This window comes from Streptomyces sp. NPDC056580 (genome assembly GCF_042793175.1).
Taxonomy (GTDB): Bacteria; Actinomycetota; Actinomycetes; order Streptomycetales; family Streptomycetaceae; genus Streptomyces.
The window spans coordinates 1-112,730 of sequence record NZ_JBHTVE010000005.1 but is presented as its reverse complement, the minus strand read 5'-3'; the positions used below and the strand labels follow the sequence as shown (position 1 = coordinate 112,730).

The following is a 112,730-nucleotide window of genomic DNA, read 5'->3' as shown; positions in this document are numbered from 1 at the left end:
CCGGGTTACCAAGCGTCCTCGATATGTGCCCATCAGGTCGGGGACTTTGCCCGTCACCTGGTGCGGCTGGCCCGTAATCGACGGGTCGACGTCGCGTGGGTGCCCGGTGTTCGTGCGGGGGTCCGTGGGGCCAGTGCGTAGTGGTAGGGGATCCTCGCGGATGTCCTTTGGTCTCGCGGGCCTGAAACCTTTGTACTGCACCCCCGGGGCAAGCGGAACCCCTGCCCGCACATCTTTACTTTCGGCTGTAAAAGGTGCGAAACGGTCAGGAGGTCGTGCTCCGGCGCCGGCTCGCGTACCACACGAGGCCCGCGGTCGCGGCCGCCGCTCCGACGGCCGCCACAGCCACGAGGGCCGGGCGGGGCGGTACGGAGAAGCCCGGCAGCCGCTGCTTGAGCCGCACCGGCCGGGCGAACTCCAGCACGGGCCACCCGCGGGCGACCGCCTCGCGGCGCAGCGCGCGGTCGGGGTTCACGGCGTGCGGGTGCCCGACCGCCTGGAGCATGGGCAGATCGGTCGCAGAGTCGCTGTAGGCGTAGCAGCGGTCCAGGTCGTACCCCTCGGACACGGCCAGCTCCCGGACGGCCTCGGCCTTGGTCGGGCCGTAGGCGTAGTACTCCACTTCCCCGGTGAAGCAGCCGTCGTCGCCGACGACCATGCGCGTGGCCACCACCCGGTCGGCGCCCAGCAGTTCCCCGATCGGTTCGACCACCTCGGCCCCCGAGGTGGACACGATCACCACGTCGCGTCCGGCCGTGTGGTGCTCCTCGATGAGGGACGCGGCCTCGTCGTAGATGATCGGGTCGATCAGGTCGTGCAGGGTCTCGGCGACGATCTCCTTCACCTGCCGGACGTTCCAGCCCCGGCACATGCCGGACAGGTACTGGCGCATCCGCTCCATCTGGTCGTGGTCGAGACCGCCGGCCAGGAAGACGAACTGGGCGTACGCGGTTCGCAGTGCGGCCCTGCGGTTGATCAGGCCACCCTGGTAGAAGGACTTGCTGAAGGTGAGCGTGCTCGACTTCGCAATGACCGTCTTGTCCAGGTCAAAGAAGGCCGCTGCGCGGGGCAAGGAGTGGTTTTCCACGCCCCTGAGCATAGGCGCCCACCATTCGGCGTAAGGTGGGGCGTGTGGGTTTGCCTGAGAAGGCTCTCGGGTACACCATGGAAGTCACGGATCGTTCGCGACCGTGCTAACCCGGTCCGACTCCTCCCCCCCCGAGTCGGCCGTGGGGACGACCCCCGCTCTCCCCCCCGGCGGGGGTCGTCGCATGTCCGGACGGGTTTTCTTCTCTTTTCAACATGTCTCGCGGTCGGCTGTGCACGGCTCGACCGCGCCTCGCCACGCCTGGGTTTGGTCACGCAGTGTAACTGAAGCGCTGCTCTGAGGAAGTCCCGCAGGGGCTTCCGGGGAAGCCGGAACAGGGGTCGCCGGTATGGGTGACGGCGATATTCACAACCCCTGAGTCATCCACGGTTTTCGACCAAGATCCACACGATTTCCCGGATCGCTGCACCGTGATTCCCACGCGCTCCGACGGCCACGAGTTCATGGCCGGTTCTGATTGCCGGAGTGCCTATGGCCGGTTTCTGTCGTCCCGCAAAGGACGCCCCTTGCCGGCTCTTCACATCTTCGGGAATCGCGGGGCCGCCGAGGCCGCGCGGAACACATGCGAAGGGGGAGCACATGACCGGAACCGTCGCCCACGAGCCGCCGTCAGCCACCGGAGGCCGGCCGGGACGGCCGCTCATCGTCACCGAGGACGCGGACCTCCTGGACGATCTGCTGCGCCTGTGCGCGGCCGCGGGCGCCACACCCGAGGTGCATCACGGCGTACCCGATCACGGCGGCGGCTGGGAAGCGGCCCCGCTCGTCCTGGTCGGCGACGACGCGGCCCGCCGGGTGCGCGGAGCCGCACGCCGGCGCGGAGTGGTGCTGGTCGGCCGTGACCAGGACGACTCCGGGGTGTGGAAGCGGGCCGTCCAGATCGGCGCCGACCACGTCCTGATGCTGCCCGACGGTGAGCAGTGGCTGGTCGACCGCATCGCCGACGTCGCCGAGGGCGTCGGCCGCCCGGCCCTGACCGTCGGGGTCGTCGGCGGCCGGGGCGGGGCCGGCGCGTCCACACTGGCCTGCGCGCTGGCCGTCACCTCCGCACGCGAGGGGCTGCGCACCCTCCTCGTCGACGCCGATCCACTGGGCGGCGGACTCGACGTGCTCCTCGGCGGGGAGAGCGCCGAGGGGCTGCGCTGGCCCGCCTTCGCCGCATCCCGCGGCCGGGTCGGCGGCGGCGCGCTCGAGGAGTCGCTGCCCCGGCTGCACTCGCTGCGCGTGCTCAGCTGGGACCGCGGCGACTGCGTGGCCGTCCCGGCCCAGGCGGTCCGGGCCGTGCTCGCCGCCGCCCGCCGGCGCGGCGGCACGGTCGTGGTCGACCTCCCGCGCCGCCTGGACGACGGGGTCGCCGAAGCACTCGCCCAGCTCGATCTCGCGCTCCTCGTCGTCCCGGCCGATCTGCGGGCGGTCGCGGCTGCCGGCCGGGTCGCCTCGGCGCTCGGCATGGTCGTGAGGGACCTTCGCGTGGCGGTGCGCGGGCCGTACGCGCCCGGTCTCGACGACCGTGAGATCGCCCGGCTGCTCGGGCTGCCCCTGGCCGGTGAGGTACCCGTGGAACCGGCCCTGCAGCGTGCGCACGGTACCGGGAAGCCGCCCGCCGTGACCGGCCGCGGCCCGCTGGCCCGCTTCTGCACCGCCTTCTGGGAGCAGGCGCTGGTCGAGGCGGGAGGCCCCCGATGACCCTGCCCGGGCTCGAACGGGCCGACGTCACCGCCCTGCTGGACGGGGTCCGCCGCAGACTGGCCGAGAGCGGCGCCGAACCGACCCCGGCGCGCGTCGCCCAGGCGTTGCGCGAACAGGGCCGGGTCCTGGGTGACGCCGAGGTCCTGGGCGCGGCCGAGCAACTGCGGTCGGAACTCGTCGGGACCGGCCCGCTGGAGCCGCTGCTCGCCGATCCGAGCGTCACCGACGTCCTCGTGTCCGCCCCCGACCGGGTGTGGGTGGACCGCGGCGGCGGCCTGGAACTGACCCCGGTGGCCTTCCAGGACGCGGCGGCCGTACGGCGCCTCGCGCAGCGGCTGGCCGCCGTGGCCGGACGCCGGCTGGACGACGCACGGCCGTGGGCCGACGCCCGGCTGCCCGACGGGACCAGGCTGCACGCGGTGCTGCCGCCGGTGGCGGTCGGCTGCACCTGCCTGTCCCTGCGCGTCGTGCGGCCCCGGGCCTTCACGCTCGGGGAACTGGTCGAGGCGGGCACCGTGCCGCCCGGCGGGGACCGGATCCTGCGGGCACTGCTCGCGGCCCGGCTGTCCTTCCTGGTCAGCGGAGGCACCGGCAGCGGCAAGACGACCCTGCTGAGTGCGCTGCTCGGCCTGGTCGAACCCGGCGAACGGATCGTGCTCGCCGAGGACTCGGCGGAGCTGAGACCGGACCACCCGCACGTCGTACGGCTGGAGACCCGGCCCGCCAACCAGGAGGGCGCCGGCCTCGTGACCTTGGAGGACCTCGTCCGCCAGGCGCTGCGGATGCGCCCCGACCGCCTGGTCATCGGCGAGGTGCGGGGCCTGGAGGTGGTGCACCTGCTGGCCGCGCTCAACACCGGCCACGAGGGCTGCGGGACCGTGCACGCCAACGCCGCCGCCGACGTGCCCGCCCGTCTGGAAGCGCTCGGTACGGCGGCGGGACTCGACCGGGCGGCACTGCACAGCCAGTTGGCGGCCGCGCTGTCGGTGGTGCTCCACCTGGTACGAGACCGGTCCGGGCGGCGCCGGATCGCCGAAGTGCACGTGCTGGAACGGGACGCCTCGGGGCTGGTGCGGACAGTGCCGGCACTCCGCTGGGGCGAGCGGGCCTTCACCCGGGAGCGGGGCTGGGAGCGGCTGCGGGAGCTCCTGAGCGGCGGGTGCGGGAGCGAGCGGGACGAGAGGAACGAGGGAAATGAGCAGTGAGGCGTCGATGGGTGCGGCGGCGGCCTGTGTCGGAGCGGCGGCCTGGCTGCTGGGCGGACGGCAGCACGGGGTGCGGCGGGCGCGGCTGCTGCTGGCCGGCGGCGCGGGGGTGGCGGCCGGCCCGCCCTCCTGGGAGCGGGCCGCCGGGGAGTTGCGCCGGCTGCGGGGACGGCTGCGGCCCGAATGGTGGTCGTTCGCGGCGGGGCTGCTGCTCGCCCTGCTGGGCGCCTCGGTGATTCCGGTCGTCGCGGGGGCGGCCGGGGTGCCGGTGCTGCGCCGGGTGCGGCTGGCCCGGGAGGCCGGGCGGGCCGGGGAGCGGCGCGCGGACGCGGTGATCGGCCTGTGCGGGGTGCTGGCCGGGGAGGTGCGCGCCGGCAGGCAGCCCGGTGAGGCACTGCTGCGAGCCGCCCGGGACTCCGGCGGGCTCGGGGAGGCGCAGGCCGGCGTGGTCGCGGCCGCGCGGTTCGGCGGGGATGTGCCGGGCGCGCTGGCCGTCGCGGCCCGGCAACCGGGCGCCGAGGGGCTGCTGGGGCTCGCGGCCTGCTGGCGGGTGGCCGTGGACCAGGGCGCCGGGCTCGCGGACGGCATCGACCGGCTGGACGGGGCCCTGCGTGCCGAGCGCGACCAACGGGCGGATCTGCAAGCTCAGTTGTCCGGGGCTCGGGCGACGGCGCTGCTGCTCGCCGTGCTGCCCGCCCTGGGGCTGCTGCTCGGATCGGCCATGGGCGCCCACCCGCTGCGGGTGCTGCTGCACAGCGGGGCCGGGCTGGGCTGCCTGGTGGCCGGGGCGGTGTTCGAGGGCGCCGGGGTGTGGTGGGCGCGGCGGATCGTGCGGGGAGCGGAGGCGGCATGAGCGCGGAAGTCGTCCACAGGCTGGGGACGGCCGCGGCTGTCCTGCTCGTTGCGGGTTGGGCGACCCGATGGCTGGTCATGGCCCGGCGCCGGCGGCGGGGCAGGCGCCGGGTGGCCGAACTGCTGGACGTGGTGAAGGCCGGGTCCGGCCCGCCCTTCCGGGCCGGCGACACCATGCGGCGGTGGCTGCCGGTCGCCGGCGCGATGTGCGGGGCCTGGGTGCTGGCCGGGGGCGCGGCCGGTGCGGTCGTGGCTCTCGCCGTCGGCGCGGGGCTGTGGCGGTGGCGGCTCCGCCGGGCCGGTGCGGGCCCGGCGGAGGAGGTCGACACCGGGCTCGCGGCCCGCCAACTTCCCCTTGCCGCCGATCTGCTGGCCGCCTGCATCGCGGCCGGCGCCGGTCCGGTGGTCGCCGCCCAGGCGGTGGGGGAGGCCCTCGCGGGGCCGGTAGGGGAGGCGCTGGAGCGGGGTGCGGCCGAGGTACGGCTCGGTGGCGAACCGGTCGACGCCTGGCGCCGGCTGGCCGCGCTGCCCGCCGCCGGAGCGCTCGCCCGGCTGCTGGAACGGGCCGGCGATTCGGGTCTGCCCGCCGCGGGCCCCGTCGCCCGCCTCGCTTCGGACGCCCGCGCGGAGTGGGCCAGGGCGGCCACGGTCCGGGCGCGCAGAGCGGCCGTGATGGTCTCCGCACCGGTGGGGCTGTGCTTCCTGCCCGCGTTCATCGCGATCGGTGTGCTGCCCGTGGTGATCGGGCTGGCGGGCGGCGCGGTGGGAGGGGGTGGCGGCTGACGGCAGGGCGGTGGACGCGGTAGCGGACGTACCGGTGGCGCCGGTGATGACGCCGGACGCGGACGGACGACGCGGTTCCGAAAGCGACGAGAAGGCTGGAACGAGAGGAGTTCAAGGTGTGCGAGAAGGCTGGGAAGCTGTGGAAATCGGTGCGGGAACGATGGCGCACGGACACGGGGATGGTGACCTCGGAGTACGCGATGGGGATCATCGCCGCGGTCGGCTTCGCGTTGCTGCTCTACGAGGTCGTCACCAGCGGCCAGGTCAAGGCGGAACTGCAGGCCATCGTGAAGCGGGCGCTCAGTGCGCGGATGTGACGGTGAGCCGGACAGCGGGTTCGTGACCGCGGAGTCGGCGGTGGTGCTGTCGGTGCTGGTGGCGTTCACCATGGCGCTGGTCTGGGGGCTGCTCGTGGTGGCCGCCCAGATCCAGTGCGTGGACGCCGCCCGCACCGGCGCCCGGTCCGCCGCCCGGCAGGACCCGGCCGCCGCGGTGATGGAGGTGACCCGGCAGGCGGCGCCGGGCGGAGCCCGGGTGACGGTCAGCCGTGAGGGCGACCAGGTCCGGGTGACGGTGGCGGCCAGACCACCGCTGCTGACCGGACTTCCGTTCGAGGTCCGAGCGGACGCTGTGGCAGCGGCGGAGGAGACCGTCGGCACCGGCGCCGGGACGGGCGCAACGGCTGAGACGGGCAGTGGCGCGGGCAGCGGCGCTGGGGCTGACACGGGCAGCGGTACAGGCGCCGGAACCGGCGCGGGCGCGGGCACCCGAACCGGCGCGGGCAATGGGACGGGCGCTGGCAGCGGGACAGGAGACGGCACTGGTATCGGGACTCGTGTCGGTGCCGGCGTGGGCACGGGCGCCGGCGCGAGTGCGGTGACCGGGGCCGCGCGGGAGCCGGGGCCATGAGGCGCCGGCGACATGGACCCCGGGACGGACTCCGGTGCTCGGATCGCGGGTCGGCCACCGTCTGGAGCGTCGGGGTGATCACCGTGCTGTGCGTGGTCTTCGGCGTCGTGCTCGCCCTCGGGCAGGCGGTCGTGGTCAGGCACCGGGCGGCCGGCGGCGCCGACCTGGCGGCGCTCGCCGCAGCGGACCACTGGGCCGAGGGCACCGCGGGCGCCTGCGCCCGGGCGGAACGGGTGGCGGCGGCCCAGGGAGTCCGGCTGGTTCGATGCGTGATCGAGGGTGAGACCTCGGATGTCACCGCGGCCTCGGGGCGCGGGCCGTTCGCGGCTGAGGTCAGATCCAGAGCCGGTCCGCCCGGCCCTCTGCCTCCTGCGGCGGGGCCGGCCACGGGACCAGGCCGCTTGCCCGATCATCGCCGGCTTGATCGGGAACATCACCTCAGCCCTGCGGCTCCGACTCCTCCCGCGGCTTCTCCTCGGCGGCCTCCCGAGCCTCCCGCAGCAGCACCGTGAGGAGCCGTACCGCCCCTCTCTTGTGCAGCGGATCGTTGCCGTTTCCGCACTTGGGGGACTGGATGCAGGACGGGCAGCCCGCCTCGCACTCGCAGGAGGCGATGGCCTCACGGGTCGCGGCGAGCCAGTCGCGGGCCGTGTGGAAGGCGCGCTCCGCGAAGCCGGCGCCACCCGGATGGCCGTCGTAGACGAACACGGTCGGCAGGAGGGTGTCCGGGTGCAGCGGGACCGATACCCCGCCGATGTCCCAGCGGTCGCAGGTGGCGAACAGGGGGAGCATGCCGATCGATGCGTGTTCGGCGGCGTGCAGGGAGCCGCCGAGGATCTCCGGGGTGATCCGTGCCTCGTCCAGCTGGTCCTCGGTGACCGTCCACCACACCGCGCGGGTGCGCAGCGTACGAGGAGGTAGGTCGAGCTTCGTCTCACCGAGCACTTCACCCGTGATGAGCCGTCGGCGCAGGAAGGAGACCACCTGGTTGGTGACCTCGACGGAGCCGTAGCAGAGCCGGCCGGAGCCCCAGGGGATCTCGACGTCCGTCTCCAGGATGGAGATCGACGTGGTGTCCCGGGCGACCGTCGAGTACGGCGGGTCGGCCTGTTCGACCAGCGCGACCGAGTCCTCCAGGTCGAGGGAGCGCACCAGATAGGTGCGGCCCTGATGCAGGTGCACGGCGCCCTCGTGCACCGCGGAGTGCGCGGCGCCTTCGTCGACCGTGCCGAGCAGACGGCCCGTGCCCGCCTCCACGACCTGCACCGGCCGGCCGCCCGCGCCGCGGATGTCGGTCAGGTCGGCGGCCCGCTCCCGGCGCGTCCAGTGCCAGGCCCGGGTGCGGCGGCGCAGCAGCTTCGCGGCCTCCAGCTGCGGCAGCAGCCCGGCGCAGGCGGGTCCGAAGAGGTCGAGGTCCTCCTCGGTCAGCGGGATCTCCGCCGCGGCGGCGCACAGGTGCGGTGCGAGGACGTACGGGTTGTCGGGGTCGAGGACGGTCGATTCCACCGGCTGGTCGAACAGTGCCTCGGGATGATGGACGAGGAAGGTGTCCAGCGGGTCGTCGCGGGCCACCAGCACCGCCAGGGCCCCCTGTCCGGAGCGGCCCGCGCGGCCCGCCTGCTGCCACAGGGAGGCGCGCGTGCCGGGGTATCCGGCGATCAGGACCGCGTCCAGGCCCGAGACGTCCACGCCCAGCTCCAGGGCCGTCGTGGCGGCGAGTCCGAGCAGCTCGCCGGAGTGCAGGGCGCGCTCCAGGGCACGGCGCTCCTCGGGGAGGTAGCCGCCGCGGTAGGCCGCGACACGCCGGGCCAGCGAGCGGTCGATCTCGGCCAGCCGCTCCTGGGTGATCACCGAGATCAGCTCGGCGCCCCGCCGGGACCGCACGAAGGCGACCGAGCGCACGCCCTGCGCGGTGAGATCGGTCAGCAGGTCGGCGGTCTCGGCGGTGGCGGTACGCCGAACGGGTGCTCCCTTCTCGCCGTGCAGTTCGGTGAGCGGGGGCTCCCACAGGGCGAAGACCAGTTCCCCGCGCGGGGAGGCGTCGTCGGCGACCTCCACCACCGGCAGACCGGTGAGCCGGCCGGCGGCCACGGCGGGCTCGGCGGCGGTCGCGGAGGCCAGCAGGAAGACGGGCGAGGCTCCGTAGCGCGCGCACAGGCGGCGCAGCCGGCGCAGGACCTGGGCGACGTGCGAGCCGAACACACCCCGGTAGGTGTGGCACTCGTCGATGACGACGTACTTGAGCGCCTTCAGGAAGGAGGACCAGCGGGGGTGGGAGGGCAGTATCCCCCGGTGCAGCATGTCGGGATTGGTCAGTACGTAGTTCCCGTACTGGCGGATCCACTCCCGTTCCTCGAACGGTGTGTCGCCGTCGTACACGGCTGGGCGAACGGCACTGGCCAAAGGTTGTGAAAGTTCCTTCACCGCTCGGCACTGGTCCGCCGCGAGTGCCTTGGTAGGAGCCAGGTACAGGGCGGTGGCCCCGCGGCCGTTGGGCGCCTCGGAGCCGTCCAGGAGCGTCGACAGGACCGGCACGAGGTACGCGAGGGACTTGCCCGAGGCGGTGCCGGTGGCGACCACCACCGAGTCCCCGTCCAGGGCGTGCTCGGCGGCCAGCGCCTGGTGGGCCCAGGGGTGCTCGACGCCGCACGCCTGCACCGCGGCGATCACCTCGGAGCGAATCCGGTCAGGCCAGACGGCATGCCGACCCGCACGCGGGGGCAAGTGCTCCGTATGAGTGATGCGCGCGGATCGGCTCGGCCCGGAGGCGAGCCGGTCCAGAAGGGTGCTCGGAGACGGGCGGGACGCCGGGTCCGCCACGGGTCGATCGGATCGGTGATTCTTGGCCATCGGCACCGAGTGTGTCACCGGCGTGACGGACAATGGAGCCAAGGCGTCGTGCACGCCTGCCGGTAAGTGATTGAATGCCATCGCGGCTGGCGATGCGTCCCGAGGGCCGCAGGCCGGTGTCCCGAGGGGCGACCGCTCGATAGCAAGGTGCTGGAGGATCCGTGGACCTGTCCCTGTCGACCCGTACCGTCGGCGATCGTACGGTCGTCGAGGTCGGTGGCGAAATCGATGTATACACCGCGCCCAAGCTGCGCGAGCAGTTGGTCGAGCTGGTGAACGACGGCAATTTCCACCTCGTCGTCGACATGGAGGGCGTGGACTTCCTCGACTCCACCGGGCTCGGCGTGCTGGTCGGCGGCCTGAAGCGGGTGCGTGCCCATGAGGGCTCGCTGCGCCTGGTCTGCAACCAGGAGCGCATTCTGAAGATCTTCCGTATCACCGGCCTCACCAAGGTGTTCCCGATCCACACCTCGGTCGAGGAAGCGGTGGCGGCCACCGACTGACACCGGGCCGGTCACCTGGTCCGGGCCGCTCGCCGGTCCGGACATCGGTCGGCCCCGCCCCGGGCCGGTGAGTCCGGGGCCATGAGTACAGCAGGGGGTGCGGGCTCTCGGCGGTCCCGCCCCCGGACCGCACGCCCGTAGTCGCGAGGGGGATGCATGGCCACCGTCGAACTCCGCTTCAGCGCGCTGCCCGAGCACGTCCGCACCGCCCGGTTGGTGGCGGCAGCGGTGGCACGCAGGGCCGGAGTGGACGAGGCCGTACTCGACGAGGTGCGCCTCGCCGTGGGCGAGGCCTGCTCCCGCGCCGTCGGACTGCACCAGGTCAACGCCATCACGGCACCCGTGAAGGTCGCGCTGATCGAAGAGGAGAAACAGTTCTCCATCGAGGTCGGCGACGAGGCGCCGCACGCCGTCCCCGCCGAGCGGGTGGCCGGCGGAGCCGCAGCGGACGCGGACGTGGAAGCCGAGGAGGACGAGATGGGCCTCGCGGTCATCAGCGGCCTCGTGGACGACGTGGAGGTCACCACCGGCCGGGACGGCGGACTCATCCGCATGAGCTGGCCGACCACCGTTCCGCCGGCCGTCACCCTCGCCTGAACCCGCGCGCCGCGCGCCGCACCCGAACATCGCGCGGAGCGCGCAGCGCACAGCGCATCGAAGGGCCCTGCTGAGCAGGGCCTTTCGTGCTGTTTCCGGCGCGTCCAGGAATTCGTGAAGTAATTCACGATCAATACCTGATAATTTGATCAAGCACCAATGTGTCCGTCAACGCCTTTGAGGCGTTACCACTTTCGGGTTCCATGGCGGCAACTCGATCTTTTGCTGAAGAGCGCATGGCGGCGAATTCCGTTTACCGTCCCCTGTTTAGATCACTCTGGGGTACCTACAATCCGTCCACATCTTGAGCTCAGCCCAAGCGTCAAGGAGGACGAATGGCGGGGCTTTCTACCCCTCATCAGTTTGGCCACCCCACAACTCTCGCGGCCGCGGTACTCACGGACGACAACCGGATCATCGTGGCGGTGATCGCGGCCGTCGCCCTGGCCGCGCTCGCGGTCGCGGGCGTCCTGGTGCGCCAGGTGCTGGCGGCGGGCGAGGGCACCGAGAGCATGAAGCGGATCGCCGAAGCGGTCCAGGAAGGCGCCAAGGCCTATCTCGCCCGGCAACTCCGCACGCTCGGCGTATTCGCCGTAGTCGTCTTCTTCCTGCTCCTGCTGCTGCCCGCGGACGACTGGAATCAGCGTGCCGGAAGATCGGTGTTCTTCCTGATCGGTGCGGTGTTCTCGGCGGTCACCGGCTATATCGGCATGTGGCTCGCCGTGCGCAGCAATGTGCGCGTCGCCGCCGCGGCCCGGGAAGCGACTCCGGGCGAGGGTGAACCCGAGAAGGATCTCACCACCGTCTCGCACACCGCGATGAAGATCGCATTTCGCACCGGCGGCGTCGTCGGCATGTTCACGGTGGGGCTCGGCCTGCTGGGCGCCTCCTGTGTCGTGCTGGTGTACGCGGCCGACGCGCCGAAGGTGCTGGAAGGCTTCGGCCTCGGCGCCGCCCTGATCGCCATGTTCATGCGAGTGGGCGGCGGCATCTTCACCAAGGCCGCCGACGTCGGCGCCGACCTGGTCGGCAAGGTCGAGCAGGGCATTCCGGAGGACGATCCGCGCAATGCCGCGACCATCGCCGACAACGTGGGCGACAACGTCGGCGACTGCGCGGGCATGGCTGCCGACCTCTTCGAGTCGTACGCCGTCACCCTGGTGGCCGCGCTGATCCTCGGCAAGGCCGCCTTCGGCGACGCGGGGCTCGCCTTCCCGCTGCTGGTGCCCGCGATCGGTGTGCTCACCGCCATGATCGGCATCTTCGCGGTCGCGCCGCGCCGGGCCGACCGCAGTGGCATGACCGCGATCAACCGCGGCTTCTTCATCTCCGCGGTGATCTCGCTCGCACTGGTCGCGGTCGCGGTCTTCGTCTACCTGCCCGGGAAGTACTCCGGCCTGAACGGCGTCACCGACGTGGCGATCCGCGGCAAGAGCGGCGACCCGCGGATCCTCGCCCTCGTGGCGGTGGCGATCGGCATCCTGCTCGCCGCCGTGATCCAGCAGCTCACCGGCTACTTCACCGAGACCACCCGCCGCCCGGTCAGGGACATCGGCAAGACCTCCCTCACGGGCCCGGCAACCGTCGTCCTCTCCGGCATCTCGGTGGGCCTGGAATCGGCCGTCTACACCGCGCTGCTCATCGGGCTCGGCGTGTACGGCGCGTTCCTGCTCGGCGGCACCTCGATCATGCTCGCGCTGTTCGCGGTCGCCCTGGCCGGCACGGGGCTGCTCACCACGGTCGGCGTGATCGTCGCCATGGACACCTTCGGGCCGGTCTCCGACAACGCGCAGGGCATCGCGGAGATGTCCGGCGACGTCGAGGGCGCGGGCGCGCAGGTGCTCACCAACCTGGACGCGGTGGGCAACACCACCAAGGCCATCACCAAGGGCATCGCCATCGCCACCGCCGTCCTCGCGGCATCGGCGCTCTTCGGTTCGTACCGGGACGCCATCACCACCAACGTGCAGGACGTCGGCGCGAAACTCACCGGTCCCGGCTCGCCGCTGAGCCTGTCACTGGACATCTCGCAGCCCAACAACCTCGTCGGCCTCATCGCGGGCGCCGCGGTCGTCTTCCTCTTCTCCGGACTCGCCATCAACGCCGTGTCCCGCTCGGCCGGTTCGGTGGTGTTCGAGGTGCGACGGCAGTTCCGTGAGAAGCCGGGGATCATGGACTTCACCGAGAAGCCCGAGTACGGCAAGGTCGTCGACATCTGCACCAAGGACGCCCTGCGCGAGCTGGCCACCCCCGGTCTGCTCGCCGTCATGGCGCCCATCTTCATCGGCTTCACGCTCGGTGTCGGCGCGCTGGGCTCCTATTTGGCGGGCGCCATCGGCGCGGGCACGCTCATGGCGGTGTTCCTCGCCAACTCCGGCGGCGCCTGGGACAACGCCAAGAAGCTCGTGGAGGACGGCCATCACGGCGGCAAGGGCAGCGAGGCCCACGCCGCCACGGTGATCGGCGACACGGTCGGTGACCCGTTCAAGGACACCGCGGGGCCGGCGATCAACCCGTTGCTCAAGGTCATGAACCTGGTCTCGCTGCTCATCGCGCCCGCGGTGATCAAGTTCTCCTACGGCGAGGACCGGAACCTCGGCGTGCGGATCGGGATCGCTATCCTCGCGCTGCTGGTCATCGTCGTATCGGTGTACATCTCCAAGCGGCGCGGGATCGCCGTCGGCGACGACGAGAGCGCCGAGCGCGTCTCCAACTCACCGGACGCGGCGGTGGCTTCCTAGCACGCCTCCAACGGGCCTGCGCAACGGGCGGGCGGGCGGCACGTACTGACGTGCCGCCCGCCCGCCGCGTGTGCGGCGCCGGCCGGGTGGTGAGCCTTCTCTCCCGTGGTGCAAAGAATCACAAAAGATGACTTCCGGGTCCTTCGGCATGGGGTGGCCGTCGGTATGCCGTGTAGATTCCGGGGGCCGAGAGCCATGGAAGGGACCGATCCGGTGAACAAGAAGCTCGCGGCCGCACTGTCCGGCGGTGCGGTACTGGTGGCGGCGTTGTCGGGATGCAGCAGCAAGGACAGCGGGCCCGATCCCAAACTGGTCGCCTGGGCCAAGACGGTGTGCGACGCGGTGCCCGCCCAGGACGCCAAGATCAGGGAGGCGAACGCCTCGATCGCCAAGATAGCCACGGACAGCAACCTGCCGCCGAAGACGGCCAAGAGCACGTACGCCTCGGCCTTCCAGGACATGGCCGACGGCTACAAGGGGCTGGCCGCCGCCATCAACAGCGCCGGCGCGCCTCCCGGGGTCGAGGGCGGCGCCAAGCGGCAGAAGGACGCCGCCAAGAACCTCGCCGGTCTCGCCACGGCCTACGGCGACCTGAAGAAGAAGGTCGACGGGCTCGACACCGAGGACCAGGGCAAGTTCGCCAACGGCCTGCACGAGGTGGCCGACCAGACGAAGCAGATAGGTGAGCAGAGCAACAGCGGCACCGAGGCGCTGAAGCGGCTCGAGCAGGGCGATGTGAAGGACGCGATCGCCAAGCAGCCGAGCTGCAAGGTGGCCGCGTCGGCCTCCGCCCCGGCGCCGGCCACGGCCGGCTGACCCCGGACTCGGCGGCCGCCGCCCCCGGCATCCGGGTGACCCAGGCGTGCGACCGGCGTCCGACCGCCTTCGCCGCCCGGCCCGTCCGCCAAGGCCGACCGCCCCGGTATCCGGCCACCGCGGCCGGCCGGTGCCGGTCCCCCGACGGGCGGGCGGCGTGGGCCGGTGCCCACGATCCGGCGTCCTGCGTCGGCCGGACCCCGTGTCCCGGCGAGCGCTCCGGACCGGTGGACAGGGGCGGTGCCCGGACCCGTGCCGAGGCGGCCCGTCCCGGCCGGGCCGGGACACAATGGGGACGTGACTGACTCCGGCCTCGCCCCCCTGCCCGCCACCGACCGGCCCGGCACCGCCGCACGCCTGCGCGACGCCCTGCTCGCCGCCTCCTTCACCGCCGACGGGCTGCTCGATCTGCTCGGCGCCCCGGCCTACGCGGCGCTGGCCCGCAGTGAGACGGTGCCCGCGCTCCGGGCCACCCGCGGCGACACGCCGCTGGAGACGCTCGTCCGCCTCTTCCTGCTCCAGCAACCGGTGCCGCACGCGCGCGTGGCGGCCGTCCTGCCGGTCGCGGAGGCCCTGGAGGCCGGCTGGCTCAGCTCCGTGGGCGGCGACGAGGTCGCCGCGACCGTGGACGTGCGGCCCTACGGCGGCCCCGACGGCGAGGACTGGTTCATCGTCTCCGACCTGGGCTGCGCGGTCGGCGGCGCGGGCGGCATCGGCCAGCGCGACGAGGGAGTGGTCCTGGGCGTCGGCGGCGCCTCCACGACCCTGGCCGGCATCACCGTGCGCACGCCCGTGGCCTCCGCCCTCGACCTCGGCACCGGCTCCGGCATCCAGGCGCTGCACGCCTCCTCGCACGCCACGCGCGTGACGGCGACCGACGTCAACCCGCGCGCGCTGCACATCACCGCGCTCACCCTGGCGCTCTCCGGCGCGCCCGCCGCCGACCTGCGCGAGGGCTCGCTGTTCGAGCCGGTCCGGGACGACGAGACCTTCGACCTGATCGTGTCGAACCCGCCCTTCGTGATCTCGCCCGGCGCGCGGCTGACGTACCGCGACGGCGGCATGGGCGGGGACGATCTGTGCCGCTCGCTCGTTCAGCAGGCGGGGGAACGGCTGAACGAGGGCGGGTTCGCGCAGTTCCTCGCCAACTGGCAGCACGTCGAGGGGGAGGACTGGCAGGACAGACTCAGGTCGTGGGTGCCGCGCGGCTGCGACGCCTGGATCGTGCAGCGCGAGGTGCAGGACATCACGCAGTACGCGGAGCTGTGGCTCAGGGACGCCGGCGACCACCGCGGCGACCCGGCGGACTACCAGGCGCGCTACGACGCCTGGCTCGACGAGTTCGAGGCCCGCAAGGTCAAGGCGGTCGGCTTCGGCTGGATCACCCTGCGCAGGACCGGGGCCGCGGAGCCCTCGATCACCGTGGAGGAGTGGCCGCACTCGGTGGAGCAGCCGCTCGGGGAGGCGATCCGGGCGCACTTCGAGCGTCTCGACTATCTCCGGGACCACGACGACGCAGCCCTGCTGGAAGGCCGCTTCCGGTTGACCGCCGAGGTGGTCCAGGAGCAGGTCGGGCTGCCTGGCGCCGAGGACCCGGAGCATGTGGTGCTGCGCCAGCACCGCGGTATGCGCCGCGCCACGAAGGTCGACACGGTCGGCGCGGGCTTCGCCGGCGTGTGCGACGGCACGCTGAGCGCCGGCCGCATCCTGGACGCGATCGCCCAGCTCGTCGGTGAGGACGCGGTCCTGCTGCGCGACCGCACGCCGGCGCAGATCCGGCTGCTGGTCGAGCAGGGCTTCCTGGAGCCGGCGGGCTGACCGGCCGACGGCGGGCGAGGCGGTCGCCGACCGCAGCGGTTCGCCTCGCCTGCGATAACGGCCGCCGACGGCGCGCGTGCAGCGGCCGTAGCGCCGTCAGCGGGTCGCTGGAGGAGCGGCCGTAGCGCCGCCCGGCGGGCCGCCGGAGCAGCGGCCGTATCGCAGCTCGTCGGGCCGCCGTAGCAGCGTCCGGAGCGTCGTATGCCGGTGGCAAGGGCCGGAACCTTTCCGGCGCCGGGAAAACGGCCGGAAAAATATGGTCCCGCTCCAGCGAAGGCCCACTCGCTCGCATGTCGGGTGAACCGGCGGGTGTCCGTTCACCCCGATGTCGCCCGCCCGTCTCTCGCGGGTGCCACCCTCCACGCGCTGGGTACGGCGGTCGGCGCGGAAGGGCGGGCGGGAGCATGGAGAGCGGACCGGCGATCTTGGCGGGACTTGTGTTCGCCCTGTTCGGAGGCGCTCTGCTGGTGTGGACCGGCACCCGGGTGCGGCACCGCGAGCCGGTCGCCCTCGGTGTGAACCCGGTCGCATCGGCCGCCCTCGCCGGGGCCGCCGGAGTCGTCGCGCTGGGCCTCGCCGCGTACTGCCTGACCCGCCTCTGACGTCGGGGGCCGTCGTGCCGCCCCGGTAGTGGGAGCGTCACGCTCCGGACAGGGGAGCGGGGGCCGCCGCGGAGTCCGGGCGGCAGGAATACCGGTAGTCGGGTTACCGTTCGAGTGGCCGTTGTGGGCTTTTCCCGTTTGACACGGGGGCGGGATGTACCGTCACACTCCGCAGCGTCACACGAGCCAGAAGCACGCCGCGACCCCGGGAACGAACGCCGGGGGAGTGGCCGGCGTCGACCGGAGAGAAGAGCGAAGTTGTCCCCGACCAGCGAGACCGCACAAGGCGGCCGCCGACTCGTCATCGTCGAGTCGCCTGCCAAGGCGAAGACGATCAAGGGCTACCTGGGCCCCGGCTACGTAGTCGAAGCGAGCGTGGGGCACATCCGCGACCTTCCCAACGGCGCCGCGGAGGTACCCGAGAAGTACACGGGCGAGGTGCGCCGGCTCGGCGTGGACGTCGAGCATGACTTCGAGCCGATCTATGTCGTCAACGCGGACAAGAAGGCGCAGGTCAGGAAGCTCAAGGACCTGCTGAAGGACTCCGACGAGCTCTTCCTCGCCACCGATGAGGACCGCGAGGGCGAGGCCATCGCGTGGCACCTCCTCGAGGTGCTGAAGCCCAAGGTCCCGGTCAAGCGGATGGTCTTCCACGAGATCACCAAGGACGCGATCCGCGAGGCCGTCGCCAATCCGCGCGACCTCAACCAGCGCATGGTCGACGCCCAGGAGACCCGGCGCATCCTCGACCGTCTCTACGGCTACGAGGTCTCGCCGGTCCTGTGGAAGAAGGTCATGCCGCGCCTGTCGGCCGGCCGCGTCCAGTCCGTCGCGACCCGGCTCGTCGTCGAGCGCGAGCGCGAGCGCATCGCCTTCCGCTCCGCCGAGTACTGGGACCTGACGGGCACCTTCGCCACCGGGCGCGCCGGAGACCCCTCGGACCCGTCGTCACTGGTCGCACGGCTGCAGACCGTCGACGGCAGGCGGGTCGCGCAGGGCCGTGACTTCGACTCCCTGGGACAGCTCAAGGGCGCGAACACCCTGCACCTCGACGAGGCGAACGCCCGCGCTCTCGCCGCCGCGCTGGAGAACACCCGCTTCTCCGTGCGGTCCGTCGAGTCCAAGCCCTACCGCCGCTCGCCGTACGCCCCGTTCCGTACGACGACGCTGCAGCAGGAGGCCAGCCGCAAGCTCGGCTTCGGCGCCAAGGCGACGATGCAGGTCGCGCAGAAGCTGTACGAGAACGGCTACATCACGTACATGCGTACGGACTCCACGACGCTGAGCGACACGGCCGTCTCGGCCGCCCGCGCCCAGGTCACCCAGCTCTACGGCGCCGACTACCTGCCGGAGCGGCCACGTACGTACGCCGGGAAGGTCAAGAACGCGCAGGAGGCGCACGAGGCGATCCGGCCCTCGGGCGATCGTTTCCGCACTCCGGCCGAGACCGGCCTGACCGGCGACCAGTTCAGGCTGTACGAGCTGATCTGGAAGCGGACCGTCGCCTCCCAGATGAAGGACGCGACCGGGAACAGCGTGACCGTCAAGATCGGCGGCGCCGCCGCCGACGGCCGGGACGTCGAGTTCAGCGCGTCCGGCAAGACGATCACCTTCCACGGCTTCCTGAAGGCCTACGTCGAGGGCGCCGACGACCCGAACGCCGAGCTGGACGACCGCGAGCGCCGGCTGCCGCAGGTGGCCGAGGGCGACGCGCTGTCCGCCGAGGAGATCACGGTCGACGGCCACGCCACCAAGCCCCCGGCCCGCTACACCGAGGCGTCGCTGGTCAAGGAGCTCGAGGAGCGCGAGATCGGCCGCCCGTCGACGTACGCGTCGATCATCGGCACGATCCTCGACCGCGGCTACGTGTTCAAGAAGGGCACGGCCCTGGTGCCGTCCTTCCTGTCGTTCGCGGTGGTCAACCTGCTGGAGAAGCACTTCGGCCGGCTCGTCGACTACGACTTCACCGCCCGGATGGAGGACGACCTCGACCGCATCGCCCGCGGCGAGGCGCGTGCCGTGCCGTGGCTGAAGCGGTTCTACTTCGGCGAGACGGCGCCGGACAGCGGCTTCGCCGCGGGCGCCACGGGCGGCGCGGCCGACGCCGGCAACGGCGACGGGGACCATCTCGGCGGCCTCAAGGAGCTGGTGACCGACCTGGGCGCGATCGACGCGCGCGAGGTGTCCTCCTTCCCGGTGGGCAACGAGATCGTGCTGCGGGTGGGCCGCTACGGCCCCTACATCGAGCGCGGCGAGAAGGACACCGAGCAGCACCAGCGCGCCGACATCCCGGCCGACCTGGCGCCGGACGAGCTGACCGTCGACCTGGCCGAGGAACTGCTGGCCAAGCCGAGCGGCGACTTCGAGCTGGGCACCGACCCGGCGAGCGGCCACCAGATCGTCGCCAAGGACGGCCGCTACGGCCCCTACGTCACCGAGGTGCTCCCCGAGGGCACCCCGAAGACCGGCAAGAACGCGGTGAAGCCGCGGACGGCCTCCCTCTTCAAGTCGATGTCGCTGGACACGGTGACCCTCGAGGACGCGCTGCGGCTGATGTCGCTGCCGCGAGTCGTCGGCACCGACGCCGACGGCGTGGAGATCACCGCGCAGAACGGCCGCTACGGCCCCTACCTGAAGAAGGGCACCGACTCGCGCTCGCTGCAGGCGGAGGAGCAGCTCTTCACGATCACGCTGGAGGAGGCGCAGGCGATCTACGCCCAGCCCAAGCAGCGTGGCCGGGCCGCGGCCAAGCCCCCGCTGAAGGAACTGGGCGAGGACCCGGTCTCCGGCAAGCCGGTCGTGGTCAAGGACGGCCGCTTCGGGCCGTACGTCACCGACGGAGAGACCAACGCGACCCTGCGCTCCGGCGACAGCGTCGAGGCGATCACCCCCGAGCGCGGCTTCGAACTGCTCGCCGAGAAGCGGGCGAAGGGTCCCGCGAAGAAGGCCACGGCCAAGAAGGCCGCTCCCGCGAAGAAGACGGCCGCCAAGAAGACGGCGGCCAAGAAGACCACCGCGGCCGCCAAGAAGACCACTGCGAAGAAGACCGCCGCCAAGACCACCGCCAAGAAGGCGACGGCCTCGAAGGCGACGGCTCCGGGCACGGAGGACTGACACCCCGCGGGCAGGCCGGAGGGCCACTCCGGCCGGTCCCCGTCTTCGCGAAACGAGCGCCCCGGCACCACTTCGGTGTCGGGGCGTGCACACGTCAGAAGTGGTGGGTGTGGTGTCGGCGCCTGCGGATAGGCTGAACGCATGACGCGAGCCGACCAGCCAACGGCCCCCACCCCAGCACCGGACGACGACCTGGTCGCCGACTCCCGCGAGCGCGCCGTCCGCTCACTGCTGCGGCGACCGCAGGTGAGGCGCCTGTGGAGCGCGCAGCTCGTGGGCGGGGTGGGCGACTGCCTCGCCCTCCTGGTGCTGATCGTCCTCGTCCTCCAGGCGGCCATTGCCGAGGGATCCTTCGGCGGCGGGTACCGGGGCGCGGCCTTCGCAGTGGCGACCGTCTTCGCGGCGCGCATCCTCGCCACCCTGCTCTTCGGCGCCGTCCTCCTCGGGCCGCTGACCACGCTCACCGCCCAGGAGGGTCCGCTCGACCGGCGCTGGACCATGGTCGGCGCCGACGGCCTGCGGGTCGCGCTGCTGATCGTCGCGCCCCTGTGGATCGACTGGGTCCCGTCCGACGCGCCCGCCGTCCTGCTGGTGACCGTGTTCGTCACCGGCGTGGCCGAGCGGCTGTGGACGGTGTGCCGGGAGAGCGCGGCCCCCGCGCTGCTGCCCGCCCCGCCCCCGGAGGGGGCGACGGTACGGCCGCTGCCGGACCACCTGGACGCGCTGCGCCGGCTCGCGCTGCGCACCGCCTTCCTGGCCGTCCCGCTGGCCGCCGCCGTCCTGGTCGTCGCCGCCCTGCTGAACAACCTGCTCGGCACCGGCGTGGCCTGGTTCGACCAGCACCAGGCGGCCCTCGGCTCCTACGTCGCGGCCGGTCTGTTCGCCGCGTCCCTGTCCGTGCTGACCTCCCTGGAACTGCCCGACACGCGCACCCCGCGCGCGCGGTCCCCGCTGGAGGGGCTGCGCCGCCCGCGCACCGGCACCGGTGTCGACAAGGGCCGCACCGGCGCCATCCCGCTGCTCGTCACGGCCTGCGCCGCCGTCGCCGGAGCCGTCGCCGCCGCCGCCGCGGTGTGCGTGCTGCACGCCAAGGACCTGGGCGGCGGCCCGGTCCTCTACGGCCTGCTGGTCCTCGGCCTGACCGGCGGAGTCGCCGTCGGCATCCGCACCGCGCCGTCGGTGCTGCCGTCGCTCTCGCGCCGCCGCCTGCTCGCCCTCGTCATCGCCTTCACCGGCGTCGCCCTGCTGGCCGCCGGCCTGGTCCCGGACGTCACCACCGTGCTGCTGATCGTCACGCTGGCCGGCGTCGGCGCGGGCATCGCCGCCAACACCGGGCACGCGCTGCTGGACCAGGAGACCGAGGAGTACCGCAGGGGGCGCACCACCGAGCACCTGCACGCGGTCGTCCGCGTCTTCATAGCGCTCGGCGCCCTGATCGCCCCCGTCGTCGCGGGCCTGATCGGCCCGCACCGGCTGGAGAACGGCAAGTTCGTCTTCGCGCACGGCGGGGCCTCGTTCACGCTCATGCTGGTCGGCGCGCTGCTGCTGCCGGTCGCCGTGATCGTCCTGGCCAAGGCCGACGACCGTTCCGGCGTCCCGCTGCGCCACGACCTCAAGGACGCGCTGCTCGGCGGCGACGACCCGGTCACCACGCAGGCGGCGGGCGGATTCTTCATCGCCCTCGAGGGCGGCGACGGCGCGGGCAAGTCGACCCAGGCCGAGGCCCTCGCGGAGTGGATCCGCGCCAAGGGCCACGAGGTCGTGCTGACCCGCGAGCCGGGCGCCACCCCCGTCGGCAAGCGACTGCGCTCGATCCTGCTGGACGTGTCCTCGGCCGGCCTGTCGCACCGCGCGGAGGCGCTGCTGTACGCGGCCGACCGCGCCGAGCACGTCGACACCGTCGTACGGCCCGCCCTGGAGCGCGGCGCGGTCGTCATCTCGGACCGGTACATCGACTCGTCCGTCGCCTACCAGGGCGCGGGCCGCGACCTGTCCCCGACCGAGGTCGCCCGGATCAACCGGTGGGCCACCAACGGACTCGTCCCGCACCTCACCGTCCTGCTGGACGTCTCGCCGGAGGCCGCCCGCGAGCGGTTCACCGAGGCGCCCGACCGGCTCGAGTCGGAGCCGGCCGAGTTCCACGCGCGCGTGCGGGCCGGTTTCCTCACCCTGGCCGCCTCCGACCCCGGCCGCTACCTGGTCGTGGACGCGGCCCAGGAGCCCGAGGCCGTCACCACCGTGATCCGGCACCGCCTCGACACCGTGCTGCCGCTGTCCGAGGCCGAGATCAAGGCCCAGGAGGAGGCGCGCAAGAAGGCCGAGGAGGAAGCGCGCCGCAAGGCCGAGGAGGAGGCCGCGCGCAAGGCCGAGGAGGAGCGTCTGGAGCGTGAGCGCCAGGAGCAGCTCGCCAAGCTGCGCGCCGAGGAGGAGGAGCGCAAGCGGCGCGAGCTGGAGGAGGCGCAGCGCCGCGAGGCCGAACGGCAGGCGGAGGAGGCCCGGCAGCGGGCCGAGGAGGCCGCCCGCCGGGCCGAGGAGGAGCGGCAGCGCCTGCTCGCCGAGGAGAAGGCCCGCGCCGAGGAGGAGGCCCGCCGCCGGGCCGAGGAGGAGCGCCGGCGCCGACAGGCCGAGGAGGAGGCCCGGCTGCGCGCCGACGAGGAAGCGCGGCAGGCCCGGCTGCGCGCCGAGGAGGAGGCGCAGCGCCTGGAGAAGCAGCGCAAGGCCGAGGAGGCACTGCTGCGCGCTGAGGAGGCCCGCCGGCAGGCGGCCGAGGCCGCCGCGGCGGCCGACACCGCGGTGCGCCGCTCCAGCACGCCGCGGCCCAAGGTCCCGGGCACGACGCCCGACCCGGCGGCCGTGCCGACGCCGGTGGTGTCCCCGGGCGCGGCCGAGACGGTGCCCACGCCCGTGGTCTCCCCGGGCGACGACGAGACGGCCGTGCTGCGGCCGGTGCGCGAGGAGCCCGCTGAGGACTCCCGCGCGGCAGACCGTGTCCCGGACTCCGAGGTGACCGCCGAGCTGCCGCAGCCGCCGGTCGCCTCCGGCGCCGCGGACGAGACGGCTGTGCTGCCGCCGGTGACCCCGCGCCCGGTGGACGAGACCGAGGTCCTGCCGCGCGTGTCCGCCGAAGAGACCGCCGTGCTGCCGCGCGTGTCCGCGGAAGAGACCGCCGTGCTGCCGCCGGTCCGTGGCGACGACCCCGCGCACCGGGTGCCGCCGGGCTTCTTCCGGGACGAGCGCGGCCCCGCCCGGCCCGACGGCGCCGAGGACCGCACGCGTGAGATGCCCCAGATCGACGCCGAGGGCACCCCCCGCCGCCCCCGGCCCGACTGGGCCGAGGAGACCCCGCTGGACGACCTGCCCTCGCTGGCGGACGAGCTGCTCGGGTCCTACGACGACCGGGAGCCGGACCGGGACGAGTCCGGTGACGACCAGTCCCGCGGGCGGCGCGGCCGCGGCGGCCGGCGCGGCTGAGCACCGGTGCGGCGGCCCGCCGCACGGGCCCGCCGGACGAGGAACACCGGGCGGCGCCCGCCGGACCCCACGGGGTACCGGCGGGCGCCGCCGTCGTTGTCAGTGCCCGCCCGCACAATGGAGGGCGTGACGCGCAGTGCGACGGAAGGACGGCGTGACCCATGACCGTGTGGGACGACCTCGTCGGACAGGACAAGGTGAGCGCGGTGCTCGACGGCGCCGCGCGGGACGCCGACGCCCTCGTCACGGCCGCCGCCGCGGACCAGCCACCGCCCGAGGCGTCGAGGATGACGCACGCCTGGCTGTTCACCGGCCCGCCCGGCGCCGGCCGGAACCAGGCGGCGCGGGCCTTCGCCGCGGCCCTGCAGTGCGTGAGCCCGGACCGGGCCCTCGGCGGCACCCCCGGCTGCGGCTTCTGCGACGGCTGTCACACCGCGCTGCTCGGCACCCACGCCGACGTCAGCGCGGTCGCCGCCGTGGGCTCCGAGATCCTGGTCAGGGACATGCGCGACACGGTCCGCAAGTCGTACACCGCCCCGGCCAACGGCCGCTGGCAGATCATCCTGGTCGAGGACGCCGAGCGGCTGAACGAGAAGTCGGCGAACGCCGTCCTCAAGGCCGTGGAGGAGCCCGCGCCCCGCACGGTGTGGCTGCTGTGCGCTCCCTCGATCGAGGACGTCCTGCCCACGATCCGCTCCCGCTGCCGCCACCTGAACCTGCGCACGCCCTCGGTCGAAGCCGTCGCCGACATGCTCGTACGCCGTGACGGCATCGAACCCGAGGCCGCGATGGCCGCCGCCCGCGCCACCCAGGGCCACGCCGACCGGGCCCGCCGGCTGGCCAGCGACCCCGCGGCCCGCGAGCGCCGGGCCGCAGTGCTCCGGCTCCCGCTGCGCCTGGACGAGGTCGGGGCCTGCCTGCGAGCGGCCCAGGAACTGGTCGACGCGGCCGCCGAGGACGCCAAGCAGCTCGCCGAGGAGATGGACGGCAAGGAGACCGAGGAGCTGAAGGCGGCGCTGGGCGCGACCCAGGGCGGCCGGCTGCCGCGCGGCACGGCGGGGGCGGTGAAGGACCTCGAGGAGATGCAGAAGCGCCGCAGAACGCGCACCCAGCGCGACAGCCTCGACGTCGCCCTCGGCGACCTCACCGGGTTCTACCGCGACGTCCTCGCCCTCCAGCTCGGCTCCCGGGTCGCCATCGCCAACGGCGACACGCAGGACGCCCTGGACCGGCTGGCCCGCGGCAGCAGCCCGGAGTCGACCCTGCGCCGTATCGAGGCGATCGCCGCCTGCCGTGACGCCCTGGACCGCAATGTGGCCCCGCTGCTCGCGGTGGAGGCGATGACGATGGCACTGCGGGACGGGTGAGCCGGACGTACGGTGGTTGACGGACTCCGTCCCCCGTACGAGGTCACACCTCGTACTCCGCGTATCCGTCGCGTCGCTCAGCGTTACGATCGCTGGATGCACACCTGGCCCTCCCTCCGCCGGCCCCGCCGGACCCGCATCCGGTCCCGGGCGACGACCCGTGTCGCGGGCGCTCTGCTCACGGCCGCCGCCATGCTCGTGTCCGCCTGCTCCGCCGGCAGTTCGATGACCACGACGTCCAGCGGTGCGGCGGAGCCGACGCTGGCCGCGCTGCCGCGGGCCACGCCCTCGGCGCTGGCCCCGTACTACGACCAGCACCTGAGCTGGCGGGCCTGCGGCGTCGCCGGATTCCAGTGCGCCACGATGAAGGCGCCGCTGGACTACGCCGACCCCGGCGCGGGCGACATCAAGCTGGCCGTCGCGCGCAAGACCGCCACCGGCAAGGACAGGCTGGGCTCCCTGCTGGTCAACCCGGGCGGCCCGGGCGGCTCCGCCATCAGCTACCTGCAGCAGTACGCGGGCATCGGCTACCCCGCCGAGATCCGGGCGATGTACGACATGGTCGCGATGGACCCGCGGGGCGTCGCGCGCAGCGAGCCGGTGGAGTGTCTCGACGGCCGCCAGATGGACACCTTCACCGAGACCGACACGACCCCCGACGACCAGCGGGAGACGAACGCGCTGGTCGGGCAGTTCCGCGAGTTCGCGGAGAGCTGCGGAGCGCATTCGGGCCGGCTGCTGCGGCACGTGTCCACCGTCGAGGCCGCGCGCGACATGGACATCCTGCGCGCGGTGCTCGGCGACCCGAAGCTGAACTACGTGGGCGCCTCCTACGGCACCCTCCTCGGCGCGACGTACGCGGGCCTGTTCCCGGACCGGGTGGGCCGGCTGGTGCTGGACGGCGCGGTGGACCCCTCCCTCGACTCCCTCCGGGTGAACCTGGACCAGACGGCCGGCTTCGAGACGGCGTTCCAGGCGTTCGCGAAGGACTGCGTGCACCGCTCCGACTGCCCGCTCGGCGACAAGGGCACCTCTCCCGCCCAGGTCGGCGACCATCTCAAGGCCTTCTTCCGCGAGCTGGACGCCCATCCGATCCCGACGGGGGACGCGAGCGGCCGCAAGCTGGGCGAGTCGCTGGCCACCATCGGGGTGATCGCGGCGATGTACGACCAGACGGCCTGGGGGCAACTGCGCCAGGCGCTGACGTCGGCGATGCGCAAGAACGACGGCGCGGGCCTGCTGGCCCTCTCCGACAGCTACTACGAACGGAACGCGAAGGGCCAGTACAGCAACCTGATGATGGCCAACGCCGCCGTGAACTGCCTCGACCTGCCGCCCGCCTTCACCAGCCCGCAGCAGGTGGAGAAGGACCTGCCCGCGTTCGAGAAGGCGTCCCCGGTCTTCGGGGCCGGTCTGGCCTGGGCCTCCCTGAACTGCGCGTACTGGCCGGTGAAGGCCACCGGCGAGCCGCACCGGATCGAGGCGAAGGGCGCGGCCCCGATCGTGGTCGTCGGCACCACCCGTGACCCGGCGACCCCCTACCGCTGGGCCCAGTCCCTGGCCCGCCAGCTCTCCTCGGGCCGCCTGCTCACCTACGTCAGCGACGGCCACACCGCCTACGGCCGCGGCAGCGCCTGCATCGACTCGGCGATCAACGCCTACCTCCTCAACGGCACCCCGCCACCCGTCGGAAAGCGCTGCTCATAGCCCTCGTGGCCGCCCCGGAGCACCCTGCTCCGGGGCGGGTACGAAGCACCCCGCGAAACTGTGTAGACTTACCGACGTTGCTGATCGCACCATAGTGCGGCCAGCGCGCCGCTTTAGCTCAGATGGCCAGAGCAACGCACTCGTAATGCGTAGGTCTCGGGTTCGAATCCCGAAAGCGGCTCCATCCGAAGCCCAGCCCAGACACCGTCTGAGCTGGGCTTTCTCGTTCAGCGGAGGTGTCGGCGGCGCTTGGCGCGTGCCGCCTGGATGCCGCTGGTCTCACTTCTGGTCTCAGTTGGGGCCGCCCGGTGCTGGCCGGGCGGGGCATGTCCCCCCCATGTGGCGGCTGGCGTCCTACGAGAGATGTGACCGCCCCAGCACCTACCGCCGGATCTCCATGAGCGTGGGCATGCCCACCTGGGGTTCGTTCAGGATCCTGCCGGAGGTGTCGCGGCTCCGTCGAGTAGACGCCGGCTGCCGACCCCAGTCGGCCACCAGCTCCTTGAACTCCTCCGGATCCTGATGGGATGAGGGTCGATGCTCGGGCCCAGCGGCGCTAACCGGCCTCGCATGCAGCAGTCGGCGGAGCTTTACCAGTTGGTCAGGTCGACCAGTAGGTCGCAGTGCGGGTCATCCGGGGCCGGACGCCGGTATTGCTCCTCCTCGACGAGGGAGGGAAGGGAGGCGAGGAGGGCGGTCGTCGGCGTCCCGGTCAAACGGATGTCGACCCCGATGATGCCCGGCCGGTCGGGGCGTTGCACGTACAGGCGGATCAGGCCGTCCCCGTGCATGAGAAAGCCGATAAGAAACGGGTTCTCGTCGTCTACGGGGTCGGAGAGGGCGCGTACGACAGTGAGCGCCTCACCTTGTTCGGTTTCTGGGGCCGGGGTGATCTCCTGAGGGCGGAGGCGGATGAGCGTCATCCCCATCACCTCGTCGACGTCGCTGCTGCTGTAGATCTGGGGCCCGGTCAGGACGGTGCGCAGCATGCCGGGGATGTAGTACGGGGTCACCGTGTCGTGGGGGATCTCGTACAGGAAGCTCTTGGCGTACTCGTCCTTTCCGACTCGGACGGCGATCCGTACGGCGCCGGGGGCGGGGAGGACACCTCGCAGATGGCAGTAGTCGGCGATGGGGGCGTTCAGGTAGTACAGCAGTAGGCGGGTGACGGCTGCCTGTTGCTCTCGGTCTTCGGGGTCTGTCACGGATGCATCCATGCGGGGCACTTGTTGTTGCGCTGATTGCGGCAGAAGGCGTTGATCACGCCGATCGTCTGTCCCCTGCCGGCATCGTAGCGGCGGTCCTTTGACTTTCGCGTGTACTGAACGACTACGGTGAACTTCACCTGCCGTGGCCTCGGACCCGTTTCGAAGGCGACACCGTCATACTCTAGGCGTCCTTGGTGATCGTTGCGGTCAACGTTGCCGTGAACGGCTGCGGCAATGGTGGAGCACTTTTTGATGTTGTGGCGGGTGGTGAAGTGGTACCAGCCAAATTCACTATTGCCAAATCGGGTGACGATTCGACGTCCGTCAGGGTCGGTGGTGCTGCAGTGAACTGTTTTGTCCCAGGTGGGCGGGTGTGGATCGGCGGGGAGCGGTCGGGCTTGCGCAGTGTGCGCAGTGCCCGACAATAAGGTTGCGGTGGCCAGGGTAGTGGCTGCTAACGCGGCGATCTTCTGCATAGCGCTGATCGCATCACGAGAAGGCACTGTCGAACAGGCGGATCTGAGACGAACTGGCGTGCGATTTGGTCAACTGGCGCGTGGTTGTGAATTGGAATATCCCGCAGGTGTCGCGAGCCTGTCTCACGGTCACGGCTTGAGGAGCCTACGGCGCTGCCGGGTCATTGATCCGTCGTCACCGTGATGGTTCCTCTCGTAGTCCTCGGTGCCTCATCTCACGTGCCTCCCCCGGACGGCTGTTATCAGGTCCAAGGCGCAGCGTCTGGTCGCAGTTCTGGTCTCATTTCACCTGCGCGCTGTGAGTGTCCACCGATGACCGGCATGATCCGGGTGGGTGCCTGACTAGGGGTTATGCCGTCCCGGCGAACGTCTGCGGACGTCGATGAACCAAGATCGGACAACTCGTAATGCGTAGGTCTCGGGTTCGAATCCCGAAAGCGGCTCCATTGAAAGCCCAGCTCAGAAAGTTCTGAGCTGGGTTTCTTCGTTCAGCTTCGGCTCACCGCGAGCGGGCGGCGTGGATCAGCGGCGTTTCTCGAGGCGCCGCATGAATTTGTCGCCGGCCCATCCCCCGGCTACGGCGGCCCCGGCGGCGGCCGCCCACGTGACGGTCCCCGGGGCCCTCAACGCAGACAGCACCGCACCGACCACTCCGAACGCCGCCACCGCGCCGGCGACCCACAGCGTGAGCCGGAGTCGTTGCGCCGTCCGGTGTTCCGGCTGCATTCGCTCGCCCCTCTCACCCGGTCGCCTGCCGGGGCGGGCGAACGCCGCATACGCCCCGTGGCGGCCGGTGTACCCCTCGCGGGCGGGGTAACGGCCCTGCCGCCGCCCTCACTTGGCGTCGGCGTAGCACTCCACCACCGCGGTGGTGAACGGGAAGCGCACCGGTGTCTCGCCGAAGGTCAGGCGTCCGGCGAGGTGCGAGGCCTCACGGATGGCCTCGACGACCGTGGCGGCCTCCTCGGCGGGACAGTGCACGATCACCTCGTCGTGCTGAAAGAACACCAGCTCGGCCTCGAGGTCCGCGCAGGCGCGGCGCAGCGCGGCGAGCAGCAGCAGGGCCCAGTCGGCGGCGCTGCCCTGCACGACGAAGTTCCGGGCGAAGCGGCCCCGCGCGCGGGAGTCGCCCGAGGTGTGGCCCGGGCCCCAGGCCGGGCCGTCCGCGTGCCCGGCGTCGTCGTCGCCGACCGGGATGCCCGCCTCCTCCGCCGCGTCCTCGTCCGGGCCGGCGGCGGGCGGGCAGGTCCGGCCCAGCCAGGTGCGCACGAGCCGGCCCTCCTCGCCGGCCCGTGCCGCGTCGTCGACGTACGCCACGGCCCTGGGGAAGCGGCGTCTGAGGGCGGCGAGGTTCTTCAGGCCGTCGCCGGAGGTCTGGCCGTAGACCGCGCCGAGCACGGCGATCTTGGCCTGGTCGCGGTCGCCGGAGAACGCGCGGTCCGAGACGGACTGGTACAGGTCGCTCTCGCGCCCGGCCACCTCCATCAGACCGGGGTCGCGGGAGATGGCCGCCAGTACGCGCGGCTCCATCTGGTCGGCGTCGGCCACGACCAGCCGCCAGCCGGGGTCGGCGACCACGGCCCGCCGGATCACCTTGGGGATCTGCAGCGCGCCTCCGCCGTTGGTCACCCAGCGCCCGGTGACCGTACCGCCGGCCAGGAACTCCGGCCGGAAGCGGCCCTCGCGCACCCAGTCCTGCAGCCAGGACCAGCCGTGCGCGACCCAGATGCGGTACAGCTTCTTGTACTCCAGGAGCGGCTTCACCGCGGGATGGTCCACGGAGGCGATCTCCCGGCGGCGGGTGGAGCGCACCTTGATCCCGGCCCCGGCGAAGGCCCGGACCACGTCGGCGGGCAGGTCGGGCCGCACCCGGCGGCCGAAGGCGGCCGACACCTCGTCCGCCAGCTCGGCCAGGCGCCGCGGTTCGCCGCCGCCCGCGTACCGCTCGCCGAGCAGGTCGCGCAGCAGCTCGCGGTGGACCTCCGCGCTCCAGGGCAGGCCCGAGCGGTTCATCTCGGCGGCCACCAGCATCCCCGCGGACTCGGCGGCGGTCAGCAGCCGCATGCGGTCGGGGTGGGCGGTGCGCTCGTGCCGCCGCTGCTGCTCGGCGTAGACGGCGAGCAGGTCGGTGAGGGGCAGGCGGTTGCCGGACGGCTCGAACAGCGGGGACTGGGCGCCCGGTTCGGCCTGCCGCTGCGGCGGGTCGGGCGGCACGGGGCCGCCCCGGAGGCGGGCGAGGGCGGCGGCGGCCGAGCGCGGCTCGCCGTACCGGCCTTCGTGGCCCAGCAGGAGCGTCTCGGCGTCCTCGATGTCGTAGCACCGGTCCACTCGCACCCCCGTGGCGAGCAGACGCGGGTAGACGTCGGCGGTCGACCGCCACACCCAGCGCGTCCCCTCCGGGCGGCTCCGCACCGCCCCGGCGAGATCGCTCTCCCGCCGCACCGGCCCGGCGGGCAGCCCGTCGGGGCCGAGGGGGGCGACGTCCACGCCACCGTCCTCGGCCGCCGCGAGAGCCCATCGGCCGGCCATGGGAAGGAGTGTGGCAGGCGGTACTGACAATGGCGGTGACCTGCGGGTTCGCGCCGGTCAGTGGGGTGCCCCCCGGGGGGGGTCAGTCGGTCGCCGCCTCCTCCGCGTCCGCTGCCGCCTTCTTGTGCTCGAGCAGCGTCGCCAGCACCTTGGCGACGAACTCCTCGGTCGCCTCCTTGGTGATGCCGAGGCCGCTGAGGACGCCCGTGCCGTTCTCGTGCTCCAGCAGGGCCAGCAGGATGTGCTCGGTGCCGATGTAGTTGTGGCCGAGCCGGAGGGCCTCGCGGAAGGTGAGTTCCAGGACCTTCTTCGCCTCGGGGCCGTAGGGGATGAGATCGGGACCGTCCTCGACGGCCGGCGGGAGCGCGGCGGCCCCTGCCTGGCGGACCGCGTCCAGCGGGACGCCCTGTGCGGTGATCGCCTTCGCGGCCAGGCCTTCCGGCTCGGCCAGCAGGCCGAGGACCAGGTGCTCGGGGCGGCCCTCGGCGTTGTGCGCGGCCACCGCCTCGTTGTGCGCCGCCACGACCGTGTTCCGCGCGCGCGGGGTGTAGCGGCTGAAGCCCTGGCTGGGGTCGAGGTCGGCCGACTCCTTGGGCACGAACCGCTTCTGTGCGGCCTGCCGGGTCACGCCCATGCTCCTGCCGATGTCGGTCCAGGAGGCGCCGGAGCGGCGGGCCTGGTCGACGAAGTGACCGATCAGGTGGTCGGCCACGTCACCGAGGTGGTCGGCGGCGATCACCGCGTCCTGGAGCTGGTCCAGGGGTTCGGGGTGGACCTTCTTGATCGCCGCGATGAGGTCGTCGAGGCGTACGGATGCCGTGATGTTCGGATGGGTCGCCATGTGTCAACCGTAGGTTGCGCCTGGCGTTACTGTCAACCATCGGTTGACACTCTCCAGGTGTTCGTTTTCCACAGTTGTCCACAGGCTGTGGACAGACTTCGGCCGCTGTCGTCGGCGCGTGGCACGATCGACGGGTGACCAGCACTGCAAGCACCGTCGAGCGGGCGTTCCGCGCCGCGCTGTACGAAGACAACGACACCGGGCTCGACACGGGTGCCTCCCTGCTCGCCGCCGACCCCGCGGCGGACGCCGAACTCGCGCGCCGGGGCGAGGAGTTGGTGGCGGCCGCATGGCGGCGCGGCTGGCAGCCCGCCGATGTCGTACGGCTCGTGCGCCGCGAGCTCGACGAGGTGCACCTCTCGCTCGTCGCGGGGCTGGTACGGGCCCAGTCAGGGCAGGACCGCCCCCGCGGACGCCGCTGGGCCGACCAGCTCGAAGCCCTCCCGGAGCCAACCGTCCGGGCGGGCGACCGCTTCTCGCACGCCACCGCGGTGCTGGAGCTTTACCGCCTGCTGCTGCGCCTGCCCGCCCTGGAGGTTCTGGAGGAGCCCCGCCGTGATCCCGGGCCGGGCGCCTCCCGCATGCTCAACCGCATCCGCGCCCTGCTCGCCAAGGCCGAGGCCACCGGCTACCCCGAGGAGGCGGAGGCGCTCTCGGCCAAGGCGCAGGAGCTGATGGCCCGGCACAGCGTCGACGAGGCGCTGCTGGCCGCCGGAGCCCCCGCGCCGGACGCGCCCGGCGCCTGCCGCATCGGCGTGGAGCCGCCGTACGAGCAGGCCAAGGCGGTGCTGCTGGACGCCGTGGCCACCGCCAACCACTGCCGAGCGGTGTGGAACGAGGCGCTCGGCTTCTCCACGGTCGTCGGTTTCGAGGCGGACCTGGAGGCGGTGGAACTGCTCCACGCCTCACTGCTGGTGCAGGCCACTCACGCGATGACCAAGGCGGAGGCCGCGCAGCGGGCCGGCGGCCGCAGGCGCACCAAGACGTTCCGGCAGTCGTTCCTCGCGGCCTACGCCCATCGCGTCGGCGACCGTCTCGCGGCCGTGGCCGTGACCCAGGTGACCGAGGACCTGCTGCCGGTCCTCGCCACCCGGGAGGCAGCCGTCGCCGGCCGCCTGGAGCACATGTTCCCCGAGACCACCACCACCCGGCTGCGCGGGGTGAGCGACGCGGCGGGCTGGACGGAGGGCGCGCGGGCGGCGGACCAGGCCCAGGTCAGGGCCCGCCCCCGGCTCGACCGGCCCTCGGCCCCGGCCCGGCCGCGTCCCGCCTGACGGTCCTCGGGCCGGCCGGCCGGCTTCCGGTCTGACGGCGGGTGTGCCGCCTGTCGGCCGGGCGCGGCGCGAGCCGCTGCGTCCCACCTGGCGACGGGTGCGCTGCCTGACGGCCGGCTTCCGGCCTGACGGCGGGTGCGCCGCCCGACGGACGGACGCGGCGCGGGCCGCTGCCTCCCGCCGGATGGCCGGCGTCCCACCCGGCGGCCGGTGCGCTGCCTGAAGGCCGGCGCCCGACCTGACGGCCGGTGCGCCGCCCGACGGACGGACGCGGCCCGGGCCGCTGCCTCCCACCCGACTGCCGGCGTCCCACCCCACGGCCGTGCGTCCCACCCGACGGCCGGCCCGACGCCCGGCTCGGCAGCCCCCCGCTCCCGCCTGCCGTCAGTCCCCGACCTGCTGGAAGGCGCTGACGGAGGCGTCCGGGGTGTCACCGGAGCCCTTGGTCGCGACGGGTCCGTAGGACCACGGGAAGCTGCGGGTGGTGTCCGTGCCCGGCAGGCCGATCTTCACGGACTTGGCGTTCAGACCGGCCTTGCCGCCCGCCCCGCCGCGCACGTAGGTGATGGTGAAGGTCGCCGAGTCGCCCTTGGCGAGCTTCAGCTTCTGCGCCTTCGCCCCCTCCTGCACGGGCAGTTTCACCTCGCCGCCGCCCGTGCTCAGCGTGACACCGGGGAAGTGGTCCAGCGTGCAGGGCGCGCTCTGGTTGGTGATGCTGACGGGGACCTCGCCGGTGTCCCCGGCGGACGGGGCCACGCTGGCCGACCCGATCTGCACCGAGACCCCGCCGATCTCGCAGGCGGAGCCGCTCTTGCCGTTCTTGCCACCGCCGCCGTCGTCACAGGCGGTCAGCAGGAGGGCGGCGGTGAGGGCGGTGACGGTGAGCGGAATGGCGCGCATGAGCTGGTCCCATCGAGGTCGTGACGGTCTCCTCGCATCATGGCGGCTGCGCCGGAGCCGCGCTCACCCACCCCGCCCAATTCACCGCTTCAGGGTGGTCGGCATCCCCGAGGGCAGCTTGCCGCCCTCGGCCTTGGTGTACGTCTCCTGGCCGACCTTGCCCGACCAGGTCACCTTCAGGGCGTCCTTCGTCACCGAGTCGACCATGCCGGTGACCCGGTCCTCGTTGCCGTCCGTGCACGTCAGGTGGATCATCCGCATGCCCGACTCGGCGCCGGCGGTGCCGCTGCACACGGATCCGCCCGTCACGAAGAGCCCGGCCCGCTTGCCGGTGATCACCAGAGCCAAGATCGAACCCTTGCCGGTGGCGACCCAGCTGCCCTGGAGCTCGGCGGAAGCGCCCGTGACGGCGCCCGTGGAGCCGCTCGCGGACTCCGTGGGGGCCGTCGGCGCCGGGGCCGGTGAGGAGTCGTGGTCGGCGCCGCCGCTGCACGCGGTCAGCGCCAGTACGCCCACCAGGCCCGCCGCCGCGGCCGCCGTCCGCACCCTTGCAGTCGCCGTAGTCACGTCAAGCTCCCAAGCTGTAGCGAACCGGCCGCCCCGGGCGCGGTCGTCCCGCCGGGGGACGACGCCTCCGGACCGGAGGGACCGCAGCAAGTTACCAGCCGTTACCCGCGCACTTCCGGACGCCGTGCGGAAATCTCCCGCACGGCCGGCCGGGCGGCACAGGTAGGGAACGCCCTACGGTTGACGCGTAGGGAAATGCCTACCTATTCTCGCCGCATGACCATCACGCACGCTTCCTTCGTCACCCTCCCCGTCTCCGACCAGGACCGCGCCCTGCGCTTCTACCGCGACGTCCTCGGCATGGAGGTCACCGCCGACCGGCAACTGCCCCAGGGCCGCTGGCTGCAGGTGGCTCCCCGCGGCGCGCAGACGGTGTTCACGCTCTCCGGGCCGGGGATGGGCGGTTTCACGCCCGGCTCCGCGCGCGGGATCATGTTGGTCACGACCGATGTCGACGCGGACTGCGCCCGGCTCGCCACTGCCGGAACCCCCGTGCAGGGGCCGGACGAACTCCCCTGGGGGCGCATGGCCTCCTTCGCGGACCCCGACGGCAACGGCCTGATGCTGCTGACGGAGAAGGAAGGCTTCTGACGCCCATGATCCGGACCGCCCCGTGAACCGGGACCGACCGCACCGTGCACCGGACCGCCCCGTGAATCCGGCCGCGGCATGACCGGGACGGGTACCGCCGCCGAGGACCGGGTCTTCGCCGCACTCGCCAACGCCACCCGCCGTGAGGTGCTGCGGCTGCTGCGCGAGCGCGGTCCGCAGGCCGTTCAGGCGCTGGCCGACCACTTCGACATGCGCCGCCCGAGCCTCTCCGAGCACCTCAAGGTGCTGCGGGACGCCGGCCTCGTGTCGGAGCAGCGCTCGGGCCGGCAGCGCATCTACCGTCTGGAGGCGGCTCCGCTCGCCGACGTGCAGGACTGGCTCCATCCGTACGAGCGGTTCTGGCGTGACCGCCTGAGGGATCTCGGCGATCTGCTCGACCGCATGCCCGACGATGAGCGTCCATGAGCACCGCGCCGCCCGATGACGCCGACGACCTCACCACCGTCCGCGTCGACCGGTTCTTCCCGCATCCGCCCGCCAAGGTCTGGCGCGCCCTGACCGAACCCGGTCTGCTGGCCCGCTGGCAGATGCCCGGCGCCGAGGACTTCCGGCTCGAGGTCGGCCACCGGTACCGGATGACCTCGGTCGCGCGCCCGGGCGCCCGCTTCTCCGGTGTCGTCGAAGCGCGGGTCCTCGCCTTCGTCCCCGAGCGGATGCTGTCCCTGCGCTGGGCCGACGCGGATCCCGCCGGTCCCACGGACTGGACCATCACCTGGACCCTGGAACAGGAAGGGCGCGGTACGCGTCTGTTCCTAGTGCACGAGGGATTCGATCCGGACGACCCTGCGCAGATGATGGCGCGGAAGATCATGAACGGGGGCTGGACCCGGCATGTACTGCCGTCTCTCGGACAGACGCTGGAACGGCTTCGGTAAAGCGGACGTCAAAGCTGTAACCGCGGCAACACCCCCCGTGCACGTGCATCCGCTCATGCATCTGCACATGAACGCAGCTATGATCCGGACCAGTTGACCAAGACATCCATGGCCACATCAGCCAAGTGCACCACCGGGGAGCGACCTGTGGACCGCGACGTTGACGGCGTGTACGGGGGGTTCGACGTGTACAACGGCATGGCTGCGACGCAGCTTGACGGAGTGGCCTGGCAGAAGAGCAGGCACAGCAACTCGCAGGGTTCCTGCGTGGAGTTCGCGCGATTGCCCGGCGGAGACGTGGCGGTGCGCAACTCCCGCTTCCCGGACGGGCCCGCGCTCGTCTACACGCGCGCGGAGATCGAGGCGATGCTCCTCGGCGTCAAGGACGGTGAGTTCGACCACCTCATAGCCGGCTGAAACGACTCAGCGGCCGTCGTGGCGCGGACCACCGGGTGTACGCGCGTAGACACCCGGCGTGACTCGCCCCTGTGTCGCCTCAGCCGGACGTCTGGAGCCGGAACAGCGCCCAGACGACCTTGCCGTCGAGCGCGCCCGCGAGCGGGTGCCAGCCCCAGCCGTCGGCGAAGGAGTCGACCAGGAACAGGCCCCGGCCCGACTCCGCCGCGAAGTCGTCCGAGTCGCGCGGCGCCGGTGTCTCGTCGCTGGGGTCGCGCACCGCGCACACCAGCCGCTCGGTCCAGCGCAGCAGGTGCAGCCGCACGGCGGGCGCCTGCTGCGGGCAGCCGGCGTCGGCCGGGCCGGCGGGCGCGCATTGCCGCGTCTCCCCGGACGGACGCTGGTGCGGGATGGGCAGGCCGTGCCGCAGGGCGTTGGTGACGAGTTCGGAGACGACGAGGCATATGTCGTCGAAGCGGTCGCCCACGTCCCACTGGTCCAGAGTGCGGCGGGTGAAGCGCCGGGCCTCGCCCACCGCCTCGAAACGGGCCGGCAGGGCGCAGGAGGCGGCATCGGAGACGGCTGCCGGGTCCAACGGCGGAAGGCCCTGCCGTAACGGCTTGAGCATGGTCGATCCATTCGTCCCCATGCGAGGCACTCCCGGAATTCGCGGTCGTAGCGATGCAGCGGTGGCGCGGCACCATGGTTTCGGATGGGACAGGCAGATGCAAGGGCAGATGCACGTGCACGTGACCGAAATGATCCTTCCCGTACCGCTTCTTGGCCATTTTTTCCGCCACATTGGACCATGCCACTGTCAGAGGTACCTACCTCTGCCTGCGGGAAACGGCTGACCTCTTTCCGTTTCCGTAACCGGGTGAGTACTGCTCGAAGTGTTTTAGTGGCAGACTGCGGCCCCTGAAGACGGTTGGGGAGGCTGGCGAACGTGAGCGCGGGAGAGCCCGGATCGGTGGTGCGGCGCATGCTGCTCGGCTCGCAACTCAGGCGGCTGCGTGAAGCACGGGGGATCACGCGCGAGGCGGCGGGTTACTCGATCCGCGCGTCCGAGTCGAAGATCAGCCGGATGGAGTTGGGCCGGGTGAGCTTCAAGACCAGAGACGTCGAGGATCTGCTGACGCTGTACGGCATCAGTGACGAGGTGGAGCGCGAGTCGCTGCTCTCCCTCGCCCGGGAGGCCAACGTGGCGGGCTGGTGGCACAGTTACACCGACGTACTGCCGAGCTGGTTCCCCACCTACGTGGGCCTGGAGGGCGCCGCCTCGCTGATCCGGGTGTACGAGGTGCAGTTCGTGCACGGCCTGCTGCAGACCGAGGAGTACGCCCGCGCGGTGGTCAGGCGCGGCATGAAGGGCGCGAGCCCGGCCGACGTCGAGCGGCGGGTCGCGCTGCGCCTGGAGCGGCAGAAGCACCTGCTCGCGGACAACGCCCCCGAGTTCCACATCGTCCTGGACGAGGCCGCCCTGCGCCGGCCTTACGGTGACCGTGACGTGATGCGCGGCCAGCTCCAGCACCTGATCGACGTCTCCGAGCGCCCCAACGTCCGGCTTCAGGTGATGCCGTTCAGCTTCGGCGGGCATTCCGGCGAGAGCGGCGCCTTCACCATCCTCAGCTTCCCCGACGCCGACCTGTCCGACGTGGTCTACCTGGAGCAGCTCACCAGCGCCCTGTACCTCGACAAGCGCGAGGACGTCGCCCAGTACGAGCAGGCGCTGAAGGAGCTCCAGCAGGACAGCCCGGGTCCGGACGAGAGCCGGGATCTTCTCCGGGGTCTCCGCCAACTCACTTGAAACGCAAGTACGATGACGTGTGATCAGACCGTGACGTCGTTCCTGTCTGCTACCGATTGAGGGATCACATGCCGTCCTATTTCAGCGACCTGGCCCAGCAGTACATCGACGGTGAATGGCGCCAGGGCAGCGGTTCCTGGGACGTCATCGACTTCAACCCGTACGACGACGAGAAGCTTGCCTCGATCACCATCGCGACGGTCGACGAGGTCGACCAGGCCTATCGGAGCGCCGCCCGCGCCCAGAAGCAGTGGGCCGCGACCAACCCGTACGCGCGCCGCACGGTGTTCGAGCGGGCGCTGCGGCTGATCGAGGAGCGCGAGCAGGAGATAGCCGACCTGATCGTCGCTGAGCTGGGCGGCACCCGTGTGAAGGCCGGCTTCGAGCTGCACCTGGTCAAGGAGTTCCTGCGCGAGTCGGTCAACCTGGCGCTGCGCCCCGAGGGCCGGATCCTGCCCTCCCCGGCCGACGGCAAGGAGAACCGCGTCTACCGGGTGCCGGTGGGCGTGGTGGGCGTGATCAGCCCGTTCAACTTCCCGTTCCTGCTGTCGGTCAAGTCCGTGGCCCCGGCCCTCGCGCTCGGCAACGGCGTGGTGCTCAAGCCGCACCAGAACACCCCGATCGCGGGCGGCACCCTGGTCGCGAAGATCTTCGAGGAGGCGGGGCTGCCGGGCGGCCTGCTCAACGTCGTCGTCACCGACATAGCCGAGATCGGCGACGCCTTCATCGAGCACCCGATCCCCAAGGTCATCTCCTTCACCGGTTCCGACAAGGTGGGCCGGCACGTCGCCACCGTCTGCGCCTCCCACTTCAAGCGCGCCGTGCTCGAACTGGGCGGCAACAGCGCGCTGGTGGTCCTGGACGACGCCGACCTCGACTACGCGGTGGACGCGGCGGTCTTCAGCCGCTTCGTCCACCAGGGGCAGGTATGCATGGCGGCGAACCGGGTCCTCGTGGACCGCTCGGTGGCCGAGGAGTTCACCGAGAAGTTCGTCGCGAAGGTCCGGACGCTGAGGACCGGCGACCCGCGCGACCCGCAGACCGTCATCGGCCCGGTGATCAACTCCCAGCAGGCGAGCGCCCTCTCGGGCGTGGTCGAGCAGGCCCTCGCCGAGGGCGCCACCGCCCTGGTGCACGGCACCACCACGGGCAACCTGGTCGAGCCCAGCGTGCTCACCGGCGTCCCCGCCGGCTCCGCCCTGCTGCAGCAGGAGGTCTTCGGCCCGGTCGTCTTCCTCGTCCCCTTCGACGGCGAGGAGGAGGCGGTCCGGATCGTCAACGACACCCCCTACGGTCTCAGCGGCGCCGTCCACACGGGCGACATCGAGCGCGGTGTCGCCTTCGCCAAGCGGATCGACACCGGCATGTTCCACGTGAACGACGGCACCGTGCACGACGAGCCGCTGGTGCCGTTCGGCGGCGAGAAGCACTCCGGCCTCGGCCGGCTGAACGGCGAGACGACGGTCGAGGCCTTCACCACGGTCAAGTGGATCTCGGTGCAGCACGGCCGCAGCGGCTTCCCCTTCTAGCGGTTCGCGGGCTCTTTCCCGCGCGTGCCGGGCCCTTGCGGACAGAAGCTGACCGCAAGGGCCCGTAGCGTCATCGGTGTCAGGCAAGAGGACCCGATGAAAGGCGGCCGGTCATGGTCACGCATGTGGCGGCGGAGACGCGGGGCGACGAGCGCGGTGCGCTGCTCGCGTTCCTGGAGGAGCAGCGGGGCGGCATCCGCAGGGCGTTGCTGGGGCTGACGGAGGAGCAGGCCCGGTCCCGTCCGAGCGCCAGCGAGCTGTCCCTGGGCGGCCTGCTCAAGCATGTCGCCGAGGTCGAGCAGAGCTGGCTGGCCCGGGCCCGGCAGGAGCCGCCGGCGGTCCACCGCGACCAGTCGAACTGGCACGAGTGCTTCCGGCTGGCCGACGACGAGACGGTGGCCGGACAACTGGCGTACTGGGAGCAGGTCGCCGCCGAGACGGAGAAGTACATCCGTTCCGCGCCGAGCCTGGACGACACCTTCCCGCTGCCGCCCGACCCCTGGTTCCCGCCGGAGGGCCGTGTCTCCCTGCGCTGGCTGTGCCTGCACCTGATCCGCGAGACCGCCCGGCACGCCGGGCACGCCGACATCATCCGGGAGTCCCTGGACGGGAAGACCGCCTTCGAGCTGGTGGCCCTGGAGCAGCGGGGCTGAGCCGCGGCAATAACCTGGACGGCATGTCAGCGATCCGTCTCCTCGTGCTGGGCGCGGTCCGTCAGCACGGGCGGGCCCACGGCTACCAGGTCCGGGGCGACCTGGAGTACTGGGGCGCGCACGAGTGGTCCAACGCCAAGCCGGGCTCGATCTACCACGCCCTGAAGCAGCTCGCGAAGCAGGGACTGCTGCACGCGCACGAGGTCGCCCCGTCCACCGCGGGCGGCCCGCCGCGCACCGAGTACGAGATCACCGGCCCGGGCGAGACGGAGTTCTTCCGGCTGCTGCGCGAAGCCCTGGTCTCCTACGGCCAGAAGACGGACGTCCAGTCGGCCGCCATCGGCTTCCTGGTCGAACTGGACCGGGCCGAGGCGCTGGACCTGCTCCGGGAGCGGATCCGGCGCATCGGCCAGTGGCGGTCGGCCGTCACCGGGCGCTACATCCCCGAGGACGGCCCCGCCCGGCTCGGCCACATCGGCGAGATCATGAACCTCTGGCTGCACACGGCCGACTCCGACGCCGCCTGGACGCAGGGACTCGTCGACCGCCTGGCGGCCGGCGCGTACACCTTCGCGGGGGAGGGCGAGCCGTTCGTGGGCGTCCTCGCCGAGGGCCAGGAGAACCCGTACGCGACGGGGGAGCGACATCCGGAGGACGACCGCTGATCCGGCCTGATCCGGCCTGATCGAGCCTGATCGCGTCTGATCCGGGCGAAAGACCCTAGTGGTGGAAGCTGGTGGCCGCGTCCCGGTCCTTGGTGAGCGGATGCGGCTGGCGGCGCAGGTCCGGCAGCAGGCGGGCGAGGTCGTCCAAGAACAGGTCCGCGAGGTCGTGGGAGAAGCCGTTGCGGCACACGACCCGCAGCACCGCCAGGTCCTCGCGGTTCGGCGGGAAGGTGTAGGCGGGCAGCAGCCAGCCGTGCTCGCGCATCCGCCGGGAGACGTCGAAGACGTCATAGGGCAGGTCGCCGCGGGTGGTGAAGGCGAACACCGGCAGTTCGTCCCCGCGGGTGAGCAGCCGGAAGTCGCCGAGCGCCTCGATCTTCCCGGCCAGGGTCCGCGCCACGTCCCGCGTGGTCTGCTGCACCGCCCGGTAGCCGTCGCGGCCCAGCCGCAGGAACGTGTAGTACTGCGCGACCACCTGGGCGCCGGGGCGGGAGAAGTTCAGGGCGAACGTCGGCATCTCGCCGCCCAGGTAGTTCACCCGGAAGACGAGTTCCTCGGGCAGCGCCTCCTTGTCCCGCCACAGGGCCCAGCCGACGCCCGGGTAGACCAGGCCGTACTTGTGCCCGGAGGTGTTGATCGACGCCACGCGCGGCAGCCGGAAGTCCCACACCATGTTTTCGTCGAGGAAGGGGGCGATCATCGCGCCGGAGGCGCCGTCCACGTGGACCGGGACGTCCAGCCCGGTGCGCTCCTGGAGGCCGTCGAGGGCGGCGCACAGCTCCGCGATCGGCTCGTAGGAGCCGTCGAACGTGGAGCCGAGGATGCCGACGACACCGATGGTGTTCTCGTCGCACAGCTCGGCCGCGGCCTGCGGGTCCAGGTGGAACCGGTCGCCCTCCATAGGCACCAGCCGGGCCTCCACCTCCCAGAAGTTGCAGAACTTCTCCCAGCACACCTGGACGTTGACGCCCATGACCAGGTTCGGGCGCGCTCCCGGGTAGCGGTCGGCGTTGCGCCGCGCCCAGCGGCGCTTGAACGCCATCCCGGCCAGCATGCAGGCCTCGCTGGAGCCCGTGGTCGAACAGCCCACCGCGGCCGCCGGGTCCGGGGCGTTCCACAGGTCGGCGAGCATCGCCACACACCGTCGCTCCAGCTCGGCCGTGCGCGGGTACTCGTCCTTGTCGATCATGTTCTTGTCGCGGCACTCACTCATCAGCACCCCGGCCTGCGGCTCCATCCAGGTGGTGACGAAGGTGGCCAGGTTGAGCCGCGAGTTGCCGTCCAGCATCAGCTCGTCGTGCACGAGCTGGTACGCCGTGGACGGCGGCAGCGGGGTGTCGGGGAGCTGGTGCCTGGGCGGCGCCTCGGTCATCCCGCCGACCGGGTTGGCCTCGCCGTAGAACGGGTTGACCGACAGCAGGTGCTCCTTGTGCTTCTCCGTGCCTTTGTGCAGGGCCATGAGGTGTCTCCAGACGGGGAACGGGGTCAGCGGACGGGGGCGCCGTCAGGGCGCAACTGCATCTGCTGCCGCCCGGTCACCAGCAGCCAGGCCGGCAGCGAGGCGATGCAGAGCACGGCGATGATGACGGGCGAGGCCACCAGGACGGCGGCCGTGAACAGGCTCACCCAGCCCTGCCGGGTGATCGCCAGGAGTATGCCCAGCACGCTCGTGGGCACGCTCAGCGCCGTGGGCACGGCCGGGACGAGCGCGTGGGCGCACAGGCCGAGCGCGGCGCCGACGAAGACGGAGGGGAAGATCCGGCCGCCCCGGAAACCGCAGGAGGCCGCGACCACCAGTGCCGCCAGTTTCACCACGGCCATCGTGGCGAACTGCCCCGCCGTCCAGCCGGTCGGATCGTGTGCCAGCTCGCCCATCTCCGACAGGCCCTTGAAGAGGGTCAGATGACCGCCCAGTGCGGCCAGGACGCCGAGCACGAAGCCGCCCGCCGGAAGCATCAGCATCGGGTGCCGCAACCGCTGGAAGGCCGCGTGGACGCAGGGGAAGGCGCGTACGGCGCACATGCCGAGCAGCGCGGCCACCGAGGCGAGCACCAGGGCCGCCAGCAGATCCTGCCAGCGCGGGTGGCCCAGGGGCGGCAGGCCGAGGTCGAAGGCCGGGCGGTAGAGCAGCGAGGTGGTCAGCGCCCCGACCGCCGCCGCGGTCAGCGGCGCGAACAGGTTGTCCCACAGCAGCCCCCTGGCCGGGCGCCCGGCCAGCGCCTCGGAGATCACCAGGGCGGCTGCCACCGGGGTGCCGAACAGCGCCCCGATCGTCGCCGCCTCCGCCAGCATCGGCCACAGCGAGCCCGGCATCCGGGCCAGGAGACGGCCGCCCAGCCAGGCCGCCAGGCCGACGTTCACGGCGATGATCGGGTTCTCCGGGCCGAGGCTCGGGCCGCCCGCCAGCATCAGGCCGGTCGCCAGGAGCAGACCCGGCAGCACGACGGGCGGCAGCCGCGGGGCGTCAAGGCCGGTGGTCGCCGGGTCCGGCCCGGCGTGACCGGGCACCTTCCAGACGACCAGCCCGACGGCGAGGCCGGTCGCCACCAGCATGACGAACATCCACAGCACCGAGTAGCGGCCGATCCCCAGCGCTTCCGGCAGCGGCCCCCACAGCACGCGCTGGAGCCGCTCCGCCGCCGCGCTCAGTCCCACGTAGACGAGGCTGGCGGCCACCCCGACGGCGACGGCGGGCAGGATCAACGGCAGCAGGGTCCGTGCCGGACCGGCCGGCCGGGGCGAGCGAGCCTCCCGTCGAGTGTCCTGGGTCACGTCGTCACGATAAGCGGACGCGACGGCTCCAACATCCGGAGCGGATCGGGCTTGCACCTCACGCCGCGTGAGGCCGCAACGTGGTGGACGTACCGACGACAAGGAGCGGAAAGTGAGCTACTCCGTGGGACAGGTCGCGGGGTTCGCCGGCATCACGGTGCGCACCCTGCACCACTACGACGAGATCGGCCTGCTGGTGCCCAGCGAGCGCACCCACGCCGGCCACCGGCGTTACAACGACGCCGACCTCGACCGGCTCCAGCAGATCCTGTTCCACCGCGAACTCGGCTTCCCGCTCGACGAGGTCGCGGCCCTGCTCGACGACCCCGGCGTGGACCCGCGCGCGCACCTGCGCCGCCAGCACGACCTGCTGACCGCCCGGATCGAGAAGCTGCAGAAGATGGCCGCGGCCGTGGAGCACGCCATGGAGGCACGCACGATGGGCATCAACCTCACCCCCGAGGAGCGGTTCGAGGTCTTCGGGGACAACGATCCCGAGCAGTACGCCGAGGAGACCGAGCGGCGCTGGGGTGGCACCGCCGCCTACGCCGAGTCGCGGCGCCGCGCCGCCCGCTACACCAAGGACGACTGGCAGCGCATGCGGGCCGAGAACGACGACTGGACCGAGCGCTACGTCGCCCTGATGGCTGCCGGCGGGCAGCCCACGGACGAGGCGGCCATGGACCTGGCCGAGGAGCACCGCCGGCAGATCGGCGCCTGGTACTACGACTGCCCGCACCCCATGCACCGCTGCCTGGGCGCGATGTACGTCGCCGACGAGCGCTTCAAGGCGTACTACGACTCCACGCGGCCCGGTCTCGCCGAACACCTCAGCGCGGCGATCGCCGCCAACGCCGACCGGCACACGGCGTGAGCCCCGGCCCGGGAGGCCTACTCCCGGGCCAGCACGACGGCCGTGCCGTAGGCGCACACCTCCGTGCCCACGTCCGCGGCCTCGGTGACGTCGAAGCGGAACATCAGCACCGCGTTGGCCCCGCGCGCGCGTGCCTGCTCCACCAGCCGCTCCATGGCCTGGTTGCGGGTCTGCACGAGCGTCTTGGTGAGCCCCTTCAGCTCCCCGCCGATCATCGACTTCAGCCCGGCGCCGATCTGGCTGCCGAGATGCCGCGAGCGCACGGTCAGTCCGAAGACCTCGCCGAGCACCTGCCGCACCCGGTAGCCGGGCACGTCGTTCGTCGTCACCACCAGCACGTCCGGCTGGGGCCCCTGGCCGCCGCCGTAGTCGTCGAGTCCCATGAGCCACAGCTTTCTCGCAGTGGCGCCACAGTGCATCCTGGAGGCACCGGTGGAACCCGGGGCGGTCGCGCCACGTTGGTAGCTTTGTGCGGCCCCCCCATGGACGCCGTAGCCGCCTCACCCCCTCAGGAGCCCGGACCCGTGACGACACTCGCCCTCGGCCCGAGCTGGCTGGACCCCCAGTACCTGCTGGACACCTACAGCATCTGGGGTCTGCTGCTCATCGTCTTCGCCGAGTCAGGCCTGCTCATCGGCTTCTTCCTGCCGGGCGACTCGCTGCTGTTCACCTGTGGTCTGCTGATCACCTCGCACCAGCTCGACTTCCCGCTTTGGGGCGCGATCGGCCTGATCTGCCTGGCCGCGATCCTCGGCGACCAGGCGGGCTACATGTTCGGCAAGAAGGTCGGACCCTCCCTGTTCAACCGTCCGGACTCGCGGCTGTTCAAGCAGGAGAACGTCGCCAAGGCCCACGAGTTCTTCGAGAAGTACGGCCCGAAGTCCCTGGTCCTGGCCCGCTTCGTGCCCATCGTGCGCACGTTCACGCCGATCGTCGCCGGCGTCAGCGGCATGCGGTACCGCTCCTTCCTGGCCTTCAACGTCATCGGCGGCGTCCTGTGGGGGGCGGGCGTCACCCTGCTGGGCTCCTGGCTGGGGCAGCACGACGTCGTCAAGAACAACATCGAGGCGATCCTGATCCTGATCGTCCTCGTGTCGGTGATCCCGATCGTGATCGAGTACCTGCGCGCGCGCAGCAAGAACAACAAGGCCGCGCAGCGGGAGGCGGCCGAGGAACGGCACGCGCAGCAGACCCCGGCGCCCCGGTTCCAGCAGCAGCCGGTCATGGACGACGCGACGACCCGGCTGCGCCGCATCGAGCCCGAGGAGCAGCCCTACCAGCAGCCCTACCGGCAGCAGCCCGGGCACGAGCAGCAGCAGCACTGGGACCAGGGCGGCTACGACCAGGGCCAGTACTACGGCCAGGGGCAGCACCAGCAGCCGCGCCACGGCCAGGACGGCCCCCGCTACGACCCGAACGGCTACGACCCGAACGGCTACGACCCGAACGGCTACGACCGGAACGGGTACGACCACAACGGCTACGACCACAACGGCTACGACCGGAACGGGTACGACCCCAGCCGCCACCCCTACGACAGCCAGGGCGACCACCGCGCCCGCTGAGCCGTCAGAAGCCGCGGGTCCGCTTCGCCGCCCGACGCTTGCCGGCGGAGCCGACCCGCAGGGTCAGCCGGGAGATCTCCGACCCCAGGTTGACCCCGATCGCGATCGCCATCGCCAGGGACGCCGCCTTGGCCAGCGACACCAGCCCCTTGTCGACCTCGTTCTGCGCCATGTTCAGCAGCCCGAAGTAGGTGGCCGAACCCGGCAGCAGCGGACCGATGGCCGCGGTCGTGTACGGCAGCGCCGACGCGAACCGGAACCGGGACAGCAACTGCCCGAACAGCCCCACCAGCCCGGCCGCCACCGCCGTCGAGGCCACCGGTGAGATCCCGCCCGCGTAGTGCATCGCGCCGTACACCGACCAGGCCACGCCCCCGTTGAGCGTGACCGCGAGCACGGTGGACCGCTCCTGCTGCAGCAGCACCGCGAACGTCAGCGACAGCAGCATGGACGCGGCGATCTGCACCAGCGGCCGCTCGGAGATGCCGCCCAGCGCCGCGTCGGGATCCAGCTTGCCGCCCACCTTCACCCCGAAGTACAGGACGACCAGCACCCCGACGACGATGCCGACGAAGAAGTACATGACCTCCAGCAGCCGCGCGGCCGCGGTGATGTAGAAGCCCGTCAGACCGTCCTGCACCCCCGCCACCAGCGCCCGCCCGGGCAGCAGCGCGAACAGCCCACCGGTGACCACCGCGGAGGCGTTCACGCCGATGTGCGTCAGTGAGAACGCCACCCCGATCGCGGCCGGCGGCATCGCCGCCACGGTGAACTGGTAGAACTCCGGCAGCCCGCGTCCCGCGCACAGCCAGGCCAGCCGGTCGCCGAGCATCGCGCCGAGCGCGGCGGCGACGAACACGATCAGATCACCGCCGACCAGCACCGAGGCCGCACCGGCCAGCAGCCCGCTGGCCAGGGTCAGCGCCCAGCCGGGGTACGGGTGCCGGTTGCGGCGGATCTCCGCCAGCCTGCGGTAGGCCTCCTCGAGGGAGACATGGGTCTCCGGGTCGGTCAGGTCGTCCACCAGGTGGAACACGGCCGCGAGCCGGGTGTAGTCGGTGCCGCGCCGCCGTACCGTGCGCGAGGCCGTCACCGGGTCGTCCACCAGCGAGGGCTGGTAGGAGATCGACAGCAGGGTGAAGGTGACGGTCGGCTCGCACCGGTCCAGGCCGTAGGACCGGCACACCGCGAACATCGCGGCCTCCACGTCCTCCGCGCCCTCACCGCCGGCCAGCAGCAGCTCGCCGATACGCAGGGTCAGGTCGAGCACGCGCGGAACCGCGGGGCCCTCGTCCTCGGCCCGCTGCACGGGCTCGGGCGCGGGCCGCTCGGTCACCGGCATGCGCAGCATCGTGCGCATCCGGTCCTGCCACGGCGCGTCCTTGATCAGGCTGACCGCGGGCACGCCCGTCGCCGGGGTGAACGCCACCAGCGAGTCCTTGGCGCTGTAGGTGCGCGGCAGGCTGAAAGCCGACCCCTCCGGCTCGGCACTCGACGGCTGCGGCGCCTGCAGCCCCTCGGGCACCGCGAACTCGGACGTGGTCTCCGACTCGCCGCCGCCCCTGGGGGCCGCCAGCCCCTGGGGGAGGGCGAACTCGGACGTGATCTCCGGGTCGTACGTGGTCCGCGCCTCGTCCGACCGGGGCTTGCGGTCCTCCGCCTCCGTCACCTCGCACCGCTTCCTGAACGACACCTTCCGTGGGCCTCAGTATGCGCACGCCGACGCAAACGGGCCGCGCCACCCCACCAGGGTGCCGCGGCCCGCATCACGCAAACCGGCCGGTCAGTGGCCGCCCTGCTCCTTGAAGCGCTTGTACGACCGCTCGATCTCCGTCTCGGCGTCCGTGCGGCCCACCCAGTTGGCTCCCTCGACCGACTTGCCGGGCTCCAGGTCCTTGTACACCTCGAAGAAGTGCTGGATCTCCAGGCGGTCGAACTCCGACACGTGGTGGATGTCGCGCAGGTGCTCCACACGCGGGTCGGTGGCCGGAACGCACAGCAGCTTGTCGTCGCCGCCCGCCTCGTCCGTCATCCGGAACATGCCGATCGCGCGGCACTTGATCAGGCAGCCCGGGAAGGTCGGCTCGTCAAGAATGACCAGCGCGTCCAGCGGGTCGCCGTCCTCGCCGAGGGTGTTCTCGACGAAGCCGTAGTCGGTCGGGTAGGCGGTCGAGGTGAAGAGACGACGGTCCAGGCGGATCCGACCGGTCTCGTGGTCCACCTCGTACTTGTTGCGCGAACCCTTCGGGATCTCGATCGTGACGTCGAACTCCACCGGTGGCTCCTCCATGATCAACACATAGTTCTGGTGATTAAGTGTCCCTCACGCAGGTGTGTGATCGCGAAAGGGGCTGGTGGTCGTGCCAGAGCAGAGGCCTTGGCGAGCCGCGGGACCGCATGTGCGGCGGTTCGCGAACGCCGTACGACCGCGCCTGGCGCGCGCCGCGACCGCCGCGAAACCGCGGATCGCGCGGCTGGCGAAGGCCGTGCGCCCCGAACTCGCGCACCTCCCCCGCCGGCGCACCGACAGGACCTGGCAGTACACCGCGGTCGCCGCCACCGCCGGGCTGGCGCTGGCCGCCGCGGTGGTGACCGCCGCCGGTCCCTGGGACGCCGACGGTCAGCGTACGGCCGAGCGGGACCGGGCGGCCGCCCTTGAGCGATCAGGTGGCGCAGATCACGGCGGCTCCGGCGCGAACGCCCGGACCCCCCAGGCCGCGCCGAGCGCCGCGGCCGTCCTCGCGGGCCTGGGCGGCACCACCGGCACCGCCGGCACCAAGAAGGCCCCGCCCGGCCGGCAGGCCCTCACGGACGTCCTCGGGCCCCTGCTGGACGTCCCGGCGCTCGGCACCGGCCACGGCGCGGCCGTCGTCGACGTCACCACCGGCACGCGCCTGTACGCCGTCGGAGCCGACCGGGCCCTCACCCCCGCCTCCACCACCAAGATCGCCACCGCGGTCGCGGCGCTGTCCGCCCTCGGCTCCGACCACCGCTTCACCACCCGCGCCGCGCTCGAACCCGACACCGGGGAACTCGTCCTGGTGGGCGGCGGCGATCCCACCCTCACCGCGCGCGCCGCGGCCGGCGACCTGGCGAGCCTGCGCACCCTGGCCGCCGACACCGCCGCCACCCTCGCGAAGCGGGGCATCCACAAGATCACCCTCTCCTACGACACCACCCTCTTCTCCGGCCCCGCCCTCCACCCCATCGGCGTCAACGACAACCTCGCCCCGGTGAGCGCCCTCACGGCTGACGAGGGCCGCACCGACGACTCCACCAGCGGCCCGGCCACCCGCGTGACCGACCCGCCGGCGGACGCCGCCCGCAAGTTCGCCGGCTTCCTCCGCGACGCGGGCGTCGAGACGACGCCCCCCGGGCCCTCCAAGGCCACCGGCCGCGCCGAGACCCTCGCCACCGTCTCCTCGCCCACCCTGGCCACCATCGTCGAGCGCATGCTGACCAACAGCGACAACGACATCGCCGAGACCCTGGCCCGCCAGACCGGCCTCGCGAGCGGCGAGGCGGGCAGCTTCGCCGGCGGCGCCAAGGCCATCGCCACCCAGCTCCGCAAGCTCGGCCTGCCCCTGTCCGGCGCCTCCTTCCACGACGGCAGCGGCCTCGACCGCGAGGACAGACTGACGGCGGACCTCCTCACCGCCCTCCTGGTCAAGGCCGGCGACCCGGCCCGCCCCGGCCTGCGCCCGGTCCTCACCGGGCTCCCCGTCGCCGGCTTCACCGGCACCCTGGCCGACCGCTACACCGACGGCGCGGCCGGCGTCGTACGGGCGAAGACCGGCACGCTCACCGGCGTCAACACCCTGGCCGGCACGGCCGTCGACCGCGACGGCCACCTGCTCGCCTTCGCCTTCCTCGCCTCCGGCACGCCCGGCGCGCAGGAGGCCCAGAGGGCGCTGGACCGGACGGCCACGGCCCTGGCGGGCTGCGGCTGCGGCTGACCCGCCGCCGTCACGGGCCCCGGCGCGGGCGGCCCGGCGACGCCCCCCACGGCCTGCCCGAAATGGGACCGCTCACGTACCGTTGACGCATGACGAGCTTCGGTGGCACCGCATCTCCCGGGATGGTCGACTGGAACCTCGCGGTGGCGACCGCGACGCGGCTCGTACGGCCGGGCCCCGAAGTGAGCCGCGACGAGGCCAGAGACGTCGTCGCGGAACTGCGCCGGCACGCGAAGGCCTCGGAGGAACACGTCCGGGGCTACACCCGGATGGGCACCGAGGGCACCCACGACACCCCCGTCCTGGTCGTCGACCGCCCCGGCTGGGTCCGGGCCAACGTCGCCGGCTTCCGGGAGCTCCTCAAACCCCTTTTGGGCAAGATGCAGGAACGCCGCGGCGGCAACCCGGGCAGCGCCGTCCTCGGCGCCGTCGGCGGCAAGGTCACCGGCGTCGAACTCGGCATGCTGCTGTCCTTCCTCGCCTCCCGCGTCCTCGGCCAGTACGAGACCTTCGCCCCCGCCTCCCGCGACCTGCCCGCCGGGGAGAACGGCGGCGGCCGGCTGCTCCTCGTCGCGCCCAACATCGTCCACGTGGAACGCGAACTCGACGTCGAGCCCCACGACTTCCGGCTCTGGGTCTGTCTGCACGAGGAGACGCACCGCACCCAGTTCACCGCCGTGCCCTGGCTCCGCGACCATCTGGAGGGCGAGATCCAGTCGTTCTTGGCGGAGACCGACGTCGACCCGATGACCGTCCTGGAACGCGTCCGCGAAGCCGCCCAGTCCCTCGCCGGCGGCCGCCCCGAGGGCGAGGAGGAGGACGGCGGGCGCTCCTTCGTGGAACTGGTGCAGACCCCCGCCCAGCGCGAGATCCTCGGCCGCCTCACCGCCGTGATGTCCCTGCTCGAGGGCCACGCCGACTTCGTCATGGACGGCGTCGGCCCCCAGGTCGTGCCGAGCGTCGCCGAGATCCGCGAGAAGTTCCAGCAGCGCCGCGCCAAGGGCGCCTCCCGGCTCGACCTCGCCCTGCGCAAACTGCTCGGCCTGGACGCCAAGCTCCGCCAGTACCGCGACGGCGAGCGCTTCGTGCGCGGCGTCGTCGAACAGGTCGGCATGGACGGCTTCAACCACGTCTGGACCTCGCCCAACACCCTTCCCACCAAGGCTGAGATCGCCAAACCGGCGGACTGGGTCGCACGGGTGCACCGCAAGGCCGAGTCGTGAACCACGCCGCGGAGTCGTGAGACGAATCCGGCCGACGGCAGGCGAACGCCCCTCCAATCACCCGTCCGAGGGACCGTGAGCCATGGGTAGGCGTGCAATGCTCGGGGAACGGCCCGCTTCTGTCACCATCGACACACTCTGAGTGACCGATCCCCGGGCTCACCCCCCGAAAACTTCATGAAGGGAACCGGACATGGGTCCCCATCCATCGGTCGCGGCGATACGCCTGGCGGTCCGCCGCGTCCTCCACGACATCCTGACCGACCACAGCAGCACCACCGGGCGAAGCCTGGAGCGCACCCGGACCGTCGCCGCCGGGCGGGGTCCGGCCGAGCGGCCCCCCTCCCCGCTCGTGCTCGTCGCCTGCTCCGGCGGCGCCGACTCCATGGCGCTCGCCTCCGCCCTGGCCTTCGAGGCGCCCAAACTCGGCATCCGCGCCGGCGGCGTCACCGTCGACCACGGCCTCCAGCCCGGCTCCGGCCTGCGCGCCGACGAGGTCGTGCTCAAGCTGCGCGGACTCGGCCTCGACCCCGTCGAGTCCATCGCCGTGACCGTCGGCCGCGAAGGCGGACCCGAGGCCGCCGCCCGCGACGCCCGCTACGCCGCCCTCGACGCCGCCGCGGAACGCCACGGCGCCACCGCCGTGCTGCTCGGACACACCCGCGACGACCAGGCCGAGACGGTCCTGCTCGGCCTCGCCCGCGGCTCCGGCATCCGCTCCCTGTCCGGAATGGCCGCGGTCTCGGGGGCCGGCGGCCGTTACCGGCGGCCCTTCCTGTCCCTGGACCGGCAGACCGCCCGCAAGGCCTGCATGGCCCAGTCCCTGTCCGTCTGGGACGACCCGCACAACGCGGACCCCGCCTACACCCGCTCCCGGCTCCGGCACGAAGGCCTGCCCGCCCTGGAGAAGGCCCTCGGCAAGGGCGTCGTGGAAGCGCTCGCCCGCACCGCCCAGCTCTCCCGCGACGACGCCGACGCCCTCGACACCTGGGCCAGGCAGGCCGAGGCCTCCGTGCGCGACGCCACCGGCCTCCTGGAGTGCGCCAAGCTCTACGCCCTCCCGCCCGCCGTGCGCCGCCGCATCCTGCGCCGCGCCGCGATCGAGGCGGGGGCCCCGGCCGGCTCGCTCTTCGCCCGCCACATCGAGGAAGTCGACCGGCTCATCACCGGATGGCGGGGCCAGGGGGTCATCAATCTCCCGGGCAAAGTCGTCGCCCGGCGCCAGGGTGGCAGACTGGTGATTCGGCAGGGCTGACACCGCGGCCCCGGGGGACCCCCGGCGGACCGGGCAGCCGGGGCACGCGAGTGCGGCCGTAAGTGCGGGACGACGAAAGTGATGCGGGTGGACGCGAAAGACATGGGTGCCGACCTCCAGCGGGTGCTCATCACCAAGGAAGAGATCGACGCGAAGCTGGCCGACCTGGCCGCGAAGATCGACGCGGAGTACGCGGGCAAGGACCTGCTCCTCGTCGGCGTCCTCAAGGGCGCGGTGATGGTCATGGCGGACCTCGCCCGGGCGCTGTCCACCCCCGTCACCATGGACTGGATGGCCGTGTCCTCCTACGGCGCGGGCACCCAGTCCTCCGGCGTGGTCCGGATCCTCAAGGACCTCGACACCGACATCAAGGGCAGGCACGTCCTGATCGTCGAGGACATCATCGACTCCGGCCTGACCCTGTCCTGGCTGATCAACAACCTCGGCTCGCGCGAGCCCGCCACCCTCAAGGTGTGCACGCTGCTGCGCAAGCCGGACGCCGCCAAGGTCGCCATCGACGTCGAGTGGGTCGGTTTCGACATCCCCAACGAGTTCGTCGTCGGCTACGGCCTCGACTACGCCGAGAAGTACCGCAACCTGCCGTTCGTCGGTACGCTCGCGCCCCACGTCTACGGCGGCTGAGCCGACGGGGCAAGTCCCTCTAGGACGATCGGGAACCCCAGCGGGTTCCGCGACGTTGGAGCATGCAGAGACGGGATTGCCGGCCGTCGATGCCGCTCCGTGCGGCTTCGGACAACAATGCTGGGGTACCGTCAGAAGAACTGTCTTATCAAACTCACTATGGCAGGAGGGACGGGGCGACACCGCTCCGTATGGATGGACGTGAAGCGATACTTCCGTGGGCCGGTCATGTGGATCGTGCTGGCCGTCCTTGCCGTGGTCGTGTTGATGCAGGTCGTCGGCTCGTCCGGCGGCTACAAGACGGTGGACACCGGCCAGGTCGTGGCGGCGATCAACGACAACAGGGTGCAGTCGGCCAAGCTCACCACCGGTGACGAGCAGACCGTCAAGGTCGAGCTCAAGGACGGTCAGAAGGTCGACGGCAGCTCCAAGATCCAGGCGAGCTACATCGGCGACCAGGGCGTGACCATCGCCAGCACGCTGCAGAGCAAGTACCAGGACAAGCAGATCCCGGACGGCTACACGGTCTCGCCGTCCAAGCAGAACCCGTTCCTCGGCGTCCTGCTCTCCCTGCTCCCCTTCGTCCTCATCGTGGTCGTCTTCCTGTTCCTGATGAACCAGATGCAGGGCGGCGGCTCCCGGGTCATGAACTTCGGCAAGTCCAAGGCCAAGCTCATCACCAAGGACACCCCGAAGACGACCTTCAGCGACGTCGCCGGCTGTGACGAGGCCGTCGAGGAACTCCACGAGATCAAGGAGTTCCTGCAGGAACCGGCCAAGTTCCAGGCCGTCGGCGCCAAGATCCCCAAGGGCGTGCTCCTCTACGGCCGCCCCGGTACCGGCAAGACCCTGCTCGCCCGTGCAGTAGCCGGCGAGGCCGGGGTCCCCTTCTACTCGATCTCGGGTTCGGACTTCGTCGAGATGTTCGTCGGTGTCGGTGCCTCCCGGGTCCGCGACCTGTTCGAGCAGGCCAAGGCGAACGCCCCGGCGATCGTCTTCGTCGACGAGATCGACGCGGTCGGCCGCCACCGCGGCGCCGGCCTCGGCGGCGGGCACGACGAGCGCGAGCAGACGCTGAACCAGCTCCTCGTCGAGATGGACGGCTTCGACGTCAAGGGCGGCGTCATCCTGATCGCCGCCACCAACCGGCCCGACATCCTCGACCCGGCCCTCCTGCGCCCCGGCCGCTTCGACCGGCAGATCGCCGTCGACCCGCCGGACCTGCAGGGCCGCATGGAGATCCTCAAGGTCCACCAGAAGGGCAAGCCGGTCGCGCCCGACGTCGACCTGGCCGCCGTCGCCCGCCGCACCCCCGGCATGACCGGCGCCGACCTCGCCAACGTGCTCAACGAGGCCGCGCTGCTCACCGCCCGCGGTGACCAGAAGCTGATCGACAACAAGGCGCTGGACGAGGCGATCGACCGTGTGGTCGCGGGCCCGCAGAAGCGGACCCGGATCATGTCGGACAAGGAGAAGAAGATCACCGCGTACCACGAGGGCGGTCACGCCCTGGTCGCGGCGGCCTCGCCGAACTCCGACCCGGTCCACAAGATCACCATCCTGTCCCGGGGCCGTGCCCTCGGCTACACGATGGTGCTCCCGGACGAGGACAAGTACTCCACCACCCGCAACGAGATGCTCGACCAGCTCGCCTACATGCTGGGCGGCCGCGCGGCGGAGGAACTGGTCTTCCACGACCCGACCACCGGCGCCGCCAACGACATCGAGAAGGCCACCAACCTGGCCCGCGCGATGGTCACGCAGTACGGCATGACCGAGCGGCTCGGCGCGATCAAGTTCGGCGGCGACAACAGCGAGCCGTTCCTCGGACGTGAGATGGCTCACCAGCGCGACTACTCCGAAGAGGTCGCCGCGCTGGTGGACGAAGAGGTCAAGAAGCTCATCGAGACCGCTCACAACGAGGCCTGGGAGATCCTGGTCGAGAACCGCGACGTGCTCGACAACCTGGTCCTGGCCCTCCTGGAGAAGGAGACCCTGGGCAAGGAGGAGATCGCCGAGATCTTCGCGACGATCCACAAGCGCCCGCCGCGGCCCGCCTGGACCGGCTCCTCCCGCCGCACCCCCTCCACCCGCCCGCCGGTGCTCTCCCCCAAGGAGCTGGCACTGACCAACGGTGCGAACGGCGCGACGGCGGCCATCAGCACGGTCAAGTCCACCGTCGCGGACCCCGCCCCGGCGACCGAGCAGACCCCGGAGGACCGCCCCGAGAGCTGACGTTCCCGGCCGCCCGGCCCGGAATGACCGCCGCACCCCTCAGGTTCTAGCCTGGGGGGTGCGGCATTTCGTATGCCCGGGGACAGAGCGTGTGCGCCGCACGCGTGACAGGCACAGGAACGAGGAACCCAGATGACCGACCCCGTGACGCTGGACGGCGAGGGCCGCATCGGCGAGTTCGACGAGAAGCGCGCCGAGAACGCCGTGCGGGAGCTGCTGATCGCGGTCGGTGAGGACCCGGACCGTGAGGGCCTGAGGGAGACCCCGGGTCGGGTGGCGCGGGCGTACCAGGAGATCTTCGCGGGGCTGTGGCAGAAGCCCGAGGACGTCCTCACGACCACGTTCGACATGGGACACGACGAGATGGTCCTGGTGAAGGACATCGAGGTGTACAGCACATGTGAGCACCATCTCGTCCCGTTCAGGGGCGTTGCTCACGTTGGCTACATTCCGGCCGTTTCCGGAAAGATAACCGGCCTGTCCAAGCTGGCTCGTCTCGTGGACGTCTACGCCCGTCGCCCGCAGGTGCAGGAGCGGCTCACCACGCAGATCGCGGACTCGCTCATGGAGATACTCGAACCCCGCGGGGTGATCGTGGTCGTCGAGTGCGAGCACATGTGCATGTCGATGCGCGGCATCCGCAAGCCGGGCGCGAAGACCCTCACCTCGGCGGTGCGCGGCCAGCTCCGGGACGCGGCGACGCGGAACGAGGCGATGAGCCTCATCATGGCGCGCTGACACCACCGCCGGACCGGCGGCGGCTCCCACCGGCTCCGGCCGGTGGTCAGGCCACCGGCTCCGCGCCCGGGTGGTTCTGGTCGTCGTCCTCGGGGAGTTTGCAGACCCGTTCGAGGAACAGGGCCGACGCTATGACGGCGATGCCGGCCAGGACCGAGAAGCCGGCGTAGAAGGCCTGGTCGCGGCGGGTGGGGATGTCGAGGAGTTCCAGCAGGAAGACGCCCGTGCCGCCGTACATGCCGGCGACGAGGGCGGCCACCAGGGCGCTGGCCTGGCCGAAGACGACCGCCCGGGCGGCCATCAGGGGGTCGACGCCCTTCGCTCCGGGGCGGCGCTCGCGCTGGGCCTTGAGGCGGGCGCGCAGCGAGAGCGCCGTGGCGAGCAGCACCACGGCGATCAGGGCGAGGACGACGGGGGCGGCCAGGGGGACGCTGGGCAGGGTCCCGACCGAGTTCCAGAGGCGGGCGCCCGCCCAGGACAGGATCCCGGCCACGACGAACACGCCGGCCAGCACCCTGATGCGCAGCTGTTTCACGGTGTCCCTTCAGCTCCCCCGGACCGTCCCGGACTGTGGTCGTCTTGACCTTAACGACTACTCGGGCAGTCGGAGTTCCAGGTCCGCGCGTGCTTCGACGCCGTGGCGGGTGACGCCCGACAGCAGGTCGGCCACCGGGCCGCGGCCGGGAAGCTGCGCCTGCGGGTCGACGTCGTGCCAGGGCGCGAGCACGAAGGCGCGTTCGTGGGCGCGGGGGTGGGGAAGGGTCAGCACCGGGTCGTCGGAGGTGACGTCGGCGTAGGCGACGATGTCGACGTCCAGGGTGCGCGGCCCCCAGTGCTCGTCACGGACCCGGTGGAAGGCCTCCTCGACGGCGTGGGCCCGCTCCAGCAGGGAGGACGGGGGCAGAGTGGTCTTGAGGACGACGACCGCGTTGAAGTAGGAGGGCTGTGAGCCCGGTTCGACGCCCCAGGGCTCGGTCTCGTAGACGGGGGAGACCGCCTTCACGCGGACGCCGGGGGTGTCCTCGAGGGCGTCGACGGCTCCCTGGAGGGTCTCCAGGCGGTTGCCGAGGTTGGAGCCGATGGAGATCACGGCCCGTTTGGGGTTGCTCAGCGTGGTGTCGGCGGCGTCGACCTGCTCGACGACCGCGGCGGGCACGGGCTGGACGGTCGGGTCGCTGTGACCCTGGGTGAAAGGTCGGGTCATACTCGGCTCCGGGTGATGGTGACGGTCACGTCGTCGAAGGGGACGGTGATCGGGGCGTCCGGCTTGTGGACGCAGACCTCGACCTCCAGGACCCCTTCGTGCTTCAGGCAGGTCTGGGCGATCCGCTCGGCGAGGGTCTCGATGAGGTTGACCGGCTCGCCCTCCACGACGGCCACGACCTCTTCCGCGACGATGCCGTAGTGCACCGTCTTCGTGAGGTCGTCGTCGGCGGCGGCCGGCCGGGTGTCCAGGCCGAGGACGAGGTCGACGAGGAAGGTCTGGCCCTCCTCGCGTTCCTTGGGGAACACGCCGTGGTACCCGCGGGCCTTCAGGCCGCGCAGCGCGACACGATCCACGCGAATCACTCCTGCAATCGTCGGGAACGGCCGGACGGTGCCACGTGCGGACGGCACACCGGCCATGGACGAATCTACCTGCGGGCGCCGACACACCCGGGGCACCGGGGCGCGGGCCGGGCCGGGACCCGGAGGTTTCACCGCGTGTTCTCCCTGGGGAACCCGGCCGCGTCAGGGGCTGGTAGCCGCACCTACCCCCCGGTTCGTGATTCCAACCACTTCTGGGCCGCCGTGCCGCGCCCGGCCGTTCAGATCAGGGGATCGTCGTCCGGATTCACCCCATTGACACCTTCCTGACCGTTCTCGTCCTCCTCGTCGGTCTCGGTGAGCACCGGCGAGGCGTGGTGGGACCAGAGCTTCCAGCCGGTGGGGGTGCGGCGGAAGACGTTCGTGGCGACGACGAGCTGGCCGAGCAGGGGGCCGAGCTCGGCGCCGTCCTCGGGGGCCGGGCCGCCGCTGAGGATGTTCTCGGTGCAGGTCACCAGGGCGGTGTCACCCGTGACCGAGACGTGCACGTCGGTGAGGAAGAACTGGATGTAGTCGGTGTTCGCCATGATCAGCGCGTACGACCTGAGGACCTCGGCGCGGCCGGTGAGCACCGGCCAGCCGGGGTGGACGCAGGAGACCACGCCGGTGTCGGCCGGGTCGTGGTACTCCTCGTCGACGCCGAGGTCGGCGGGGACGAGCCAGAGGGAGGACAGCTCCTCGAAGTCCCCGCGTTCCATCGCCTCGTAGAAGGCGGTGTTGGCGGCCTCCACCTGTTCGACGTCGGTGTACGGGGCGCTCACCGGGTTCCTTCCGCCCCGCGCTCGCCGCCCGCGCCCGGCGCGGACCGTTCCGTGCGAGCCTCCTCCACGGCGCGTGCGACCCGTACCGCGTCGGCGGTGGCGCGCACCTCGTGCACGCGCACCGCCCAGGCGCCGGCCTGCGCGGCGAGCGCGGAGACGGCGGCGGTGGCGGCGTCGCGTTCGCGGGCCGGCGGCGGCGCGCCCTGCGGGCCCGCGAGGACGCGGCCGAGGAACCGCTTGCGGGAGGCGGCGACGAGCAGCGGGTGGCCGAGGGCGCGCAGCCGGTCGAGGTGGGCGAGGAGGGTGAGGTCGTGCCCGGCCTCCTTGGAGAAGCCGAGTCCGGGGTCGACGACGACGCGGTCGGGGGCGACGCCCCCCGCCAGCACGGCCTCCACGCGCGTGCGCAGTTCGTCCACGACCTCGGCGACGACGTCCTGGTAGGCGCCCCGGACGTTGCCGCCCTCCAGGAAGCCGCGCCAGTGCATGACCACGAAGGGAGCGCCGGCGGCGGCGACCGCGGGGATCATCGCGGGGTCGGCCAGGCCGCCGCTGACGTCGTTGACCAGGGCGGCGCCGGCGGCGAGGGACTGCTCGGCGACACGCGCGCGCATGGTGTCGACGGAGACGACGACGCCCTCGGAGGAGAGACCGCGCACGACGGGGATGACGCGCCTGAGTTCCTCGTCCTCGTCGACGCGGGTGGCGCCCGGGCGGGTGGACTCGCCGCCGACGTCGACCAGGTCCGCGCCCTGGGCGACCAGTTCCATTCCGTGCTTGACGGCGGCGCCCGTGTCGAACCAGCGGCCGCCGTCGGAGAAGGAGTCGGGGGTCACGTTCACGACTCCCATGACCGCGCACCGGTCCCATGCCGGAAGGCCTGCCACTCGGCCGCGCCCGCTGAGGTTGTTCATACCTTCAGCGTAGGCCCAGGGAGGGGCCCGGAACGCGCGGTGGCGCCCCGCCGGGCGGGGCGGCCCGGAAAGCCCGGGCCGCGGGGTGCGGGGCTCATGCCGCCCGCATGTCGTGTTCCGTGACCGTGTGCGCGCAGGGGCGCCGGACGGCGGCCCCGCGCCGGCGCAGGAAGCGCGGCAGCGGCAGCGCGAGGTCGACGAAGCCCTCGGCCTGCATGGCGGCGAAGCCGATGCGGGGCAGGTCGGCCGAGGCGCGGTAGACGACGAAGCGGGGTTCCCAGCGGGGCTGGAACTTGGCGTTGAACTTGTACAGCGACTCGATCTGGAACCAGCGGGAGAGGAAGACCAGCAGCCCGCGCCAGGCGCGCAGCACCGGGCCCGCGCCGATCTTCTCCCCGCGCGCGAGGGCGGAGCGGAACATCGCGAAGTTCAGCGAGACCCGGGTGACGCCGAACTTCGGGGCGGCCTGCAGGGCGGCGACGATCAGCAGTTCGTTCATGCCGGGGTCGGCGGCGCGGTCACGGCGCATGAGGTCCAGTGAGACTCCGTCCTCGCCCCAGGGCACGAAGTGCAGGATCGCCTTGAGGTCGCCGTACTCGCCGGGCTGCTCCTCGGCCTTGTGGGCGGTGGCGATCAGGCAGTCGCCGTCGGCGGGGTCGCCGATACGGCCGAGGGCCATGGAGAAGCCGCGTTCGGTGTCGGTGCCGCGCCAGTCCTCCGCGGCCCGTCGGATGCGCTCCAGTTCGGCGTCGCCGAGGTCACGGATGCGCCGTACCCGGGTCTCGTAGCCGGCCCGCTCGATGCGCTTGACCATCTGGCGCACGTTGCGCATCGCGCGTCCGGCCAGCGAGAAATCCGCCACGTCGACCACCGCCTCGTCGCCCAGCTCCAGGGCGTCCAGGCCGGTCTCCCGGGTCCACACCTCGCCGCCGGTCTCGGAGCAGCCCATGACGGCGGGGGTCCAGGAGTGCGCCCTGGCCTCGTCCATGAAGCGCTCGATGGCGCCGGGCCAGGCCTCGACGTCGCCGATCGGGTCACCGCTGGCGAGCATCACACCGGAGACGACGCGGTAGGTGACGGCCGCCTTGCCGCTGGGCGAGAAGACGACGGCCTTGTCGCGGCGCAGCGCGAAGTGGCCCAGGGAGTCGCGGCGGCCGTGCCGGTGCAGCAGCGCGCGCAGTCTGGCCTCGTCCTCCTCGGTGAGGCGGGCGGCCGGGTGTTCGGGGCGGAAGGCCAGGTAGACGGTGGTGGCCGTGGTGAGCCAGCCGAGCGCGCCCAGCGAGAAGGCGACGGTCCACGAGGTGTTGCCGGCGTAGTCCACCGGGCCCTCGAAGCCGAACAGTCCGTACAGGACGTGGGTCAGCCGGTCGGCGAGGCTCGGGTCGCCGATCGTGCGGTCCGGGTGGACGCTGACGATGACCAGGCCGAGGGCGAGCGAACCGGCGCTCATCAGCACGAAGTTGGCCAGCGCGCGCCAGCGGCTGCGGGGGTCGGGGAGGGCGGCGAACTCGTCGCGGTGGCGCAGCAGCGGCACCAGCAGCGCAACCGCTATGAGCATGCCGAGGAGGGAGTGCCGGTAGACGAACTGGGCCACCGCGCCCGCCGGGAGGAGCGCGACCGCGGCGCGCCAGGCCCGGCGCTTGCGCCGCCTGAGCCCGTGCGCGAGCAGCAGCAGCAGCACGCCGGCGCTCAGCGACAGGGCCGCGGCGAAGGGTCCGAAGGAGCCGGGCAGGACTTCGGCCAGGGCGTGCATGCGGCTGTGGCGGAAGCGCGGGAAGACGCCCGCGGCGATGTCCAGGACGCCCACGACGGCGCACGCCCTGGCGACCAGGGTGGGGACGGCATCGGGGCGCGGGCCGCGCAGGATGCGCCGCGCCCGGCTCGATCGGCTCGGAACCTGGCCCGACATTTCCCCATCTATCCTGACAGACATCGCATCCCGTAGTTCTGCGAGAGACCTTGAACCCGGTGCCGATCGGGGCATCCGGCGACATTGCGCCCTCTAGGACGGTGTCTCGGGGAGAGAGGTTCACTCCCCTCGGAAAAGCCGGGTCAAAGGCCAAGGAAAGCCCCGGGCAAGTCCTCGCGACGAAACATGCGGGGGTGCGCGGGCGGAAAGCGCAGGCGGTAACAGCCCATGGGTCTCACGAGCAACAAGGTGCTGGCGCTGGCGGTCATGCTCGCCGTGGTGCTGTTCGTCGCCACGGTGTGGCTGTGGCCCCGGCTGGCCAGACGGAGCTGGCGGTCCGTCAGCGGACGCGTCGGTCTGCTGCTGGCCACCCAGCTCGCCCTCCTCGCCTCCCTGGGGATCGGCGCCAACCAGGTCTTCGGCTTCTACGCGGACTGGGCGGACCTGTTCGGCCGGCAGACCGAGCAGGGGGTCGTCGTCGACCACACCTCGGGCGGCGGCTCGGGCGGTCCGCTGCAGGTGCTCTCCACCTCCCCGGTGCCGGGCGTGACGGGGGCCTCCGGGCCCGGGGCGGCCGGGCGGATACAGCGGGTCGACATCACGGGCCGCGCATCCCGCATCGCCTCACCGGCGTACGTGTACCTGCCCCCCGAGTACTTCCAGCCGCGCTACCGCACGCGTACGTTCCCGGCGGCGGTCGTGCTGACCGGCTACCCCGGTACGGCGCAGGCGCTGGTCGACAAGCTGAACTACCCGCGCACGGCGCAGGAGCTGGCCAAGGACGGGCGGGGGCAGCCGATGATCCTGGTGATGCTGCGGCCGACCGTGGCGCCGCCGCGCGACACCGAGTGCGTGGACGTGCCGGGCGGCCCGCAGACCGAGACGTTCTTCGCCAAGGACCTCCCCGAGGCCGTGCTCGCCCACTACCGGGTGGGCAGACGGCCCGGCAGCTGGGGTGTCATCGGCGACTCCACCGGCGGCTACTGCGCGCTGAAGCTGGCCATGCGCCACCCGGACGTGTACGCGGCCGGCGTGGGTCTGTCGCCGTACTACAGGGCGCCGACCGACCCCACGACCGGCGACCTCTTCCACGGCGACCGGAACCTGCGCGACCGCTCCGATCTGTGGTGGCTCCTCAAGCACGCCCCGGCGCCCGACACCTCACTGCTCGTCACCAGCAGCCGGGTCGGCGAGCACGACTACCGGGACACGCTGAGGTTCATCGCGCGCGTGAAGGCCACGAACCGGACCCGGATCTCCTCGATCATCCTGGACAGCGGCGGGCACAACTTCAACACCTGGCGCCGCGAGATCCCGGCGGCGCTGCAGTGGCTCAGCGGACGGCTGAGCGACCGCTGAGTCCGGTGCCCACGGGACCACCGAAGCTTTCGGTGTGGCTGGGTTTTTACGGGGCGGGGACCCATGATTCGCCTACGCGCGGTAAGTTTCTGGCCATGCCACGTGGACGCCACCGCCATTCACCGCCTCTGCACCGGCTGTTGCCACCGTCGGCCATCGCCGGCGTCTCCGTCGTCTGCGCGCTGGGTCCTTGGGTGTTCTCCGAGGCCACCGTGTTGCGGGTGCTGGCCGCGGTCGCCGCGGCGACCGCCGTCGCCGGTGCCTTCGTGATGCGCCGCTGGGACACCCAGGCCGGCAAGCAGGTCGCCGACCTCACGCGCGCGCGTGCCGGCGACGAGTGGCGCTTCGAGGAGCGGCTCGCCGAACTGGAGACCGACCTGGAGGAGTCGCGGGAGCTGCGCACCAAGCTCGAACGGCGCCTGCGCGCCAAGCGCGCCGAGCTGGCCGGGCTGCGCAACGAGCACGCGGCCCTGCTGCGCCGCTACGCGACCGCCGAGACCGAGCGGGCGAGCGCCCTGGAGGGACGCCGGCTGCTGGAGATCGAGGCGGCCGAGCCGTCCGGCGCGCCCGCGCTGCCGCCCGCGCGCAGCGCGGAGCCCGAGCCGTCCGGGACTCTCCAGGCTCCGGGGACGGCGGCGACGGCGGACACGGCCGAGGAGGAGGAGCCGGAGCCCCGCGCGGTCTTCTCGCCCGAGGGCTCCCGGCTCTACCTGCGGGCCGCGACGGCACTGGCCCGGTTCGAGGCCGGCGCCCCCGCCCAGCCGGAGGCGGGGACCGGAATCCCGGCGAAGCCCGAGGCCGCTGCTCCCGCGGTGGCGGACACCGAGACCCCCGCGAAGCCCGCAGCCGCGGCCCCCGGCAGGCCTGCCGCCGGCGCCGGGGCCGCCGAGCCCGTCGCCGGGTCGCCCGCCGAGCCGTCGGCCGGGTCCCGGTCCGCCGGTCCCGTGCCGCCCGGCGCGGCCGCCAAAGGAGAGGGCGCCCGGGGCCTGACCGAAGCGGCCGGCGCTCCCCGCGGCGAAGGCGCCGTCCAGGAGGACGAGGGGCAGGGGAAGTCCGCGGCGGCCGGCGAGCACGCGCGCCCGGCCGCCGCCCTGACGGCGCCGTCCGAGCCCGCCAAGTCCGCCGGGCAGCAGCCCGCTGGGCACTTCACGGTGCCGACCGCGGTGGCCGTCGTACCGGCCGCGCCCGCCCGGCGCCCCGCGGTCGAGGGCGGGTTCGACTTCTTCGGCACCCACAAGGACACCCCGCCCGGTGCGCTGGACTCGGTGCAGAACGAGGACTTGGCGGACGTCGTCGGGCAGGAGGCCCTGGCGCTGCACAAGGCCGAGGCCGAGGCCGAGTTCAAGCCCGCCGGCGACGAGGCTCGCGGCGTCGGCCAGGTCATCGACCTGACCGCGCACGACGAGACGGAACAGATCGACATCCAGGGGCTGCGCAGCGCGGCCTCCTGAGCCGTCACGGCGACCCACGGAACGGAGCCCGGCACCCCGCGAGGGGCGCCGGGCTCCGCCGTGCGCGGCGGCCGCCCGACTCAGGCCATCCAGCGGTCCGGGCGGGCGTCCCGGCGGCCGGTGCGCGAGCGCTCGGCCTGCGCGGCCAGCAGCCGGGCGGCCTCGTCCGCGTCGCGCAGCCGGGCCGTGACGGTCCGTCCGGCCCCGGTGTCCACGTGCACGTCGGCGAGGCGCCACAGCCGTCCCCAGGGTCCCTGGGTGAGCCGTACGCTCTGCACCTTGGCGTGCGGGACCAGGGACAGCCGGCGGCGCAGCAGGCCGTGCCGGGCGGCGAACACCGCGTCCGTGACCGCGAGGCCGTGCCCGCGCCACCACACCGGCACGCACCAGCGGGCCCGGCGCGGCGGCCGGACCGGTGACGCCGGTACGGTCGCACCGGGCAGCACGCGCGCTATGACCGACTCGGCGGCCGCGCGCGGGGCGACCGGCACGAGCACCGAGTTGTCGGATCCGGCCACGTCCAGTTCGACCCGAACCCAGCCCGGCCGCCGCCACAGCAGCGGTTCGACGACCCGCACCGCCTGGACCCGGCCCGGCGGGACCGTCTCGTGCGCGCGGTCGAGCAGCCCGCGGTCGATGCGCAGCCCGTCCGGCGACTCGCCCACCGACCAGTCGTACTCGGCGACGAACCGGCCCGTGCTGCTGGCGCCCGCGGCGCCCAGCAGCGGCAGGGCGGTGGCGAGGACCGTCCACACGCTGTGCGTGGCGAGCAACAGCAGGGGCGGTACGACCAGGGCGGCGGCCAGCGAGCCCCAGGTGGCGCCCGTCAGCAGCAGGGAGAGGGCGAGCGCGCGCGGAGGCACGTGCATCAGTTCCCGCGCCGGTGCCTCGCCGACCTCCCGTGCCGTCCCGGGGGCGAAGCCCGCCGCGCGCGCGAGCAGTTCCGCGCGCAGGGCGCGCGCCTCCCGCTCGCCCAGGAAGGCGAGTTCGTCCTTCTTGGCGGCGCCGACGACGTCGATGCGGAGCTTGGCCACCCCCGCCACGCGCGCGAGGAGCGGACGGGTGACGTCGACCGCCTGGATGCGCTCCAGCCGGATGTGCGCGGTGCGCCGGAACAGCAGGCCGGTGCGGATGCGCAGTTCGCCGCCGGTGACCGCGAAGTGCGTGAACCACCAGGACAGGAAGCCGTACAGACCGGCCGCCGGGACCAGCACGCTGAGCCCGACGAGGAGCATGGTGCCGGTCAGCCTCGCCAGCTGCTCCTGCGCCGCGTTCGGGTCGTGCACGGCCCAGCCGGCGAGCACGGCGACCGGCGCCCAGGCCCGCCGGAACGGTGTGACGGGGTGCAGCCGCCGCTCGGCGACCGGCGGGGCGTCCGGCCCGCCGCCGGGAGCCGGGGCCGTCACAGGCCCGCCGACCGGGCCTCGCCCAGCTCGGTGAGCCGGTCGCGCAGCCGCTCCGCCTCGCCCGGGTCCAGGCCCGGGATGACGGCGTCGGTCGCCGCGGCCGCGGTGTGGAGCTGGACGCTGGCCAGCCCGAAGTGGCGCTCCAGGGGGCCGGAGGTGACCTCCACGAGCTGCATCCGCCCGTACGGCACCACGGTCTCCTCGCGCCACAGGACCCCGCGGCGGATCAGCAGGTCGTCGGCGCGCTCGGCGTACCGCCAGGAGTGCCAGTTGCGGCCCAGCAGCAGCCAGGCCCAGGCGGCCGGGGCCAGGGGCAGCAGCGCGAAGGCGGCCCAGGCGGGCCCCGCGAGCAGGCCGGGCAGCAGCCCCGCCGCCAGGACGAGCGCGCCCGTCCACACCACCAGCAGCAGCCGGCGCATGCGCAGCAGCCCGGGCGGCAGGCCCCGCCACACCGGTTCGTCCCCCGCCACCCCGGTCAGCGCCGGGCTCCCCGTCTCCATGGGGCCAGCGTACGTAGGGGAGACTGGGTGCATGACTGCGACGGAGACCACGGTCGGCGTCGGCGGCGCCGCCGAGAGCACCGACATGGTGCTCAACATCGGCCCCCAGCATCCGTCCACGCACGGCGTGCTGCGGCTCAAGCTGGTGCTGGACGGCGAGCGCATCCAGCACGCGGAGCCGGTGATCGGCTACATGCACCGGGGCGCGGAGAAGCTGTTCGAGGCGCGCGACTACCGGCAGATCATCATGCTCGCCAACCGCCACGACTGGCTGTCGGCGTTCTCCAACGAGCTGGGCGTGGTCCTCGCGGTGGAGCGGATGCTCGGCATGGAGGTCCCCGAGCGCGCGGTGTGGACGCGCACGCTGCTCGCCGAGCTGAACCGGGTGCTCAACCACCTGATGTTCCTCGGGTCGTACCCGCTGGAGCTGGGCGGGATCACGCCGGTGTTCTACGCGTTCCGGGAGCGCGAGGTGCTCCAGAACGTGATGGAGGAGGTCTCCGGCGGCCGCATGCACTACATGTTCAACCGCGTCGGCGGCCTCAAGGAGGACCTGCCGGCCGGGTGGGCGGCACGCGCGCGTGCCGCCGTCGCCGCCGTCCGCTCGCGCATGGGCGTCTTCGACGACCTGGTGCTCGGCAACGAGATCTTCCGCGGGCGCACCCGTGGCGTGGGGGCGCTCGCGCCTGAGGCCGTGCACGCCTACGGCGTGAGCGGGCCCATCGCGCGCGGCTCCGGCGTCGACTTCGACCTGCGCCGCGACGAGCCCTACCTGGCGTACGGCGAGCTCCAGGACGTCCTGAAGGTCGTCACCCGGGACGAGGGCGACTGCCTGGCCCGCTTCGAGTGCCTGCTGGAGCAGACCCACAACGCGCTGGACCTCGCCGACGCCTGCCTGGACCGGCTGGCCGAGCTGCCGCCGGGGCCGGTCAACCAGCGGCTGCCGAAGGTGCTGAAGGCGCCCGAGGGGCACACGTACGCGTGGACCGAGAACCCGCTCGGGATCAACGGCTACTACCTGGTCAGCAAGGGGGAGAAGACCCCGTACCGGCTGAAGCTGCGCTCGGCGTCGTACAACAACATCCAGGTGCTGACCGAACTGCTGCCGGGGACGCTGGTGGCCGACATGGTGGCGATCCTGGGGTCGATGTTCTTCGTGGTGGGAGACATCGACAAGTAGGGCCGAGCAGGGCCGAGCAGGGCCGAGTAGGGCCGAGCAGGGTCGAGCGGAGGCAGGTGGGGTCAGGCAGGGCCCGGCGGGCCGCCGGGTTCAGGCGAGCGGATCGGGGACGCCGACCGGCCGGAGCAGCCACCCGAACCCGCCCAGTCCGGCGGGGGCGGTGAGTTCCGCGGCCTCGCCGGCGCTCGCGAGGGCGCGCACATAGGCCGCCGGGTCGGTGGAGGCGAGTGCGAGCGGGGGGCGTGCGTCGGTGACGCCGAGGGCGTGCAGGGCGTCGCGCTGCGTGAGCAGACGCGCGGGCGGGGAAGCGGCGGCGCACGCGTCGAGCGCGACATGCGCCGTGATGTCGCAGGAGCCGTCCGGAACGGGCGCCGTCTCGCGCCCCTCCCGGAACCCGGTGAGCGTGCCGAACGGCGGACGCGCGCCGGCGGTGTGCGCGTAGTCCACGGCGACCGCGAGCCCCCGCCGCACCCGCCGGACCGCTGCCGCCCAGGCCAGGTCACGGGGCCGTCCGAGCTCCGCGCGCAGCCCCGGCTCGGCGGGCAGCGGCCACCACCGGGCCAGCCAGTCCGCGTCCGGCCCCGAAACCGGCTCCCCGAGCCGCTCGGCGCCGTCCGCCGCGACCTGCACCAGCCGGGGCACCCCGGCCGCGTCCACCTCGGCGACGTCCACCGGTACGTTGTCCAGCCACTCGTTGGCGAACAGCAGCCCGGTGACCGTGTCCGGCGGCTCGCTCAGCCAGGTGATCCGCTCGTCCAGCGCCGCCGGACGCGCGGCGAGCTCGACGGCGTACCCGCGCGCGCGGGCGGCCACGCCGGCCGGCAGGGCCGCGAGCACCGCGCCGACCAGCTCGCCCCGCCCGGCCCCCATGTCGACGAAGTCCAGGGCCGCCGGCCGGCCGAGCGCCTCGTCGACGCGGCACAGCAGCCGTGCCACGGCGTCCGCGAACAGCGGGGAGGCGTGGACCGACGTACGGAAGTGCCCGGCCGGGCCCTCGGGCCGCCGGTAGAAGCCGTCCGGCCCGTACAGCGCCTCCTGGGCCGCCTGCCGCCACCCGCGTCCCTCGTGCCCGCTCCGGGCGGGCGCCTCGTCCGTCACCGGAACAGACTAGGCGCACAGCTGATCACTTCCTCCACCTTGCGGAGTACGTGTGCCCCGTGGGGATCGGCCCTCCGGTTGACCCCTGCACTCACTTCATTTCCCTACTCTGGGTTACGTGCAGCGCCTCTATGACTTTCTCCGCAGGCACCCGACATGGGTCGACGGCTTCTGGGCCGTCGTCCTGTTCGGGCTCTCCGGCGTGAGCGTGGTGAGTCTCAGCAAGGCGCCCGGACACCACATGCCGCTCGCCGGGGGGCTGGCGGTGTCCGCCGTGCTGTGCGTCGTCGTGGCGCTGCGCCGCCGTTTCCCCGAGCCGATGCTGCTGCTGGCCCTCACGACCGGGCTGGCCCAGCTCGTCCTGGACATCGAGTCGACCGTCGCCGACTTCGCCATGCTGGTGATCACCTACACGGTCGCGACGATGGGGGCGCGCTGGGCCTCCCGGCTGGCCCTCACCGTCACCCTGTTCGCGGCCGCCCTGGCCCAGATCCGCTGGCCGGCGGCGCACACCGGCGTGCTGGGCCAGCTCGCGATAGCCGCGTTCCAGACCGTGCCGTTCGCCCTGGCCTGGGTGCTCGGCGACTCCATGCGCACCCGCCGGGCCTACTTCGCCCAGCTCGAGGAGCGCGCCGCCCGGCTGGAGCGGGAGCGCGAGGCGCAGTCCAAGGTGGCGGTCGCCGCCGAGCGCGCCCGGATCGCGCGCGAGCTGCACGACGTCGTCGCGCACAACGTCTCGGTGATGGTCGTGCAGGCCGACGGCGCCGCCTACGTCCTCGACGCCGCCCCCGACCAGGCGAAGAAGGCCCTGGAGACCATCTCCTCCACCGGCCGGCAGGCCCTCGCCGAGATGCGCCGCCTGCTGGGCGTGCTGCGCACCGGCGAGCACCAGGAGACGGGGGAGTACGTCCCGCAGCCGGACGTCGACCAGATCGACGACCTCGTCGAGCAGTGCCGCACCTCGGGCCTGCCCGTCGACTTCAAGGTCGAGGGCACCCCGCGCCCGCTGCCCAGCGGGGTGGAGCTGACCGCGTACCGGATCGTGCAGGAGGCGCTCACGAACACCCGCAAGCACGGCGGGCCCAACGCGGGCGCGAGCGTGCGCCTGGTCTACTTCGACGACGGGCTCGGGCTGCTGGTGGAGGACGACGGCAAGGGCGCTCCGCACGAGCTGTACGAGGAGGGCGGCGCCGACGGGCAGGGGCACGGCCTGATCGGCATGCGGGAGCGGGTCGGCATGGTCGGCGGCACCCTGGACGCCGGCCCGCGCCCTGGTGGAGGCTTCCGCATCAGCGCACTGCTGCCGCTCAAACCAGCGCACTGACGCTGCCGCACGCCCCCTGTTGACACCTGTCACGCCCCTCGGCGCGACCCCCGCACGAACCCCCCGACCCTGATTCGAACGGAAAACGGAAGAGGACCCCGATGACGATCCGCGTGATGCTCGTCGACGACCAGGTGCTGCTGCGCACCGGGTTCCGGATGGTGCTCGCCGCCCAGCCGGACATGGAGGTCGTCGCCGAGGCGGGCGACGGCGTCGAGGCTCTCCTGACGGTCCGCTCGACCGACGTCGACGTCGTCCTGATGGACGTCCGCATGCCGAAGCTGGACGGTGTGGAGGCCACCCGGCGGATCTGCGCCGAGCCCGACCCGCCGAAGGTGCTCATCCTGACCACGTTCGACCTGGACGAGTACGCCTTCTCCGGGCTGAAGGCGGGCGCCTCCGGCTTCATGCTCAAGGACGTGCCGCCCGGCGAGCTGCTGACGGCGATACGCGCCGTGCACAGCGGCGACGCGGTGGTGGCGCCCTCCACCACCCGGCGCCTGCTGGACCGGTTCGCGCCGATGCTGCCGTCCGGCGCCAAGGAGCCCCGCCACAAGGAGCTGGAGCGGCTCACGGAGCGCGAGCGCGAGGTCATGGTGCTGGTCGCCCAGGGACTGTCCAACGGGGAGATCGCGGCCCGGCTGGTGCTGTCCGAGGCGACCGTGAAGACCCATGTGGGCCGCATCCTGACCAAGCTCGGCCTGCGCGACCGGGTGCAGGTGGTGGTGCTGGCCTACGAGACCGGGCTGGTGCGGGCCGGCGGCCACGGCTGACCGGGCCCGGCGGGCGGCCCGCGTCGGTAGGGTCGCGGTCATGCTCCTGTGGATCAACGGCCCCTTCGGGGGCGGCAAGACGCAGACCGCGTACGAGATCCAGCGCCGCCTGCCCGGCAGCGTCGTCTGCGACCCCGAGCACGTGGGCTTCGGCCTCCACCACATGCTTCCGCCCGGACTGCGCGGTGACTTCCAGGACCTGGCGTCCTGGCGGCAGGGCGTCGTGGAGGTCCTCGACCTGGCCCTCACCGGGCACGAGGGCGTGGTCATCGCCCCGATGACGGTGACCGACCCCGGCCACTTCGCCGAGACGGTCGGCCGCCTGCGCGAACTCGGTCACGACGTCCGGCACTTCACGCTGCTCGCCGAACGCGAGACGGTGCTCAGGAGGCTGCGCGAGCGCGGCCTCGGGCACCTGCTGCGGCTCCCCGGCCGGAAGGGGGCCGGACCGGGCCGGGAGACCTGGGCGGTGGGCCGGCTCGACCACTGCCTGCGGCGGCTGCGCGAGCCGGAGTTCGCCGAACACCTGTGGACGGACCACGCCACCGTGCCGAGGACAGCGGACCGCATCGCCGTCCTGGCCGGCCTCACGCTCCGCCCCCACCAGGGCGGGCCGGTACGCACCCGGCTGCGGCAGGCCCGGGTGGGCCTGCGCCACATCCGGTTCGACTGAGCCGCCGGCCGCGCCCACCCGGTGAGCCGCCGGCCGCGCCCACCCGGCTACGGCGCTCCCGGCTACGGCGCCGCCGGCAGCCGGGTCGCGAAGTCCGCGACCGCCGCCCGCACGTCGTCCGCCGTCCACTCCAGGCCCGCCGAGCCGACGGTGACCTCGGTGCAGGCGACGCCGGGCCCGGCCTCCTGCCAGACGTTCGCGAAGAGCAGCACCGAGGTCTCCTCGCCCTGCCGCACCGCCGCCTCGGCCACCACCTCGGGCCGGTAAGGCAGCCAGACCTGGAACTCATGGGTGTGCGGCACCTCGGGGTTCACCCGCGCCCACGGCAGGCCCGCCTCGGCGAACCCCTCGCGCAGCCCCTGCGCGACCACGCGCGCGTGGCGCACGTACTCAGGCAGCCGGGGCAGCTCCCGGTCCAGCCCGACGAGCGCCGAGAGTGCGGTCGGGAACTGCTGGAAGACCGTGCCGCCGTAGCGGTGGCGCCAGGTCCGCGCCTGCTCGACCAGGGTCCCCGGGCCGGCCAGCGCCGCGCCGCCGAAGCCGTCGAGGGACTTGTAGAACGACACGTAGACGCTGTCCGCCAGGCCGGCGATCTCGTCCAGGGAGCGGCCGAAGTGGACGGTCGACTCCCACAGGCGCGCCCCGTCGAAGTGCACCACCGCGTCGCGTTCCCGGGCCGCCGCCACGACCTCGGTCAGCTCCTCCCAGGAGGGCAGCAGGAAACCGGCGTCCCTGAGGGGCAGCTCCAGCATCAGCGCCCCGAAGGGCTCGGGGAAGTCGCGTATCTCCTCGGCCGTGGGCAGCCGGGGCTCGCTGGTCACCCGGACCGGGCGCAGACCGGCGACCTGACTGAACGCGTGCCGTTCGTGCACCTCGGGATGGGCCAGGCCGTGCAGGGCCACGGTGGTGTCGCCGGTGCGCGCCGCCCAGCAGCGCAGGGCGACCTGCTGGGCCATCGTGCCGGTCGGGAAGAACGCGGCGGCCTCCGTGCCGAGCAGCGCGGCGACCCGTTCCTCGAGGGCGGCCACGATCCCGTCGCCGTAGACGTCCGCCGGCCCGTCCAGGTCGTACACGTGCGGGGCGGCCTCCTGCAGCAGCGCCAGCCGCTCGCGGATCGTGCCCCGCACGCCCGCGCGTGACAGCACCCGCCGCGCCTGCCGCACGGCGGTCCGGCGTCGCTCGCGCAGCCGCTGTGCCGCCGACCGTTCCTCGTCCTGCTCAGCCGTATCGCTCATGCGGGGGATCATGCCCTGCGCGGCCCCGGCACGGCAGCCGGGTTTCCCCGCGCCGGGCCCGTGGGGAAACCCACAGCCTGTGGACGGCCGGCCGCCGCCGCACCGGATAGCGTTAACATGACGAGAAATCGTCCGGTACCCAGAGCGGACTGGAACGGGAAGGCCACCGTCGCGTGAGTACAGTCCACCAGCCAGACCTCAAGGACCGCCCCGCGCGGCTCACCGTGGGCGTCGTCGGCGCCGGACGCGTGGGCCCCGCCCTGGCCGCGTCCCTGCAGCTCGCCGGGCACCGCCCGGTGGCCGTGTCCGGAGTCTCCGACGCCTCCCGCAGACGCGCCGCGACCATGCTCCCTGACGTGCCGCTGGTGCCGCCCGCCGAGGTCCTCCAGCGCGCCGACCTGGTGCTGCTCACCGTCCCCGACGACGCGCTGCCCGGCCTTGTCGACGGCCTCGCCGAGACCGGCGCCGTACGGCCCGGGCAACTGCTCGTGCACACCTCCGGCCGGTACGGCGCGAAAGTCCTCGACCCCGCCCTGCGCGCGGGCGCGCTGCCGCTGGCGCTGCACCCGGCGATGACGTTCACCGGCACCCCGGTCGACGTCCAGCGCCTCGCGGGCTGCTCCTTCGGCGTCACCGCGCCCGGGGAGCTGCGGCTGGCCGCCGAGGCGCTGGTCATCGAGATGGGCGGCGAGCCCGAGTGGATCAGCGAGGAGAACCGCCCGCTGTACCACGCGGCCCTCGCCCTGGGCGCCAACCACCTGGTGACCCTGGTGGCGCAGTCCATGGAGCTGCTGCGCACGGCCGGCGTCGGTGCCCCCGACCGGATGCTCGGCCCGCTGCTCGGCGCCGCCCTGGACAACGCGCTGCGCTCCGGCGACGCCGCGCTCACCGGACCCGTCGCGCGCGGGGACGCCGGAACGGTCGCCGCGCACGTCGCCGAACTGCGCGAGCACTCCCCGCAGACCGTCGCCGGCTACCTGGCGATGGCCCGCGCCACCGCCGACCGGGCCCTCGCCCACGGCCTGCTGAAACCGGAGCTCGCCGAGGACCTCCTGGGCGTGCTGGCCGACGGCCCCGACGGCCCCGACGGCACGACCGGCACCAACGGCACCGAGGGGAACGCCTGATGACCACCGCCCTGCTGAGCACCGCCGAAGAGCTGCACGCGCGCGTGCGCCGCGGCCGCCGTGCCGTCGTGATGACCATGGGCGCGCTGCACGAGGGTCACGCCACGCTGATCCGCACCGCGCGCCGGATCGCCGGACCGGACGGCGAGGTCGTCGTCACCGTCTTCGTCAACCCGCTGCAGTTCGGCCCCGGCGAGGACCTCGACCGCTACCCGCGCACCCTGGACGCCGACCTGAAGGTCGCCGAACAGGCGGGCGCCGACGCCGTCTTCGCGCCCGCCGTCGACGAGGTGTACCCGGGCGGCGAGCCGCAGGTGCGCATCACCGCCGGCCCCATGGGCGAGCGCCTGGAGGGGGCCTCGCGGCCCGGCCACTTCGACGGGATGCTCACCGTCGTCGCCAAGCTGCTGCACCTCACCCGCCCCGACGTCGCCCTGTACGGCCAGAAGGACGCCCAGCAGCTCGCCCTGATCCGGCGCATGGTGCGCGACCTGAACTTCGGCGTGGAGATCGTCGGCGTGCCGACCGTGCGCGAGCAGGACGGGCTCGCCCTGTCCAGCCGCAACCGCTACCTCTCGCCCGGTGAGCGCCGCACCGCCCTCGCGCTGTCCCGCGCCCTGTTCGCCGGCCGGGACCGGCACGCCGCCCAGGAGGCGCTGCGCGCGCGGGCCCGCGAAGTGCCCTCCACGCACGCCCGCGCGGAGGCGCTGAGCGCCATAGGCGAGTCCCGCGCCGCGGCCGACGCGCACGCCGTCGCCACCGCCGCGCCCGGCGGCCCGGCGGCCGTCCGCGCCGCCGTCCACCAGGTCCTCGACGAGGCCGCCCGGTTCGACCCGCCGCTGAAGCTGGACTACCTCGCCCTGGTCGACCCTTCCGACTTCACCGAGGTCGGCGACGGCTTCACCGGCGAGGCCGTCCTCGCCGTGGCCGCCCGCGTCGGCGCCACCCGGCTGATCGACAACCTCCCCCTGACCTTCGGATCCCTCGGAGCCGCCTCGTGACCAGCACAGGCATACGCCCGTCCGTCGCCCACCACCACCCTCGAGCGGGAGCGCTTCGCGCTCGCCCCCGCCTGTACGCGCCCGCACCCGGGTGGAGCATCCGCGCGGACGTGGTCGTCGTCGGCTCCGGGGTGGCGGGCCTGACCGCTGCGCTGCGCTGCGAGGCCGCGGGCCTGACCACGGTCGTCGTCACCAAGGCCCGCCTCGACGACGGCTCCACGCGCTGGGCGCAGGGCGGCATCGCGGCTGCCCTCGGCGAGGGCGACACCCCCGAGCAGCACCTCGACGACACCCTGGTGGCAGGCGCCGGCCTCTGCGACGAGGAGGCGGTGCGCATCCTCGTCACCGAGGGCCCCGACGCGGTACGGCGGCTGATCTCCACCGGCGCCCACTTCGACACCGACGACGAGGGCGGCATCCAGCTCACCCGCGAGGGCGGCCACCACCGGCGCCGTATCGCGCACGCGGGCGGGGACGCCACCGGCGCGGAGATCTCCCGCGCCCTGGTGGAGGCGGTGCGCGCGCGTGGGCTGCGCACCGTCGAGAACGCGCTCGCGCTCGACCTGCTGACCGACGACGAGGGCCGCACGGCCGGCGTCACCCTGCACGTGATGGGCGAGGGCCAGCACGACGGCGTGGGCGCCGTGCACGCCCCCGCGGTGGTCCTGGCGACCGGCGGCATGGGCCAGGTGTTCTCCGCGACGACCAACCCCTCCGTGTCGACCGGCGACGGCGTGGCCCTGGCGCTGCGCGCGGGCGCCGAGGTCAGCGACCTGGAGTTCGTGCAGTTCCACCCGACCGTGCTGTTCCTCGGGGCGGACGCAGAGGGCCAGCAGCCGCTGGTGTCCGAGGCGGTGCGCGGCGAGGGCGCCCACCTGGTCGACGCGGACGGCGTGCGCTTCATGGTCGGGCAGCACGAGCTGGCCGAGCTGGCGCCCCGGGACATCGTCGCCAAGGGCATCATGCGCCGCATGCGGGAGCAGGACGCCGAGCACATGTTCCTCGACGCCCGGCACTTCGGCGCCGAGATGTGGGAGCACCGCTTCCCGACCATCCTGGCCGCCTGCCGCGCCCACGGCATCGACCCGGTGACGGAGCCCGTCCCGGTCGCCCCGGCCGCCCACTACGCCTCCGGCGGCGTCCGCACCGACGAGCGGGGGCGCACGACCGTGCCAGGCCTGTACGCGTGCGGCGAGGTCGCCTGCACCGGCGTGCACGGCGCCAACCGGCTCGCCTCCAACTCCCTGCTCGAAGGCCTCGTGTACGCCGAGCGCATCGCCGCCGACATCGCCGGCGCGCGGCAGGCGGGCGGCCTCCGCGCGCGCGTGCCCGAGCCGCTCGCGCGCCCCGAGACGCCCGAGCACCCGCTGCTGGCGCCCGAGTCCCGGTTCGCCATCCAGCGGATCATGACCCGGGGCGCGGGCGTGCTGCGCTCGGCGAACTCGCTCCAGCAGGCCGCCGACCAGCTCCAGCGGCTGCACGGCGAGGCCTGCGACGCCCTGCGGGACAACGGCAAGACCGCCGAGCCGGGCGTCGACACCTGGGAGGCCACCAACCTCCTGTGCGTGGCCCGGGTCCTGGTCGCCGCCGCCCTGCGGCGCGAGGAGACCCGCGGCTGCCACTGGCGCGAGGACCGCGCCGAGCGCGACGACGCCCAGTGGCGGCGCCACATCGTCGTACGGCTCGGCCCGGACCGGGCGCTGGCCGTCGGCACCACCGACACCGCAGACTTCCCCCCTACCCGGCCCCACCAGCCTTCCCAGGAGCAGTGACAGAAGTGAGCACCGACGACCTTCCCCTCGCCCCGACCGGCGGCTGCGGCGACGGCTGCGCCTGCGGCGCCGAGGGCGACGAGGAGTACCTGGAGTGCGGGCTCGACCCCGCGCTCGCCGAACTGCTGGCCGCCGCCGGCCTCGACCCCGTCGAGGTGGAGGACATCGCCAACGTCGCCATCCAGGAGGACCTGGACGGCGGGGTGGACGTGACGACCGTCTCGACCATCCCCGAGGACGCGGTCGCCACCGGCGACTTCACCGCGCGCGAGGCCGGCGTGGTGGCGGGCCTGCGGGTCGCCGAGGCCGTGCTCTCGGTGGTCTGCACCGACGAGTTCGAGGTCGAGCGGCACGTCGAGGACGGCGACCGGGTCGAGGCCGGGCAGAAGCTGCTGTCGGTCACCACGCGCACCCGGGACCTGCTCACCGCCGAGCGCAGCGCCCTGAACCTGCTGTGCCGGCTGTCCGGCATCGCGACCGCCACGCGCGCGTGGGCGGACGTCCTGGAGGGCACCAAGGCCCGCGTACGCGACACCCGCAAGACCACGCCCGGGCTGCGCTCCCTGGAGAAGTTCGCCGTGCGCTGCGGCGGCGGCGTCAACCACCGCATGTCGCTCTCGGACGCGGCCCTGGTGAAGGACAACCACGTGGTCGCCGCCGGCGGCGTCGCGCCGGCCTTCAAGGCCGTGCGGGAGGCTTTCCCGGACGTGCCGATCGAGGTGGAGGTCGACACCCTGCACCAGCTGCGCGAGGTCGTCGAGGCGGGCGCCGACCTGGTCCTGCTGGACAACTTCACGCCCGGCGAGTGCGCGGAGGCCGTCGGGATCGTCGCCGGGCGGGCGCTGCTGGAGGCCTCGGGCCGGCTCACCCTGGACACCGCGCGCGCCTACGCCGAGACCGGCGTGGACTTCCTGGCCGTCGGCGCCCTCACCCACTCCTCGCCGATCCTGGACGTCGGCCTGGACCTGCGCGAGGCGGAGTAACACCCATGCTGCTCACGATCGACGTCGGAAACACGCACACCGTGCTCGGCCTGTTCGACGGCGAGGACATCGTCGAGCACTGGCGCATCTCCACGGACGCGCGTCGCACCGCGGACGAGCTCGCGGTCCTGCTGCACGGCCTGATGGGCATGCACCCGCTGCTCGGCGACGGCCTGGGCGACGGCATCGACGGCATCGCCATCTGCGCGACCGTCCCGTCCGTGCTGCACGAACTGCGCGAGGTCACCCGCCGCTACTACGGCGACGTGCCCGCGGTGCTGGTCGAACCGGGGGTGAAGACCGGGGTGCCGATCCAGTTCGACAACCCCAAGGAGGTCGGCGCCGACCGGATCATCAACGCGGTCGCGGCGAACGAGCTGTACGGCGGCCCGGCGATCGTCGTCGACTTCGGCACGGCGACCACCTTCGACGCGGTCTCCGCGCGCGGGGAGTACCTCGGCGGGGTCATCGCGCCCGGCATCGAGATCTCGGTGGAGGCCCTCGGGATCAGGGCCGCCCAGCTGCGGAAGATCGAGGTGGCCCGGCCGCGCAACGTGATCGGCAAGTCCACCGTCGAGGCCATGCAGTCGGGCGTCGTGTACGGCTTCGCCGGGCAGGTCGACGGCGTGGTGAACCGGATGGCCCGGGAACTGGCCGACGACCCCGACGACGTCACGGTGATCGCCACCGGCGGCCTCGCGCCGGTGGTGCTGGGGGAGTCCTCGGTGATCGACGAGCACCAGCCCTGGCTGACCCTGATCGGACTGCGCCTGGTCTACGAGCGGAACGTGTCGAGGCCGTGAGGGGGCCGGCGCCCGGTGGGGCGCCGGTTCTCGCCGTTCACGCGCGCGGGTGACACCGGTCGAGGGAAACCGGGCGGCGACACGCGGCGACACAATGCACCGATCCATCACTTTTGTCCGATTAGCGGTAGCGTCTCCGCATGCCCACGCCCTACGGATCCCGCGGCGGCATGGCGTTCGGCGCCGAGGAGCTGCGTGTGCTCCGCCGCGCCCTCGCCCTCGCCCTCCACCCAGGCCGAGCGTCCGCCGAGGACGTCAAGGACTGCTTCCGCCTCGCCGCGTCCCTGGACGAGGCGGTGCGCGAGGCGGCCCGGCTGCGCGCCTTCCTGGTGGCCGACCTCGACCGGTACCGCGCCGCCCTGCCGGGCACGGCGGCCGGCTACCTCACCCTGCTGGAGGAGGTGCTGGGCATCGGACACCGGCCGACGCCGGACGACCTGGCCGCCCTGCGGGCGCTGCGCGGGAACCCGAAGGCCGCCGCTCTGCTGGAGCGCTGCCGTGCGCTCGCCGAGCAGGACGTGAGGGCCCGCTTCGCGCAGGGCGCGCGCAAGGTCCCCGCCCCCGCCGTACCGCCCTCCAGGACACGCCTGCTGGCCCTCAGGGGCGGCGCGGGGGGCGAGGCGGCCCGTGCGGCCGAGGAGCGGGAGGAACCCGCTCGCAAGCCCGCCCCGAAGCCCGGACAGGCCCCTCCCGGGCGGCCCGCCGAGCGCCCCGCGGCGGACCCGTCCCCGAAACGTCCCGTCCCGACGCCGGGCGAGGTCTTCCCGCGCCGCAAGCCGCCCGCGCCGCCCGCCGGCCGGGCACGGTCGCGGGAACTGGCCGCCGGCTGAGCGACGGCGCGCCCACCCCGCCCCGTTCGTCCCGGCCCGCGTGGCTACTCTGGTGTCATGGACTACGTCGCCGCGCTCGTGCCCCCGGTCGTCATGGCCGTGTTCTTCATCGGTGTGGTCAGGGTGATCGTGAAGACCCAGGGCGGGGCCGCCAAGGCCAAGGAGGACGCGGCCGTCGACGCCGCGCTCGCGCGCGTGGAGGGCGGCCGCGAGGCCCCCGCCGCCGAAGCCTGAGCCTTCCCGGCCCGCCCGCCCCGTCAGGGCGTACGGTTCCGCGCACCCCACCCCGGTGCCGCCGAGCCGTACGCCCTTTTTGTCCGCTTCGGGGGCCTTGGTGCCCGTCCGGCAGGCCTTCGGTGGAATCTCCCACTATTGTTCTGAGCTGTGCCTCGCCCATTGGGAGAACTCGAAGACGCGGTCATGACGCGGGTGTGGAAGTGGAACCGCCCGGTGACCGTTCGAGAAGTCCTGGAAGACCTCCAGCGGGAACGGTCCATCGCGTACACCACCGTGATGACCGTTTTGGACAATCTCCACCAGAAGGGCTGGGTGCGCCGCGAGGCGGAAGGGCGTGCCTATCGATATGAGGCCGTCTCCACCCGGGCCGCCTACGCCGCCGCGCTGATGAACGACGCCTGGTCGCAGAGCGACAACGCGGCCGCCGCTCTCGTCGCGTTCTTCGGGATGATGAGCGAGGAACAGCGCCAGGCACTCAGCGACGCCGTGCGCATCGTCCAGGGGCCGGAAACCGCGCAAGCGCGGGAAGCGGCACAGGCGCGGGAAGCCGCGGAACCCCGCGAAGAGCAGAACCCCGGCGTGGCGGAAGAGCAGAACCCCGACGCGGCGGGGGGCGCCTCCGGGCGATAGCGTCCGCACATGTCAGCAGAACGTTGCGAAGTCCCCGCGAAAGCCATCACCGTCCGGCGGGCCCGGACCAGCGATGTGCCGGCCGTGCGCCACCTCCTCGACGCCTACGTCCGAGACCGCATCCTGCTCGACAAAGCCATGGTCACCCTTTACGAGGACATCCAGGAGTTCTGGGTCGCGGAACGGGACGACAACGCCGAGGTGGTCGGCTGCGGTGCGCTGCACGTCATGTGGGAAGACCTGGCCGAAGTCCGCACTCTCGCGGTGAAGCCGGGTCTGAAGGGCGCCGGGGTGGGGCACCACTTGCTGGAGAAGTTGCTGCATACCGCGCGCTGGCTCGGCGTTCGCCGCGTTTTCTGTCTGACCTTCGAAGTCGACTTCTTCCAGAAGCACGGCTTCGTGGAGATCGGTGAGACCCCCGTCGACACCGATGTGTACGCGGAGCTGCTCCGCTCCTATGACGAGGGCGTCGCGGAGTTCCTCGGTCTCGAACGAGTGAAACCGAACACCTTGGGCAACAGCCGGATGCTTCTGCATCTGTGATCGTCAATGCCCGCGGTGCCCTATGTCCGAAACGCGTATGTTTCCGGAGTGCTGCGGGCCCCCGGGTCTCTCCCAGGGGTTTGTGTTTTTCCGGCAAAAGCGGTTTGCTTTCCGACGTACTGCAGTACTGCATATAACAGGGGCGGCGAAACGGCGGACGCCGCACACACCCCTGGCCCGCACGTTATCGATGAAAGGAAATACGGTGGCACAGAAGGTTCAGGTCCTTCTTGTCGACGACCTCGACGGCGGCGAGGCGGACGAGACGGTGACGTTCGCGCTGGACGGCAAGACCTACGAGATCGATCTCACGACGACCAATGCGGACAAGCTGCGTGGCCTTCTCGAGCCCTATGTGAAGGGCGGTCGTCGTACCGGGGGCCGTGCCGCCGGCGGACGCGGAAAGACGCGCCCCGCATCCGGCGGCAACCAGGACACGGCGGCGATCCGCGCGTGGGCCAAGGAGAACGGTTACGAGGTCAACGACCGCGGCCGTGTTCCCGCGTCCATTCGCGAGGCCTACGAGAAGGCCAACGGCTGATTTCCCCCGCAGGCGGGCGGCCGGGCGTTCGCGGGCCGCAGCCGGGCGCGATGGCAGTGCGTCGCCAGCGTGTCCACCAGTCTTACGAGATCCGGGGCGCCTGTCGGGCCCCCCACGGCCGGCAACGCCGGCAGCGAGGCCTCGACCTCACCCCCCGGCCCGGGGGGCCGCAGCCACACGGCGGCCCCCTGCGCGGAATCCGAGCCGCGCCCGGCGCCGGAACCCCGCGCCGGCGGCAGCGCGGCGCAGTGGCTCGCACCGGGCCGCGCAGGCGCCTCCATGAGACCGCCCTCGCCCAGCGCCCGCAGCTCGGGCACCAGCCCGCGCCACTCAAGCCACTCCAGCACCCCCGGCAGCTCCTCCGCGCTGCCCGCGGTCACCAGCAGCCGCATCCGGCCGCCCCACAGGGCCACCGGAGAACCCGGCCCGAGGTGCCGCAGCGCCGGGGCGCCCGCCCCGGCCGGCACGTCCAGGACGTCGTAGCGGACCCCCGTGACCAGCATCGGCGGCCGTCCGGGCACGGTCGGCCAGCCGAGTTCGTTCTCGTACCAGTGCCGGTCCCGGGTCTCCGGGTCCGGACCGCACGCCCGCGGGCCGGGCGGCGCCGGATCGGACGGACGACGGGGAAGGGGGACCGATGAGGTCGCGGGGACAGAGCCGGCCATGCCAGGTGCAACCGTCACATCCGCCCCGTGGTTACGCCGGGCGCCGGTATGGTCGCGCAGTGTACGGGGCGAGGGGGTGCGCGGGGTCCGGGCAGCCGCAAGGTTGTTCGCCCATAGCGGAGGGAACCGGGGGGTCCGGCATGGAGCGTCGGTCCCAGCGGGTAAGACATGCCTAGTGGGAGGGGGCGACACGCAGGACGGGCGGTCTCACGTTCGCCATCGGCGTACTGGCGACTGGGGTAACTGCCTGGCCTGCGGGAACATCGTCTCGCACCATCGGGTTGGGACAGATGTCGGCGTTCGGGGTCAGGAGGCCATCGACGGTGTCGGCAGTTGGAATGAGCGGTCCCCGCTTGCGGGACTAAGCTGCGGAAGGACAGGGAGGGGAAGTTCCCCCCACTGCCTGACCGCTCTGAGGAGCGATTAACGATGTTCGAGAGGTTCACCGACCGCGCGCGGCGGGTTGTCGTCCTGGCTCAGGAAGAAGCCCGGATGCTCAACCACAACTACATCGGCACCGAGCACATCCTCCTGGGTCTCATCCACGAGGGCGAAGGTGTCGCCGCTAAGGCCCTGGAGAGCCTCGGCATTTCGCTTGAGGCGGTCCGCCAGCAGGTGGAGGAGATCATCGGCCAGGGCCAGCAGGCCCCGTCCGGTCACATCCCCTTCACTCCCCGTGCCAAGAAGGTCCTGGAGCTGTCGCTCCGCGAGGCCCTTCAGCTGGGCCACAACTACATCGGCACGGAGCACATCCTGCTCGGCCTGATCCGTGAGGGCGAGGGCGTCGCCGCCCAGGTCCTGGTCAAGCTGGGCGCAGACCTCAACCGGGTGCGGCAGCAGGTGATCCAGCTGCTCTCCGGCTACCAGGGCAAGGAGACCGCCACCGCCGGCGGCCCTGCCGAGGGCACCCCCTCGACGTCCCTGGTCCTCGACCAGTTCGGCCGGAACCTCACCCAGGCCGCTCGTGAGTCCAAGCTCGACCCGGTCATCGGGCGCGAGAAGGAGATCGAGCGGGTCATGCAGGTGCTGTCCCGCCGTACCAAGAACAACCCGGTGCTGATCGGTGAGCCCGGCGTCGGCAAGACCGCCGTCGTCGAGGGCCTCGCCCAGGCCATCGTCAAGGGCGAGGTGCCCGAGACCCTCAAGGACAAGCACCTCTACACCCTGGACCTCGGCGCGCTGGTCGCCGGCTCCCGGTACCGCGGTGACTTCGAGGAGCGCCTGAAGAAGGTGCTCAAGGAGATCCGCACCCGCGGCGACATCATCCTGTTCATCGACGAGCTGCACACGCTGGTCGGTGCGGGTGCCGCCGAGGGCGCCATCGACGCGGCCTCCATCCTGAAGCCGATGCTGGCGCGCGGTGAGCTGCAGACCATCGGCGCCACCACCCTGGACGAGTACCGCAAGCACCTGGAGAAGGACGCGGCCCTCGAGCGCCGCTTCCAGCCCATCCAGGTCGCCGAGCCGTCCCTGCCGCACACGATCGAGATCCTCAAGGGTCTGCGTGACCGGTACGAGGCCCACCACCGGGTCTCCATCACGGACGAGGCGCTGGTCCAGGCCGCCACCCTGGCCGACCGGTACATCTCGGACCGCTTCCTGCCGGACAAGGCGATCGACCTGATCGACGAGGCCGGTTCCCGGATGCGCATCCGCCGGATGACCGCGCCGCCGGACCTGCGCGAGTTCGACGAGAAGATCGCCGGCGTCCGCCGGGACAAGGAGTCCGCGATCGACTCGCAGGACTTCGAGAAGGCCGCCTCCCTGCGCGACAAGGAGAAGCAGCTCCTGGCCGCCAAGGCCAAGCGGGAGAAGGAGTGGAAGGCCGGCGACATGGACGTCGTCGCCGAGGTCGACGGCGAGCTGATCGCCGAGGTCCTCGCGACCGCCACCGGCATCCCGGTCTTCAAGCTGACCGAGGAGGAGTCCTCGCGTCTGCTGCGCATGGAGGACGAGCTCCACAAGCGGGTCATCGGCCAGGTCGACGCCGTCAAGGCGCTGTCGAAGGCGATCCGCCGTACGCGTGCCGGTCTGAAGGACCCGAAGCGTCCGGGTGGTTCGTTCATCTTCGCCGGCCCGTCCGGCGTCGGTAAGACCGAACTGTCCAAGGCGCTCGCCGAGTTCCTCTTCGGCGACGAGGACGCGCTGATCTCCCTCGACATGTCGGAGTTCAGCGAGAAGCACACGGTCTCGCGGCTCTTCGGTTCGCCCCCCGGCTACGTGGGCTACGAGGAGGGCGGCCAGCTCACCGAGAAGGTCCGCCGCAAGCCGTTCTCCGTCGTCCTCTTCGACGAGGTCGAGAAGGCCCACCCGGACATCTTCAACTCGCTGCTGCAGATCCTGGAGGACGGTCGCCTGACCGACTCCCAGGGCCGGGTCGTGGACTTCAAGAACACGGTCATCATCATGACGACCAACCTCGGCACCCGGGACATCTCCAAGGGCTTCAACCTGGGCTTCGCGGCCCAGGGCGACACGAAGTCCAACTACGAGCGCATGAAGAACAAGGTGTCGGACGAGCTCAAGCAGCACTTCCGCCCCGAGTTCCTCAACCGCGTCGACGACGTGGTCGTCTTCCCGCAGCTCACGCAGGACGACATCCTGCGGATCGTCGACCTGATGATCAGCAAGGTGGACGAGCGCCTGAAGGACCGGGACATGGGCATCGAGCTGTCCCAGACCGCCAAGGAGCTGCTGTCCAAGAAGGGCTACGACCCGGTGCTGGGCGCCCGGCCGCTGCGCCGCACGATCCAGCGCGAGATCGAGGACACGCTCTCGGAGAAGATCCTCTTCGGCGAGCTGCGCCCCGGTCACATCGTGGTCGTGGACACCGAGGGCGAGGGCGACGCCCAGACCTTCACCTTCCGCGGTGAGGAGAAGTCGGCGCTGCCCGACGTCCCGCCGATCGAGCAGGCGGCCGGCGGTGCCGGTCCGAACCTGAGCAAGGACGCGTAACCCTCCGGGGCCGCGAACGAAAGGGGCTGCCCCGGGACTTCGGTCCCGGGGCAGCCCCTTTCGCCGTGCGTCAGGACAGCTGGCCGTCGTAGTCCGGCAGCTTGTACGCCTTCTCGGCGTGGCCGCCCGACAGGTCGGACACGCTGTTGCCGATGTTGGCGATGATCGTGTAGCCCAGCTTCTCGATGTCGGCGCGCTGGGCGGTCTTGTAGGCGGCGACGTCCTCGAAGAGGTCGAGGAAGCCGCGGACCCGCAGGCCGGAGACCTCGTAGCCGTCGTGCTCGAGATTCCACTCGGTGGGCGCCTCGATGATGCCCGGGCGGGCGGTGACGAAGAAGAGCGAGACGCCGTGCTCCTGGGCGTACCGGGCGACGTCCAGCACCGGTTTGTTGGCCGGCTGCGGGAAGCTGAAGCCGAAGTCGGTCTCCAGCGTCGTGTTGTCGACGTCGAAGACGATCGCCTGCTTCTCGCCCGGCCCGGCCGCGGCGATACGGCCCTTCAGGTAGGGCAGGGCCTGGTCCATGACCGCCTGGCAGTCCTTCTGCCAGGTGGCGTGGTCGACCTTGGCGGCCGTGGCGGAGGCGGTGGCAGTGGAGCCCGTGCTCGCTGCCGTGCCGGCCGCCTCCGCGGGGGCGGCCAGGGCGGCGAGCGCGGCCGCGGAGACGGCGACGGCGGATACGCGGCGCGCCCAGGGGCGTCTGGTCATCGGTGGGGGTCCTCTCACGTCCGTACTGCAGGACAGAACGGTGACTGTCAGGGGCATGATCAGTGCTGAGGGTGACGCGAGAGGAACCGTAGGGTTACTGAACGGTAGTCGTACAGGGGTCTGCGTCACATTTCCCGGGCCAGGCGGGGCGGGATGACGGGGCGTCAGGGGCCGGAACGCACCTCGCGGCGCCAACTTCCCTACGCCGTAGGCGAGTAGCGCACGTCACATTCGGGCGCCCTGGAGGCCGTCCCGACGGTGACAAGCGGCACAGGGGAAATGCCCGTTACTAGCCGGGTTAGTGCTTTTCCTACCGGGGCAAAGTGGGGCATTACGCCCAGCGGGCAGCGAAGAAAGTGCAGGTCAGCGGCGTTAGTGTCCGAAGAGTCGCGTCTGTCAATAAGTGGGTGCTTTTGCGGGCTTCTACTACCTGACGCCGTAGAAGTAGGGCTTTGTGGATAGATGAGGTGGTGGGTTACCAATGAATGGCCGACGCGGCGAACGCCTGTACGTCGCACGGCTCATCCGTCTCCTAGCCCATGAGGTTTCGATGTTCCAGCGCTTCACGTCCCGTTCTTCGCGTACGTCCTCGCTCCGCACCCGCGTGGCCGTGCTGGCTGCCGGACTCGGCGCCACGGCCGTGGTGGGGACCGGGGTCGCGAGCGCGGCCACCCCGTCGGCCGCTTCCTGGATCGACCCGGTGAAGCAGTACACGCTGTCCGCCAGCTTCATGCAGGACGGCAGCCACTGGGCGCACAAGCACAGCGGTCAGGACTTCGCGGTCCCGACCGGCACCGAGGTCCTGGCCGCGCACGACGGCACCGTCGTCAAGGCCGGCCCCAACGGCGCCGGTGACGGCCCCGCCTACGGCAACGCCATCGTCATCAAGCACGACAACGGCACGTACTCGCAGTACGCGCACCTGTCCCGGATCGACGTCAAGGTCGGCCAGGCCGTCAAGACCGGCCAGCACATAGCCCTCTCGGGCAGCACCGGCAACTCCACCGGCCCGCACCTGCACTTCGAGATCCGGACCACGCCGAACTACGGTTCCGCCGTCAACCCGGTGGTCTTCCTCAAGGCCCACGGCGTGAAGGTCTGATCTACCGTTCTCCGTGGGCGCCTTGATGCGCCTGCGTGACGAGATCCACGGCGACTTCGAGAACGGCCGCGCGCTTCTTCTCGAAGTCGCCTTCCAGGTCCTGCATCACGAACATCCCCGCGTGCAGCGTGAACAGCGCGCTCACGCAGCGGACCTGGTCGACGAGTTGGGCCTCGGGGTCGATGATGATGTCCCTGAGGCCGCGCATCCGGTCCTTGAAGGACTCGCCGATGCGCAGCTCACGCACCGTCGCCTGGTTCTCCTGCATGAACCGGAACAGCGGTTCCGCGGCGGCCAGCGCCTGGCTGTAGCGCCGTACGATCTCCTGCTTGGTCTCCAGCGTGTGCGGCTGGCTGCGGCCCCACTCGATCAGGTCCTCGATCGGCTGCGTCAGATCCTCGAAGAGGCTGACGATGATCTCCTCCTTCGTCTTGAAGTGGTAGTACAGGGCCGCCTTCGTGACGTCGAGACGCTCGGCGATCTCGCGCAGGGAGGTCTTCTCGTAGCCCTGCTCGGCGAAGAGTTCGAGCGCCACGTCCTGGATGCGCTGGCGGGTGTTGCCGCGGCGCTGCTGCTTGGTGCCGTCCATGGTGACGCCCATCCTCGTACTCCTCGCGCTCCCGCGAAACTTACTTGACGACCGGCTAGTGGCGGGTCTACCTTCCCCCACTGTAGTGAACTAGCCGGGCGGCAAGTAAGGGGCCGTCAGGGGGAGTGGGAGAGATGGCGGACACACAAGCGGTCGCGACGGACCGGGGAACGCCCGGGCAGCCGGACACCTCGCAGGAGAAGCAGCCGAAGAGCGTACGGGTGGTCCTGCTCGCGCTCATGATCGCGATGATGCTCGCGATGCTCGACAACATGATCGTGGGCACCGCGATGCCGACGATCGTCGGTGAGCTCGGCGGCCTCGAGCACCTGTCCTGGGTGGTGACCGGCTACACCCTGGCGACCGCGGCGGCGACCCCGGTCTGGGGCAAGCTCGGCGACATGTTCGGCCGCAAGGCCACCTTCCTCAGCTCGATCGTGATCTTCCTGATCGGCTCCGCGCTGAGCGGCATGGCTCAGGACATGGGTCAGCTCATCGGGTTCCGGGCCGTGCAGGGCCTCGGCGCCGGCGGTCTGATGGTCGGCGTCATGGCGATCATCGGCGACCTGATCCCGCCGCGGGAGCGCGGCAAGTACCAGGGCATGATGGCCGGCGTCATGGCGCTGGCGATGATCGGCGGCCCGCTGGTCGGCGGCACCATCACCGACAACTGGGGCTGGCGCTGGTCCTTCTACATCAACCTGCCGCTCGGCGCCGTCGCGCTCGCGCTGGTCAGCGCGGTGCTGCATCTGCCGAAGAAGCGGTCCAAGGCGGGCATCGACTACCTCGGCGTCGTGCTGCTGACCGTCGGCATCACCTCCATCGTGCTCGTCACCACCTGGGGCGGCACCGAGTACGCCTGGACCTCCGCGCGGATCATGGAGCTGATCGGCATCGGCGTCGCCGCGCTCGTCGGGTTCGTGTTCTGGCAGACCAGGGCCGCCGAGCCGGTCCTGCCGCTGCACATCTTCCGCAGCGGCAACTTCACCCTGATGTCGGTCATCGGTTTCATCACCGGCTTCGTGATGTTCGGCGCGACCCTCTTCCTGCCGCTGTACCAGCAGGCGGTCCAGGGCGCCTCCGCCACCAACTCGGGTCTGCTGCTCCTGCCGATGCTCGGCGCGATGCTGGTGACCTCGATGGTGGCCGGCCGGATCACCACCAACAGCGGCCGCTACAAGGTGTTCCCGATCATGGGCGGCGTGCTGATGGTCGTCGGGCTGTACCTGCTGTCGCTGATGGACACCGGCACCACGCGGCTGACCTCCGGCATCTACATGGCCGTGCTGGGCGCGGGCATGGGCTGCCTGATGCAGATCACCATGCTGGTCGCGCAGAACAGCGTGGAGATGAAGGACATGGGCGTGGCGTCCTCCTCCACCACCCTGTTCCGCACGCTCGGCTCCTCCTTCGGTGTGGCCGTCATGGGCGCGCTGTTCAACCACAGGGTCCAGGACGTCATGGCGGAGAAGGCCGGCGCGCTGGGCTCCAAGGTGACCGAGAGGTCGGCGCAGCTCGACGCGGCGAGCCTGGCGAAGCTGCCGGTGCAGGCGCGGGAGGCGTACCAGCACGCGGTGTCGGCCGGCACGCACTCGGCGTTCCTGCTCGGCGCGGTGATCGCGGTCCTCGTGCTGATCGCGGCGCTGTTCGTGAAGGAGGTGCCGCTCAAGGGCGGCCCCCAGAAGCCCGAGGTGACCGAGGCTCTCTGAGCCGCTTCCGGTCCGAAGGCCCCCGGCGGTGTCCGCCCCGGGGGCCTTCGCCGTGCCGGGCGGCGGTCACCGGGAGCGGGCCCGGAGTCCCGTACGCGGGTTCGGACTCACGCACGCGCGTCCGCGTTGCCGCACGTGGGCCCGGCACGTGCGTCCGCCGTGCCGCACGCGGGCCCGGAGTCCCGCACCGGCCCGGAGTCCCGCACGCGCGTCCGCGCGGTGCCGCACGCGCGTCCGCGCGGTGCCGTACGTGGGTCCGCGCCCAGGTCCCGGACCCGCCTGTGGCGGCGGCCCTAACGCCCGCCGGACAGCGGCAGCATGGGGTGGCTGCCGGTGTTGGTGGGGGCGTGCTCCGGGAGCCAGAGGACGGCCACCGCGCCCTCCGCGGGGATGTGCTCGGGGGCGCCGGCCGGGCGCACGTTGCGGAAGGTCAGCCGGGCGCCCAGCACCCGGGCCTGGCCGGCCGCGATGGTCAGGCCCAGGCCGTGTCCCTGGCCCGCACGGTCCGTGCTGCCGGTGCGGAAGCGGCTCGGCCCCTCGGCGACCAGGGCCTCGGGGAAGCCGGGGCCGTGGTCGCGGACCCGGATGACCCGGCCCTCCACGGTCACCTCCACCGGCGGCCTGCCGTGCCGCGCGGCGTTGGCCAGCAGGTTGAACAGCACCCGCTCCAGCCGGCGCGGGTCGGTCGTGACCTCCGACTCGTGCACCACCCGCACGGTGATGTCCGGGTCCTTGGCCGCGACCCGCCGGGCGACGAACTCGCCCAGCATGATGTCCTGCAGCTCGGCCCGCTCGGAGGCGCTGTCCAGCCGGGCCACCTCAAGCACGTCCTCGACCAGGGTGCGCATCGCCTTCGCCCGGTCCAGGACCAGCTCCGTGGGACGCCCCGGCGGCAGCAGCTCGGCGGCCGTCAGCAGGCCCGTCACCGGGGTGCGCAGCTCGTGCGCGATGTCGGCGGTCACCCGCCGCTCGGCCTCCAGCCGCTGCCGCAGCGCGTCCGCCATGGCGTCCACCGCGCGCGCGAGGTCGTCCGTCTCGTCCCGGACGACCCCGCCGATGGCCTCCCGCACCCGTACGTCCGTCTCCCCCTTGGCGACCCGGCCCGCCGCGGCCGCCGCCTTGCGCAGCCGCCGCGAGAGCTGCCCGCCGATCAGCACCCCGAGCGCGCTGCCGCCGAGCACGACCGCGATGGAGCCGATGACCAGCGCCTGGTCGAGGTCCTTCATCACGTCCGTGGAGCGGTCCGGGAAGCTGCTGTGCAGGGACAGCACGTGGCCGTCCTTGACCGGCACGGCCGCCCAGATGTCCGGCCCGCCGCCGCGGTCGCCCACGTAGCTGGCCCGGCGGCCCTCCATCACCTTCTCGCGCAGCGGCGGCGGCAGGTCCGGGTCGTCGATCTTGATGCTCGGGAAGTTCGGCCGGCCGCCCAGCTCGTAGTTGCGCTGCGCGATCTGCACCCGCGCGTTGGCCAGGTCGCGGGCGTTGTCCAGCATGGAGACACGGGCCGCGTTGTGCACGACCAGACTCAGCGCGATCGCCACCAGACCGGCGACCAGCGCGATCGCCGCGCTCAGCTTCCACCTCAGCCCGGTCCGCAGTCCCGCCCGTTCCACGCGCCGCATCGGGCGCCGAAGGATCCCCCGCATGTCGCGCTCCGCTCAGGCCCTCAACTTGTAGCCGAACCCACGGACCGTCTCGATCCGGTCCTGGCCGATCTTCTGGCGCAGCCGCTGCACATGGACGTCGACGACGCGGGTGTCCCCGCCCCAGCCGTAGTCCCAGACCCGCTCCAGCAGCTTGTCGCGGGAGAGCACGGTGCCGGGCGAGCCGGAGAACTCCAGCAGCAGCCGCATCTCGGTCGGGGTGAGCGCCACCGGCCGCCCGCCCCGGCGCACCTCCATGCCCTCGGTGTCGATCTCCAGCTCGCCGAAGGTCAGCGTCCCGCCGCTCGGCTCCGTCGCGGAGCCGGAGCCGGGCGCGGCCCCGCCCGCGTGCCCGAAGCGGCGCAGCACCGCGCGGATCCGGGCGACCAGCACGGCGCCGTCGAACGGCTTGGTCACGTAGTCGTCGGCGCCCGCCTCAAGACCGAGCACCACGTCGATGGAGTCGGCGCGCGCCGACAGCATGATCACCGGCACCGTCGACTCGTCCCGGATGCGGCGGCACAGGCTGACGCCGTCCAGGCCCGGGACCATGACGTCGAGCAGCGCGATGTCGGGCCGGTTCGCCCGGAACGACTCCAGTCCGGACAGCCCGTCGGGCATGGCGGTGACCGCGAAGCCGTCCCGCTCCAGGGCGAGCTGGGTGGCCTCACGGATGACGTCGTCGTCCTCGACGAACAGGACGTGGGTCTGGTCTGCCATCCGGGTGCTCTCAGTCCTCGGGTGCTCGTGGTCGGTGGGTGGTCGAGGTCGGTGGGTGGTCGTGGTGGGCGGGTGCTCGTGGCCGGTGGTGATCGTGCCGGTCAGTTGTCCGGCGGGGGTGTGGCGCCCCCGCCGACGGATTTGCTGTAGTCGTTGTGGACGGGCTTGCCCTGGGCGAAGCGCCCCGCCCGCCACTCGTAGGGGATGACGTCCTCGCCGGACGGGCGCGAGATCGGGTCGCCCCTGCGGTACACCTGCTTGGTCACGGTCAGGACGCCCTGCACGATCTCCGCGTAGACCGGGGACTCCTCGGACCTGAACACATTCTTGTACGCGCCGTTCTCGTCGCGGTAGACGTACGAGCCGACGCCCACCGCGTCCGCACAGGTCAGCACGTTGACGACGACGTCGCTCGCGGCGCCGCCGGTCAGGTCTCCGTAGGAGACGTCGACCGGGTAGTCGTCGCCGTTGCACGGCTTGAGGTCGCGCTTGACCGAGGCCGACACCTCGGGGTCGTGCCGCAGCAGCGCCACCGCGTCCACCCGCCGGTAGGACCCGGACGGACTGGGCGGCGGCGAGGCGACGGCGCCCGCCACCGCGGAGGCGTGCGCCGGGCCCTCGTCCCGCGCACCCGTCCCCCCGGTGCCGCAGGCGGCGGCGAAAAGGGCGAGGGCGGTGACCGAGGCCGCTGCCGCGATCACCGCCAATGAACTGCCTGGGGCCCGCTCGGGCCCGGCCCCGGTCAGGCCGCGCAACGCTCCCGCTCCTCACGCTCCAGCGCGCGTGCGTCCAGATCGCGCGCCTCCAGCTCCTCACGGAGCCGGGCGAGCGCCCGGTGCAGCGTGCTCTTGACCGTTCCGGCCGACATGCCGAGTGCGGCGGCCGTCTCCTCGGTGGACATCTGCTCCCAGTGTCGCAGCACCACGACACTGCGCTGCTTCGGTGCGAGCACCTTCATGACGTCCATCAGCAGGGCCCGGTCGGCGTGCTGCTCGGTGGCGTCCTCCACCGCGGACTCCGGGAGCTGCTCGGTGGGGACCTCCTCCAGCCTGCGCGCCCGCCACCACTCGGTACGGGTGTTGATCATCACCCGGCGCAGATAGGCGTCCGCGAGCCGCTTGTCGGCGATGCCGTCCCAGCGGCCGTACGTCCGTACCAGGGCGGTCTGCAGCAGGTCCTGGGCGTCGACCGGGTCCGGGACCAGCCGGCGGGCGCTGCGCAGCAGCGCCTCCTGCCGGGTGCGGACGTACTCCTCGAACTCGAGCACCTCACCCTGCGTCATGATCGACCGCCTCCGTTCCCCGTGTACTCAGGCCCGTGCCTGAAGTCCCGCCGTCCTGCTCGCCCGTTGGTCCGCCGGGCACGGGAAGAAAGCTACGGAGCGGTTGTCACGAGGCTGTGCGCAGCAGCCTGCGGCCGGCAATCGGCTGTCCGTCGGTTGTGTAACGGAAGTAGGTACGGGGTAAAGAGCGTGGCGTTTATGTCCGGCTATCCGCCTGTTTGTTGGGCTGTCGGCGTCGTAACAGATCCCGGCCGGACGTGACTTGGCCGTGCGTCAGGTCAGCGGCAGCCGGTACAGGCCGCCCGGTAGCGGCTCCACCAGGCCGTCCGCCACCAGCCCGTCGAGCGCGCGGGCGCGCTGCACCGGCTCGTGCCAGACTCGGTCGAGCGCCGCCTGCGGCACCGGCGCGTGCGCCTCCCTCAGCACCGCGAGCAGCTTGCCGCGCACCTGGCGGTCCGTGCCCGCGTACGTCTGGCCCCGGCGCGGCGGACCCTCGTGCTCCGGCTTGCCCGCGAGCCGCCACGCGCACTGCGCGGCGATCGGGCAGCGCGGGCACCCCTCGTTCTTCGCGGTGCACACCAGCGCGCCCAGCTCCATGGAGGCGGCGGCCCAGCGCGCGGCCGTCCTCTCGTCCTGCGGCAGCAGCTCCCGGGCCAGCCGCCGCTCGGCGGCCGTGGTGGCGTTCGGCGGGTACTGCACGCCCGTCACCGCCCGCGCGAAGACCCGGCGCACGTTCGTGTCCAGCACCGGGTGGCGCTGCCCGTACGCGAAGGAGGCCACCGCGGCGGCCGTGTACTCGCCGATCCCGGGGAGCGCCAGCAACTGCGCGTGGTCCGTCGGTACGTCGCCGCCGTGCCGTTCCGTTATGGCCGCGGCCGCTCCGTGCAGGCGCAGGGCGCGGCGCGGATAGCCGAGCCGGCCCCAGGCGCGCACCGCCTCACCGGGAGCCTCCTTGGCGAGGTCGGCGGGGCGCGGCCAGCGTTCGAGCCACTGCTCGTACACCGGGAGCACCCGGCTCACCGGAGTCTGCTGCAGCATGAACTCGCTGACCATCACGCCCCAGGGGCCCGCATCCGGGCGGCGCCAGGGGAGGTCGCGGGCGTGGGAGTCGAACCAGGCGATCACGGGGGCGTGCAGCTTCTCAGTCATGGCCTCCCGATCCTGCCACGGCTCGGCGGGGTGTGGCCGACCACGGCGCGGTCGCGGAGCGTCGCGTCGCGTAGCTGTGTGTGAAAAAGCCTTTCCCCCGCGGCAGTTACCGGGATGATGATCCGGAAAAGTTGCCGTGCGGGCGGCGGGTGAAGCGAGCGCGGGCGGCGATCTCTCGTACAGTTTGCGCCGTGGGATCTCTGCGCAATCCGGTCGGGCCGCTTCCCTCCTCCATCTACTGGCGACGGAGGGTCCTACTGCTGTCCGTCCTCGCCCTGCTGGCGCTGCTGGTCGCCTGGATCGTGACGTGGGGCGGCGGGGGCGGCAAGAACGGCGCCGACGGGCCGCACGGCAAGAATCCCGCGTCCACCATCGCGCCGGGCCCGTCCTCCTCCGGCCCGGCCTACAGCGAACACCCGGGCGGGCGCGACGAGTCGGGCGGTGGCGGGGACACCGGCGGGAGTGATTCGGGTTCCGGCTCCGGTTCCGACTCCGGCTCGGACGGCAAGGGCGGCTCCGGCTCGGGCGGCTCCGACGGGAGTTCCGGCGGCGGCTCGGGCGGCGGCTCAGCGGCCGCCGGCGGCGGGGTCGTCGCGGGCGACGCGCTGCCCGCGTCCACCACGCTGCCCGACTGCACGGCCGGCGCGGTCACGCTGACCCTGCGCAGCGTGCACAACTCCTACTCGCCCGACGAGACACCGGAGTTCGAACTCGTCGCGAAGAACTCCTCGTCCGGTGACTGCAAGGTCGATCTCGGGCCGAAGAAGGCGGTGCTGACCATCACGCCGGCGGAAGGCGACGACGCGTACTGGTCGTCGGCCGACTGCCCGAAGGGCGCGGCGAGCCTGCTCTTCCGGGTGGACGCGGGCCAGACCATCACGTACACGGTGAAGTGGGACCGCAAGCCGAGCGCGCCGGAGTGCGCGACGCCGCCGGCGGGGTCGGCCAAGACGGGGACGTACCTGCTGGAGGCGAAGGCGCCGGGGTTCGCGAAGGCGCGGGCCTCGTTCGTGCTGTCGGCCGACTAGGGCCTGTCTGACGATTCCCGCCGGGCCCGCGACGTCTGGCACCGCACCTCGCCGCGTTGTCGGGTGCGCCCAGGTACATCCGGTACGAGGGCGACCCTCCGCCTGGCGATGCACGGCACCGGACGCCGCGGGCTGATCCGAAGCGAATCGCCGGACAGGCCCTGGCGCGGGGCGCTGCCGCTGGTGAGGCGCCCTGCGCCGCGACTGGGCGGGGTGCGGGAATCCCCCAGGCCGCTCAAGGCCCTGGGCACTCAAGGCCCTGGGGAGGCACGCGTGCCCGCGATCACGCGGGGACGCATGCCGGCGGCGGCCGGTCCGGTCAGACGTAGCGCTCGAGGATCGACGACTCGGCCAGGCGGGACAGGCCTTCGCGGACGCTCCGGGCACGGGCCTCGCCTACGCCGTCCACCGTCTGGAGGTCGTCCACGCTCGCGGCGAGCAGCTTCTGCAGCCCGCCGAAGTGCTCCACCAGGCGGTCGATGATCGCGCCCGGCAGCCTCGGCACCTTGGCCAGCAGCCGGAAGCCGCGCGGGGACACCGCGGAGTCGAGGGTCTCGGGGGAGCCCGTGTAGCCCAGCGCCCGCGCCACCGTGCCCATTTCGAGGAGCTCGGCGTGGGTCAGGGCGTTCAGCTCCGAGAGCGCCTCGTCCACCGTGCGGGACCGTTTCGCGGTGGGCTCGGGGACGTAGTCCCGTACGACCAGTTCGCGGTCGGGCTCCACACCGGCGATCAACTCCTCGAGCTGCAGCGCGAGAAGACGCCCGTCGGTGCCCAGTTCGACCACGTACTCGGCGATCTCGGTGGCGATGCGCCGGACCATCTCCAGGCGCTGGGCGACCGCCGAGACGTCCCGGACCGTCACCAGGTCCTCGATCTCCAGCGCCGACAGCGTGCCCGCGACCTCGTCCAGGCGGAGCTTGTACCGCTCCAGGGTGGCCAGGGCCTGGTTGGCGCGGGAGAGGATCGCCGCGGAGTCCTCCAGGACGCGGCGCTGGCCGTCCACGTAGAGCGCGATCAGCCGCATGGACTGGGAGACGGAGACCACCGGGAAGCCGACCTGCTTGGAGACCCGGTCCGCCGTGCGGTGCCGGGTGCCCGTCTCCTCCGTCGGGATGGTCGGGTCCGGCACGAGCTGCACGCCGGCCCGCAGGATCTTGGACAGGTCGGAGGAGAGCACGATGCCGCCGTCCAGCTTGCACAGCTCCCGCAGCCGCGTCGCGGCGAACTCCACGTCCAGGACGAAACCGCCGGTGCACATCGCCTCGACGGTCTTGTCGGAGCCGAGGACGATCAGCCCGCCGGTGTTGCCGCGCAGGACCCGCTCCAGGCCGTCGCGCAGGGGCGTGCCGGGAGCCACGGCGCTCAGCGAGGCGCGCATCAGGCGATCGGAACCGGCACTCCCACCGGACTTTCCGGGAGCTGCTGCCCGGTCGTTGGCTGCCACTGCACTCCTCCGGTCGCAGGTTCTGGGCGCTGCCGTCGTGCGCACTCGGTTCGTACGGACGGGCGAGACCTGGGCAAAGTCTACCGGCGCTCCTCCGCCTCCCGTGGGGCCTCTCGGCGACGGGAGCGTGGCAGCACCCGGAGCGCGTCCCCCATGTCGGCGACCTCCAGGACCTTCATCCCGGCCGGGACCTTGCCCGGATCGCCCGGTACGAGGGCGTGCGTGAAGCCCAGCCGGTGCGCCTCGGCGAGCCTGCGCTGCACGCCGGTGACCCGTCTCACCTCGCCCGCGAGCCCGACCTCGCCGATGGCGACGAGGTTCTTGGGCAGGGGGGTGTCGCTGGCGGCCGAGGCGAGGGCGAGGGCGATCGCGAGGTCGGCGGCGGGCTCGGACAGCTTCACCCCGCCCACCGTCGCGGAGTAGATGTCCCGCTTGCCGAGCGCGCTGATCCGCCCGCGCTGCTCCAGCACCGCCAGCATCATCGACACCCGGGAGGTCTCCAGGCCCGACGTGGTCCGGCGCGGGGAGGGGATCTGGGAGTCCACGGTCAGCGCCTGCACCTCCGCCACCAGCGGGCGCCGGCCCTCCAGGGTGACCGTCAGGCAGGTGCCCGGGACCGGTTCGGACCGTCGGGTCAGGAAGAGCCCGCTCGGGTCGGCGAGGCCGGTGATGCCCTCGTCGTGCAGTTCGAAGCAGCCGACCTCGTCGGTGGCGCCGTAGCGGTTCTTCACGCCCCGCACCAGGCGCAGGCGGGCGTGCCGGTCGCCCTCGAAGTGGAGGACGACGTCCACCAGGTGCTCCAGCAGCCGGGGGCCCGCGATCGCGCCGTCCTTGGTGACGTGGCCCACCAGCAGCGTGGACATGCCGCGCTCCTTGGAGGCGCGGATCAGCGCGCCGGTCACCTCCCGCACCTGGGCCATGCCGCCGGGCGCGCCGTCGATCTCCGGCGAGGCGACCGTCTGCACCGAGTCCAGGATCAGCAGGGACGGCTTCACCGCGTCCAAGTGGCCGAGGACGGCCGCCAGATCTGTCTCGGCGGCCAGGTACAGGTGGTCGTCGAGGGCGCCGATGCGGTCGGCGCGCAGCCGCACCTGGCTCGCCGACTCCTCGCCCGTCACATAGAGGGTGCGGTGTTCGTCACTGGCCGACTTGGCCGCCACGTCCAGCAGCAGCGTGGACTTGCCGACGCCGGGCTCGCCCGCGAGCAGGACGACCGCGCCGGGCACCAGGCCGCCGCCGAGCACCCGGTCCAGCTCCGGCACACCGGTGGTGCGGGCGGTGGCCTGACGGCCGTCGACCTGGCCGATGGGCAGCGCCGAGCTGGTGACGCGGCCGGGCGCCGTCGTGCGGACCGCGGGCGCGCCGTACTCCTCGACCGTGCCCCAGGCCTGGCACTCCGGGCAGCGGCCGAGCCATTTGGCGGTCTGCCAGCCGCACTCGGTGCAGCGGTAGGACGGGCGGTCCTTGGTGGACTTGGTACGGGCAGCCATGCGGAAACCGTAGCCCGCGCCACTGACAACGCCCCCGCGGGCCGCCCGGTACCGGTCACGGCCCATCGGGCGGAGGCCGCGGAACGAAAGGTTCCTGTCCCCTTATGAGGGATCGTTTCACCCGTACGAATTAAAAGAGCTCAAGGTGCCGGAAGGAGCGCTGCGCCGCCGCCTACGGTCGCACGGGTGATGAGCAGCAGTCCGGAGACGACGACCCGCACCACCGGCGCACATCGGACGCACCGGGAGGCGCGCGACCGAGCCGCCGCGCGCACCCTCGCGCAGCGACCGTCGGCGCGCTACGAGCCGTACCTGGACGGTCTGTTCACCTACTGCCTGTCGGTGCTGTGCGACCACGACGCGGCCACCGCGGCCCTCGGGGACGTCCTCGCGGTCGCCGAGCGGCGCGGCCAGCGGGTCCCGGACGCCGCCGACCAGCGGGCCTGGCTGTACGCACTGGCCCGCTGGGCGTGTCTGCGCGGGCTCGCGGAGGCCCGGCGGAAACGTCAGGCCGGGCACGCGTCGGGCCGGCCGGCCGCCGCGAAACGGCAGGCCGATCCGCCCGTGGCCCCGGAGGTCGTGGAGCAGCGGCGCGGTGAACTCGCCCTGCTCGCCTGGCCGGAGGCGGCCGGCACCTCCCCGGAGCAGCGCGAGGCGCTGGAGCTCGCCGTCCGCCACCACCTCGCCGCGCCCGAGGTCGCCGCCGTCCTCGGCATGACGCCCGCCGCCGCGCGCGAGCTGCTGGCCTCCGCGGCCTGCGAGGTCGAGCGGACCCGGGCGGCGCTCGCGGTGGTGGAGACCGGCGGCTGCCCGAGCGTGGCCCACCTCACCGGAGACAGCCGGCTGGTCCTCAGCACCACCCTGCGCCGCGAGCTGGTCCGGCACGTCGACGACTGCCCGCGCTGCCGCCGCACCGCCGAGCGGGCCGTCCCGGGCCGCTGGCCCGGCGCCACGGTCACCCCCGCCGAGCTGCCGGTCCTGCAGGCGCCCCGCGCGGCCCTGCACGCCGCCCTCGCGCACCACCCGCGCGCGCGTGGCGCGGCCGTGCCCCGCTTCGACCGGCGCGGCTTCCCGATGGACCCCAAGGACCGCGCCGCCCGTCGCGACCGGCTCCGCGCGCGTGCCGTCACCACGACCGTCGTGGCCACCGTGGTCGCCGCCCCCGTGTTCGCCCTGTGGGCCGCCTACCGGGGCGCCCCGGTAGGCGGCGAGGACGGCCGCCCGGGCCCCGCGCGTGAGGCGCAGGGCCCGGACGCCTTCGGCGGCGACACCGGCGGCGGTTACGAGAACGCGGGCAACGCCCGGGTGAAGCCGTCCGGCGCCCCGCACGGGGAGGGCACGGCGGACGTCTCCGTGGAGGTCGTCAGCGTCGGCGGGAGCGGCGGGAAGGGCGCCGCGCAGCTCGCCGTCGGCGCGCGCATCGACGGCGAGACCACGCTGATCACACTCACCGCGTCCGGCTCGGGACCGGTCCACTGGTCCGCGTCGACCTCGGCGTCCTGGCTCTACTTCAGCCGGTCGTCCGGGACCCTGCGGCCCGGCGGGACGTGCACGATCAAGGTGTACATCGACCGGCTGCGCGAGCCGTCCGGCCACTGGCGCGCGCGGGTGGCGGTCTCACCGGCCGGCGCCGCGGTCACGATCGACGGCTACGGCACCGCCCCCGGCGGACCCTCGGCCCGGCCCTCGACGCACGCACCCGACCCGAGCACCACGCCCCCGGCCCACACCGACCCGCCGTCCAGTCCGCCCCCCTCGCCCTCGGACCCGCCGGCCACCCCGTCCGATCCGGCACCGTCCGACCCTCCGAACTCGTCCCCGCCGCCCACCGACGACGACGACGACGGCGGCGGCCCGAGCCCGTCGGACGGCCAGGGCAGTGCCTAGGGAACCTCCGGGTCCGCGGGATGCGGCGCCACCAGCGGGAGCTGCGAGGCCAGCCGCTGCTCGCACAGTTCGGCCAGGCGGTCGTAGCCGGCCTTGCCCATCAGCTCGGTCAGCTCCGCCCGGTAGGAGACGTACACCGGCTCGCCCGCGCCGTGCGCCGAGGTGGCCGAGGTGCACCACCAGTGCAGGTCATGGCCGCCCGGGCCCCAGCCCCGGCGGTCGTACTCGCCGATCGACACCTGCAGTACGCGGGTGTCGTCCGGCCGGTCGATCCAGTCGTACGTGCGCCGGATGGGGAGCTGCCAGCAGACGTCCGGCTTGGTCTCCAGCGGTTCCCGGCCCTCCCTCAGGGCGAGGATGTGCAGCGAGCAGCCCGCGCCGCCCGGGAAGCCCGGACGGTTCTGGAAGACGCAGGACCCCTGGAAGGGCCGGGTCTGCCGGGACCCCTCGTCGTCCTCCGAGATCCAGCCGTTGCGGGTGCCCTCGTCGTGGTGCTGCCAGATCTCCGGCGTGAGCCTCGCCACGTGCTCGGCGACCCGCTTCTCGTCGTCCTCGTCGGAGAAGTGCGCGCCCAGCGAGCAGCATCCGTCGTCCGCGCGGCCCGCCTGGATGCCCTGGCAGCCGCTGCCGAAGACGCAGTTCCAGCGAGAGGTCAGCCATGTCAGATCGCAGCGGAACACCTGCTCGTCGTCCGCCGGATCAGGGAACTCCACCCATGCGCGCGCGAAGTCGAGCCCCTTCTCGTCACTCACCTTCGGGGCCTTTCTGGGCGTCTTGCCGGACTTGGACGACTTGTCGTCCTTCGCCTTTTTCGTCTTTGGCACGCGTCCAGGGTAAGTCGCCCGGGCCCGCAACGGGGACCGAGGACGGCGGTTCTGGCAGTAGCGTTCCGTACATGAGACTCGGTGTCCTGGACGTGGGTTCCAACACGGTGCATCTGCTGGTGGTGGACGCCCACCCCGGCGCACGGCCGCTGCCCGCGCACTCCCACAAGGCCGACCTGCGGCTCGCCCAACTGCTCGACGACAGCGGCGCCATCGGCGACGACGGCATCCACCGGCTGGTCGACGTGGTCCGGGACGCGCTCCAGGCCGCCGAGGACAAGGGCGTCGAGGACCTGCTGCCGTTCGCCACCTCCGCCGTCCGGGAGGCCACCAACGCCGACGACGTCCTCGCGCGCGTGGAGAACGAGACCGGCGTACGGCTCCAGGTGCTCACCGGTCCGGAGGAGGCCCGGCTCACCTTCCTCGCCGTCCGCCGCTGGTTCGGCTGGTCCGCCGGCAAGCTGCTGGTCCTGGACATCGGCGGCGGCTCCCTGGAGATCGCCTACGGCATGGACGAGGAGCCGGACGCCGCCGTCTCCCTGCCGCTCGGCGCCGGCCGCCTCACCGCGGGCTGGCTGCCCGGCGACCCTCCGGCACCCGACGACGTGCGCGCCCTGCGCCGGCACGTCCGCACGGAGATCGCCCGCACCGTCGGCGAGTTCAGCCGCTTCGGCGCCCCCGACCACGTGGTCGCCACCTCCAAGACCTTCAAGCAACTCGCCCGCATCGCCGGTGCCGCCCGCAGCGCGGAGGGCCTCTACGTCCAGCGCGAGCTCAAGCGCGAGTCCCTGGAGGCCTGGGTGCCGCGGCTGTCCGGGATGACCGCCGAGCAGTGCGTGGAACTCCCCGGCGTCTCGGAGGGCAGGGCCGGCCAGCTCCTCGCCGGCGCCCTGGTGGCCGAGGGCGCGATGGACCTGTTCGGCGTGGAGAGCCTGGAGATATGCCCCTGGGCGCTGCGTGAGGGCGTCATCCTCCGCCGCCTCGACCACATGGGCTCCGACTGAGCGTCCGGGGGCGCGGAACCGTATCCGCACATGCCACCGCCGCGCGCGAGCGGCCCGGCATGCCGCGCGACCACGCGGATGGCAAAGCTCACAATGGCGAACCGGCACCCCGCACCCGGGTCGCCCGACCCCGTAAGGTGACGGACGTGGCTGAACCAAGGGACGTAAAGGTCGCCCTGTCGACGGCCTCGGTTTACCCGGAGTCGACGGCGACCGCCTTCGAGATCGCCGCACGCGTGGGCTACGACGGCGTCGAGGTCATGGTGTGGACCGACCCGGTGAGCCAGGACATCCAGGCCCTGCGCCGGCTGTCCGACTACCACGGCATCCCGATCCTCGCCGTGCACGCCCCCTGCCTGCTGATCACCCAGCGCGTCTGGTCCACCGACCCGTGGGTCAAGCTCCAGCGGGCCCGCGCGGCCGCCGAGAAGCTGGGCGCCGACACGGTCGTCGTCCACCCGCCGTTCCGCTGGCAGCGGCAGTACGCCCGCGACTTCGTCACCGGCGTGTGGCGGATGGCGAACGAGACGGACGTGCGGTTCGCCGTGGAGAACATGTACCCGTGGCGCTACCGCGACCGCGAGATGCTGGCCTACGCCCCCGACTGGGACGTCACCAAGGACGACTACCGGCACTTCACGATCGACCTCAGCCACACCTCGACGGCCCGCACCGACGCGCTCGCCATGATCGACCGCATGGGCGACCGGCTCGGTCACGTCCACCTCGCCGACGGCCGCGGCTCCGCCAAGGACGAGCACCTGGTCCCCGGCCGCGGCAACCAGCCCTGCGCCGAGCTGCTGGAGCGGCTCACGCACACCGGCTTCGACGGCCACGTCGTGATCGAGGTGAACACCCGGCGCGCGATGTCCGGCGCCGAGCGCGAGGCCGACCTCGCCGAGGCCCTGGCCTTCACCCGGCAGCACCTCGCCGCCGCCGTGCGGGTGCCCCGGCGATGACCGGCGCCACCTCGCGCCGCAGGGGCCGGCCCCCGCGCACCGAGTCCGCCGGCACCCGCGACCGCATCCTGGCCGCCGCCCGCGAGGAGTTCTCCGAACGCGGCTACGAGAAGACGTCCGTACGCGGCATCGCCAAGGCCGCCGGGGTCGACTCGGCGCTCGTCCACCACTACTTCGGCACCAAGGAGCAGATCTTCGAGGCGTCCGTCGCGGTCGCCTTCGCGCCCGCGCTCGAAATGCCCGCCGCCATCGCCGACGTCCCGCCGGCCGAGATCGGCGAACGGCTGACCCGCTTCCTCCTCGGCGTCTGGGAGAACCCCACGACCCGGACACCCCTGCTCGCGATCCTCCGCTCCGCCGTGAACAACGAGACCGCGGCGGCCGTCTTCCGCCGCCTGGTCGCCTCCCAGCTGCTGCGCCGCGTGGCCGCCCAGGTGGACCTGCCGGACGCGGAACTGCGCGCGGAGCTGGCCGCCGCGCAGCTCGTCGGCACGGCGATGATGCGGTATGTGATCAAGCTGGAGCCGCTCGCGTCGGCGGACCTGGAACAGATCGTCGCGCGGGTCGCCCCCGTGGTGCAGGGCCATCTGACCGAGCCCTGACAGCCGTGCCGGGTCCCCGGCCGCGGCCTCCGCGAAACACGCGTCCCGGAATCCGGACAGGCTTGTCCATCCCTTGGAGCGGCGGCGTACGCTCGGAGGAGTCAGAACCCACTGGCAGAAGGTCTTCGAAGGAGCGAGCGACGATGCCCGAGCTGAGGTCCCGCACAGTCACCCACGGCCGCAACATGGCGGGCGCCCGCGCCCTTATGCGCGCCTCCGGTGTACCCGGTGCGGACATCGGCCGGAAGCCGGTCATCGCCGTCGCCAACTCCTTCACCGAGTTCGTGCCGGGCCACACCCACCTGCAGCCGGTCGGCCGGATCGTCAGCGAGGCGATCAAGGAGGCGGGCGGCATCCCGCGCGAGTTCAACACCATCGCGGTGGACGACGGCATCGCCATGGGCCACGGAGGCATGCTCTACTCCCTGCCCTCCCGCGACCTGATCGCGGACTCGGTGGAGTACATGGTCGAGGCCCACTGCGCCGACGCCCTCGTCTGCATCTCCAACTGCGACAAGATCACCCCGGGCATGCTGATGGCGGCCCTGCGCCTGAACATCCCGACGGTGTTTGTCTCCGGCGGCCCCATGGAGTCCGGCCGGGCCACGCTGGTCGACGGCACGGTGCGCACCCTGGACCTCGTCGACGCGATCTCCGACGCCGTCAACGACAAGATCTCCGACGAGGACATCCTCCGCATCGAGGAGAACGCCTGCCCGACCTGCGGAAGCTGTTCGGGCATGTTCACCGCCAACTCGATGAACTGCCTGACCGAGGCGATCGGCCTCTCCCTGCCCGGCAACGGCTCGGTCCTCGCCACCCACACCGCCCGCCGCGCCCTGTACGAGAACGCGGCCCGCACGGTCATGGACCTCACCCGCCGCTACTACGAGCAGGACGACGACTCGGTCCTGCCGCTGAACGTCGCCACCTTCCAGGCCTTCGAGAACGCCATGGCCCTGGACATCGCGATGGGCGGCTCCACCAACACGATCCTGCACCTGCTGGCCGCCGCCCAGGAGGCGGGCGTCCCGTTCGGCCTGGAGCAGATCGACGCCGTCTCCCGCCGCGTCCCCTGCCTCGCCAAGGTCGCGCCCAACGTCGCGAAGAACCGCACGTACTACATGGAGGACGTGCACCGCGCCGGCGGCATCCCCGCCCTGCTCGGCGAACTGCACCGCGCCGGCCTGCTCAACGAGGACGTCCACGCCGTCCACAGCCCCTCGCTGTCAGACTGGCTGAAGACCTGGGACGTCCGCGGCGGCTCCCCGTCGCCGGAGGCCGTCGAGCTGTGGCACGCGGCCCCCGGCTGCGTCCGCTCCGCCGAGGCATTCTCCCAGTCCGAGCGCTGGGAGGCCCTGGACGACGACGCCGAGAACGGCTGCATCCGCTCCGCCGAGCACGCCTACTCCAAGGACGGCGGCCTCGCGGTCCTCAGGGGCAACCTGGCGGTCGACGGCTGCGTGGTGAAGACCGCGGGCGTCGACGAGTCGATCTGGACCTTCGAGGGCCCGGCGGTGGTCTGCGAGTCGCAGGAGGAGGCCGTCCAGCGCATCCTCACCCAGGAGGTCAAGGACGGCGACGTCGTCGTCATCCGCTACGAGGGCCCCAAGGGCGGCCCCGGCATGCAGGAGATGCTCTACCCGACCTCGTACCTGAAGGGCCGCGGCCTGGGCAAGACCTGCGCCCTGATCACCGACGGCCGCTTCTCCGGGGGCACCTCCGGCCTCTCCATCGGCCACGCCTCCCCCGAGGCGGCCTCCGGCGGCACCATCGCCCTGGTCCGGGACGGCGACCGCATCCGCATCGACATCCCGAACCGCAGCATCGAGCTGCTGGTCGACGAGGCGGAGCTGGCCCGGCGCGACCAGGAGCTGGGCGGGAACTACGCCCCGGGGAACCGGGACCGCAAGGTCTCCGCCGCCCTGCGCGCCTACGCCGCCATGGCGACCAGCGCCGACAAGGGCGCGGTGCGCGACGTCAGCAAGCTCGGCTGAGCCGGAGCACCGCGCGGGGCCGCCTCCACCGGGGGCGGCCCCGCGCGCCGTCTCACCAGGCCGAGGTGTCCTTCGCGGGCACGGCGAACACGGTGCCGTCCGGAGCGGTGGCGTACACGCGGGGGCCGGCGAGGAGGGGGGCCGGCAGCACGGCCGTGACCGTGCCCGAGTTCCGGCCGAGCCGGGGCGGCGTCTGCCCCACCAGGCTCCCGTCGCGCGCGTCCACGGCGATGAGCCGTCCGTCGGGCGCGGTGAAGCAGACCCGGCCGGCCGAGGAGACCGGCGCCGAACCACGGCTCACGGACGTCTCCAGGTGCCACAGCCGGCGGCCCGTGCGCAGGTCGACGGCGTCCAGTGAGCCACCGGCCGCCAGCACGTGGACCACACCGTCGTGCACGTCCGCCTGGGCCGCCACCCGCCGGACGGGCAGCGCGACCCGGCGCACCGAACGCGAGGCGGGTGAGTAGCGCACGACCCCGGTCGCGTCCCCCGTGGCCGGATCGACGGCGAGCAGGTACAGCGCACCGTCCTCGCTGCCGACGACTCGCAGCCAGCCCTCGAGGCGGGCGTCCCACCGGACGGCGCCGGAGCCCGGGTCAAGGGCGGTGACCAGCGTGTACGCGCCGTCCGCCGAGGAGCCGGCCGCGTAGGCCAGCGGATCCCCGCCGGGGAGCGTCAGCGAAGGGGTGTCCCGCCCGGCGACCCGGCGCTGCCACTTCCGGGCCCCCGAAGCCGCGGACGATCCCGTGACCGTCCCGTCGGCGCCGGTGACCAGGAGCGTGCCGCCGGCGAAGCGCGCCGCCCCGTGCGGGGGCAGGTCCCGCAGCCACCGCCGCTCACCGGAGGCCGGGTCGAGCGCCGTCACCCGGCGGCCGCCGTCCACCGTCACCAGCAGCAGGCCGTCCACGAGGGCCGGCGCCCCGGCCGCCCGCTCCCCTGCGACCGGGCGCCGCCACAGCAGCGCACCGTCCGCGGGGTCGAGCGCGAACGCCACGCCGGACCGGACGCACAGCAACTTCCCGTCCCCGTACACGCATTGCGGCATCCCGGAACCCTGGCCGACGGGCTTCGCCTGCCAGGAGGTGACGGCTGCGGCAGCGGCCGGCGCGCCCGTCGCCCGGTCCGCCGGGCCGCCGCCCGGCCACAGCAGCCCCGTGAGCGCACCGCCCAGCACGACGGCGAGCACCCCGGCGGCCAGCGCCACCCGCCTGCCGGACCGGCGCCAGGGCCGGGGACGGGACGCGGACTTCGACCTGGGCTCGGACTCCGGCTCGGGCTCGGACTCCGGCTCGGGCTCGGACTCCGGCTTGGGCTCGGACTCGGACTCCGGCTCGGCCGCGGCCGGCCGGGGCGGCGGGGGACCCTCGCCGGTCCGCTGCGCGGGTATGAACGCCTGGGTGTCGTAGGAGGCGGCCATCGAGCGCAGTTCGCGCATCAGCTCGTCCGGGGTGGGCCGGTCCTCCGGCTCCTTCGCCAGACACCGCAGCAGCAGCGGCGCCAGACTCTCCGGCACCCCGGTCAGATCCGGCTCGTCGTGCACCACCTGGTACGCGACGACATAGGGACTGTCGGAGTCGAACGGCCCCCGCCCGGTGGCCGCGTGCACCAGCACCGAGCCGAGGGCGAAGATGTCCGCCGCCGGGCCGACCTCCCGCGGGCGCCGGAACTGCTCGGGCGCCATGAACGGCGGCGTCCCGATCAACTTGCCGGTCTCGGTGCGCAGTTCACTGTCCTTCGGCCGGGAGATGCCGAAGTCGATGACCTTAGGGCCGTCCTCGGCGAGCAGGACGTTGCTCGGCTTGAGGTCCCGGTGCACGACGCCCACCCGGTGGATGTCCCGCAGGGCCTCCGCCAGCCCGGCCATCAGACGGCGCACCTGGGCGGGCGGCATGGGGCCGCTCCGCTTCACGTGCTCCGAAAGGGTCGGGCCGGGGATGAACAGCGTCGCCATCCAAGGCCGTTCGGCGTTCGGGTCGGCGTCCACCACCGGGGCGGTGAAGGCCCCGCTCACCCTGCGGGCCGCCGCCACCTCCTGCCGGAAACGCCCGCGGAACTCGCGGTCCCTGGCGAACTCGGCGTGCACGACCTTCACGGCGAGCTTCAGTCCGGAGTCACTGCGGGCCAGATGGACCACGCCCATGCCACCGGAGCCCAGACACGACTCCAGGCGGTACTGACCGGCGTACTCGGGAAGTTCCGGTTCCATGCCGGCTCCAGTACTGCGCTGCGGCGCCATGGACCACCCCCGTGCTGTTCGTCCGTGCGCGCGACGCACGGAGCCTAGTCGATGACTCGTACGAGACCGAGGCGGCTTGCTAGCCTCCGGGGGCGAGTCGCGCACCCGGGTCCCGGGCCGCGGCGCACGCGGCAATCAAGGGGAGGCCCCATCGCGGTCATGGGGCTCGACGGGGGAGGTCTGTCATGTCTGACCACACGGTCACGGCCACCAGCGGCGGCGAGGACGCGTCACTGACGGCGGAGGCGACCGTACGCACGTACGCGGTCGCCCCGGGCGTCCGGCTGAACGTCCGCAGCGGCCCCGGCACCGGCTACGGCATCGTCCGGGTCCTGTCCGAGGGCGCCCGCGTCCCGATCTTCTGCCAGACGCCCGGCACGACCGTGACCGGTCCGTACGGCACCTCGAAGATCTGGGACAACATCGACAACGGCGAGTTCGTCTCCGACGCCTACGTGCACACCGGCAGCGACGGGTACGTCGCCTCCCGCTGCTCCTGACCCGGCCCGGAGCCCGCCGGCGCCCGGAGCCATAATCGTCCCGTGAGCGACGAAACCGGCACCCCGGAGGACCAGGCGGGCTCCGCGCGCGGCGAGGCCACGGCCGGCGGCCCCCGCCCCGAGCCCCTCCGCTTCTTCGGCACCTCCTGGGTGCACCACGACCAGGGGTACGCGGCCCGCCGCGCCGGCGTGGCGGCCGGCTCCCTCGCCGCGGCCGTCGTCTCCTGCCTGGTGCTGCGCTTCGCCTACGACGGCCTGCGGATCGCCGGCACCGAGTCCTTCGTGACCGTGCTGATCATCGTCATGTTCGCGATCTGCAGCGCGCTGGCCTTCCGCAACACGTGGGAGGGCTTCGGCAAGCGCCACGACCCCCAGCGACAGGCCTCGCTGCGCGGCCTGCTCGCCATCGGGTTCGTCGGCTCCCTGCTGGCCCACTTCTTCCGCGCCCTCACCGAGGCCCCGGGCGAGAGGCTGCACCGCGAGGAGTACGAGAAGGCCCGTGAGGAGTACGAGCGCCGGTCCTCCCGGCGCACCGGCGACCCGTCGAAGCGCAAGCGCCGCCGGTAGCGCGGAGCCGTCCGCGGCGGCGCTCCGTGACCCGGGACGGCGCCCGGCCGGCGAGTGACCGTCGCCGCGGCCCGCTCCACGGCGGGCCGCACGGACGAGTCCGCCGGTGTCCCCGCCCGCCCGTGTGGACAGCATGGCTTCATGACCACGTCCCGAGCCACCGCCGAGCCGTCGCGCGGCCTGCGCGCCCACTCCTTCAACGCGGCCGCGGCCCAGTACGCCGCCAACCGCCCCTCCTACCCGCCCGCCCTGCTCGACACCGTGGAGGAACTGGCCGGCCGGCCCCTGTCCGGCGCTCGGGTGGTGGATGTCGGCGCCGGCACCGGTATCGCCTCCGCACTGCTGCGGGACCGCGGGGCCGAGGTCCTCGCGGTCGAGCCGGGGGAGGGCATGGCCGCCGAGTTCCGCCGCGCCCTGCCGGACGTCCCGCTCGTACGGGGCGACGGCAACGCCCTCCCCGTCGCCGACGCCCGCGCCGACCTCGTCACCTACGCCCAGGCCTGGCACTGGACGGACCCCGCCCGGGCGGTTCCGGAGGCGCTGCGGGTGCTGCGGCCGGGCGGGGCGCTGGCGCTGTGGTGGAACACCCACCCCGTGGACGTCGAGTGGATCGCCGAGTCCGCGGAGCGGACCGGCCGTTTCTTCGGCGTCGACATCCCCGCCGAGAACCGCGGGGCCGGCGACCGCGCGCAGGCCGACCCCACCGGGCGCCTCGACTTCACCCGCCGCGACATCCGCTGGAGCCGGCGCGTCCCGCTGGACACCCACCTCGCCAACATCGGCAGCCACTCGGCGTTCCTGGTCGCCCCGGCGGAGCGCAGGGACGCCTTCCTCGAGGAGGAGCGCGGCCATCTGCTGAAGGTCTTCCCGGACGGTGTCGTCGAGGAGACGTACGACGTGCTGCTGCTCGTCGCGACCAGACCCTGACCCCCTCGCCCGACCCAGCCAAGCGGCGGCCCGGTCCACACCGGGCCGCCGCTCGCGTCCGCGGCGCACGGGAGCACGCCCCTTGACGGCGCCGGACCGGCGGGGCAATTATTCATCACATGATGAATTACGAGCCCGGCCCGCCCGGCCCCACGGCGCCGCACGCCGTCCACGCCGACGACCTCACCGTCGTCCGCGGCCCCCGCACCGTCCTGCACCACCTCGGCTTCACCGTCGCGCGCGGCCAGGTCACCGGTCTGCTCGGCCCCTCCGGATGCGGCAAGTCCACCCTCATCCGCTCCATCGTCGGCACCCAGGCCAAGGTCTCCGGCACCCTCGACGTCCTCGGCCTGCCCGCCGGACACGCCACCCTGCGCAGCCGCATCGGCTACGTCACCCAGGCCCCCTCCGTCTACGACGACCTGACCGTCCGCCAGAACCTCGACTACTTCGCCGCGATCCTCGACCCCGGCCGCGCCAGGCCCGACCGCCGCGACGACGTCGCCCGCGTCCTCACCGACGTCGACCTCACCAGCCACGCCGACGCCCTGGCCGGCAACCTCTCCGGCGGCCAGCGCAGCCGCGTCTCCCTCGCCGTCGCCCTCCTCGGCACCCCCGAACTCCTCGTCCTGGACGAACCGACGGTCGGCCTCGACCCCGTCCTGCGCCGCGACCTGTGGCACCTCTTCCACGGCCTCGCCGCCGACCGGGGCGTCACCCTCCTCGTCTCCTCCCACGTCATGGACGAGGCCGAGCGCTGCCACCGGCTGCTCCTGATGCGCGACGGCCGGATCCTCGCCGAGGGCACCCCGGAGGCCCTGCGCACCCGTACCGGCACCGACACCGTCGAGGCCGCCTTCCTCCGCCTGGTGGACCGGGCGGCCGCCGCGGACCGCACCGAGGAGACGACCCGATGAACCCGACGCCCCAGGCGGCCACCGCCCCGACCGGCGCGTTCAACGCCGCCCGCACCACCGCCACCGCGGCCCGCGTCCTGCGCCAGCTCCGCCACGACCCGCGGACCATCGCGCTGATGCTCCTCGTCCCCTGCCTGATGCTGGTCCTGCTGCGCTACGTCTTCGACGCCAGCCCCCGCACCTTCGACGGCATCGGCGCCTCGCTGCTCGGCATCTTCCCGCTGATCACGATGTTCCTGGTGACCTCGATCGCCACCCTGCGCGAACGCACCTCGGGCACCCTCGAACGCCTCCTCGCCATGCCCCTCGGCAAGGCCGACCTCATCGCCGGCTACGGCCTCGCCTTCGGCGCCGTCGCAGTCGTCCAGTCCGCCCTCGCCACCGGACTCTCGGTCTGGCTCCTCGGCCTCGACGTCACCGGCTCGGCCTGGCTGCTCCTGCTGGTCGCACTGCTCGACGCCCTCCTCGGCACGGCCCTCGGCCTCTTCGTCTCGGCCTTCGCGGCCTCCGAGTTCCAGGCGGTCCAGTTCATGCCCGCGGTGATCTTCCCCCAGCTCCTGCTCTGCGGGCTCTTCACCCCTCGCTCCGACATGCACCCGGTACTCGAGGCCGTCTCCGACGTCCTGCCCATGTCGTACGCCGTCGACGGCATGAACGAGATCCTCCACCACACCGACATGACCGCCGCCTTCGTACGCGACGCACTGATCGTGGCGGGCTGCGCCGTCCTGGTCCTGTGCCTCGGCGCGGCGACCCTGCGCCGGCGCACCGCCTAGCCCGGCGGGCGGGAGGCGCGTCGGCACGTCCCGCCTGCCGGACAACGGCCCGCTCCCCGCCGCGCCGGTGCGAAACTGAGCCGCATGAGCCAGAAAGTCGCAGTCCTCGGCACCGGCAAGATCGGCGAAGCCCTGCTCAGCGGAATGATCCGGGCCGGCTGGTCCCCCGCCGACCTCCTGGTCACCGCCCGCCGCCCCGAACGCGCCGAAGAACTCCGCGCCCGCCACGGAGTCACCCCGGTCACCAACACCGAGGCAGCCAAGACCGCCGACACACTGATCCTCACGGTCAAGCCGCAGGACATGGGCGCCCTCCTGGACGAACTCGCCCCGCACCTCTCCGCCGACCGCCTGGTCATCAGCGGCGCAGCCGGCATCCCCACCTCGTTCTTCGAGGAGCGCCTCGCCGCCGGCACGCCGGTCGTCCGCGTCATGACGAACACCCCCGCCCTAGTCGACGAGGCCATGTCCGTCATCTCCGCCGGCAGCCACGCCGGGGAGGCGCACCTCGCGCACGCCGAGGAGATCTTCGGCGGCGTCGGCAAGACCCTGCGCGTCCCCGAGAGCCAGCAGGACGCCTGCACCGCGCTGTCCGGCTCCGGCCCCGCGTACTTCTTCTACCTGGTCGAGGCCATGACCGACGCCGGCATCCTGCTCGGCCTGCCCCGCGACAAGGCCCACGAACTGATCGTCCAGTCCGCCATCGGCGCCGCGGTGATGCTCCGCGACAGCGGCGAGCACCCGGTCAAGCTGCGCGAGAACGTGACCTCCCCGGCCGGTACGACGATCAACGCCATCCGCGAGCTGGAGAACCACGGCGTGCGCGCCGCCCTCATCGCCGCTCTGGAGGCAGCCCGCGACCGGAGCCGAGAGCTGGCCACCGGCAAGAAGGACTGACCCGGGCGCGAGTCCCCGGGGCGGCGGGCCACCGACTCGACCCGCCGCCCCCGAGCTCGCCCTCGCCCGGCCGCACGTGCCCGGCACGCCGGCCCTCGCCCGGCACCGGCTAGGACACGGCCGGCATCAGCCCGATCGCCCGGTAGGCGGCGTCGACGGTCGGCCGGGCCATCGCCCGGGCCTTCTCCGCGCCCCGGCGCAGCACCGCCTCCACGTAGGCGGGGTCCGCGCACAGCTCCCGGTGCCTGGCCCGCACCGGCCGCAGCACCTCCACCACGGCCTCCGCGGTGTCCTTCTTCAAGGCGCCGTACGAGTCGTACCCGCCGGCCAGCGCCTCCGGGTCCGCGCCAGTGCAGGCGCCGAGGATCTCCAGCAGGTTCGCCACCCCCGGCCGCCCCTCCCGGTCGTACTCCACGTCCCTGCCGCTGTCGGTCACCGCCCGCATGACCTTCTTGCGCACCACGTCGGGCTCGTCGAGCAGATAGACGATCCCCGGCCCCGAGTCGTCGGACTTCCCCATCTTCGACGTCGGGTCCTGCAGGTTCATCACCCGGGCGGCCACCTCCGGAGGGGTGGCCCTCGGTACGACGAAGGTGTGCCCGTACCGCTGGTTGAACCGCACCGCCAGGTCCCGCGTCAGCTCGACGTGCTGCGTCTGGTCCTCGCCGACCGGCACTTCGTCGGTCCCGTAGGCCAGGATGTCCGCGGCCATCAGCACCGGATACGTCAGCAGCGACAGCCGCACGCTCCCGCCGCGCTCCCGCTCCCGGGGCGCCTTCTCCTTGTACTGGATCATGCGGCGCATCTCGCCGTCCGTGGCCACGCACTCCAGCAGGTACGACAGACGCGTGTGCTCGTCCACGTGGCTCTGCAGGAAAACGGTGCACCGCTCGGGGTCGAGCCCCGAGGCGAGCAGCAGCGTCGCCGCCTGCCTGCTCAGTCTGAGCACCCGCGCCGGGTCGTGGTCCACCGTGAGCGCGTGCAGGTCGACGACGCAGAACAGCGCGTCCGACCGGTGCTGGTCCACCTCGGCCCAGCGCCTCATGGCTCCCAGGTAGTTCCCCAGGGTCAGATGTCCGGTCGGCTTGACGCCGCTGAAGACCCGTGTCATCTCCGCTCCATCTCCTGATCGAGACCGCCGTCCCGGCCGGCCGGCCCCCGGAGTCCTGGAGGAGATACGAGAACGGCCGCCGAAGCGGCGGCCGTTGAGTGCATACGTGGGTCGGCCGCCGTCAGGCGGCCCACCAGTACTGGGTACACGTACGCGAGGTCATGTCGTCAGAGTACGCCTCGGGTGCGGTCTCCAGGAGCGAGTTGACACGCCCAGACCCCGTGCGTATGGTTCTCCGAGTTGTCCGACGTGAGCACCGACTCCGGTCGGTCCCCGGACAGCCATTCCGCAGGTACCACCCACTTCATCGGCGTTCCGCGTCGACTGCTTTGGCGTGTGTATTCGCGAAATGAGGAATCCGCGTTCGAAAGGACGCAGCCCCCGATTAGCTCGGGAGCCGGGAATCCGCTAAAGTCTCACTCGTCGGAACGGCCCAACAGCCGCGAAGACAAACCCGCCGACCGGGAATCCGACGCCGAAAGGGTCTGATAGAGTCGGAGCCGCCGGAAAGGGAAACGCGGAAGCGGGAATCTGGAAAGCGCCGAGGAAATCGGGTCGAGAAAAGATCTGATAGAGTCGGAAACGCAAGAACGAAGGGAAGCGCCCGGAGGAAAGCCCGAGAGGGTGAGTACAAAGGAAGCGACCGTTCCTTGAGAACTCAACAGCGTGCCAAAAATCAACGCCAG

The 112,730-nt window shown here is 72.6% G+C and carries 101 protein-coding genes, 1 tRNA gene and 2 pseudogenes; 66 read left to right on the top strand and 38 right to left on the bottom strand.

The window, feature by feature from the left end; all coding sequences use genetic code 11:
• Positions 1 to 265: 265 nt before the first annotated feature.
• Complete coding sequence (locus tag ACFQ9Z_RS11840) at positions 266 to 1,099, bottom strand: HAD family hydrolase (RefSeq protein WP_383014771.1); 834 nt, start codon at positions 1,097 to 1,099, stop codon at positions 266 to 268.
• Between the two features lie 588 nt (positions 1,100 to 1,687).
• Here ACFQ9Z_RS11840 and ssd point away from each other — a divergent pair.
• The 7 genes and pseudogenes from ssd to ACFQ9Z_RS11805 form a co-directional block, all read left to right on the top strand.
• A complete protein-coding gene (gene ssd / locus ACFQ9Z_RS11835; protein WP_383014767.1) occupies positions 1,688 to 2,794 on the top strand; it encodes a septum site-determining protein Ssd in 1,107 nt (368 codons plus the stop codon).
• The gene (locus ACFQ9Z_RS11830; RefSeq protein ID WP_383014764.1) at positions 2,791 to 4,002 is read left to right on the top strand and encodes a TadA family conjugal transfer-associated ATPase; all 1,212 of its coding nucleotides are present in this window, start codon (positions 2,791 to 2,793) and stop codon (positions 4,000 to 4,002) included. Before ssd ends, ACFQ9Z_RS11830 begins: the two co-directional genes overlap by 4 nt.
• Complete coding sequence (locus ACFQ9Z_RS11825) at positions 3,992 to 4,855, top strand: type II secretion system F family protein (RefSeq protein WP_383014761.1); 864 nt, start codon at positions 3,992 to 3,994, stop codon at positions 4,853 to 4,855. Before ACFQ9Z_RS11830 ends, ACFQ9Z_RS11825 begins: the two co-directional genes overlap by 11 nt.
• Positions 4,852 to 5,637: a type II secretion system F family protein gene (locus ACFQ9Z_RS11820; protein ID WP_383014759.1), complete on the top strand. Its 786-nt coding sequence runs from the start codon at positions 4,852 to 4,854 to the stop codon at positions 5,635 to 5,637. The genes ACFQ9Z_RS11825 and ACFQ9Z_RS11820 overlap by 4 nt, the downstream gene beginning before the upstream one ends.
• A gap of 116 nt (positions 5,638 to 5,753) precedes the next feature.
• A complete protein-coding gene (locus ACFQ9Z_RS11815) occupies positions 5,754 to 5,954 on the top strand; it encodes a DUF4244 domain-containing protein (RefSeq protein WP_383014755.1) in 201 nt (66 codons plus the stop codon).
• 22 nt (positions 5,955 to 5,976) lie between these two features.
• A pseudogene (locus ACFQ9Z_RS11810) lies at positions 5,977 to 6,300 on the top strand (TadE family type IV pilus minor pilin); the annotation flags it as partial.
• Between the two features lie 242 nt (positions 6,301 to 6,542).
• Positions 6,543 to 6,935: pseudogene (locus ACFQ9Z_RS11805) on the top strand (Rv3654c family TadE-like protein); the annotation flags it as partial.
• A 49-nt stretch (positions 6,936 to 6,984) separates the two neighbouring features.
• On the opposite strand, the gene ACFQ9Z_RS11800 reads toward ACFQ9Z_RS11805, so the two are convergent.
• A complete protein-coding gene (locus tag ACFQ9Z_RS11800) occupies positions 6,985 to 9,477 on the bottom strand; it encodes a DEAD/DEAH box helicase (RefSeq protein WP_383014752.1) in 2,493 nt (830 codons plus the stop codon).
• A gap of 80 nt (positions 9,478 to 9,557) precedes the next feature.
• On the opposite strand from ACFQ9Z_RS11800, the gene bldG reads away from it, so the two are divergent.
• From bldG to ACFQ9Z_RS11745, 11 genes are all read left to right on the top strand, one after another.
• A complete protein-coding gene (gene bldG, locus ACFQ9Z_RS11795) occupies positions 9,558 to 9,899 on the top strand; it encodes an anti-sigma factor antagonist BldG (protein ID WP_010986038.1) in 342 nt (113 codons plus the stop codon).
• Positions 9,900 to 10,055: 156 nt separating this feature from the next.
• Positions 10,056 to 10,496: an ATP-binding protein gene (locus ACFQ9Z_RS11790; protein ID WP_383014749.1), complete on the top strand. Its 441-nt coding sequence runs from the start codon at positions 10,056 to 10,058 to the stop codon at positions 10,494 to 10,496.
• 335 nt (positions 10,497 to 10,831) lie between these two features.
• On the top strand, positions 10,832 to 13,237 hold the full coding sequence (locus tag ACFQ9Z_RS11785; protein WP_383014746.1) for a sodium-translocating pyrophosphatase: 2,406 nt from the start codon (positions 10,832 to 10,834) through the stop codon (positions 13,235 to 13,237).
• Between the two features lie 213 nt (positions 13,238 to 13,450).
• The gene (locus ACFQ9Z_RS11780; protein WP_383014743.1) at positions 13,451 to 14,053 is read left to right on the top strand and encodes a small secreted protein; all 603 of its coding nucleotides are present in this window, start codon (positions 13,451 to 13,453) and stop codon (positions 14,051 to 14,053) included.
• 297 nt (positions 14,054 to 14,350) lie between these two features.
• A complete protein-coding gene (locus ACFQ9Z_RS11775) occupies positions 14,351 to 15,871 on the top strand; it encodes a methyltransferase (protein WP_383014740.1) in 1,521 nt (506 codons plus the stop codon).
• A gap of 404 nt (positions 15,872 to 16,275) precedes the next feature.
• Complete coding sequence (locus ACFQ9Z_RS11770) at positions 16,276 to 16,473, top strand: hypothetical protein (protein ID WP_383014737.1); 198 nt, start codon at positions 16,276 to 16,278, stop codon at positions 16,471 to 16,473.
• A gap of 258 nt (positions 16,474 to 16,731) precedes the next feature.
• Positions 16,732 to 19,587, top strand: a complete 2,856-nt coding sequence (gene topA, locus ACFQ9Z_RS11765; protein ID WP_383014734.1) for a type I DNA topoisomerase — start codon at positions 16,732 to 16,734, stop codon at positions 19,585 to 19,587.
• Between the two features lie 141 nt (positions 19,588 to 19,728).
• Positions 19,729 to 23,058, top strand: a complete 3,330-nt coding sequence (tmk, locus tag ACFQ9Z_RS11760; RefSeq protein ID WP_383014731.1) for a dTMP kinase — start codon at positions 19,729 to 19,731, stop codon at positions 23,056 to 23,058.
• Between the two features lie 161 nt (positions 23,059 to 23,219).
• Positions 23,220 to 24,425, top strand: coding sequence for a DNA polymerase III subunit delta' (locus ACFQ9Z_RS11755; RefSeq protein ID WP_383014728.1), 1,206 nt, complete (start codon positions 23,220 to 23,222; stop codon positions 24,423 to 24,425).
• A gap of 96 nt (positions 24,426 to 24,521) precedes the next feature.
• Complete coding sequence (locus ACFQ9Z_RS11750; RefSeq protein ID WP_383014725.1) at positions 24,522 to 26,132, top strand: alpha/beta hydrolase; 1,611 nt, start codon at positions 24,522 to 24,524, stop codon at positions 26,130 to 26,132.
• A gap of 107 nt (positions 26,133 to 26,239) precedes the next feature.
• Positions 26,240 to 26,316: transfer RNA gene (locus tag ACFQ9Z_RS11745), tRNA-Thr, on the top strand.
• Between the two features lie 406 nt (positions 26,317 to 26,722).
• Here the strand turns inward: ACFQ9Z_RS11745 and ACFQ9Z_RS11740 are convergent.
• From ACFQ9Z_RS11740 to ACFQ9Z_RS11725, 4 genes are all read right to left on the bottom strand, one after another.
• The gene (locus ACFQ9Z_RS11740) at positions 26,723 to 27,337 is read right to left on the bottom strand and encodes a hypothetical protein (protein WP_383014722.1); all 615 of its coding nucleotides are present in this window, start codon (positions 27,335 to 27,337) and stop codon (positions 26,723 to 26,725) included.
• On the bottom strand, positions 27,334 to 27,816 hold the full coding sequence (locus ACFQ9Z_RS11735) for a hypothetical protein (protein ID WP_383014719.1): 483 nt from the start codon (positions 27,814 to 27,816) through the stop codon (positions 27,334 to 27,336). The genes ACFQ9Z_RS11740 and ACFQ9Z_RS11735 overlap by 4 nt, the downstream gene beginning before the upstream one ends.
• Before the next feature lie 834 nt (positions 27,817 to 28,650).
• Complete coding sequence (locus ACFQ9Z_RS11730) at positions 28,651 to 30,345, bottom strand: bifunctional 3'-5' exonuclease/DNA polymerase (protein WP_383014716.1); 1,695 nt, start codon at positions 30,343 to 30,345, stop codon at positions 28,651 to 28,653.
• 82 nt (positions 30,346 to 30,427) lie between these two features.
• Positions 30,428 to 31,186, bottom strand: coding sequence for a Clp protease N-terminal domain-containing protein (locus tag ACFQ9Z_RS11725; protein WP_383014713.1), 759 nt, complete (start codon positions 31,184 to 31,186; stop codon positions 30,428 to 30,430).
• Between the two features lie 134 nt (positions 31,187 to 31,320).
• On the opposite strand from ACFQ9Z_RS11725, the gene ACFQ9Z_RS11720 reads away from it, so the two are divergent.
• On the top strand, positions 31,321 to 32,460 hold the full coding sequence (locus ACFQ9Z_RS11720; RefSeq protein ID WP_383014710.1) for a DUF2786 domain-containing protein: 1,140 nt from the start codon (positions 31,321 to 31,323) through the stop codon (positions 32,458 to 32,460).
• Between the two features lie 384 nt (positions 32,461 to 32,844).
• Here the strand turns inward: ACFQ9Z_RS11720 and ACFQ9Z_RS11715 are convergent, their stop codons facing one another.
• Positions 32,845 to 33,360: a DUF4232 domain-containing protein gene (locus tag ACFQ9Z_RS11715; protein ID WP_383014707.1), complete on the bottom strand. Its 516-nt coding sequence runs from the start codon at positions 33,358 to 33,360 to the stop codon at positions 32,845 to 32,847.
• Positions 33,361 to 33,441: 81 nt separating this feature from the next.
• Positions 33,442 to 33,927: a hypothetical protein gene (locus ACFQ9Z_RS11710; RefSeq protein WP_383014703.1), complete on the bottom strand. Its 486-nt coding sequence runs from the start codon at positions 33,925 to 33,927 to the stop codon at positions 33,442 to 33,444.
• 216 nt (positions 33,928 to 34,143) lie between these two features.
• Here ACFQ9Z_RS11710 and ACFQ9Z_RS11705 point away from each other — a divergent pair, with 216 nt between their 5' ends.
• From ACFQ9Z_RS11705 to ACFQ9Z_RS11690, 4 genes are all read left to right on the top strand, one after another.
• Entirely contained in the window at positions 34,144 to 34,518 is a 375-nt protein-coding gene (locus tag ACFQ9Z_RS11705) for a VOC family protein (protein ID WP_383014700.1), read from the top strand.
• Between the two features lie 78 nt (positions 34,519 to 34,596).
• Positions 34,597 to 34,944 carry an ArsR/SmtB family transcription factor gene (locus ACFQ9Z_RS11700; RefSeq protein WP_383014697.1) on the top strand — a complete coding sequence of 116 codons (348 nt, stop codon included), beginning with the start codon at positions 34,597 to 34,599 and terminating at the stop codon, positions 34,942 to 34,944.
• Positions 34,941 to 35,414, top strand: a complete 474-nt coding sequence (locus tag ACFQ9Z_RS11695) for an SRPBCC domain-containing protein (RefSeq protein ID WP_383014694.1) — start codon at positions 34,941 to 34,943, stop codon at positions 35,412 to 35,414. Before ACFQ9Z_RS11700 ends, ACFQ9Z_RS11695 begins: the two co-directional genes overlap by 4 nt.
• Positions 35,415 to 35,561: 147 nt before the next feature.
• Positions 35,562 to 35,831, top strand: a complete 270-nt coding sequence (locus ACFQ9Z_RS11690) for a DUF397 domain-containing protein (protein ID WP_143629626.1) — start codon at positions 35,562 to 35,564, stop codon at positions 35,829 to 35,831.
• Positions 35,832 to 35,910: 79 nt separating this feature from the next.
• On the opposite strand, the gene ACFQ9Z_RS11685 is transcribed toward ACFQ9Z_RS11690, so the two are convergent.
• Positions 35,911 to 36,459, bottom strand: coding sequence for an ATP-binding protein (locus ACFQ9Z_RS11685; protein ID WP_383014690.1), 549 nt, complete (start codon positions 36,457 to 36,459; stop codon positions 35,911 to 35,913).
• A gap of 333 nt (positions 36,460 to 36,792) precedes the next feature.
• On the opposite strand from ACFQ9Z_RS11685, the gene ACFQ9Z_RS11680 reads away from it, so the two are divergent.
• The 4 genes from ACFQ9Z_RS11680 to ACFQ9Z_RS11665 all read left to right on the top strand — a co-directional run bounded on the left by ACFQ9Z_RS11680 (position 36,793) and on the right by ACFQ9Z_RS11665 (position 40,464).
• On the top strand, positions 36,793 to 37,617 hold the full coding sequence (locus ACFQ9Z_RS11680; RefSeq protein WP_383015800.1) for a helix-turn-helix domain-containing protein: 825 nt from the start codon (positions 36,793 to 36,795) through the stop codon (positions 37,615 to 37,617).
• 68 nt (positions 37,618 to 37,685) lie between these two features.
• Positions 37,686 to 39,146: an aldehyde dehydrogenase family protein gene (locus ACFQ9Z_RS11675; protein WP_383014687.1), complete on the top strand. Its 1,461-nt coding sequence runs from the start codon at positions 37,686 to 37,688 to the stop codon at positions 39,144 to 39,146.
• Between the two features lie 113 nt (positions 39,147 to 39,259).
• Entirely contained in the window at positions 39,260 to 39,799 is a 540-nt protein-coding gene (locus tag ACFQ9Z_RS11670) for a DinB family protein (RefSeq protein ID WP_383014684.1), read from the top strand.
• A gap of 23 nt (positions 39,800 to 39,822) precedes the next feature.
• The gene (locus ACFQ9Z_RS11665; protein ID WP_383014681.1) at positions 39,823 to 40,464 is read left to right on the top strand and encodes a PadR family transcriptional regulator; all 642 of its coding nucleotides are present in this window, start codon (positions 39,823 to 39,825) and stop codon (positions 40,462 to 40,464) included.
• 55 nt (positions 40,465 to 40,519) lie between these two features.
• On the opposite strand, the gene ACFQ9Z_RS11660 is transcribed toward ACFQ9Z_RS11665, so the two are convergent.
• Positions 40,520 to 41,923, bottom strand: coding sequence for a glutamate decarboxylase (locus tag ACFQ9Z_RS11660; protein WP_383014678.1), 1,404 nt, complete (start codon positions 41,921 to 41,923; stop codon positions 40,520 to 40,522).
• Positions 41,924 to 41,949: 26 nt separating this feature from the next.
• Entirely contained in the window at positions 41,950 to 43,236 is a 1,287-nt protein-coding gene (locus ACFQ9Z_RS11655) for an ion channel protein (protein WP_383014675.1), read from the bottom strand.
• 112 nt (positions 43,237 to 43,348) lie between these two features.
• On the opposite strand from ACFQ9Z_RS11655, the gene ACFQ9Z_RS11650 reads away from it, so the two are divergent.
• Positions 43,349 to 44,110, top strand: a complete 762-nt coding sequence (locus ACFQ9Z_RS11650) for a MerR family transcriptional regulator (protein ID WP_383014672.1) — start codon at positions 43,349 to 43,351, stop codon at positions 44,108 to 44,110.
• Positions 44,111 to 44,127: 17 nt separating this feature from the next.
• Here ACFQ9Z_RS11650 and ACFQ9Z_RS11645 read toward each other — a convergent pair whose 3' ends face one another.
• Entirely contained in the window at positions 44,128 to 44,493 is a 366-nt protein-coding gene (locus tag ACFQ9Z_RS11645) for a YbjQ family protein (RefSeq protein WP_143629605.1), read from the bottom strand.
• Between the two features lie 141 nt (positions 44,494 to 44,634).
• Between ACFQ9Z_RS11645 and ACFQ9Z_RS11640 the strand changes: the two genes are divergently transcribed.
• Positions 44,635 to 45,675, top strand: coding sequence for a DedA family protein (locus tag ACFQ9Z_RS11640; protein WP_383014667.1), 1,041 nt, complete (start codon positions 44,635 to 44,637; stop codon positions 45,673 to 45,675).
• Between the two features lie 4 nt (positions 45,676 to 45,679).
• Here the strand turns inward: ACFQ9Z_RS11640 and ACFQ9Z_RS11635 are convergent, their stop codons facing one another.
• A complete protein-coding gene (locus ACFQ9Z_RS11635) occupies positions 45,680 to 47,344 on the bottom strand; it encodes a threonine/serine exporter ThrE family protein (RefSeq protein WP_383014664.1) in 1,665 nt (554 codons plus the stop codon).
• Positions 47,345 to 47,458: 114 nt separating this feature from the next.
• Positions 47,459 to 47,950: an inorganic diphosphatase gene (locus tag ACFQ9Z_RS11630; protein WP_143630420.1), complete on the bottom strand. Its 492-nt coding sequence runs from the start codon at positions 47,948 to 47,950 to the stop codon at positions 47,459 to 47,461.
• A gap of 124 nt (positions 47,951 to 48,074) precedes the next feature.
• Here ACFQ9Z_RS11630 and dacB point away from each other — a divergent pair, with 124 nt between their 5' ends.
• The 6 genes from dacB to folE all read left to right on the top strand — a co-directional run bounded on the left by dacB (position 48,075) and on the right by folE (position 55,724).
• Positions 48,075 to 49,631, top strand: a complete 1,557-nt coding sequence (gene dacB, locus ACFQ9Z_RS11625) for a D-alanyl-D-alanine carboxypeptidase/D-alanyl-D-alanine-endopeptidase (RefSeq protein ID WP_383014661.1) — start codon at positions 48,075 to 48,077, stop codon at positions 49,629 to 49,631.
• An 89-nt stretch (positions 49,632 to 49,720) separates the two neighbouring features.
• Positions 49,721 to 50,854 (top strand): zinc-dependent metalloprotease, encoded by a 1,134-nt coding sequence (locus ACFQ9Z_RS11620; protein WP_383014658.1) that lies wholly within the window; start codon positions 49,721 to 49,723, stop codon positions 50,852 to 50,854.
• A 193-nt stretch (positions 50,855 to 51,047) separates the two neighbouring features.
• A complete protein-coding gene (gene tilS / locus ACFQ9Z_RS11615) occupies positions 51,048 to 52,109 on the top strand; it encodes a tRNA lysidine(34) synthetase TilS (RefSeq protein WP_383014655.1) in 1,062 nt (353 codons plus the stop codon).
• An 81-nt stretch (positions 52,110 to 52,190) separates the two neighbouring features.
• A complete protein-coding gene (hpt, locus tag ACFQ9Z_RS11610) occupies positions 52,191 to 52,751 on the top strand; it encodes a hypoxanthine phosphoribosyltransferase (protein ID WP_383014652.1) in 561 nt (186 codons plus the stop codon).
• Between the two features lie 195 nt (positions 52,752 to 52,946).
• A complete protein-coding gene (gene ftsH / locus ACFQ9Z_RS11605; protein WP_383014649.1) occupies positions 52,947 to 54,986 on the top strand; it encodes an ATP-dependent zinc metalloprotease FtsH in 2,040 nt (679 codons plus the stop codon).
• A 132-nt stretch (positions 54,987 to 55,118) separates the two neighbouring features.
• The gene (gene folE / locus ACFQ9Z_RS11600) at positions 55,119 to 55,724 is read left to right on the top strand and encodes a GTP cyclohydrolase I FolE (RefSeq protein ID WP_383014646.1); all 606 of its coding nucleotides are present in this window, start codon (positions 55,119 to 55,121) and stop codon (positions 55,722 to 55,724) included.
• A gap of 46 nt (positions 55,725 to 55,770) precedes the next feature.
• On the opposite strand, the gene ACFQ9Z_RS11595 is transcribed toward folE, so the two are convergent.
• The 6 genes from ACFQ9Z_RS11595 to ACFQ9Z_RS11570 all read right to left on the bottom strand — a co-directional run bounded on the left by ACFQ9Z_RS11595 (position 55,771) and on the right by ACFQ9Z_RS11570 (position 60,892).
• Positions 55,771 to 56,259 (bottom strand): DUF3180 domain-containing protein, encoded by a 489-nt coding sequence (locus ACFQ9Z_RS11595; protein WP_143629582.1) that lies wholly within the window; start codon positions 56,257 to 56,259, stop codon positions 55,771 to 55,773.
• A 57-nt stretch (positions 56,260 to 56,316) separates the two neighbouring features.
• Positions 56,317 to 56,928 carry a 2-amino-4-hydroxy-6-hydroxymethyldihydropteridine diphosphokinase gene (gene folK, locus ACFQ9Z_RS11590; protein ID WP_383014642.1) on the bottom strand — a complete coding sequence of 204 codons (612 nt, stop codon included), beginning with the start codon at positions 56,926 to 56,928 and terminating at the stop codon, positions 56,317 to 56,319.
• Positions 56,925 to 57,284 carry a dihydroneopterin aldolase gene (gene folB, locus ACFQ9Z_RS11585; protein WP_383014639.1) on the bottom strand — a complete coding sequence of 120 codons (360 nt, stop codon included), beginning with the start codon at positions 57,282 to 57,284 and terminating at the stop codon, positions 56,925 to 56,927. The genes folK and folB overlap by 4 nt, the downstream gene beginning before the upstream one ends.
• Before the next feature lie 248 nt (positions 57,285 to 57,532).
• Positions 57,533 to 58,072, bottom strand: coding sequence for a nuclear transport factor 2 family protein (locus ACFQ9Z_RS11580; RefSeq protein WP_383014636.1), 540 nt, complete (start codon positions 58,070 to 58,072; stop codon positions 57,533 to 57,535).
• Positions 58,069 to 58,983, bottom strand: coding sequence for a dihydropteroate synthase (folP, locus tag ACFQ9Z_RS11575; RefSeq protein WP_383014633.1), 915 nt, complete (start codon positions 58,981 to 58,983; stop codon positions 58,069 to 58,071). The genes ACFQ9Z_RS11580 and folP overlap by 4 nt, the downstream gene beginning before the upstream one ends.
• A gap of 94 nt (positions 58,984 to 59,077) precedes the next feature.
• Positions 59,078 to 60,892, bottom strand: a complete 1,815-nt coding sequence (locus ACFQ9Z_RS11570; RefSeq protein WP_383014628.1) for a phosphatidylglycerol lysyltransferase domain-containing protein — start codon at positions 60,890 to 60,892, stop codon at positions 59,078 to 59,080.
• Positions 60,893 to 61,120: 228 nt separating this feature from the next.
• Between ACFQ9Z_RS11570 and ACFQ9Z_RS11565 the strand changes: the two genes are divergently transcribed.
• Both ACFQ9Z_RS11565 and ACFQ9Z_RS11560 read left to right on the top strand, forming a co-directional pair.
• On the top strand, positions 61,121 to 62,251 hold the full coding sequence (locus ACFQ9Z_RS11565) for an alpha/beta hydrolase (protein ID WP_383014625.1): 1,131 nt from the start codon (positions 61,121 to 61,123) through the stop codon (positions 62,249 to 62,251).
• A 95-nt stretch (positions 62,252 to 62,346) separates the two neighbouring features.
• Positions 62,347 to 63,702 carry a hypothetical protein gene (locus ACFQ9Z_RS11560; RefSeq protein WP_383014622.1) on the top strand — a complete coding sequence of 452 codons (1,356 nt, stop codon included), beginning with the start codon at positions 62,347 to 62,349 and terminating at the stop codon, positions 63,700 to 63,702.
• Between the two features lie 80 nt (positions 63,703 to 63,782).
• Here ACFQ9Z_RS11560 and ACFQ9Z_RS11555 read toward each other — a convergent pair whose 3' ends face one another.
• Together ACFQ9Z_RS11555 and ACFQ9Z_RS11550 are read right to left on the bottom strand one after the other, a co-directional pair.
• Positions 63,783 to 65,108, bottom strand: coding sequence for a PH domain-containing protein (locus tag ACFQ9Z_RS11555; RefSeq protein WP_383014619.1), 1,326 nt, complete (start codon positions 65,106 to 65,108; stop codon positions 63,783 to 63,785).
• Positions 65,105 to 65,608, bottom strand: coding sequence for a PH domain-containing protein (locus tag ACFQ9Z_RS11550; protein ID WP_383014615.1), 504 nt, complete (start codon positions 65,606 to 65,608; stop codon positions 65,105 to 65,107). The genes ACFQ9Z_RS11555 and ACFQ9Z_RS11550 overlap by 4 nt, the downstream gene beginning before the upstream one ends.
• 31 nt (positions 65,609 to 65,639) lie before the next feature.
• On the opposite strand from ACFQ9Z_RS11550, the gene ACFQ9Z_RS11545 reads away from it, so the two are divergent.
• Positions 65,640 to 66,788, top strand: coding sequence for an NADH-quinone oxidoreductase subunit D (locus ACFQ9Z_RS11545; RefSeq protein ID WP_383014612.1), 1,149 nt, complete (start codon positions 65,640 to 65,642; stop codon positions 66,786 to 66,788).
• Positions 66,789 to 66,878: 90 nt separating this feature from the next.
• Here ACFQ9Z_RS11545 and ACFQ9Z_RS11540 read toward each other — a convergent pair whose 3' ends face one another.
• Positions 66,879 to 67,886 (bottom strand): SAM-dependent methyltransferase, encoded by a 1,008-nt coding sequence (locus ACFQ9Z_RS11540; protein WP_383014609.1) that lies wholly within the window; start codon positions 67,884 to 67,886, stop codon positions 66,879 to 66,881.
• Between the two features lie 118 nt (positions 67,887 to 68,004).
• Between ACFQ9Z_RS11540 and ACFQ9Z_RS11535 the strand changes: the two genes are divergently transcribed.
• From ACFQ9Z_RS11535 to ACFQ9Z_RS11525, 3 genes are all read left to right on the top strand, one after another.
• Positions 68,005 to 69,210: a sensor histidine kinase gene (locus ACFQ9Z_RS11535; protein WP_383014606.1), complete on the top strand. Its 1,206-nt coding sequence runs from the start codon at positions 68,005 to 68,007 to the stop codon at positions 69,208 to 69,210.
• Positions 69,211 to 69,311: 101 nt separating this feature from the next.
• On the top strand, positions 69,312 to 69,983 hold the full coding sequence (locus ACFQ9Z_RS11530; RefSeq protein ID WP_383014603.1) for a response regulator: 672 nt from the start codon (positions 69,312 to 69,314) through the stop codon (positions 69,981 to 69,983).
• Positions 69,984 to 70,023: 40 nt separating this feature from the next.
• A complete protein-coding gene (locus ACFQ9Z_RS11525) occupies positions 70,024 to 70,656 on the top strand; it encodes an AAA family ATPase (protein WP_383014600.1) in 633 nt (210 codons plus the stop codon).
• A gap of 62 nt (positions 70,657 to 70,718) precedes the next feature.
• On the opposite strand, the gene ACFQ9Z_RS11520 is transcribed toward ACFQ9Z_RS11525, so the two are convergent.
• Positions 70,719 to 71,891, bottom strand: a complete 1,173-nt coding sequence (locus ACFQ9Z_RS11520; RefSeq protein ID WP_383014597.1) for a threonine aldolase family protein — start codon at positions 71,889 to 71,891, stop codon at positions 70,719 to 70,721.
• 173 nt (positions 71,892 to 72,064) lie between these two features.
• Between ACFQ9Z_RS11520 and ACFQ9Z_RS11515 the strand changes: the two genes are divergently transcribed.
• The 10 genes from ACFQ9Z_RS11515 (at position 72,065) to ACFQ9Z_RS11470 (ending at position 80,358) form a co-directional block, all read left to right on the top strand.
• Positions 72,065 to 73,018, top strand: coding sequence for a Rossmann-like and DUF2520 domain-containing protein (locus tag ACFQ9Z_RS11515; protein ID WP_383014593.1), 954 nt, complete (start codon positions 72,065 to 72,067; stop codon positions 73,016 to 73,018).
• The gene (panC, locus tag ACFQ9Z_RS11510; protein WP_383014589.1) at positions 73,018 to 74,019 is read left to right on the top strand and encodes a pantoate--beta-alanine ligase; all 1,002 of its coding nucleotides are present in this window, start codon (positions 73,018 to 73,020) and stop codon (positions 74,017 to 74,019) included. Before ACFQ9Z_RS11515 ends, panC begins: the two co-directional genes overlap by 1 nt.
• Positions 74,020 to 74,030: 11 nt before the next feature.
• Positions 74,031 to 75,791, top strand: a complete 1,761-nt coding sequence (locus tag ACFQ9Z_RS11505) for an L-aspartate oxidase (protein ID WP_383015795.1) — start codon at positions 74,031 to 74,033, stop codon at positions 75,789 to 75,791.
• A 5-nt stretch (positions 75,792 to 75,796) separates the two neighbouring features.
• On the top strand, positions 75,797 to 76,774 hold the full coding sequence (gene nadC / locus ACFQ9Z_RS11500; RefSeq protein WP_383014586.1) for a carboxylating nicotinate-nucleotide diphosphorylase: 978 nt from the start codon (positions 75,797 to 75,799) through the stop codon (positions 76,772 to 76,774).
• Between the two features lie 5 nt (positions 76,775 to 76,779).
• Positions 76,780 to 77,577, top strand: coding sequence for a type III pantothenate kinase (locus ACFQ9Z_RS11495; protein ID WP_383014583.1), 798 nt, complete (start codon positions 76,780 to 76,782; stop codon positions 77,575 to 77,577).
• Positions 77,578 to 77,747: 170 nt separating this feature from the next.
• Entirely contained in the window at positions 77,748 to 78,407 is a 660-nt protein-coding gene (locus tag ACFQ9Z_RS11490; protein WP_383015792.1) for a hypothetical protein, read from the top strand.
• Between the two features lie 57 nt (positions 78,408 to 78,464).
• On the top strand, positions 78,465 to 78,641 hold the full coding sequence (locus ACFQ9Z_RS11485; RefSeq protein WP_174266186.1) for a hypothetical protein: 177 nt from the start codon (positions 78,465 to 78,467) through the stop codon (positions 78,639 to 78,641).
• A 186-nt stretch (positions 78,642 to 78,827) separates the two neighbouring features.
• Positions 78,828 to 79,274 (top strand): BlaI/MecI/CopY family transcriptional regulator, encoded by a 447-nt coding sequence (locus ACFQ9Z_RS11480; protein ID WP_383015789.1) that lies wholly within the window; start codon positions 78,828 to 78,830, stop codon positions 79,272 to 79,274.
• A gap of 9 nt (positions 79,275 to 79,283) precedes the next feature.
• Positions 79,284 to 79,817, top strand: coding sequence for an amino-acid N-acetyltransferase (locus ACFQ9Z_RS11475; RefSeq protein ID WP_383014579.1), 534 nt, complete (start codon positions 79,284 to 79,286; stop codon positions 79,815 to 79,817).
• A 205-nt stretch (positions 79,818 to 80,022) separates the two neighbouring features.
• Complete coding sequence (locus ACFQ9Z_RS11470; protein ID WP_143629537.1) at positions 80,023 to 80,358, top strand: Lsr2 family protein; 336 nt, start codon at positions 80,023 to 80,025, stop codon at positions 80,356 to 80,358.
• On the opposite strand, the gene ACFQ9Z_RS11465 is transcribed toward ACFQ9Z_RS11470, so the two are convergent.
• Positions 80,337 to 81,023 (bottom strand): SCO3374 family protein, encoded by a 687-nt coding sequence (locus tag ACFQ9Z_RS11465; protein WP_383014575.1) that lies wholly within the window; start codon positions 81,021 to 81,023, stop codon positions 80,337 to 80,339. The genes ACFQ9Z_RS11470 and ACFQ9Z_RS11465 overlap by 22 nt on opposite strands.
• A gap of 429 nt (positions 81,024 to 81,452) precedes the next feature.
• Between ACFQ9Z_RS11465 and ACFQ9Z_RS11460 the strand changes: the two genes are divergently transcribed.
• Positions 81,453 to 83,978, top strand: a complete 2,526-nt coding sequence (locus ACFQ9Z_RS11460; protein WP_383014573.1) for an ATP-dependent Clp protease ATP-binding subunit — start codon at positions 81,453 to 81,455, stop codon at positions 83,976 to 83,978.
• Between the two features lie 70 nt (positions 83,979 to 84,048).
• On the opposite strand, the gene ACFQ9Z_RS11455 is transcribed toward ACFQ9Z_RS11460, so the two are convergent.
• Positions 84,049 to 84,684 (bottom strand): HAD family acid phosphatase, encoded by a 636-nt coding sequence (locus tag ACFQ9Z_RS11455; protein ID WP_383014571.1) that lies wholly within the window; start codon positions 84,682 to 84,684, stop codon positions 84,049 to 84,051.
• A gap of 550 nt (positions 84,685 to 85,234) precedes the next feature.
• Here ACFQ9Z_RS11455 and ACFQ9Z_RS11450 point away from each other — a divergent pair.
• On the top strand, positions 85,235 to 85,786 hold the full coding sequence (locus ACFQ9Z_RS11450; RefSeq protein ID WP_383014568.1) for a M23 family metallopeptidase: 552 nt from the start codon (positions 85,235 to 85,237) through the stop codon (positions 85,784 to 85,786).
• Position 85,787: 1 nt separating this feature from the next.
• Here ACFQ9Z_RS11450 and ACFQ9Z_RS11445 read toward each other — a convergent pair whose 3' ends face one another.
• On the bottom strand, positions 85,788 to 86,387 hold the full coding sequence (locus ACFQ9Z_RS11445) for a TetR/AcrR family transcriptional regulator (protein WP_143629527.1): 600 nt from the start codon (positions 86,385 to 86,387) through the stop codon (positions 85,788 to 85,790).
• A gap of 122 nt (positions 86,388 to 86,509) precedes the next feature.
• Between ACFQ9Z_RS11445 and ACFQ9Z_RS11440 the strand changes: the two genes are divergently transcribed.
• Positions 86,510 to 88,084: an MDR family MFS transporter gene (locus ACFQ9Z_RS11440; protein WP_383014565.1), complete on the top strand. Its 1,575-nt coding sequence runs from the start codon at positions 86,510 to 86,512 to the stop codon at positions 88,082 to 88,084.
• A gap of 293 nt (positions 88,085 to 88,377) precedes the next feature.
• On the opposite strand, the gene cseC is transcribed toward ACFQ9Z_RS11440, so the two are convergent.
• From cseC to ACFQ9Z_RS11415, 5 genes are all read right to left on the bottom strand, one after another.
• Positions 88,378 to 89,730: a two-component system sensor histidine kinase CseC gene (gene cseC / locus ACFQ9Z_RS11435; protein ID WP_383014562.1), complete on the bottom strand. Its 1,353-nt coding sequence runs from the start codon at positions 89,728 to 89,730 to the stop codon at positions 88,378 to 88,380.
• 12 nt (positions 89,731 to 89,742) lie between these two features.
• Positions 89,743 to 90,447, bottom strand: a complete 705-nt coding sequence (cseB, locus tag ACFQ9Z_RS11430; protein WP_383014559.1) for a two-component system response regulator CseB — start codon at positions 90,445 to 90,447, stop codon at positions 89,743 to 89,745.
• Positions 90,448 to 90,548: 101 nt separating this feature from the next.
• The gene (locus tag ACFQ9Z_RS11425) at positions 90,549 to 91,202 is read right to left on the bottom strand and encodes a hypothetical protein (protein WP_383014556.1); all 654 of its coding nucleotides are present in this window, start codon (positions 91,200 to 91,202) and stop codon (positions 90,549 to 90,551) included.
• Entirely contained in the window at positions 91,190 to 91,729 is a 540-nt protein-coding gene (locus ACFQ9Z_RS11420; protein ID WP_383014553.1) for a SigE family RNA polymerase sigma factor, read from the bottom strand. Before ACFQ9Z_RS11420 ends, ACFQ9Z_RS11425 begins: the two co-directional genes overlap by 13 nt.
• 273 nt (positions 91,730 to 92,002) lie before the next feature.
• On the bottom strand, positions 92,003 to 92,878 hold the full coding sequence (locus ACFQ9Z_RS11415; RefSeq protein WP_383014550.1) for an A/G-specific adenine glycosylase: 876 nt from the start codon (positions 92,876 to 92,878) through the stop codon (positions 92,003 to 92,005).
• Positions 92,879 to 93,069: 191 nt separating this feature from the next.
• On the opposite strand from ACFQ9Z_RS11415, the gene ACFQ9Z_RS11410 reads away from it, so the two are divergent.
• Positions 93,070 to 93,906: a hypothetical protein gene (locus tag ACFQ9Z_RS11410; protein WP_383014547.1), complete on the top strand. Its 837-nt coding sequence runs from the start codon at positions 93,070 to 93,072 to the stop codon at positions 93,904 to 93,906.
• Between the two features lie 319 nt (positions 93,907 to 94,225).
• On the opposite strand, the gene disA is transcribed toward ACFQ9Z_RS11410, so the two are convergent.
• Both disA and radA read right to left on the bottom strand, forming a co-directional pair.
• On the bottom strand, positions 94,226 to 95,350 hold the full coding sequence (gene disA, locus ACFQ9Z_RS11405) for a DNA integrity scanning diadenylate cyclase DisA (RefSeq protein ID WP_383014544.1): 1,125 nt from the start codon (positions 95,348 to 95,350) through the stop codon (positions 94,226 to 94,228).
• A gap of 80 nt (positions 95,351 to 95,430) precedes the next feature.
• Positions 95,431 to 96,840, bottom strand: coding sequence for a DNA repair protein RadA (gene radA, locus ACFQ9Z_RS11400; protein ID WP_383014541.1), 1,410 nt, complete (start codon positions 96,838 to 96,840; stop codon positions 95,431 to 95,433).
• A gap of 186 nt (positions 96,841 to 97,026) precedes the next feature.
• Between radA and ACFQ9Z_RS11395 the strand changes: the two genes are divergently transcribed.
• Entirely contained in the window at positions 97,027 to 98,727 is a 1,701-nt protein-coding gene (locus ACFQ9Z_RS11395) for a hypothetical protein (protein ID WP_383014538.1), read from the top strand.
• On the opposite strand, the gene ACFQ9Z_RS11390 is transcribed toward ACFQ9Z_RS11395, so the two are convergent.
• Positions 98,724 to 99,551 carry a hypothetical protein gene (locus ACFQ9Z_RS11390; RefSeq protein ID WP_383014535.1) on the bottom strand — a complete coding sequence of 276 codons (828 nt, stop codon included), beginning with the start codon at positions 99,549 to 99,551 and terminating at the stop codon, positions 98,724 to 98,726. The two genes, ACFQ9Z_RS11395 and ACFQ9Z_RS11390, sit on opposite strands and share 4 nt — an antisense overlap.
• Before the next feature lie 71 nt (positions 99,552 to 99,622).
• Between ACFQ9Z_RS11390 and ACFQ9Z_RS11385 the strand changes: the two genes are divergently transcribed.
• From ACFQ9Z_RS11385 to ilvD, 4 genes are all read left to right on the top strand, one after another.
• Complete coding sequence (locus ACFQ9Z_RS11385; RefSeq protein ID WP_383014532.1) at positions 99,623 to 100,555, top strand: Ppx/GppA family phosphatase; 933 nt, start codon at positions 99,623 to 99,625, stop codon at positions 100,553 to 100,555.
• 146 nt (positions 100,556 to 100,701) lie between these two features.
• Complete coding sequence (locus ACFQ9Z_RS11380) at positions 100,702 to 101,514, top strand: sugar phosphate isomerase/epimerase (protein ID WP_143629501.1); 813 nt, start codon at positions 100,702 to 100,704, stop codon at positions 101,512 to 101,514.
• Complete coding sequence (locus tag ACFQ9Z_RS11375; RefSeq protein WP_383014527.1) at positions 101,511 to 102,116, top strand: TetR family transcriptional regulator; 606 nt, start codon at positions 101,511 to 101,513, stop codon at positions 102,114 to 102,116. Before ACFQ9Z_RS11380 ends, ACFQ9Z_RS11375 begins: the two co-directional genes overlap by 4 nt.
• A gap of 143 nt (positions 102,117 to 102,259) precedes the next feature.
• Positions 102,260 to 104,113 (top strand): dihydroxy-acid dehydratase, encoded by a 1,854-nt coding sequence (gene ilvD, locus ACFQ9Z_RS11370; protein ID WP_383014524.1) that lies wholly within the window; start codon positions 102,260 to 102,262, stop codon positions 104,111 to 104,113.
• A gap of 52 nt (positions 104,114 to 104,165) precedes the next feature.
• Here ilvD and ACFQ9Z_RS11365 read toward each other — a convergent pair whose 3' ends face one another.
• Positions 104,166 to 106,349: a PQQ-binding-like beta-propeller repeat protein gene (locus tag ACFQ9Z_RS11365; protein ID WP_383014521.1), complete on the bottom strand. Its 2,184-nt coding sequence runs from the start codon at positions 106,347 to 106,349 to the stop codon at positions 104,166 to 104,168.
• A 185-nt stretch (positions 106,350 to 106,534) separates the two neighbouring features.
• Here ACFQ9Z_RS11365 and ACFQ9Z_RS11360 point away from each other — a divergent pair, with 185 nt between their 5' ends.
• The 6 genes from ACFQ9Z_RS11360 (at position 106,535) to proC (ending at position 110,933) form a co-directional block, all read left to right on the top strand.
• Positions 106,535 to 106,849, top strand: coding sequence for an SH3 domain-containing protein (locus tag ACFQ9Z_RS11360; protein WP_383014518.1), 315 nt, complete (start codon positions 106,535 to 106,537; stop codon positions 106,847 to 106,849).
• A gap of 42 nt (positions 106,850 to 106,891) precedes the next feature.
• Positions 106,892 to 107,416, top strand: coding sequence for an EamA/RhaT family transporter (locus tag ACFQ9Z_RS11355; RefSeq protein ID WP_383014515.1), 525 nt, complete (start codon positions 106,892 to 106,894; stop codon positions 107,414 to 107,416).
• A 141-nt stretch (positions 107,417 to 107,557) separates the two neighbouring features.
• The gene (locus ACFQ9Z_RS11350) at positions 107,558 to 108,343 is read left to right on the top strand and encodes a class I SAM-dependent methyltransferase (RefSeq protein ID WP_383014512.1); all 786 of its coding nucleotides are present in this window, start codon (positions 107,558 to 107,560) and stop codon (positions 108,341 to 108,343) included.
• A 119-nt stretch (positions 108,344 to 108,462) separates the two neighbouring features.
• Positions 108,463 to 109,260: an ABC transporter ATP-binding protein gene (locus ACFQ9Z_RS11345; protein WP_383014509.1), complete on the top strand. Its 798-nt coding sequence runs from the start codon at positions 108,463 to 108,465 to the stop codon at positions 109,258 to 109,260.
• Entirely contained in the window at positions 109,257 to 110,036 is a 780-nt protein-coding gene (locus tag ACFQ9Z_RS11340) for an ABC transporter permease (protein WP_383014506.1), read from the top strand. The genes ACFQ9Z_RS11345 and ACFQ9Z_RS11340 overlap by 4 nt, the downstream gene beginning before the upstream one ends.
• An 84-nt stretch (positions 110,037 to 110,120) precedes the next feature.
• Positions 110,121 to 110,933, top strand: a complete 813-nt coding sequence (proC, locus tag ACFQ9Z_RS11335) for a pyrroline-5-carboxylate reductase (RefSeq protein WP_143629481.1) — start codon at positions 110,121 to 110,123, stop codon at positions 110,931 to 110,933.
• A gap of 109 nt (positions 110,934 to 111,042) precedes the next feature.
• Here the strand turns inward: proC and trpS are convergent, their stop codons facing one another.
• Both trpS and ACFQ9Z_RS11325 read right to left on the bottom strand, forming a co-directional pair.
• A complete protein-coding gene (gene trpS / locus ACFQ9Z_RS11330; RefSeq protein WP_383014503.1) occupies positions 111,043 to 112,044 on the bottom strand; it encodes a tryptophan--tRNA ligase in 1,002 nt (333 codons plus the stop codon).
• A gap of 416 nt (positions 112,045 to 112,460) precedes the next feature.
• On the bottom strand, positions 112,461 to 112,730 hold a 270-nt coding region (locus tag ACFQ9Z_RS11325), incomplete at its 5' end, for a hypothetical protein (protein ID WP_383014501.1).

Excerpts from the sequence above, each read along its gene's own strand:
- ACFQ9Z_RS11695 (WP_383014694.1), top strand. The coding sequence starts at position 34,941 with ATGAGCACCGCGCCGCCCGATGACGCCGACGACCTCACCACCGTCCGC.
- ACFQ9Z_RS11360 (WP_383014518.1), top strand. The coding sequence starts at position 106,535 with ATGTCTGACCACACGGTCACGGCCACCAGCGGCGGCGAGGACGCGTCA.
- ACFQ9Z_RS11790 (WP_383014749.1), top strand. The coding sequence starts at position 10,056 with ATGGCCACCGTCGAACTCCGCTTCAGCGCGCTGCCCGAGCACGTCCGC.
- ACFQ9Z_RS11730 (WP_383014716.1), bottom strand. The coding sequence starts at position 30,345 with ATGGCCGGCCGATGGGCTCTCGCGGCGGCCGAGGACGGTGGCGTGGAC.
- ACFQ9Z_RS11550 (WP_383014615.1), bottom strand. The coding sequence starts at position 65,608 with ATGGAGACGGGGAGCCCGGCGCTGACCGGGGTGGCGGGGGACGAACCG.
- ACFQ9Z_RS11485 (WP_174266186.1), top strand. The coding sequence starts at position 78,465 with ATGGACTACGTCGCCGCGCTCGTGCCCCCGGTCGTCATGGCCGTGTTC.
- ACFQ9Z_RS11465 (WP_383014575.1), bottom strand. The coding sequence starts at position 81,023 with ATGGCCGGCTCTGTCCCCGCGACCTCATCGGTCCCCCTTCCCCGTCGT.
- ACFQ9Z_RS11665 (WP_383014681.1), top strand. The coding sequence starts at position 39,823 with ATGTCAGCGATCCGTCTCCTCGTGCTGGGCGCGGTCCGTCAGCACGGG.
- ACFQ9Z_RS11460 (WP_383014573.1), top strand. The coding sequence starts at position 81,453 with ATGTTCGAGAGGTTCACCGACCGCGCGCGGCGGGTTGTCGTCCTGGCT.
- ACFQ9Z_RS11480 (WP_383015789.1), top strand. The coding sequence starts at position 78,828 with ATGACGCGGGTGTGGAAGTGGAACCGCCCGGTGACCGTTCGAGAAGTC.
- radA (WP_383014541.1), bottom strand. The coding sequence starts at position 96,840 with ATGGCTGCCCGTACCAAGTCCACCAAGGACCGCCCGTCCTACCGCTGC.
- ftsH (WP_383014649.1), top strand. The coding sequence starts at position 52,947 with ATGGACGTGAAGCGATACTTCCGTGGGCCGGTCATGTGGATCGTGCTG.
- trpS (WP_383014503.1), bottom strand. The coding sequence starts at position 112,044 with ATGACACGGGTCTTCAGCGGCGTCAAGCCGACCGGACATCTGACCCTG.
- ACFQ9Z_RS11645 (WP_143629605.1), bottom strand. The coding sequence starts at position 44,493 with ATGGGACTCGACGACTACGGCGGCGGCCAGGGGCCCCAGCCGGACGTG.
- ACFQ9Z_RS11825 (WP_383014761.1), top strand. The coding sequence starts at position 3,992 with ATGAGCAGTGAGGCGTCGATGGGTGCGGCGGCGGCCTGTGTCGGAGCG.
- ACFQ9Z_RS11755 (WP_383014728.1), top strand. The coding sequence starts at position 23,220 with ATGACCGTGTGGGACGACCTCGTCGGACAGGACAAGGTGAGCGCGGTG.
- folE (WP_383014646.1), top strand. The coding sequence starts at position 55,119 with ATGACCGACCCCGTGACGCTGGACGGCGAGGGCCGCATCGGCGAGTTC.
- ACFQ9Z_RS11820 (WP_383014759.1), top strand. The coding sequence starts at position 4,852 with ATGAGCGCGGAAGTCGTCCACAGGCTGGGGACGGCCGCGGCTGTCCTG.
- tilS (WP_383014655.1), top strand. The coding sequence starts at position 51,048 with ATGGGTCCCCATCCATCGGTCGCGGCGATACGCCTGGCGGTCCGCCGC.
- ACFQ9Z_RS11385 (WP_383014532.1), top strand. The coding sequence starts at position 99,623 with ATGAGACTCGGTGTCCTGGACGTGGGTTCCAACACGGTGCATCTGCTG.
- ACFQ9Z_RS11450 (WP_383014568.1), top strand. The coding sequence starts at position 85,235 with ATGTTCCAGCGCTTCACGTCCCGTTCTTCGCGTACGTCCTCGCTCCGC.
- ACFQ9Z_RS11725 (WP_383014713.1), bottom strand. The coding sequence starts at position 31,186 with ATGGCGACCCATCCGAACATCACGGCATCCGTACGCCTCGACGACCTC.
- ACFQ9Z_RS11700 (WP_383014697.1), top strand. The coding sequence starts at position 34,597 with ATGACCGGGACGGGTACCGCCGCCGAGGACCGGGTCTTCGCCGCACTC.
- ACFQ9Z_RS11520 (WP_383014597.1), bottom strand. The coding sequence starts at position 71,891 with ATGAGCGATACGGCTGAGCAGGACGAGGAACGGTCGGCGGCACAGCGG.
- ACFQ9Z_RS11840 (WP_383014771.1), bottom strand. The coding sequence starts at position 1,099 with ATGCTCAGGGGCGTGGAAAACCACTCCTTGCCCCGCGCAGCGGCCTTC.
- ACFQ9Z_RS11570 (WP_383014628.1), bottom strand. The coding sequence starts at position 60,892 with ATGTCGGGCCAGGTTCCGAGCCGATCGAGCCGGGCGCGGCGCATCCTG.
- ACFQ9Z_RS11660 (WP_383014678.1), bottom strand. The coding sequence starts at position 41,923 with ATGGCCCTGCACAAAGGCACGGAGAAGCACAAGGAGCACCTGCTGTCG.
- ACFQ9Z_RS11365 (WP_383014521.1), bottom strand. The coding sequence starts at position 106,349 with ATGGCGCCGCAGCGCAGTACTGGAGCCGGCATGGAACCGGAACTTCCC.
- cseC (WP_383014562.1), bottom strand. The coding sequence starts at position 89,730 with ATGCGGGGGATCCTTCGGCGCCCGATGCGGCGCGTGGAACGGGCGGGA.
- ACFQ9Z_RS11545 (WP_383014612.1), top strand. The coding sequence starts at position 65,640 with ATGACTGCGACGGAGACCACGGTCGGCGTCGGCGGCGCCGCCGAGAGC.
- ACFQ9Z_RS11525 (WP_383014600.1), top strand. The coding sequence starts at position 70,024 with ATGCTCCTGTGGATCAACGGCCCCTTCGGGGGCGGCAAGACGCAGACC.
- ACFQ9Z_RS11445 (WP_143629527.1), bottom strand. The coding sequence starts at position 86,387 with ATGGGCGTCACCATGGACGGCACCAAGCAGCAGCGCCGCGGCAACACC.
- folK (WP_383014642.1), bottom strand. The coding sequence starts at position 56,928 with ATGACCCGACCTTTCACCCAGGGTCACAGCGACCCGACCGTCCAGCCC.
- ACFQ9Z_RS11495 (WP_383014583.1), top strand. The coding sequence starts at position 76,780 with ATGCTGCTCACGATCGACGTCGGAAACACGCACACCGTGCTCGGCCTG.
- ACFQ9Z_RS11675 (WP_383014687.1), top strand. The coding sequence starts at position 37,686 with ATGCCGTCCTATTTCAGCGACCTGGCCCAGCAGTACATCGACGGTGAA.
- ACFQ9Z_RS11830 (WP_383014764.1), top strand. The coding sequence starts at position 2,791 with ATGACCCTGCCCGGGCTCGAACGGGCCGACGTCACCGCCCTGCTGGAC.
- ACFQ9Z_RS11670 (WP_383014684.1), top strand. The coding sequence starts at position 39,260 with ATGGTCACGCATGTGGCGGCGGAGACGCGGGGCGACGAGCGCGGTGCG.
- cseB (WP_383014559.1), bottom strand. The coding sequence starts at position 90,447 with ATGGCAGACCAGACCCACGTCCTGTTCGTCGAGGACGACGACGTCATC.
- ACFQ9Z_RS11490 (WP_383015792.1), top strand. The coding sequence starts at position 77,748 with ATGGCGTTCGGCGCCGAGGAGCTGCGTGTGCTCCGCCGCGCCCTCGCC.
- ACFQ9Z_RS11350 (WP_383014512.1), top strand. The coding sequence starts at position 107,558 with ATGACCACGTCCCGAGCCACCGCCGAGCCGTCGCGCGGCCTGCGCGCC.
- ACFQ9Z_RS11455 (WP_383014571.1), bottom strand. The coding sequence starts at position 84,684 with ATGACCAGACGCCCCTGGGCGCGCCGCGTATCCGCCGTCGCCGTCTCC.
- ACFQ9Z_RS11475 (WP_383014579.1), top strand. The coding sequence starts at position 79,284 with ATGTCAGCAGAACGTTGCGAAGTCCCCGCGAAAGCCATCACCGTCCGG.
- ACFQ9Z_RS11530 (WP_383014603.1), top strand. The coding sequence starts at position 69,312 with ATGACGATCCGCGTGATGCTCGTCGACGACCAGGTGCTGCTGCGCACC.
- ACFQ9Z_RS11420 (WP_383014553.1), bottom strand. The coding sequence starts at position 91,729 with ATGACGCAGGGTGAGGTGCTCGAGTTCGAGGAGTACGTCCGCACCCGG.
- ACFQ9Z_RS11685 (WP_383014690.1), bottom strand. The coding sequence starts at position 36,459 with ATGGGGACGAATGGATCGACCATGCTCAAGCCGTTACGGCAGGGCCTT.
- tmk (WP_383014731.1), top strand. The coding sequence starts at position 19,729 with ATGACGCGAGCCGACCAGCCAACGGCCCCCACCCCAGCACCGGACGAC.
- ACFQ9Z_RS11715 (WP_383014707.1), bottom strand. The coding sequence starts at position 33,360 with ATGCGCGCCATTCCGCTCACCGTCACCGCCCTCACCGCCGCCCTCCTG.
- ACFQ9Z_RS11620 (WP_383014658.1), top strand. The coding sequence starts at position 49,721 with ATGACGAGCTTCGGTGGCACCGCATCTCCCGGGATGGTCGACTGGAAC.
- ACFQ9Z_RS11345 (WP_383014509.1), top strand. The coding sequence starts at position 108,463 with ATGATGAATTACGAGCCCGGCCCGCCCGGCCCCACGGCGCCGCACGCC.
- ACFQ9Z_RS11415 (WP_383014550.1), bottom strand. The coding sequence starts at position 92,878 with ATGACTGAGAAGCTGCACGCCCCCGTGATCGCCTGGTTCGACTCCCAC.
- ACFQ9Z_RS11800 (WP_383014752.1), bottom strand. The coding sequence starts at position 9,477 with ATGGCATTCAATCACTTACCGGCAGGCGTGCACGACGCCTTGGCTCCA.
- ACFQ9Z_RS11750 (WP_383014725.1), top strand. The coding sequence starts at position 24,522 with ATGCACACCTGGCCCTCCCTCCGCCGGCCCCGCCGGACCCGCATCCGG.
- hpt (WP_383014652.1), top strand. The coding sequence starts at position 52,191 with ATGCGGGTGGACGCGAAAGACATGGGTGCCGACCTCCAGCGGGTGCTC.
- ACFQ9Z_RS11560 (WP_383014622.1), top strand. The coding sequence starts at position 62,347 with ATGCCACGTGGACGCCACCGCCATTCACCGCCTCTGCACCGGCTGTTG.
- ACFQ9Z_RS11680 (WP_383015800.1), top strand. The coding sequence starts at position 36,793 with ATGCTGCTCGGCTCGCAACTCAGGCGGCTGCGTGAAGCACGGGGGATC.
- ilvD (WP_383014524.1), top strand. The coding sequence starts at position 102,260 with ATGCCCGAGCTGAGGTCCCGCACAGTCACCCACGGCCGCAACATGGCG.
- ACFQ9Z_RS11705 (WP_383014700.1), top strand. The coding sequence starts at position 34,144 with ATGACCATCACGCACGCTTCCTTCGTCACCCTCCCCGTCTCCGACCAG.
- proC (WP_143629481.1), top strand. The coding sequence starts at position 110,121 with ATGAGCCAGAAAGTCGCAGTCCTCGGCACCGGCAAGATCGGCGAAGCC.
- ACFQ9Z_RS11770 (WP_383014737.1), top strand. The coding sequence starts at position 16,276 with ATGGAGAGCGGACCGGCGATCTTGGCGGGACTTGTGTTCGCCCTGTTC.
- panC (WP_383014589.1), top strand. The coding sequence starts at position 73,018 with ATGACCACCGCCCTGCTGAGCACCGCCGAAGAGCTGCACGCGCGCGTG.
- ACFQ9Z_RS11785 (WP_383014746.1), top strand. The coding sequence starts at position 10,832 with ATGGCGGGGCTTTCTACCCCTCATCAGTTTGGCCACCCCACAACTCTC.
- ACFQ9Z_RS11340 (WP_383014506.1), top strand. The coding sequence starts at position 109,257 with ATGAACCCGACGCCCCAGGCGGCCACCGCCCCGACCGGCGCGTTCAAC.
- ACFQ9Z_RS11440 (WP_383014565.1), top strand. The coding sequence starts at position 86,510 with ATGGCGGACACACAAGCGGTCGCGACGGACCGGGGAACGCCCGGGCAG.
- ACFQ9Z_RS11735 (WP_383014719.1), bottom strand. The coding sequence starts at position 27,816 with ATGCAGAAGATCGCCGCGTTAGCAGCCACTACCCTGGCCACCGCAACC.
- ACFQ9Z_RS11565 (WP_383014625.1), top strand. The coding sequence starts at position 61,121 with ATGGGTCTCACGAGCAACAAGGTGCTGGCGCTGGCGGTCATGCTCGCC.
- folP (WP_383014633.1), bottom strand. The coding sequence starts at position 58,983 with ATGAACAACCTCAGCGGGCGCGGCCGAGTGGCAGGCCTTCCGGCATGG.
- ssd (WP_383014767.1), top strand. The coding sequence starts at position 1,688 with ATGACCGGAACCGTCGCCCACGAGCCGCCGTCAGCCACCGGAGGCCGG.
- ACFQ9Z_RS11375 (WP_383014527.1), top strand. The coding sequence starts at position 101,511 with ATGACCGGCGCCACCTCGCGCCGCAGGGGCCGGCCCCCGCGCACCGAG.